Source organism: Streptomyces aurantiaciflavus, from assembly GCF_049808595.1.
Taxonomy (GTDB): domain Bacteria; phylum Actinomycetota; class Actinomycetes; order Streptomycetales; family Streptomycetaceae; genus Streptomyces.
In genome coordinates this window covers 1-90,429 of record NZ_JBNCAQ010000040.1, presented here as the reverse complement: position 1 = coordinate 90,429, position 90,429 = coordinate 1, and the positions used below count along the sequence as shown (strand labels likewise).

Here is a 90,429-nt window from a genome sequence, read left to right as displayed (position 1 = left end):
CCACCTCCTCTTGCCACTACCAGAGGGTCTGGGAGTTCGCAGGAGTGGTTCACGGAGTTGCGCGTGCGGGAGGATTGGAGCCGGCTTCCCGAGCACATCGCGGTGTCGGTGTGGGGCTGTCTTCAGCTCTTCGGCTACCGCGAGCCGAAGGCGTACGCGAACGGTGAGGCCGACGAGACGACCGCGGCGAACGCGGACCCCGAACTGGAGGAGGCACGAGGTCCGGCGCGATCTTCGCGCGCCGCGAACCGCGCGCCGGGCGCTGAGGAAGGCGTGGGATGCCGTACTACCCGGATTTGAGCCTTTATGACTACGACTACTACTCCCCGCCCGAGGGGATGACGGTCGGCTGGCTCGAGAAAGGCCGTGAAATTCCCGTGGGAGAGGTCTCGGTAGAGGATCTCGAGAACCTTTCCGATCTGGGTCACCTGGCCGAGGGGCAGAGCCGCGGCTGGCACTACTGCACCTTCTGTGGAAAGCGTGAACTTCAGTACGCCTGGTCGGAGAGGTTCGAATCAAAATACTCCCTGGGAAGCGCGGAGATCAGGGTCCGCTCGGACGACGGAACCCTCTACATCGCGCCGAACCTGATCGTCCATTACATCCTCGACCACGGCTACCTGCCACCGGACGAGTTCCTCCAGGCGGTCCGTGAGGACGTACGGCGCCGCTGGCCCGCGGAATCGGAAGGACAATGATGCACCGCATGCGGGACTGGGTCGACTGGGACGTGGCGGCCTACCTCCTCGCCACGGACATCGGCGCCATCCCGCCCGGGACGTCGTTCGCCGACAGCAAATGGATGTTCTGGAACGACAGCCCCGTCAGCAGAGGACTGCACGCCGCTCTCCTGGCTCTGGCGGACGCCGGCGTCCTGGAAACGGTGGGCGGCGACACCTTCCGCTGGGCAGCGGACGCCCCGACCCCGGCGGCCGAAAGAGCGTGCGCCGGGAGGGCGCGGAGGGGCTGAGCGGCCGGACTGACGACGACGCCGCGACTGCCCGCCGTGACGTGAGAAGCCCCCCGGCCCCGTCCCTCAGCACTCGATGATGTTCACCGCCAGCCCGCCCCGCGCCGTCTCCTTGTACTTGACGCTCATGTCGGCGCCCGTGTCCTTCATCGTCTTGATGACCTTGTCCAGGGACACCTTGTGCGAGCCGTCGCCGCGCATCGCCATGCGGGCAGCCGTGACCGCCTTCACCGCGGCCATGCCGTTGCGCTCGATGCACGGGATCTGGACGAGGCCGCCGACCGGGTCGCAGGTCAGGCCCAGGTTGTGTTCCATGCCGATCTCGGCGGCGTTCTCGACCTGTTCGGGGGAGCCGCCGAGGACCTCCGCGAGGGCGCCCGCCGCCATCGAGCAGGCCGAGCCGACCTCGCCCTGGCAGCCGACCTCCGCGCCGGAGATGGAGGCGTTCTCCTTGAAGAGCATGCCGATGGCGCCGGCGGCGAGGAGGAAGCGGACGACGCCGTCCTCGTCGGCGCCGGGGACGAAGTTGACGTAGTAGTGGAGGACCGCCGGGATGATGCCGGCCGCGCCGTTCGTGGGGGCGGTGACCACCCTTCCGCCGGCCGCGTTCTCCTCGTTCACCGCCATCGCGTACAGCGTGATCCACTCCATGGAGTGGGCCAACGGGTCGCCCTCCGCCCGGAGCTGACGGGCCGTCACGGCGGCGCGGCGGCGTACCCGCAGACCGCCGGGCAGGATGCCCTCGCGGGACATGCCGCGCGCGACGCACGCCTGCATCACCCGCCAGATCTCCAGCAGGCCCTCGCGGATCTCCTCCTCCGTGCGCCAGGCCCGCTCGTTCTCCAGCATCAGCGAGGAGATGGACAGGCCGGTCTCCTTCGCCAGGCGCAGCAGCTCGTCGCCCGTGCGGAACGGGTACTTCAGGACCGTGTCGTCGAGTTTGATGCGGTCCGCTCCCACCGCGTCCTCGTCGACGACGAACCCGCCGCCCACCGAGTAGTACGTCTTGGTCAGGAGCTCCCCGCCGTGCTCGTCGTGGGCCCACAGCGTCATGCCGTTCGCGTGGTACGGGAGGGCCTTGCGGCGGTGCAGGACCATGTCCGCGTCGAAGTCGAACGGGATCTCGCGCTCGGCCAGCAGACGGATGCGGCCCGACTCCTTGATCCGCTCCACCCGCTCGTCGACCGTCTCGACGTCCACCGTGCGCGGCGAGTCGCCCTCCAGACCGAGCAGGACGGCCTTCGGGGTGCCGTGGCCGTGGCCGGTCGCGCCCAGCGAGCCGTACAGCTCCGCGCGGACGGAGGCCACGGAGTCCAGCACGCCCTCGTTGCGCAGGCGCCGCGCGAACATGCGTGCCGCGCGCATCGGGCCGACCGTGTGGGAGCTGGACGGGCCGATGCCGATCGAGAACAGGTCGAAGACCGAGATGGCCACGGGGACTCCTCAAGACGGGGTGGTGCGGAAGACTTCCGGTGGGGTGCCCCGTTCGCTCACTGCTCCAGTGTGCGGGGCACCCCACGGAAACGGGAACTACTTGTTCAGACCGGGGTAGAGCGGGTGCTTGTCGGCCAGGGCCTTGACCCGGGCCTTCAGCGACTCCACGTCGGAGGACGGCTTGAGCGCCTCCGCGATGACGTCCGCGACCTCGGCGAAGTCCTCGGCCGTGAAGCCACGGGTCGCCAGGGCGGGCGTGCCGATGCGCAGGCCCGAGGTGACCATCGGCGGGCGCGGGTCGTTCGGGACAGCGTTGCGGTTGACCGTGATGCCGACCTCGTGGAGGCGGTCCTCGGCCTGCTGACCGTCCAGCTCGGACTCGCGCAGGTCGACGAGGACGAGGTGGACGTCGGTGCCGCCGGACAGGACGTTCACGCCGGCCTCGCGGGCGTCGGCGGCCGTCAGCCGCTCGGCGAGGATCTTCGCGCCCTCGACCGTACGGCGCTGGCGCTCCTTGAACTCCTCGCTCGCCGCGACCTTGAAGGAGACCGCCTTCGCCGCGATCACGTGCTCCAGGGGACCGCCCTGGAAGCCCGGGAAGACGGACGAGTTCAGCTTCTTCGCGAAGTCCTTCTTCGCGAGGATGATGCCGCCGCGCGGGCCGCCCAGCGTCTTGTGGGTGGTGGAGGTGACGACGTCCGCGTACTCCACCGGGTTCGGGTGGAGACCGGCCGCGACCAGGCCCGCGAAGTGCGCCATGTCGACCCACAGGTACGCCTCGACCTCGTCGGCGATCCGCCGGAACTCCGCGAAGTCCAGCTGCCGCGGGTACGCCGACCAGCCCGCGATGATCACCTTCGGGCGGTGCTCCTTGGCGAGCCGCTCGACCTCGGCCATGTCGACCAGCCCGGCGTCGTCCACGTGGTACGCGACCACGTCGAACTGCTTGCCGGAGAAGTTCAGCCGCATCCCGTGGGTGAGGTGACCGCCGTGCGCCAGGTCCAGCCCCAGGATCGTGTCGCCCGGCTGGGCCAGCGCGAACAGGGCGGCCTGGTTGGCGGAGGCGCCCGAGTGCGGCTGGACGTTGGCGTACTCGGCGCCGAACAGGTCCTTGATCCGGTCGATGGCGATCTGCTCGGCGACGTCGACGTGCTCGCAGCCGCCGTAGTAGCGGCGGCCCGGGTAGCCCTCGGCGTACTTGTTGGTCAGGACCGAGCCCTGCGCCTCCATGACCGCGAGCGGAGCGAAGTTCTCCGAGGCGATCATCTCGAGCGTGGACTGCTGGCGGCCCAGCTCGGCGTCGACCGCCGCGGCGACCTCCGGGTCGAGCTCGTGCAGGGGGGTGTTCAGGACAGACATGCGACTCCTCAGCCGGCGGTGTAGGCGGTGTACTCGTCGGCGGAGAGCAGCTCCTCCTGCTCGCCCGTGACGCGTACCTTGAACAGCCACCCGCCCTCGAAGGGGGCGGAGTTCACCAGCGACGGGTCGTCGGCGACGTCCTGGTTGACCTCGACCACCTCACCGTCGACCGGCGAGTACAGCTCGCTGACCGACTTGGTCGACTCCAGCTCGCCGCAGGACTCGCCCGCGGTCACCGAGTCACCGACCTCGGGGAGCTGGACGAAGACCACGTCGCCGAGCGCGTTGGCCGCGTGCTCCGTGATGCCGACCGTCGACACGCCGTCCTCGGCGGCCGACAGCCACTCGTGCTCCTTGCTGTAGCGCAGCTGCTGGGGGTTGCTCATGGCCTGAATTCTCCTGTACGCGGGGGAGTGCTGGTGAATGGGGGACTGCTGGAAACGTGCGTGAGCAGCGGGAATGTGCGCAGGGTCACGCACAGGGACCGCTGTCGGCTCTGCTTCCGCTGTGAGTGTCTACTTCTGACGCTTGTAGAACGGCAGCGCCACGACCTCGTACGGCTCGTGGCTGCCCCGGATGTCCACGCCGACACCCGGCGTGCCCGGCGCGGCGTGCGCGGCGTCGACGTACGCCATCGCGATCGGCTTGCCCAGCGTGGGGGAGGGGGCGCCGGAGGTGACCTCGCCGATCACCTCGCCGCCGGCGACGACCGCGTACCCGGCGCGCGGGACCCGGCGGCCCTCGGCGACCAGGCCGACGAGGACGCGCGGCGGGTTGCTCTCGGCGCGCCGGGCGGCCTCGGCGAGGGCCTCGCGCCCCACGAAGTCACCCTCCTTCTCGAACTTCACCACCCGGCCGAGCCCGGCGTCGAAGGGGGTCAGCCCGGTCGACAGCTCGTGCCCGTACAGCGGCATGCCCGCCTCCAGGCGCAGCGTGTCCCGGCAGGACAGGCCGCACGGGACCAGACCGACGCCCTCGCCCGCCTTGGTCAGCGCCTGCCACAGCTCCACCGCGTGCTGCGGCTGCACGAACAGCTCGAAGCCGTCCTCACCCGTGTAGCCGGTGCGCGCGATCAGCGCCGGGACCCCGGCGACGGTGCCGGGCAGCCCGGCGTAGTACTTCAGACCGTCGAGGTCGGCGTCGGTGAGGGACGCGAGGATGCCGGGGGACTCGGGGCCCTGGACGGCGATCAGCGCGTAGGCGTCCCGGTCGTCCCGCACCTCGGCGTCGAAGCCGGCCGCACGCTCGGTCAGCGCGTCCAGCACGACCTGCGCGTTGGAGGCGTTGGCGACGACCATGAACTCGGCCTCGGCGAGCCGGTAGACGATCAGGTCGTCGAGGATGCCGCCGTCGGCCCGGCAGATCATGGTGTAGCGGGCGCGGCCGACGCCGACGGAGGCGATGTTCCCGACGAGCGCGAAGTTCAGGAGGGCGGCCGCCTCCGGCCCGGTCACGGTGATCTCGCCCATGTGCGAGAGGTCGAAGAGTCCGGCCTTCGTCCGCACGGCGTTGTGCTCGTCGCGCTCGGAGCCGTAGCGCAGGGGCATGTCCCAGCCGGCGAAGTCGGTCATCGTCGCGCCGAGCGAGCGGTGCAGGGCGTCGAGGGCGGTGTGACGGAGTGGGGTACTGCTCATCGGGCGTTCGTCTCCCAGGGCGATGGGGCCCCTCCCGCGCGAGCTCGTTCGAGCGTGGGGGAAGGCGAGGTCGTTCCTCCCCATCTGTCATCGGAACCTGAGAGGTTCGCCCTGATCGTGAATGATCGCGACGGATCACCTGATCGTGGCTTGCACCTTGGGTGGAGCCGTCCCGGACGGGGAGCGGCCCGCTTTTCAGATGTGCCTCGCCCGCGCGGTAACGGGGCCTGAGAGATTCAAGGGAGGGACTTGCTCCTTCGGCGCCCCGGCGAAGCTGCGGCTGTGACAGCTGTGCCGAGAACTCTCCCGCGCGGATTCAAACGGCCGGTATGCAGTTGGCGCGCACATCATCGCACGGCACACGCGATCACGGCAGGCCGCATCTGTAACCGGCTTGTGGCGGTACGCGCACGAAAACGGAAGACACCGCGCATTACCTTCTCTTTACGCTCGAGGGGGAGAAGACTTGTCTGACCCCAGGGGAGGACGATCACGGTGAACAGGACCACGGCATACGCGACGACCTCGGCGATCGCGCTGCCCGCGCAGCCGACGGCCCCCACCCGGGAGGTGTGCGGCGCACGGCCCGCCCCCGTCGTCCGCGACCTGCGCGACCGCGGCGGCCACAGCCCGCACGGCCTGCTGTTCGGCCCCCGCGACCTGGTGGTGATCACGGGCCTGCCCGGCAGCGGCAAGTCCACGCTGATGGAGCGCACCGTGAAGGGCATCCGCATCGACTCCCAGGACACGCGTGACCGCTGGGACGCCCGCGTGCCCCGCTTCCTGCCGTACGCGCTCTACCGCCCCCTCGTCCGTCTGGCCCACTACGCCGGGCTGCGCCGCGCCCTGCGCACCGGCGAGGGCGTCGTGGTGCACGACTGCGGCACGCAGGCCTGGGTCCGCGGCTGGCTGGCCCGCGAGGCCCGTCGCCGCGGCGGCACCCTCCACCTGCTCCTGCTGGACGTCACCCCGGACACGGCCCTGGAGGGCCAGCGCGAGCGCGGCCGAGGCGTCTCCCGCTACGCCTTCCTTCGCCACCGTCGCGCCGCCTCCCGCCTCCTCCAGGCAGTCGAGAAGGGCCACCTCCCCACCGGCTGCGACTCCGCGATCCTCCTCGACCGCTCCGCGGCAGACGCCCTGCACCGGATCGCCTTCACCGGCTGACCCCCGGCGCGGGGCCCGCCCCCTCCGTCCGGCGCCGACTCGGCCGGCCCCGACCGGGGCAGCCCGCGCGGGGCCGGTCGGGTGCGGGTACCCCGCCGGGATCGGTTTCGCGGGGTGGAGTCCCTGTTTCCGGCGCGGGGCTCGGCCGGGTGCGCCTGCGCCGGCGCGGCCAACGGGCTGAGGGCGGGTGCGGTGGCGCGCGAGCCGTTCGACCGCATCCGATGTGCGCCGGTTCCGCTACCCGGGCCGAGGCCGGCCCGCAGCTGCGAACGTGGTCGGGCGCCAGCACTGTGTGGTTCCGCGGGGTGCAGGTCGCCTCAGGCGCGCGGGGGCCGGTCCCGGGGTTCGGCCCGCGCTCGTCTTGGCTGGTCGCGGACCGTGTCGGACGGGTGTGGTCCACGCAGGCCGGTCGGTGCGAGCAGGGTCGGCCGGTGCGGGTCCCGCGTCGGCCGGGGCTCTTGGACTGAAGGGCCGACCCCGGCACCCGCTAGCCTTTCCAGCCACAGCAGTGGTTCCCAGCAGGCGGTAGGCAGATGGATTTCCCCCCGGCGGACTTCCCGGTGAACTTCTCCGCGGACTTTCCGGCACAGGCGCACCCCCACTCGCACGGCGGATGGCCCGGCAACGAGCTGGAGGAAGTGCTCTCCGCGTCCCTCGGCGTGCCGGGGGCCGGCGGACGGATCGTGGAGGTGCTCGGCCGCAGCTTCGTGTGGGTACCGCTGCCCAGCGGCGGCGGCCCGCACAGCGGCCCCCTCGACCTGCCCACGCTGGAGCTCGACGGTCAGGCGTACGTGCCCGTCTTCAGCTCCGAGGAGCAGTTCCATCAGGTCGCCGGCTCGCACATGCCGTACACGATCGCCCCGGCCGTGGAGTTCGCCCGCGGGCTGCCGCCGCAGGTGGGCATCGCGGTGAACCCGGACGGCGTGGTCGGCATCCCGCTGCCTCCGCCGGCCGTGGCCGAGCTGTGCCGTGTGGGCCGCACCCCGCTGGACGGCCCCGCGAGCGGCGGCCGCGTCCGCCTCTTCGAGCCCGACTGGCAGGACGACCCCGTCGACTTCCTCTCCGCCGCCTCCGCCGAGTTCGAGGCCACCGGCGTCGTCCTCACCGCCCGCCGCTGCCTCGCCGCCATCGAGACCGCGGACCCGGTCATGTTCGTGGGCGTCGAACTCTCCCAGTGGGAGGGAGACCTGCGGGCTCTTCCGCTGGAGGCCCTGGGCAAGGCTCTCGGCAGGGTCGCGGTCCGGTGGCCGGTCAACCTCGTCCTCCTCGACGTGACGGAGGACCCGGTGGCCAGGTGGCTGAAGGAAAGAGTCCGCCCCTTCTACACGCGGGCTCAGTGAACCCACCCAGGGGCGCGAGGAACGGCGCGAGCAGCCACAGACCACCCGCACTCGCCCACGGTGAACGGCCCACCTCTCGGTGGGCGCCCGCTGCCGGCGGAGCCCCCCGCATCCGCCGCCGACGAACAACCCACCCCTCGGTGGGCACCCGTTGTCGGCGGAGCCACCTAAGCTGTTCTCCATAAAGCGGGGCAACTGATCGAAGGGGCGGTACAGGTGAGCGCCAGCGGCATCGCGACCGGGACGGTCGAGCACATGCTGCGCCAGGTCACGCCCGGGCGGTACGACGCCTACGAGGCGCTCCTGCGCGCGCTCGCGACCCCGACGACCGGCCAGGTCTGGATGCTGCTGTGGCACGGCCAGGCCGGCTCCCCGGACGCCCAGTACGGCACGATGGAGGTCGAGGGCCACGGCTACGCCCCCTGCGTCACCTCCGCCCAGGAGCTCTCGGCCAGCGGCTGGAACAGGTCGTACGAGGTGGTCGACGGTCTGGACGTGGCGCGCGCACTGTACCCGGACCACTACGGCCTCTGGCTGAACCCGCACGCCCCGGGCGGCGGCGTCGGCATCCCCTGGCTCGACCTGCGCCGGATCGCCGCCGGTCTGGACCGCCAGCCGGCCGGACCGCTGCGCCTGTCCGAACCCGCCATCGAGGTCCCGCAGTTCTACGCCCTCCTCGCGCAGAACGCCCACCGCACCCCGGCGCTGCGCGCGCTGCGCCGCGCCTGGGTGCAGCCGGCCCTGGGGGCGCCCTACCTCGCCATCGGGCTCGACGTGTACGACACCTCCCCGTCGGCCGTGGACGCGGTGCGGGCGATGATGCAGCAGTCGATCGGCGCGGTCCCGGAGGGACTGCCGGTGTCGACGGTCGCCATGAGCGACGACTACGACCCGGTCGTGATGTGGATGCGCGCGCACGCCCGCCCGTTCTACGACCGTGAGGCCCACGCCCCGGTCGCCCCGGCCCAGCAGGCCCCCGCCGCGGGCTACGGCTACCCGCCCGCCGGACGCTACTGACCCTTGGTCAAGTCCCCGCCAAGCCTCCGGCAACCCTCGATCAACGCTCCGCCAACGCTCTCCCAACCTTCTGACGGGCCACCGCCCGCTGCCGACACTCGCGGCGGCGGCCCACTCGTCTCCGCGCGTAGATAGAAGCGGTTGGTCCGATTCCGGCCGGTTCTGCCCCGACAAGTCCCCGTCCGGGGGCCGTTACCCACCGTCCGGATAACGGAATCCCACTGCCCGCATCACGTTTACGCATCCTTTCACTGCCAAGTCTGGCAACTGATCGCCAAAGCGTTGAAGACTCCCGCACCAGGGGTGTTTCGCCCCTGTGTACGACGGACTGATCACGCCGCTACAGCGGCAAGTGCGGGCCGGCTACCGCCGGTTGAGAGGGGTCCCTGCCAGATGACGGCACCATTGCACGAGCCGACCGCGGAAGCGGCCCCGAGCGCTGCCGAAGAAGCGGCGGTCGCCACCGCCGGCGCCAAGGCGGTACAGGGCCGTTCCCTGGGCCGGATCGCCTGGGAGCGCCTGAAGCGGGACAAGCTCGCCCTGACGGGCGGCATCGTGGTGCTCTTCCTCATCCTGGTGGCGCTGCTCGCCCCGGTCATCACCGGCCTCCTCGGGCAGGACCCGAACGAGTACCACGAGAACCTCATCGACCCGCTGTTCGGCACCCCCACGGGTTCTCTCGGCGGCATCAGCGGCGAGCACCTGCTCGGCGTCGAGCCGGTCAACGGCCGTGACATCTTCGCCCGCATCCTCTACGGCGCCCGGATCTCCCTGCTGGTCGGCTTCCTGTCGGCCGTCGTCGCCGTGATCCTCGGAACCGTCCTGGGCATCCTCGCCGGTTTCTTCGGCGGTTGGGTCGACTCCGTGATCAGCCGGGTGATGGACGGCCTGCTCGCCTTCCCGCAGCTGCTGTTCATCATCGCCCTGGTCTCCGTCATGCCGAACAACATGCTGGGCCTGACCGGCTCCAGCGTCCGGGTCTTCGTGATGATCCTGGTCATCGGCTTCTTCGGCTGGCCCTACATCGGACGTGTGGTGCGCGGCCAGACCCTCTCGCTGCGTGAGCGCGAGTACGTGGAGGCCGCCCGATCGCTGGGCGCCGGGCGGGTGTACATCCTGTTCAAGGAACTGCTGCCCAACCTCGTCGCCCCGATCATCGTGTACACGACGATGATGATCCCCACCAACATCCTCACCGAGGCGGCGCTGAGCTTCCTGGGTGTGGGCGTCAAGCCGCCCACGGCCTCGTGGGGGCAGATGCTCTCGAGCGCGATCGACTACTACGAGTCGGACCCCATGTACATGGTCGTCCCGGGCGTGGCGATCTTCATCACCGTGCTGGCCTTCAACCTCTTCGGCGACGGCGTCCGGGACGCGCTGGACCCGAAGGCATCCCGCTGAACCGCCGCACTCCAACCGTCCCGTGGCACTCACACGGGGTCTCTCATCAATCCGGAGGATCCGAGATCGTGACTACCCAACGCACCTCAGGGCGGCGGAAGCAGGCATTTGCCGCTGCCGCCGCGGTCGCCGCGCTGCTGACCACGGCGGCGTGCGGCGGTTCGGACGACGGCGACGGCGGCTCGAAGAACGGCGCTGCCGGCTTCGACGCCGCGAACAACAAGGTCGCCCAGGCTTCCCTGGCCAAGAAGGGCGGCACGCTGAAGTTCGGTGCCGCCCAGGACGCCGACTCGTGGGACACCACGCGTGGCTACTACGGCATGATGTGGAACTTCGCGCGCTACTACAGCCGCCAGCTCGTCACGAACAAGGCTGAGCCGGGCAAGGCGGGAGCCGAGCTCACCCCGGACCTCGCCACGGGTCTCGCCAAGGTCACCGACGACGGCAAGACCTACACGTACACCCTGCGTGACGGCATCACGTGGGAGGACGGCAAGCCGATCACGTCCAAGGACGTGAAGTACGGCATCGAGCGCGTGTGGGCGCAGGACGTGCTGGCCGGCGGTCCGACGTACCTGAAGGACGTGCTCGACCCCAAGGGCGAGTACAAGGGTCCGTACAAGGACACCTCCGCCGACAAGCTGGGTCTGAAGGCCATCGAGACGCCGGACGACAAGACCATCGTCTTCAAGCTCCCGAAGGCCAACTCGGACTTCGAGGAGATGCTGGGCCTGATCTCGGCCTCGCCGGTCCGCCAGGACAAGGACACGAAGGCCCAGTACCAGCTGCACCCGTTCTCCTCGGGCCCGTACAAGTTCGAGTCCTACAGCCCGGGCAAGAACCTCACCCTGGTCCGCAACGACCAGTGGAAGCAGGCCTCGGACCCGATCCGCAAGGCCTACCCGGACAAGATCACCATCCAGTTCTTCTCGGACGCCAACCAGCTGGACCAGCGTCTGATCAGCGGTGATCTGGACCTCGACCTCAACCAGACCGGCATGTCGCCGCAGGGCCGCACCACCGCCCTGAAGCAGCACAAGGCCAACCTGGACAACCCGGTCTCCGGCTACATCCGCTACGCGGTCTTCCCGCAGAGCGTGAAGCCGTTCGACAACATCGAGTGCCGCAAGGCCGTCATCTACGGCGCCGACCACGTCTCGCTGCAGACCGCGCGCGGCGGCCCCATCGCCGGCGGTGACATCGGCACCAACATGCTGCCGCCGTCCGTCCCCGGCTCCGAGGGCCAGAAGTACGACCCGTACGAGCTCAACGGCGCCAACAAGAACGGCAACGAGGCCAAGGCCAAGGAGGCCCTGAAGGCCTGCGGTCAGCCGAACGGCTTCAAGACCACCATCGCGGTCCGCAACAACAAGCCGGTCGAGGTGGCCACCGCCCAGTCCCTGCAGGCGTCGCTGAAGAAGATCGGCATCACCGCCGAGATCGACCAGTACGACGGCTCGCAGACCTCCGGCATCATCGGCAGCCCCGAGAACGTGAAGAAGAAGGGCTACGGCATCATCATCATGGGCTGGGGCCCGGACTTCCCGTCCGTCCAGGGCTTCGGTCTGCCGCTGTGGGACAGCAAGTACATCCAGCAGAGCGGTAACAACAACTACGCGCTCATCAACGACAAGACGATCGACGGTCTGTTCGACTCGTACGTCAACACGCTGGACGACGCCGGCAAGGAAAAGATCGCCACGGAGATCAACCACAAGGTCATGGAGGGCGCGTACTACCTGCCCTTCGTCTTCGAGAAGTTCATCAACTGGCGCTCGGACAACCTGGCGAACGTCTACACGACCGACGGCTACAGCGGTCAGTACGACTTCGTCAACCTCGGTCTGAAGAACCCGCAGAAGTAAACCGGCACACCCGCCGTACGGCACGAAAGGCAGGTGAAGGCCGGCGACGCGTGACCGCGGGCCACCGGAAGGCCCCCATCGCCCACAAGGCGTGGGAGGTACCCCCACCGGTGGCCCGCGGTCCGCGGCGGGCCGAGAGCTGTGCTCGCTTACCTCATCAGGCGGTTGTTCGCCGCCGCAGTGATGCTCGTGGTCATCATCATGGTGGTCTTCGGCATCTTCTTCCTCGTCCCGAAGTGGGCGGGCGTCGACATCGCCTTGAGCTTCGTGGGCAAGCAGGCCGACCCTGCCGCGATCGAGGGCGTCCGGCAGAAGCTGGGCCTGGGCGACCCGATCTACTCCCAGGTCTGGGAGTTCTTCAAGGGCGTCTTCGCCGGCCGCACCTACACGGGCGGTGGCGACACCATCCACTGCTCCGCACCGTGCTTCGGCTACTCCTTCCGCAGCGAGCAGGCCGTCTGGCCGGTGCTGACCGACCGCTTCCCGGTGACCCTGGGTCTCGCGCTCGGCGCCGCCGTGCTGTGGCTGCTCTTCGGTGTCGCGGCCGGCGTGCTCTCCGCGCTCAAGCGGGGCACCCTGTGGGACCGCGGCGCGATGGTGATCGCCCTGGCGGGCGTCTCCCTGCCCATCTACTTCACCGCCATGCTCAGCCTGGCGATCTTCGCCTTCGGGCTGAACTGGATCGACGCGCAGTACGTGCCGCTGGAGGACAGCGTCGGCGGGTGGTTCGGCGGCATGATCCTGCCCTGGATCACCCTCGCCTTCCTGTACGCGGCGATGTACGCCCGGATCACCCGAGCCACCATGCTGGAGATCCTCGGCGAGGACTACATCCGCACCGCCCGCGCGAAGGGCCTCAGGGAGCGGACCGTCATCGGCAAGCACGCCATGCGCTCGACGATGACGCCCATCCTGACCATGCTTGGCATGGACCTCGGCGCCCTCATCGGCGGCGCGATCCTGACCGAGTCCGCGTTCAACCTGCCCGGTCTCGGCCGGGCCGTGCTCGACGCCATCCGGAACCAGGACCTGCCCATCATCGTGGGCGTCACCCTGATCACTTCTCTCGCGGTGCTCTTCGCCAACCTCGTGGTGGACATCCTGTACGCCGTGATCGACCCCCGAGTGAGGCTCTCATGACGGAACTCAGCAAGACGGGAGCCGCCGTGGGCGAGCCCACGGGCCCCTCTCCCGCGCCGACCGCCTTCCTCGAAGTGCGCGACCTGAAGGTGCACTTCCCGACCGACGACGGCCTGGTCAAGTCCGTCGACGGGCTCAGCTTCCAGCTGGAGAAGGGCAAGACCCTCGGCATCGTGGGCGAGTCCGGCTCCGGCAAGTCGGTGACCTCGCTCGGCATCATGGGCCTGCACACCGCCGGCCAGTACGGCAAGCGCAAGGCGCAGATCTCCGGCGAGATCTGGCTCGACGGCACCGAGCTGCTCTCCGCCGACCCCGACCACGTGCGCAAGCTGCGTGGCCGCGAGATGGCGATGATCTTCCAGGACCCGCTGTCGGCGCTGCACCCGTACTACACGATCGGCCAGCAGATCGTGGAGGCGTACCGCATCCACCACGACGTCGACAAGAAGACCGCCAAGCGCCGTGCGGTCGAGATGCTCGACCGGGTGGGCATCCCGCAGCCGGACAAGCGCGTCGACAACTACCCGCACGAGTTCTCCGGCGGTATGCGCCAGCGCGCGATGATCGCGATGTCGCTGGTCAACAACCCCGAGCTGCTCATCGCGGACGAGCCGACGACCGCCCTCGACGTGACCGTCCAGGCGCAGATCCTCGACCTCATCCGCGACCTGCAGAAGGAGTTCGGCTCCGCGGTCATCGTCATCACCCACGACCTGGGCGTCGTCGCCGAACTGGCCGACGACATCCTGGTGATGTACGGCGGCCGCTGTGTCGAGCGCGGACCCGCCGAGAAGGTGTTCTACGAGCCCCGCCACCCCTACACCTGGGGCCTGCTCGGCTCGATGCCGCGTCTCGACCGCGAGCAGCAGGAGCGCCTGATCCCGGTCAAGGGCTCCCCGCCCTCCCTGATCAACGTCCCGTCCGGCTGTGCCTTCAACCCGCGCTGCCCGTACGCGGACCTCCCGAAGGACAACGTCACCCGCACCGTCCGCCCGGAGCTCGCCGAGGTCGGCAGCCGGCACTGGGCGGCCTGCCACCTGAGCAAGGAGCAGCGGGAGCGTATCTGGACCGAAGAGATTGCGCCGAAGCTGTGAGTGACGAGAAAGCGGTGACGATTCCCGCGCAGGCTGACGGCACCCGTCGTGCCGACGGCGAGGTACTGCTGAAGGTCACCGGCCTGCAGAAGCACTTCCCGATCAAGAAGGGCCTGCTCCAGCGGCAGGTCGGCGCGGTGCACGCGGTCGACGGGCTGGACTTCGAGGTCCGCTCCGGCGAGACGCTCGGTGTGGTGGGCGAGTCCGGCTGCGGCAAGTCCACGATGGGCCGGCTGATCACCCGGCTGCTCGAACCGACCGGCGGCACGGTCGAGTTCGAGGGCAAGGACATCACGCACCTCGGCGTCGCGGGCATGCGTCCGCTGCGCCGCGACGTGCAGATGATCTTCCAGGACCCGTACTCGTCGCTGAACCCGCGCCACACCATCGGCACGATCGTCGGCGCCCCCTTCAAGCTGCAGGGCGTCGAGCCCGAGGGCGGCATCAAGAAGGAGGTCCAGCGGCTGCTGTCGGTGGTCGGTCTCAACCCCGAGCACTACAACCGCTATCCGCACGAGTTCTCCGGCGGTCAGCGCCAGCGCATCGGCATCGCCCGCGCGCTCGCGCTCAACCCGAAGCTGGTCGTGGCGGACGAGCCGGTGTCCGCGCTGGACGTGTCGATCCAGGCCCAGGTGGTGAACCTGCTGGACGACCTCCAGGAGGAGCTCGGCCTGACGTACGTGATCATCGCGCACGACCTCTCGGTCGTCCGGCACGTCTCGGACCGGATCGCGGTCATGTACCTCGGCAAGATCGTCGAGCTGGCCGACCGGGACCTGCTGTACAAGACGCCGATGCACCCGTACACCAAGGCGCTGATGTCGGCGGTGCCGATCCCGGACCCGAAGCGCAAGAACGCCCAGAGCGAGCGGATCCTGCTCAAGGGCGACGTGCCCTCGCCGATCTCCCCGCCGAGCGGCTGCCGCTTCCACACCCGGTGCTGGAAGGCGACGGAGATCTGCAAGACCACCGAGCCCAAGCTGGTCGAGCTGCGGCCCGGCCAGCAGGTGGCCTGCCACCACCCGGAGAACTTCGCGGACCAGGCCCCGCAGGACACCGTGCTGCTGACCGTCGCGAAGGAGGCGGCGGAGCTGGTGGCCGACGAGGTGCTCGCGGAGTCGGCGGAGACCTCGGCGGCGGTGGCGGCGGAGGTCGAGGCCGCCGCGGAGACCGAGGCCGCCGAGGAGCCCCGGAACGCCGCGGAGACCGAGGGCGTCACGGAGACCGAGGGCGCCACGGAGACAAAGGCCCCCAAGGAGACCCAGGTCACCAAGGAAGCCGACGAGAAGTAAGCCAGAAAGAGCCCCCGCCTTGCAATGTAAGGCGGGGGCTTTGTGCTGGGTGAGAATGGAAGGGTGCTCCAGCAACTCTTCAGTCCCTCCGTTCAGCACACCCTCGACCTGATCGGCATCTTCGTCTTCGCCATCTCCGGTGCGCTGCTGGCCGTCCGCAAGAACTTCGACGTCTTCGGCATCGCCGTGCTGGCCGAGGTCACCGCGCTGGGCGGCGGGCTGTTCCGGGACGTGGTCATCGGCGCCGTACCGCCCGCGGCCTTCACGGATCTGGGGTACTTCCTCACCCCGCTGCTCGCCGCCCTGCTGGTCTTCTTCCTCCACCCGCACGTGGAGCGCATTCAGACGGGCGTGAACGTCTTCGACGCGGCCGGCCTCGGCCTGTTCTGCGTCACGGGCACGACGAAGGCGTACGACCACGGCCTGGGCCTCACCTCGTCGGCGGTCATGGGCCTGGCCACCGCCGTCGGCGGCGGTGTGCTGCGGGACGTCCTCGCCAACGAGGTGCCCTCGCTGCTGCGCTGGGACCGCGACCTCTACGCGGTCCCGGCGATCGTCGGCGCCACGATGGTGGTGCTCTGCATCCGCTACGACGTTCTCACCCCGCTGGCCAGCGGGGTGGCCGCGGTCACGGCCTTCGTCCTGCGGTTGCTCGCGATGCGGTTCCACTGGCGAGCTCCGCGTGCTTGGAACCGTCGTTCGACGGTTCGTGAGGAGTAGTGTCCCGCAGGGTGTGGGCCTGACCCATCTGCACGGTCAGCCAGCGGAACGCCGGCACCACCTGCGGCCGCCACAGCGCCATGGTGTGACCGCCGGCGCTCCTCGGGACGTAGACGACGTGCACGGTCGTCGGCGCCTTGGCCTCCTGCTGCAGCGCCATGCCGGCCTCGTAGCCGTCGCCGGGCTGACCGGACACGTAGAGGGCGACGCCCGGCGGCGCGGCGGCCTTGCGCAGCAGCACGTAGGGGTTGTTCTGCTCGCGCAGGGCGCGGCTCTGCGCGGCCAGGGAGGTGCGTTCGACGATCGGATCGTTGTAGCCGGACAGGCTCACCGCGGCCCGGTAGCGGTCGGGGTGGGCGACGGCCAGCTTGGCCGCGCAGTGCCCCCCGGCCGAGTACCCGGCGACCGCCCAGCCCTTGGGCGCGGGCTGGGCCCGGAAGTTGTCCATGACCATCTTCGGTACGTCGAGGCTCAGCCAGGAGTCGGCGTTGACGGTGCCGGGGATGTTCGCGCAGCCGGTGTCCACCCCGGGCAGCAGCGTGGTGCGCGGCGCGACCAGGATGAACGGCGCGATCTTGCCCTCCTTCATCAGCGGCAGCAGCTGCTCGTGCGCGTGCAGCGTCCCGAACCAGGACTTCGCCGATCCCGGGTAGCCCGGCAGCAGTTCGACGACGGGGAAGGCGCGGTGCCGGTAGGCGGGGTCGTCGTACTGCGGGGGCAGCCAGACGTAGACCTCGGCGTTCACGCCGGAGATTCGGCCCTTGACCTGGGTGACGCGCACCCCGCCGGCCGCGTGCATGGCGGGCCCCTCGGCCTGGGCGAACTCCTGCCGGACCTTCGGCAGGCGCTCCACCGCGATGCCGCCGGTGCCGTCGGCGCCGAGGTCGGTGGCCTGCTGCACATGGGTGCCGGTGCCGAGGAGGTCGTCCCAGTTGTCGTACAGGTTGTTGGAGTTGTTGACCAGGACGAAGACCAGGGCGACGGCGGTGCCCTGGGCGAACAGCAGCATCAGCATCCGGGCCGCGGCCCGCAGGACCCGGGGTCCGCGCAGACGCGACCACAGCAGCAAGGGCAGGGCGACGGCGACGACGGACAGCACGATCAGGGTGGAGAGGAACGGAGTCCCGGTGAGGCTCATGTCCCTGGAGAGGGAAAAAGCGGGCTCGAGGTTTACGGACGAGTACGGACACTTACCGGGAAATTGCCCGGACTTCACCTCGGTCGTGGCTGAGAAGGGCCGTGTGACCAGGGAGAAAGCTACCGCTTAGTAATTACCTGTTGTACCGTTCAGGCATGCCTGAAGCAGCCACCGCCCCCGCCGCCCTCGGCGACAGCGAGTTCGACCGCGACACCGCCGTCATCCCGCGCGAGCCCGGCGTCTACGACGCCGACCTCTCGGCCGGCTGGACGATCTTCGGCGCCGTCAACGGCGGCTACCTGCTCGCCGTCCTGGGCCGCGCGCTGGCCGACACCCTGCCGCACAGCGACCCGTTCACCCTCACCGCGCACTACCTCAGCGCCTCCCGCCCCGGCCCGGCGGTCGTCCGCACCGAGACGGTCCGCACCGGCCGCACCCTCTCCACCGGCCAGGCCTCCCTCTTCCAGTACGACGCGGAGGGCCGCGAGGTCGAACGCATCCGTGTCCTCGCCTCCTACGGCGACCTCGACGCGCTGCCCGACGACGTCCGCACCGCCGCGAAGCCCCCGGCCATCCCGCCGATCAGCCAGTGCTTCGGCCCCGAGGACGGGCCCACCCCCGACGCCGACCAGCAGCCCATCGCCGAGCGGCTGATGCTCAAGCTCGACCCGTCGACCATCGGCTGGGCGCTCGGACAGCCCTCCGGCAAGGGCGAGATGCGGGCCTGGTTCGGCCTGGCCGACGGCCGCGACGCCGACCCGCTCGCGCTGCTGCTCGCGGTGGACGCCCTGCCGCCCACCGCCTTCGACCTCGGCATCGCCGGCTGGGTCCCGACGGTCGAACTCACCGTCCACGTCCGCTCCCGTCCGGCCCCCGGCCCGGTGCGTGTCTCCATCACGACCCGCAACCTCGCGGGCGGCTTCCTGGAGGAGGACGCCGAGGTGTGGGACAGCGAGGACCGGCTGGTGGCGCAGTCGCGGCAACTGGCGCGGGTCAGGCTGGGGTGACGGGCGGCAGGGGTGACGCCCGCGTCGGCATCGAACTCGCCGACCGGTGGGAGCAGTTGCGCCGTCGTGTCACGGAGCTGTACCAGGGCGCGGAGTGCGCTCCCGCGTGAACTCCCAGGTCAGAGTGGCGTCTTGAGGTGCGCTTTACCTGGCTGACAGGAGGGGAACAGGGAGGCCTCAAGGAAGCCCCAGGCGCCGTTGGTTGAGTGCCCGCACCTCAGGACTTCCTCATCCTCCTTGGAGTGGTCTCTCATGAAGCGTGTGCTCAAGCCGGTGCGTCTCGTCCCCGCGGTGGCCCTGCTGGCGCTCTCGCCCCTGGCGCTGGTGGCCTGCGGCTCGGGCGACTCGTCGGCCACGAACAGCGGTACGTCCGGGCGGCAGGCGTGTCAGGCGCCGTCCGGGATGCCGAGCGGGGCGCCATCAGGGGCGCCCTCCGGTGGTTCTTCGGGGGCGCCCACCGGTGCCACCTCGGGGGCTCCGTCGGGTGCGCCTTCGGGAGCGCCCACCGGCACACCGACCGGCGTTCCGTCGGGCATGCCGAGCGGTGGGCCCGGCGGGGGCGGGCAGGGCGGGCCCGGCGGTGGCCAGGGCGGCGGCTGCGGCGGGCCGGGCGGCGGTCAGGGGCAGCAGCAGGGGCAGCAGGCGCAGCAGCAGGGGTAGCGGGCGCAGCAGCAGGGCTGACCGGCGGATCCCCGCACGTCCTTGCGCGTCCCTGGTTCCACTGCGCATCCATGGTCGCTGTGCATCCACGGTTCCCTGTGCATCCACGCGGGAGGGCGGCCCCCTCGGAGACGAGGAGGCCGCCCTCCCGCATGGCGTGGGCCGGCTCAGTCGAGCCAGTGATGGCGGCCGATGCTGATCAGCCGCATCTGGCGGGTCGCGAGCCGGGTGACACGCTCCCGTTCCTCGGCGGGGACCTCGCCGCCCGCCGCGGCCTCCTGGGCCTCCAGGAAGAGCGAGGCCGTGACGAGCATCTGGTCCACGTAGAGGTGCGAGAGCATCAGCAGGTCGTCCTCGCTCCAGCCCTCCGCCTCGGCGTCCTTGGCCAGCTCGGCCTTCACCTCCTCGGCGAACCGGGCCAGTTGGTCGCGTATCGCCTCACGGACCGGCTGGACCCCGCCATGTCGCTCACGGGCGATAAAACGGACATGTGCGGGGTACGCGTGTACATGACGGGCGATCAACTCGACAGCGCGCGTGATGCGTTCGTCGCTGGAGTCGGCGGCCGTCACGGTGGTCCGGATCATCGGGTGGAGGCTGCCCAGTGCCTCCTCGACCAGGGCCACGCCGAGATCCGCGATGGAGCGGAAGTGCCGGTAGAAGGCGGTCGGGGCGACCCCGACGGCGCGGGTGACCTCGCGCAGGCCCAGGCTGCTCAGGCTCTGTTCCTCCAGCAGTCCCAGGGCGGCGTCCAGGAGCGCCTGCCTGGTCTTCTGTTTCTGGGCCTGCCGGAGGCCGAGGGTGTGACTCATGTCATCCAGTTAACAACTGTTCTCCGTAATTGCAAAGCCGTAGGACGCGATAGACTCAGGAGTCAGTGAACAACTGTAACCACAACTGTTCACCGAAACTTTACGGAGGGGGATTCGATCCCATGCTGTTCCTCGTCGCCGCACTGCTGCTGCTCGGCGTCGTGATGGGCACCGTGGCCCACGCGCCGCTCGGCTTCAGCCTCGTCGCCGCCGTCGTGATCGCCGCCTGGCTCGGCATCTTCGCGCTCCGCGAGCGCCACGGCCGCCGTCACCACACCTCGACCCACTGACCGGAAGGAGCGGAACGACCATGCAGCTCACCGCACCGGCCACGCGCCGCACCGGCATCCGCGACACCGACGGCATGGCCGTCGCGTCCTTCATCCTCGGCCTCGTGGGCCTCCTCGTCCTCAATGTCTTCCTCGGTCCGATCGCCATCGTCCTGGCGACCGTGGCCCTCGCCCGCGGCACCAAGCGCCGAGGCCGCGCCTGGCTCGGCCTGACCCTGGGCATCGCCGACCTGGTGGTCCTGGCGGCCTTCATGCAGGCGGACTCGACGATCTCGTGGAGCTTCTGAGGGCTTCCCAGGATGTCCGCGGGATCTTCGGGCCGCCGGTCCGGCCTGCGGGAGTCCGGCACCCCACCGTCGGGCCGTGCCCGCGGGACGCCGGCCGGCGACCGCCGGCGCCGACTGCGGGCGGCCGGCCTGCGATCGCCGATACCGCAGGGGGCAGCCCTGCGCCCGGGCGACGGAAGTCCTCTCCCGCGCACGGGAGTCCCTCCCGCCAGAGCGAAACCGAGAGTGGGGGAGAGCCGGCACAGCCGGCGTGCCGGGTGCGTCGCCACCCACGCCAGGCGCAGGCCAGGTAAGGCGCGCGACCTCGCTGCGACCCCGGCCCACCTTGCCGCGAGGCCCCTCACCGGCGCGCCGTAGAATCGCCTCACCATGGCTTACCTCGACCACGCCGCGACCACCCCGATGCTCCCGGAGGCGGCAGAGGCACTGACCGCCCACCTGAGCATCACCGGCAACGCCTCCTCCCTCCACGCATCCGGCCGCCAGGCCCGCCGCACGGTCGAGGAAGCGCGCGAGACCCTCGCGGAAGCGCTCGGCGCCCGCCCCAGCGAGGTGGTCTTCACCTCCGGCGGCACCGAGGCCGACAACCTCGCCGTCAAGGGCCTGTACTGGTCCCGCCGCGCCGCCGACCCGGCCCGCACCCGGGTCCTCGCCAGCCCCGTCGAGCACCACGCCGTCCTCGACGCCGTGCACTGGCTGGGCGAGCACGAGGACGCGACCGTCGAGTACCTCCCCGTGGACACCTACGGCCGGGTCCACCCGGACGCGCTCCGCGAGGCCATCGCCCGCGACCCCGGCGACGTCGCCCTGGCCACCGTCATGTGGGCGAACAACGAGATCGGCACGATCATGCCGGTCCGCGAACTCGCCGACGCCGCCGCCGAGTTCGGCGTCCCCCTGCACGCCGACGCCGTCCAGGCCTTCGGTCAGATCCCCGTCGACTTCGCCGCCTCCGGCCTCGCCGCGATGACGGTCTCCGGTCACAAGATCGGCGGCCCCTACGGCATCGGCGCGCTCCTCCTCGGCCGCGAGTACACCCCCGTACCCGTCCTGCACGGCGGCGGCCAGGAGCGCCACGTCCGCTCCGGCACCCTCGACGTCCCCGCGATCGCCTCCTTCGCGGTCGCCGCACGCCTCGCCGCCGAACAGCGCGAGTGGTTCGCCCGCGAGGTCGGCGCCCTGCGCGACGCCCTGGTCGCCGCGGTCCGCTCGGCGGTCCCGGACGCCGTCCTCGGCGGCGACCCGGCACCCGAGGGCCGCCTCCCCGCCAACGCGCACTTCACGTTCCCCGGCTGCGAGGGCGACTCCCTGCTGCTGCTCCTGGACGCCCAGGGCATCGAGTGCTCCACGGGCTCCGCCTGCACCGCCGGCGTCGCCCAGCCCAGCCACGTCCTGCTCGCCACCGGCACCGACCCGGACCTGGCCCGCGGCACCCTCCGCTTCTCCCTGGGCCACACCTCCACCGAGGCCGACGTCGAGGCGGTCGCCAAGGCCATCGGCCCGGTGGTGGAACGGGCCCGCGCGGCGGGACTGACGTAACCGACGTCGATGTCGCCCCGCTCAGGCGGCGGCCGTGTGCGCCTCCCGCACGAGCTTCATGTACCGGTCCCAGTCCCAGTGCTCGCCCGGGTCGGTGTGGTCCGTCCCCGGCACCTCCACGTGCCCGATGATGTGCTCGCGGTCGACGGGTATGTCGTACCGCCGGCAGATCCCGGCCGTCAGGCGCGCGGACGCCGCGTACATCGCGGCCGTGAAGTCCTGCGGGCGGTCCACGAAACCCTCGTGCTCGATGCCGATGCTCCGCTCGTTGTACGAGCGGTTGCCCGCGTGGTACGCCACGTCCAGCTCGCGGATCATCTGGGTGATGCGGCCGTCCTGACCGACGATGTAGTGCGCGGCCGCCTTGTGGGCCGGGTCCTGGAAGACCTTCACAGCGCTCGCGAAATCGCCCTGGGTGACATGGATGACCACCATGTCGATGCCGTAGTCGTCGGGCCGGTCCGCCCAGCGGAAGTTCGCCTCCGACGCCGCCAGCCACTGCGCGCCCCGGAAGTCGACCGCGCCCTCCACCCGCGACTTGCGCACCCCCGGCAGCCGCCACCACAGGTTCGCCAGCTCGTCACGCGCCAGCACCGCCGACCCGACGGCCGCCGCCGCCCCGCCGACCAGCAGCGCACGCCGCCCGAGCCGCCGGTCCGCGTCCTTCTTCCGCGCCCCCATGCGCCCGCCCTGCCCCTCTTCGTCCCTCATCCTCGCCCCGGTATCCCGTCACACCCCGCCCTCGAGATCCACAACGGATACTCGCGGGCCGCGGTTCCCGGCGCCCCGTACCCTGGAAACGTTATGACTGAGACCTCGCAGCGCCCCCGTCCCCTTCGCGTACTCGCCGCCATGTCCGGCGGGGTCGACTCCGCCGTCGCCGCCGCCCGCGCCGCGGAAGCCGGCCATGACGTCACCGGCGTCCACCTCGCGCTCTCCGCGAACCCCCAGTCGTTCCGCACCGGCGCGCGGGGCTGTTGCACCATCGAGGACTCCCGCGACGCCCGCCGCGCCGCCGACGTCATCGGCATCCCCTTCTACGTCTGGGACCTCGCGGACCGCTTCCGCGAGGACGTCGTCGAGGACTTCGTCGCCGAGTACGAGGCCGGCCGCACCCCCAACCCCTGCCTGCGCTGCAACGAGAAGATCAAGTTCGCCGCCCTCCTCGACAAGGCGCTCGCGCTCGGCTTCGACGCGGTCTGCACCGGCCACTACGCCAAGGTCGTCGTGAACGAGGACGGCACGCGCGAGCTGCACCGCGCCTCCGACATGGCCAAGGACCAGTCGTACGTCCTCGGCGTCCTGGACGACAAGCAGCTCGCCCACGCGCTCTTCCCCCTCGGTGACACGGTGACGACGAAGGACGAGATCCGCGCCGAGGCCGAGCGCAGGGGGCTCGCCGTCGCCAAGAAGCCCGACTCCCACGACATCTGCTTCATCGCCGACGGCGACACCCAGGGCTTCCTGGCGAAGCGGCTGGGCAAGGCGGAGGGCGACATCGTCGACGAGGCCGGCAACAAGCTCGGCACGCACGACGGCGCGTACGGCTTCACCATCGGCCAGCGCAAGGGCCTGCGCATCGGCACCCCAGCCGCGGACGGCAAGCCGCGCTACGTCCTCGACATCTCCCCGGTGAACAACACGGTGACCGTCGGCCCCGCGGCGGCACTCGACGTGACGGGCCTGACGGCCGTCAAGCCCCGCTGGTGCGGGACCGCCCCGGCCGGCCCCGGCACCTACACCGCCCAGCTGCGCGCCCACGGCGGCGAGACCGAGGTGGCCGCCGAACTGGTCGACGGCCGACTGGAGGTCACCTTCGCGGAGCCGGTCCGGGGCGTGGCGCCGGGCCAGGCGATCGTGCTGTACGACGGCACGCGCGTGGTGGGGTCGGCGACGATCGCCACGACCACGCGCGCGACGACCGCCGCGGTGTGACCGTCCGCCCGCCCGTGTCTACGGCGTGAAGAACTCGGTGAGCACCGGCGCGAGGACGTTCGGGTCCACGATGTGCGCCTGACCCTCCAGCGTCCGGTACGTTCCCCGCGGCACCGCGTCCGCGACGGCGCGCCCGGCCTCACGCTGCCAGGCCGGGCTCTCCGCGCCCGCCACGGCCAGCACCGGAACACCGATCGTGGCCAGCAGTTCCCGGGGCACCAGCCCGTCGCCCATCACCGCGTCGTCGTACGCGAGTGTCGGGGCGATGTCCTCCATGGCGGCCCACATCGGCGACTGGCGGGCGCCCCGGATCATCTCCTCGGCCAGGCCCGTCAGCCGCAGGAACAGCTCGACCGCGTCCCCGCGCCGGCCCTGCGCCAGCGCCTCGGTCAGCCGCGCGGTGTAGGCGGCGCGCTCCTCGGCGCTGCCCTCCGAGAAGTCCGCGAACGGCGTCTCGTACACCGCCACCCGGCTCACCGACAGTCCGCTCGCCGCCGCCCGAAGCGCCAGCGCACCGCCCGACGAGATGCCGTACAGGGCCGCCTCGCCGCCCGCGAGGTCGATCAGCGCCGCCAGGTCCTCGATCTCGCGCTCCACGGCGTACGGCGCCGTGTCGCCGCTGCCGCCGCGGCCCCGCCGGTCGTACCAGAAGGCGGTGAAGTGGTGCGCGAGGAGACCGGCCAGGGGCGCCACGGTGCTGCCCGTCGACATCGCGCCACTGATCAGGACGACCGCCGGGCCCTGTCCGCTGCGTTCGTACGCGAGGGAGGTGCCGTCGCGCGAAAGGGTCTTCTTGTCCATGTCTGTGGAGACTGTCAGACGTGACGGAACTTATCGGTGTGGCGGGGCCGTGCCGTCCGCGTCCGCGGTGCGGACCGCCGGGCGACCGTCAGCCCGTCCGGATGAGGAAGCGCTGGTCGGCCGCGCCGGTACAGCGTTCCTCGACCGCTTCGGCTCCCTCGGCGCCGACGTCGCCGGCCATGCCGACGCACCTGCCGCTGTGGGCCGGACGAAGCCGGAACCCGTCGGCGGCGTCGGCGGAGGCGGGCTCCACATGGAACAGCGTGGCCTGGGCACAGTCGTTCCGGGGCTCGAGCATCCCCTTCACCGGGCCGCTGCTCATGACGGTCAGACAGCCCTTCCCCTCCTGGGGATGGTGCCACTGGATGCGGTAGAAGCCCTCGCCGGCCGGCTCCAGGTAGGTGCGCGGCACGGTGGCCCGGGCGCAGGGAAGCTGGACGGCGACGGCGTTCGGGTAGGCGCCGGCCCGGTCCCGTCCGTCCGTCAGGCAGAGGTCCGGCGTGCGCAGAGGCCGCACGGTGACCCAGCCGTCGACGGGAGCCCGGGAGGCGGTGGCCGACCCGGACGGTGCGCCGTGATCGTCGGAGTCGTCGGGGAACATCGCCCAGGCGGCCAGGGCGAGCAGCGGCACCAGGAGACCGGCCGCGAGCACGCCCCTGCGGGCCTTGGCCCGGTGCGGCCGTGCGCCCGGGGATCGGTCGGCGGGCGGTGGAGCCTCGGCTTCGGTTTCAGGTTCTGCTTCGGTTTCGGTGCCGGCGTCGGCTTCGCTGTGGGAACCGGAGCCGGGACCGGGGACGGCGGAGGACACGGCTGCGGTGGCGGCATCCTCGGCGAGCCGGTTCCTGGCGTCCAGCCAGGCGTCGACGCGCGGCCCGTCCCCGCAGGCGTGGACGAACGCGGCCAGCACCTCGGGGCGCGGAAGGCTCGTCCGCCGCAGGATGTCGGCCAGCGTGCTGCGGGCCAGCACGTCACCGTTGCGGGCGGCCCGCTCCTCCAGTTCGCGATACGTCAGCCCCGCGCGCTCCTTGAGCCGCTGCATCGACGCGACGAAACCGGCGGCGTCCCGGGCCTCGTACGGCGACAGCTCTCCCAGGTTCCCCATGACCGCATGGTGTGGGAGTCCCGGCGCGAGGGCAACGGCGGATTCGGTCATGCCGCGTCGTCCGGCACGGAATTCCGGACAGGGCCCTGACCAGCCCGGACAGCCCCCGCCCCGTCCGGGACAGCCGGGAGCCGTTGCCCCGGCCCCGCGCGGCCCAGCAGTCTCGGTGCTGCTCGGCCGGCTCCCGGCACAACGGGCTCCCCCTGAAACGGAACCACGGATGAGGAGTGGCATGAAGGGCCGTCACGTGAACGGCGACGACTTCGGGATCGGCGACGACTTCCGGATCGGCGACGACTTCCGGATCGGGGACACGACGTGGACGACGGCGAGGCGGTCCACGCACGTGAAGGGGGCCTGCCACCGCCCGTGAGCGGGCGGTTGCGACGGGTGGAGGAGGGGGCCGTCCGTCGCACCCCTGCGCGTCCGGCGCGATCAGCCCTCGGAAGCGTCCACCTCGAAGAAGCAGAGGTGGCCCTTGATCGCGGCGACGTCCGGTTTCGGGTCTTCGTACGCCCAGACCAGATCGGGCGCGTCCGGCAGCGACCAGTAGGACGCCGTGCCCTTGAACGGGCAGTACGTGTGGGTGTCGGAGGGGGTGAGGAGGTCCAGGCGTACGTCCTCGGCGGGGAGGTAGTACCGCACGGGACAGCCGGTCTCCTTGAGGACGAGGGGCCGGTCGCTCTCGGCCAGCACCCGGTCCTGGTGGACGACCCTGATGTGCTGGGTGCCCTGCTCGATCGTGATCGTGTGTCCATGGGTCATATCGGAAAAGCGCTCGCGGGGCGCCGGTTCTTCCCGCGTATGGCAGGGCATCCAGTGAGCCGCCGGTGATGCGAGCATGGCGGGCATGGCTACTCATGTGATCACCGGAGCGGGTTCCGGCATCGGTGCGGCCGTCGCCCGCCGCCTGCACGCGCGCGGGGACGAACTCGTACTGCACGCGCGCGACGCGGGGCGTGCGAAGGAACTGGCGGCGGAGTTTCCCGGGGCGCGGACGCTCGTCGGCGACCTGGCCGACCCCGACAGGCTGTCCTGGGCCTTCTCGCACCAGACGCTGCCGGAGCGGGTGGACACGTTGCTGCACATCGCCGGCGTGGTCGACCTGGGCGCGGTCGGCGACCTGACCCCCAAGTCCTGGCGCCACCAGCTCAACGTCAACCTCGTCTCACCCGCCGAGCTGACCCGCCACTTCCTGCCCCAACTCCGTGCCAGCCGTGGTCACGTGGTCTTCGTGAACTCCGGGGCCGGCCTGCGGGCCTCCGCCGAGTGGTCCGCCTACGCGGCGTCCAAGCACGGTCTCAAGGCGCTGGCGGACTCCCTGCGCAACGAGGAGCACGTCAACGGTGTCCGTGTCACCTCCGTCTACCCCGGGCGGACGGCCAGCCCGATGCAGGCCAAGGTCCACCAGCAGGAGGGGAAGGAGTACGACCCCGCCCAGTGGATCGACCCCGAGTCGGTCGCGACGACGATCCTCACGGCGATCGACCTGCCGAGGGACGCGGAGATCAACGACGTGACGGTGCGACCGGGACGGTGAGGGTCCCGCCCCCGCCGCCCCCACCCTCCCCGACCTCCAGGGCCTCCGCCCCTCAGCCCCCGCCAGGGCCTCCGCCCCTCAGCCCCCGCCAGGGCCTCCGCCCCTCAGCCCCCGCCAGGGCCTCCGCCCCTCAGCCCCCGCCAGGGCTCCGCCCCTCAGCCCCCGCCAGGGCTCCGCCCCTCAGCCCCCGCCAGGGCTCCGCCCCTTGGGCCCCGCCAGGGGGCTCCGCCCCCTGGACCCCCGGCCTATGCCCACCCACCACCCGACTCGCTCGAACAGGAAGCAGCCGCCGCAGCCCGCAGCCCAGCCCGCCCGGCGGTGCCCGACGAGCGCCGCTCAGGCATTTCAGCCCGTCCGGCGGTGCCTGACGAGCGCCGCTCAGGCATTTCAGCCCGTCCGGCGGTGCCTGACGAGCGCCGGTCAGGAAATTTCAGCCCGTCTGGGGGCACCCCCTCTGGGGGAGTTTGAGGACGAGGCCCGTTCAGGGCCGAAGCGGGGTGCGGGGCGGCAGCCCCGCGTGGGATGCAGGGGGCGGAGCCCCTGGGCGGGGTCGAAGGGGCGGAGCCCCTGGAGGATGGGACGGGTAAGGGCGGCGGGGGCGGACTCCGTAGGCTTCCTTGTGTGAACGCACACTTCAGCTTCGGCCCCGCCACAGGCATCGGCTCCATGCCCGGCGGCGACGCCAGGGAGGCCGCCAAGACGGTCACCGGCTCGTTCGAGGACTTCCCGTACCTCGCCGAGCTCCCCGCAAGAGGCCCCGGCGCCGACATGATCGGCCGCACCGCGGGCCTGCTCGTCGAGCTGTACGCGCGCGTGGAGCCCAGCGGCTGGCGGATCGGGGACCACCCGGGCCGGGACACCCGGCGGGCCAGATCATGGCTGGGGGAGGACCTCGACGCACTGGAGGAGTTCACCCAGGGATACGAAGGCCCGCTGAAGGTCCAGGCGGTGGGCCCCTGGACCCTCGCCGCCAACCTGGAGCTGAAGAACGGAGAGGCCGCCCTCTCCGACCCCGGCGCCTGCCGCGACCTGGCCGCCTCCCTCATGGAGGGCCTGCGCCAGCACCTCGCGGAGACCCAGCGCCGCGTCCCCGGCGCCCAACTCGTCCTCCAGCTCGACGAACCCTCCCTCACCGCCGTACTGCGCGGCCGGGTGAGGACCGCCAGCGGCTACCGCACCCACCGGGCCGTCGACCGCCAGATCGTCGAGGCCACGCTCAGGGACGTCGTCGGGGTTCACGACGGCGGCCCCGTCGTGGTCCACTCGTGCGCACCGGACGTCCCGTTCGCCCTCCTGCGCCGGGCCGGAGCGGCAGCTGTCTCCTTCGACTTCTCGCTCCTCACCGAACGTGACGACGACGCGATCGGCGAGGCCGTGGAAGGGGGTACCCGGCTCTTCGCCGGTGTGGTCCCGGGCACGGAGACGGCATTGTCAGACCCTGCCGGTAGCGTCATGGGTGTCAGGACGCTGTGGCGCAGGCTGGGGCTGCAACCGGGGCTTCTCGCGGAAGCCGTCACCGTCACGCCGGCGTGCGGCCTCGCGGGGGCTTCCCCCGCGTACGCGCGACAGGCACTCGCGCACTGCGTCCGGGCGGCGAGATCCCTCGCGGACAACCCAGAGTAACGGGAGGACAACACGGTGGCCGGCGACAAGCAAGCGGAGACGACGGTGCCCACGGAGGCACGGGAGCAGCACGCGCAGCTCGCTGAGCAGATCGAGGAGCACCGCTTCCGGTACTACGTGAAGGACGCTCCCGTCATCAGCGACGCGGAGTTCGACCGGCTCCTGCGCTCCCTGGAGGCGCTGGAGGAGCAGTATCCCGAGCTGCGCACGCCCGACTCGCCGACGCAGAAGGTCGCGGGCGCGTACGCGACGGACTTCACGGCCGTCCAGCACCGCGAGCGCATGCTGTCGCTGGACAACGCCTTCGACGATCTGGAGCTGGCCGCCTGGGCCGAGCGCGTCCACAAGGACGTGGGCGCCTCCGCGTACCACTTCCTGTGCGAGCTGAAGGTCGACGGCCTCGCCGTCAACCTCACCTATGAGAACGGCCGGCTCACGCGCGCGGCGACCCGGGGCGACGGCCGCACCGGCGAGGACATCACGCCCAACGTGCGCACCATCGCGGAGATCCCGGACCGGCTCGCGGGCGACGGCGTCCCCACGCTCGTGGAGATCCGCGGCGAGGTCTACTTCCCGATGGAGAAGTTCGAGGAGCTCAACGCCCGCCTGGTCGCGGCCGGCGACAAGCCCTTCGCCAACCCGCGCAACGCGGCGGCCGGTTCACTGCGCCAGAAGGACCCGCGTGTGACGGCCACCCGCCCCCTGCACATGGTCGTCCACGGCATCGGCGCCCTGGAGGGCTACGAGGGCATGACCCGCCTCTCCGAGGCCTATGACCTCCTCAAGCGCTGGGGCCTGCCCACCTCCGCGCACAACAAGGTCGTCGACGACCTCGACGGCGTACGGGAGTTCATCGCGCACTACGGCAGGAACCGCCACTCCGTGGAGCACGAGATCGACGGCGTGGTGGTCAAGCTCGACGAGATCCGGCTCCAGGGCCGGCTCGGCTCCACGGCCCGCGCACCCCGCTGGGCGATCGCCTACAAGTACGCGCCGGAAGAGGTCAACACCCAGCTCGTCGACATCAAGGTGGGCGTCGGCCGCACCGGCCGCGTCACACCGTACGCCCAGGTCGAGCCCGTCACCGTGGCCGGCTCCGAGGTCGAGTTCGCCACCCTGCACAACCAGGACGTGGTCAAGGCCAAGGGCGTTCTCATCGGCGACACGGTGGTGCTGCGCAAGGCCGGTGACGTCATCCCGGAGATCCTCGGTCCGGTGGCCGACCTCAGGGACGGCAGCGAGCGCGAGTTCGTGATGCCGTCCGAGTGCCCGGCATGCGGTACGGCGCTCCGGCCGATGAAGGAGGGCGACGTCGACCTGCGCTGCCCCAACGCCCGTGCCTGCCCCGCCCAGTTGCGCGAGCGCCTCTTCTACCTGGCCGGCCGCAAGGCGCTGGACATCGAGCACTTCGGCTACGTCGCCGCGGCCGCCCTGACCAATCCTCTGGAGCCCGCCGACCCGCCGCTGCTGAACGAGGGCGATCTGTTCGACCTCACCATCGAGCAGTTGCTGCCCATCAAGGCGTACGTCCTCGACCAGGACAGCGGTCTGCCCAAGCGCGACCCGAAGACGGGCGAGGAGAAGATCGTCACGGTCTTCGCCAACCAACAGGGCGAGCCGAAGAAGAACGCGGTTGCCATGCTGGAGAACATCGCGGCGGCCAAGGAGCGCCCGCTCGCGCGCATCCTCACCGGTCTGTCGATCCGTCATGTGGGGCCGGTCGCGGCAGAGGCGCTCGCGCGCAGCTTCCGCTCGATCGACCGGATCGAGCAGGCCTCGGAAGAGGAACTGGCGGGCACCGACGGCGTCGGCTCGATCATCGCCAAGTCCCTCAAGGAGTGGTTCGCCGAGGAGTGGCACCAGGAGATCATCCGCAAGTGGAAGGCCGCGGGTGTCCGCATGGAGGAGGAAGGCGCCGGCGAGGACGAAGGCCCGCGCCCCCTCGAAGGCCTGACGGTCGTCGTGACCGGCACGCTCGAGAACTTCACCCGCGACGGCGCCAAGGACGCCCTGCAGAGCCGTGGAGCGAAGGTGACCGGTTCGGTTTCGAAGAAGACGTCATTCGTCGTTGTGGGCGACAGCCCTGGATCGAAATACGACAAGGCGATGCAGCTCAAGGTGCCTGTTCTGAACGAGGACGGCTTCACGGTCCTCCTCGAACAGGGGCCCGAGGCGGCGGCCGAAGTCGCGCTTCCGGTCGCGGAGTAGCGAGGATCAGCGGTTGAAGGCCACCCGTTCGGCGCATATCAGATGCATACGGGTGGCCGGGGCGCATTCGGGCAACCGCCTTCGACCGCTGCCCGTGGAAGCCTTCCGCGGCCTACTGTTGAGATGTGCGCCTGCCGTGCCCAGCTGCGGTCGGGGCATCCCCGTGCTCTTCATGGGCGGGGGGAAGGGTTTTCCAACGCGGCGCCGCCCGAGGGTTGTTGTCGGGCAGGGGGCCGCGTGGCGTGGGCACCGCCGGCTGTGAGAGGGACGGGAATGGAACCGACCGAGAGCGCCGCCCCGGAGTCAGGGCTGCGCCGGCGCCGGGTCACCGGCGCCTGGTGGGGGAGCCGGTGGGTGGCGTGGTCAGAGCGGCCCCCGGGCGCCCAGGCGCGCGCCGGGTCACCGCACACCTCGGTGGGCCCCCGTGCGCCCGACCGGCTCCCCGCCGCAGCCGATGCCTCCGCACTGCCCGGCGGCGAAGCCGAACGGCACCTGTCCTGGCCCGCGCTGCCCGCGGCGGTCGTCGCGGCGGCCGGGTTCGCCCTCGGTGCCGGCTTCTACCGCGCCTTCACCGGCGACCACGCCCTCTTCCCGTCCGGCACCGTCGGCTGGTCGCTGGCCGTGCTGACCGGCGTCATCGTCGGCCATCTGGTGATGCTCGGCCGGGCCCGCTGGTGGGGCGGCACCGGCTCCGGCGCCGCCCTCACCCTCGCCGTCCTGCTGCTCTACGGCTGGCTGCCCGCCGGCCTGGTCAGCCTCACCGTCGTCGTCCTGGTCGGCATAGCCCGGCGCCACCGCTGGCGACAGGGCGTCCTGCACGGCGCGGTGGACATCCTCGGCATCGGCGCCGGAGCGCTGCTGCTGGCGGCCGGCGGGCGGGTGCCGTCCGTCGAGCGGCCCTGGACCCCCGACACCTGGACGCTCTACACCGCCCCGCAGGTGGTGCTGGTCGCCGTCGCCTATCTCGCCGTCACCCGCGTCCTGCTCTGGTATCTGCACGCGCCTCGCGCGGGCGGCCTGCCCACCGTCGCCCGCACCGCCCTGGTCCGACAGGGACTGGTCGCGGTCGCCCTGCTCGGCATAGCCCCGCTGGTGTGCGTGGTGGCCGTGGAGAAGCCGATCCTGCTGCCGCTGTTCGCCATCCCGCTCATCGCCCTCGACTCCACCCTGTGGATGGCCCGCGCCCGCGCCGAGGAGCAGTTGCGCGACCCGCTCACCGGGCTGCCCAACCGGCAGTGGCTCGGGGAGCGCATCTGGACCGCCCTGGACGACGCCGAGCGCATCGGCGCGCGAGCCGCGCTCATGCTGATCGACCTCGACCGTTTCCGTTCGGTCAACGACACGCTCGGTCATCTCGCCGGTGACCGGCTGCTGTTGCAGATAGCCGACCGGCTGCGGCTCGCGCTCCCGCGCGGGGCCGAGGTCGCGCGGCTCGGCGGCGACGAGTTCGCCGTGTTACTCCCCGTGGCCGACTCCACGACCTCCGCGACCCGCGTCGCCCGCGGACTCGTCTCCGCCCTCAGCTCGCCCCTCGACCTCGACGGGCTCACCCTCGTCCTGGAGGCCAGCGCCGGCGTCGCCGTCTTCCCCGACCACGCCCTCGACGCGGAGGGGCTGCTGCGCCGGGCGGACGTGGCGATGTACCAGGCCAAACGGGACCGTACGGGTGTCGAGGTCTACGAGTCCAAGCGGGACTCCAACACGCCCGACCGGCTGGGCCTGCTGGGCGATCTGCGCCGCGCCCTCGACGCCCACGAGGTCCAGCTGCACTACCAGCCGAAGGTCCGCTTCGACGGACAGGTCGCCGGCCTGGAGGCGCTGGTCCGCTGGGTGCACCCCGAGCGGGGGAAGGTGCCGCCGGACGAGTTCATAGCGATCGCCGAGTCCTCCGGGCTGATGCCGCACCTCACGGAGTACGTGCTGGAGACGGCGCTTGGGCAGGTCGCGGCGTGGCGGGCGCAGGGGCTGTACGTGCCGGTCGCGGTGAACGTCTCCCCGCGCGACGTCCACACGCCCGGTTTCGCCGGCTCGGTCGCGGCACGGCTGGCCCGGCACGGAGTCCCCGCGGGAGCGCTCCAACTCGAGATAACGGAACACGTCCTGCTGGAGGACCCGCAGCGCGCCGCCGACACCCTCAACGGGCTGACCGGGCACGGCGTGAAGATGTCCCTGGACGACTTCGGCACCGGTTACTCCTCACTGGTCCATCTGCGGCGGCTGCCGGTGAGCGAGCTGAAGATCGACCGCTCCTTCGTGGCTCGGCTCGCCGTGGACGCGGAGGACGCGGAGATCGTCCGCTGCACCGTCGACCTCGCCCACTCCCTCGGGCTCCTCGTCGTCGCCGAGGGCGTCGAGGACGACGAGACGTGGGAGCGGTTGCGCGACCTCGGCTGCGACGCCGTCCAGGGCTGGCTGGTCGCGGCGGCGATGCCACCGGAGGAGACGACGGCGTGGCTCCGGGCGAGGGGGTCGCGGGGCTGGCAACGCCCCGCAGCGGCTTTGCCTGCGGCGGCCGCGGAGGAGTAGCCCACCCGCCCACCCGTGCAACCTCGCTGGAGAGGTGCCCTTTCCAGCGGCGGGTCACCCACCACCGGCGGCCACCCCCCAACCGCCGGGGCTCCGCCCCGACCCCGCCGGGGCCTGCGTCCCCTGCACCTGCCGGGGCCTGCGTCCCCTGCACCCGCCGGGGCCTGCGTCCCCTGCACTCGGCAGGGCCTGCGTCCCGCAGGGACTGCGTCCCCGGGCAGGGACTGCGTCTCCTGCCCCTTGCCGGAGCTCCGAGCCCCTGAGCAACCACCGGCGGGGATGTCACTGAGCCCAGCCCCCGGCGGGACTCCATCCGGCCCTCGGCGGGGACCAACCGCCAGCCCCGGCAGGGATCCCAACCCCAACCGCTGGCGGGACCCCCAACCCAGCCCCGGCAGGGATCTCAACCCCAACCCCCGGCGGGACCCCCCAACCCAGCTCCGGCAGGGATCTCAACCCCAGCCCCCGGCGGGACCCCCCAACCCAGCCCCGGCAGGGATCTCAACCCCAGCCCCCGGCGGAACCCCCCACCCCCGCCCCCAACGAGGAGACCCGCTCCTCACTCCACCCCCGCCGCAAAGTGCCCGATCAGCAGTTCAAGTCGTTGGGTGTGGGTCTTTTCCGGGAGGCGGCCGTTGCGGATCAGGGTGGTCAGGCCGTGGAGGCAGGCCCAGTAGGTCTCCGTCAGGAGGCCGGGGTCGTCGGTCCTTGCCGTGACCGGCTGGACCGCTGCGAGCAGTTCGGCGAAGGCCTCCTGGAGGGCCACAGGGGCCTCCGGGGTGGCGAACGGCAGGTCGACCCGGTGGGTGAACATCGCGTCGTAGAGCGCGGGGCGGCGCCGGGCGAAGGCGGTGTACGCCGCTGCCACCGCGGCCAGGGCCTCCCGCGCACCGCCGGTCACAGCTGTCCGCGCGGCCCGCAGTTCCTCCGCCAGCTCCGCGCAGCCCTCCCCCGCGACCGCCACCATGATCGCGTCCTTGCTCTTGAAGTGGCTGTAGAGGACGGGCTGGCTGTACTCGATCTCGGCGGCCAGGCGGCGGGTGGTGACCGCGTCCCAGCCTTCCGTCTCCGCCAGTTCCCGCGCGGCCGTGACGATCAGCTTCCCGCGCTCGGCTCGTTCGCGCTCCCGGCGCTTCTGCATCGACATGGCCCGGATTCTATCGGCGCTAGATTTTCTGTCGACGCTTTGATGGCTTCGCTTCTGAAGCTAGCGTTGCTAGGGAACGTCCGCAGACAACCGAGCAGCCAACCGAAACCGGGCTGCCGACCAAGGGGGATCCGCCATGACCGTCGCCGCCTACACACTCGCTGTCGTCCTCGACCTCTTCGTCCTGTTCATCGGCGCCCGCTTCCTGCTCCAGCCCCGCCTCTCCGCCGCCGGCTACGGCGTCCCCGCCGAGCCGAACGGGGACGCCGGCGCCTATCTCACGGTCAAGGGCATGAGGGACGGCACCTTCGGCATCCTCGGCCTCGCCCTGCTCTTCTTCGTCGGCGCCCGCGCCGAGGCCTGGTACATGCTCGTCGTCGCGATCATGCCGCTCGTGGACACGCTGATCGTCCTGCGGCACGGCGGCACCAAGGCCGTGGCCTTCGGGATTCACTTCGCCACCGCGGTCGTTGTGCTCATCAGTGCCGGACTGCTCTTCGCGCTCTGACCGCCCCGGACCACCAGCACAGGGAGAAGTCATGTCACTGTTCGTGCCGAGGTTCGACGACTCCGTGATCGTCCGCGACGCCGACGCGGAGGTCGTCGGCGGCGATCCCGTCGCCGTCAAGCTGCTCGCCGACAGCAGCGCGTCCGGCGGTGCGCTGTCCACCGTGCGCGTCACGCTGGCGGAGGGCGCCGACGGCGCCCGCCCGCATCTGCACCACCACTCCGCCGAGATGTTCTTCCTGCTCGACGGCGAGGCCCGGGTCCTGTCCGGCGACGACATCGTCACCGCCGAGCGCGGCGACCTCGTCATCGTCCCGCCGGGCAGGCCGCACGCCTTCGCCGCGGCCCCCGGCAGCAGCGCCGACCTCCTGATCGTCATCACGCCCGGCGTCGAACGCTTCGAGTACTTCCGCCATCTCCAGCGCATCAGGCTGGGGGAGGCCGCCCCCGAGAGCATCCTCGAAGTGCAGGAGCTCTACGACAACCACTTCCTGCGCAGCGAGGCATGGGAAGGGCGCCGCTGACGCCCGGCCCTGGCGAACCGTTTCACGGGCACGCGGCCGTGCCCCCTAGGATTGGGTCCAAACCACACACACTCACCCCAGAGGAACGCTGCATGCCTGGCATCACGCGCGAGGAGGTCGCCCACCTCGCCCGGCTGGCGCGTCTGGAGCTGAAGCCCGAAGAGCTCGACCACTTCGCGGGACAGCTGGACGACATCATCGGCGCGGTCGCCCGCGTCAGCGAGGTCGCCGACCAAGACGTACCGCCGACCTCGCACCCGCTCCCGCTGACGAACGTCATGCGCGCGGACGAGGTCCGTCCGTCGCTCACCCCCGAGCAGGCGCTCTCCGGCGCCCCGGCCCAGGAGCAGCAGCGTTTCAAGGTGCCGCAGATCCTGGGGGAGGACTGACCGCCATGACGGAGAACGTGAACATCATCAAGCTCACGGCCGCCGAGATCGCCGCGAAGATCGCCGCCGGCGAGCTCACCGCCGTCGAGGTCACCGAGGCCCACCTCGCCCGCATCGAGGCCGTCGACGAGAAGGTGCACGCCTTCCTGTACGTCGACCGCGAGGGCGCCCTGGCCCAGGCCCGTGCCGTCGACGAGAAGCGGGAGCGCGGTGAGAAGCTCGGTCCGCTGGCCGGCGTGCCCCTCGCGCTCAAGGACATCTTCACCACCGAGGGCGTGCCCACGACCGTCGGTTCGAAGATCCTCGAGGGCTGGATCCCGCCGTACGACGCGACGCTCACCAAGCGGCTGAAGGCCGCCGACGTCGTCATCCTCGGCAAGACCAACATGGACGAGTTCGCCATGGGGTCCTCGACCGAGAACAGCGCCTTCGGGCCCACCGGCAACCCCTGGGACCTCACCCGTATCCCCGGCGGCTCCGGCGGCGGTTCCTCCGCGGCCCTCGCCTCCTACGAGGCCCCGCTCGCCATCGGCACCGACACCGGCGGTTCCATCCGCCAGCCGGCCGCCGTCACCGGCACGGTCGGCGTGAAGCCGACGTACGGCGCGGTGTCCCGCTTCGGCATGGTCGCCTTCTCGTCCTCCCTCGACCAGGGCGGACCCTGCGCCCGTACGGTCCTGGACGCGGCGCTGCTGCACGAGGTGATCGCCGGGCACGACCCGCTCGACTCCACCTCCATCGACGCCCCGGTCCCGCCGGTCGTCGAGGCCGCCCGCAACGGCAGCGTCGCCGGGATGCGCGTCGGCGTCGTCAAGCAGTTCCGCGGCGAGGGTTACCAGGCCGGCGTCATCCAGCGCTTCGACGAGTCGGTCGAGCTGCTGAGGGAGCTGGGCGCCGAGATCGTCGAGCTGGACTGCCCGTCCTTCGACCTCGCGCTCTCCGCGTACTACCTGATCGCGCCGTCCGAGTGCTCGTCCAACCTCGCCCGCTTCGACGGACTGCGCTACGGCCTCAGGACCGGCGACGACGGCACGCACTCCGCCGAGGAGGTCACCTCCCTCACCCGTGAGGCGGGCTTCGGCGCCGAGGTCAAGCGCCGCATCATGCTCGGCACGTACGCCCTGAGCTCCGGTTACTACGACGCGTACTACGGCAGCGCCCAGAAGGTCCGTACGCTCATCACCCGCGACTTCGAGAAGGCCTTCGAGCAGGTCGACGTGATCGTCTCGCCGACCACGCCCACCACCGCCTTCCCGATCGGTGAGCGCGCCGACGACCCGATGGCGATGTACCTCGCCGACCTCTGCACGATCCCGACCAACCTGGCGGGCAACGCGGCCATGTCGCTGCCCTGCGGTCTCGCCCCGGAGGACAACCTCCCGGTGGGCCTGCAGATCATCGCCCCGGCGCTGAAGGACGACCGGCTCTACAAGGTCGGCGCCGCCGTCGAGGCCGCCTTCGTGGAAAAGTGGGGGCACCCGCTGCTCGAGGAGGCTCCGTCGCTGTGAGTGCACTGACCAAGGCCAAGGGCTTCAAGAAGTCCAAGTCCGGCACGTACCTGTCCATGGCCGCCACCGCCTTCGGCGCCATCGGTGTCGCCAAGCGTCTCAAGAAGGCCCGCGCCGAGAAGGACACGCTGGTCCTGATCGACGCCACCGTGTCCGCCGCCGCCATCGTCACCGGCCTCGCCATCCTCTACCGCGAGCTGAAGCGGCTGGGCGACGACGACGTCCTGCTGGGCTGAGAGGGAAGTTTCACCGTGACCACCACGACCGACCTGGTGTCGTACGAGGACGCGCTGGCGTCGTACGACCCCGTCATGGGCCTCGAGGTCCATGTCGAACTCGGCACCAAGACCAAGATGTTCTGCGGCTGTTCGACCGCGCTCGGCGCCGACCCGAACACCCAGACCTGCCCGGTCTGCCTCGGCCTGCCCGGCGCGCTCCCGGTCGTCAACGCGACCGGCGTCGAGTCCGCGATCAAGATCGGTCTCGCGCTGAACTGCGAGATCGCCGAGTGGTGCCGCTTCGCCCGGAAGAACTACTTCTATCCGGACATGCCGAAGAACTTCCAGACCTCCCAGTACGACGAGCCGATCGCCTTCAACGGCTACCTCGACGTGCAGCTGGAGGACGGCGAGGTCTTCCGCGTGGAGATCGAGCGCGCCCACATGGAGGAGGACACCGGCAAGTCGACGCACATCGGCGGCGCGACGGGCCGTATCCACGGCGCCTCGCACTCGCTCCTCGACTACAACCGCGCCGGCATCCCGCTCATCGAGATCGTCACCAAGCCGATCGTCGGCGCGGGCGAGCGTGCTCCCGAGGTCGCGCGGGCCTACGTCCGTGAGCTGCGCGAGGTCATCCGGGCGCTCGGCGTCTCCGAGGCCCGTATGGAGATGGGCCAGATGCGCTGCGACGTGAACCTGTCGCTGATGCCGAAGGGCGCCGACAAGTTCGGCACGCGCTCCGAGACGAAGAACGTGAACTCGCTGCGGTCCGTGGAGCGCGCGGCCCGCTTCGAGATCCAGCGGCACGCGGCCGTGCTCTCCTCCGGCGGCACGATCGTCCAGGAGACCCGGCACTTCCACGAGGACACGGGGTCGACGACCTCGGGCCGGGTGAAGGAGGAGGCCGAGGACTACCGGTACTTCCCCGAGCCCGACCTGGTGCCGGTCGCTCCCACGCGCGAGTGGGTCGAGGAGATCCGCGCCGCGCTGCCCGAGCTGCCGCTGGTGCGCCGCAGCCGTCTGCGCGAGGAGTGGGGCGTCTCCGCCACCGACATGCAGGCGATCCTCAACGCCGGCGCCCTGGAGCCGATCGTCGCCACGATCGACGCCGGTGCCGACGCGGCCTCCGCCCGCAAGTGGTGGATGGGTGAACTGGCGCGCAGCGCCAACGAGTCGGGCAAGGCGCTCGACGAACTGGCCATCACCCCGGAGCAGGTCGCCCGGGTGAGCCGGCTGGTCGCCTCCGGTGACCTGAACGACAAGCTGGCGCGCCAGGTCATCGAGGGCGTCCTCGCGGGCGAGGGCACCCCGGACGAGGTCGTCGACAAGCGCGGGCTGAAGGTCGTCTCCGACGAGGGCGCGCTGACGGCCGCCGTCGAGGAGGCCATCGCCGGCAACCCGGGCGTCGCGGACAAGATCCGCGGCGGCAAGGTGGCCGCGGCCGGCGCCCTCGTCGGCGCCGTGATGAAGGCCACGCGCGGCCAGGCCGACGCGGCCCGCGTCAAGGAGCTGATCCTGGAGAAGCTGGGCGTCGGCTGACCTTCGCGAAACTCCCGAGGGGGACGTATCGGCACCGATGCGTCCCCCTCGTGACGTCTCCCCGCGGCTCGCCCGCTCGGCGCGACGCGCTACGCTCGCCCGCCATGAGTGGAACCACCGACTCCGACACCCAGGACGACATACGGGCCGACGCGATGAACGAACAGGAGCGCCAGGGGCAGCGGGTGCCCGAGGACCCGGAGGCGGACCCGCAGGACCCGGAGACGGACGAGGAGTACGGCGACGAGGACGCGCGGCGGGCCCGCTGGACGGCGACCGGCACCGGCGCCCTGCTCACCCTGGCCGGCCTCGCCGCGGCACTCCTGCGCCTCACCGGCTCCGCCCCGGCCCTCGTCCCGGCGGCCTACGCCCTCGGCGCCGCCGTCTGCGCCCTCGCCGCGGTCCTCGGCTCCCGGGGCCGTACCCGGCGCGCGCTGTGGCTGCTGATCGCCGGGGTGATGATCATGGCGGTCGGTGACCAGTCCGACTGAGTGCGGTAACGGCCGCCGACAGCACCGCCGTTATTGTCCTGTGATCTGTCTCCCACTCTTGTGCACAAGCCCATGATCGCGCCGAACGATCATGTTCCGCCTGTCAGAGTGGCCTCACATTGCTCACGCGTTCTTTGCGGGCCGTTCAGTTCATGCACTGTTCCCGGTCAAAGATCCACACTTCACCTCCGGGAGCACGTTCGTGGCAGCCCTTGCCCAGTGGTGTGTCCGACACCGTCTCGTCGCGGTCCTGCTCTGGCTCCTGACCCTCGGCGGCACCGCCACGGCCGCCGTGGTCACCGGCTCCTCGTACTCCAACGACTACGAGGTCCCCGGCACCGAGTCCGGCCACGCCACCCGGCTGCTCGCGGAGGCCTTCCCCGGCCTCGGCGGTGACACCGACACCGTTGTCTGGCACGCCACTTCGGGCACCGTCCGCGCCGCCGCCGTCGAACAGACGATGACCCGCGCCCTGGACGAGATCGCGGACCTGCCCGGCGTGGCGTCCGTGGTCAGCCCCTACGGCGACCTGGGCGCCGCGCAGATCAGCGAGGACGGGCGGACGGCGTACGCCACCGTCGTCTTCGCCGACCGGGCCGAGGACATCGACCAGGGCGAGGCCCGAGCCGTCGTCAGCACCGCCAAGTCCGCCGAGAGCGACGGGCTCCAGGTGGAGCTGGGCGGCAGCGCGATCGCGCTCACCGAGTCCTCCGGCGGGCACCTCGCCGAGGCCGTCGGCGTGGTCGTCGCCGCGGTCGTGCTGTTCCTCGCGTTCGGATCGCTCGCCGCCTCGCTGCTGCCCATCGCCACCGCCCTGGTCGGCGTCGGCACCGCGTACGCCGGGATCGTGCTGCTCGGACACGCCATGACCGTCGCCGACTTCGCGCCCATGCTCGGCATGCTGGTCGGGCTCGGCGTCGGCATCGACTACGCCCTGTTCATCGTCACCCGTCACCGGCGCGGTCTGAAGCGGGGGTTGTCGGTCACCGAGGCCGCCACGAGCGCCGTCGCCACCACCGGCCGTGCGGTCGTCTTCGCGGGCGCCACCGTGTGCATCGCCCTGCTGGGCATGCTGATCCTGCGTCTGAACTTCCTCAACGGCGTGGCGACAGCCGCCTCCCTGACCGTCGTGCTCACCGTCGCGGCCTCCGTGACCCTGCTGCCCGCCCTGCTGTCCTGCATCGGCGCGCACGCCCTCAGCCGCCGCGAGCGGCACCGCCTCGCCGAGCACGGACCCGAGCCCGAACTGCCCACCGGTCTCGCCGCCCGCTGGTCCGCGTTCGTCGAGCGCCACCCCCAACTGCTCGGCGCGCTCGCCCTCGTCGTCGTCGCCGTCCTCGCCCTGCCCACGCTCTCCCTCCGCCTGGGCACCTCCGACCAGGGCAACGGCCCCATATCCAGCACCACTCGCCAGGCCTACGACCTCCTCGCGGGGGGCTTCGGCGCAGGCGTCAACGGCCCGCTGACGCTGGTGACCCACGTCGACGGCGCCGAGGACCGGCTCGCCCTCGACAACCTCGACGCCACCCTGCGCACCACCGAGGGCGTGGCCTCGGTGACACCGGCGACGTACAGCGCGGGCGGCGACACCGCGTACCTCACCGTCGTACCGGAGTCCTCACCGCAGTCGCAGCGGACCAGCGACCTCGTCGACCGGCTGCGCACCGAGGTGCTCCCGCGGGCCGAGAGCGGCACCTCGCTCGACGTGCGGGTCGGCGGGGTGACGGCCGGCTACGACGACTTCGCGGACGTCATCGTCGGCAAACTGCCCCTGTTCGTCGGCGTTGTCATCGGCCTGGGCTGTCTGCTGCTCCTGCTCGCCTTCCGGTCCGTCGGCATCCCCTTGAAGGCCGCCGCGATGAACGTCGCCGCCGTGGCCGGGGCGTTCGGCGTCGTCGTCGCGATCTTCCAGTGGGGGTGGGGGAGCGAACTGCTGGGGCTGGGCCGCGCCGGCCCGATCGAGCCCTTCCTCCCCGTGATCATGGTGTCGGTGCTCTTCGGACTCTCCATGGACTACCAGGTCTTCCTCGTCAGCCGGATGTACGAGGAATGGCTGGAGACCGGCGACAACCGGCGTGCCGTCCGGATCGGCCTCGCCGAGACCAGCCGGGTGATCAACTCCGCCGCGGTCATCATGATCTCGGTCTTCCTCGCCTTCGTCCTCAGCGGCGACCGGGTGATCGCCATGTTCGGCATCGCGCTCGCCGCCGCCGTCGCCCTCGACGCGTTCGTCCTGCGCACCCTCCTCGTCCCCGCCCTCATGCACATGCTCGGCGGCGCCAACTGGTGGCTGCCCCGCTGGCTCGACCGGCGCCTGCCGCGCATCAGCATCGAGCCGCCCGAGTCCCGTGCCGCCCATGAGAGGCTCACCGCGATGGTGGAGGAACTCGAGAAGGGCACGCAGCCGGATGTACGCGATATCGCTGGGTGACGACGGAGCCGAACTGCGTCCCCTGGAGCCCTGGCACGCCGAGGAGGTCCTGGCGCACCTGGACCGGGGGCGGGAGTTCATCGGGCGGTTCATCTCCCTGGGGGTCAAGGAGACGGACGTGGACTCCACCCGGGCCATGCTCCAGCGCTACGCCGACATGCGCGCCGCCGACACCGGCTCCCTGCACGGCCTGTGGCTGGAGGGCAGGCTCGTGGGCGGTGTGCTCTTCCTCAACTTCCACGCCGACCAGGGCAACTGCGAGGTCGGCTGCTGGCTGGAACCCGCCGCCACCGGCCGTGGACTGGTCACCCGTGCGATGCGGGTGCTCATCGACTTCGCCGTCGAGCAGCGTGGAATGCACCGCGTCGAGTGGGTCGCCGCCTCCGGGAACCAGGCCAGCCTGAACGTCGCCCGGCGGCTGGGCATGACCCGGGACGGTGTGCGCCGGGAGGCCCACCCCTATGGTGGAGTACGGCACGACCTCGAAGTGTGGTCCGTGCTGGCCCCCGAGTGGCGCGCCGCACGCGCGCGTGCCGCTCACAGCGATCATTAAGAGACCTCTCAGAGAGCGTCCGTACGGTGCGAGGCATGGGAACCAGGACTGTTGACGAGGCCGGCGCCACGACAGGCGCCGAGGCCACCGAGGCGAAGCGCGACGAGGAGACGGTGGACGTCACCAAGAACGAAGCGGCGGACGCCACGGACGACGTGACGACGACCGACGACGAGGGCACGGACACCGACGGGACGGAGACCGCCGCCGAGAAGGAAGACACACGGGAAGGCACGGCGGACGGCCCCTCCGGCGTCGGCCAGGGCGCCGCCGCCGTGGTCTCCGCCGCGCTCGGCCTCGTGTCGCTGTCCGGCGGCTGGATCGGCACGATCGCCTCCGCCCGGCAGAGTCTCGTCGGCCAGCTGGAGACCTCGTCGAGCAGGTCGGCGAGCGTCGCCAAGCAGATGCAGGCGATCTACGGCGACGCCTGGCAGGCCACCGCCCTGTGGGCCGGCCTGTTCGCGCTGGCCGCGCTGATCACCGGTGTCGTGGTGCTGGCCCGGCCCGCCTTCGGGGCGCCCGGCAAGCCGCAGGCGCCGTGGATCAAGTCGGTCTCCTGGGCGGGGGTCGCGCTCGGCGTGATCGGCCTGCTCCTGGCGGTCCTGAAGTACAGCGACGCGCTGCTCGGACTGCCGTCCGCGGGCTGAGTCGCCGCAGGTCCCGAGGGGCCTCAGGGCCGCCGTAAGCACCTTATGGCCGCCCTGAGGCCCCTCACGCGCGTCTAAGGCCCCGCCCACCGCCGAAGATGCGGAACTCTCCCGATGCGGCGGACCCGGCCGGGAGACGAAGGTGGAGGCATCGCAGCAAGCGAGGCCACCACCAGCGACTTCTCCGGAGGGCACACCATGTTCGCGTACGACGTCCAGCAGTCCCGTTCCGCCGAGCTGATCCGCCGCGCCGAGCAGGAGCGGCTGGCTCGTGAGGTCTCCAGGGCCCGGCGCGCCGCCCGCCGCGCGGCCGCCGAGCGCGCCCACGACGCCGCCGGGAGCGAGCCGCATACCCACGGCCCCGGCAGGCTGCGCTCCGCCCGGACCGCATGAGCGCCGGTCCGGGAGCGGCCGGCCGCACGGGGGCGGGCCGCCCTGCCGGGACGGGTCTCGTGCTCGCGCCGGCGGTGGCGCCGAGGAGGGCCCCGACGAGGGTCTCGACGGGGGCCCCGTCGAGACCCTCGCGGATAACCGCTGGGGCTGTGTCGGAGCCCTGTGCGATGCTCGCCCCTGTGGAGACCAAGTCCGTCAGCCCCGTATTCGTCGGCCGCGCCGACGAGTTGGACACCCTGAACGACGCGCTCTCCCGCGCCGCCGCGGGAGAGCCGCAGGCGTTGCTGATCGGCGGCGAGGCCGGCGTCGGCAAAACCCGCCTCGTCGAGGAGTTCGCCACCGCCGCCTGCCGCCGGGGCGCCGTAGTCGCGCTCGGCGGCTGCGTGGAGATCGGCGCGGACGGGCTGCCGTTCGCCCCGTTCTCCACCGCCCTGCGCGCCCTGCGCCGCGCCCTGCCCGACGAACTCGCCGCCGCGGCCGCAGGCCAGGAGGAGGAACTCGCCCGGCTGCTGCCCGAGATGGGCGAGGCACGCACGGGCCGGCACGACGAGGAGGGCATGGCCCGCCTCTTCGAACTCACCGCCCGCCTCCTGGAACGCGTCGCCGCCGACCGCACGGTCGTCGTCGCCCTGGAGGACCTGCACTGGGCCGACGCCTCCACCCGCCACCTCCTCTCCTACCTGTTGCGCACCCTGCGCACCGGCCGTCTCGTCGTCCTCGCCACCTACCGCTCCGACGACATCCACCGCCGCCACCCGCTGCGCCCCCTCCTCGCCGAACTCGACCGGCTGCGCACGGTCCGCCGCCTCGAACTCGCCCGCTTCACCCGCGAGGAGGTCGGCCGCCAGATCGCCGGAATCCTGGCGTACGAACCCGACCCCGCCCAGGTCGACGACATCTTCGAACGCTCCGACGGCAACGCCTTCTTCGTCGAGGAACTCGCCGTCGCCACCCACGAGGGCTGCTGCACCGGCCTGACGGACTCCCTGCGCGACCTGCTGCTCGTCCGCGTCGAGGCACTGCCCGAGAGCGCCCAGAGCGTCGCCCGGATCGTCGCCGAGGGCGGCTCCACCGTCGAGTACCGGCTGCTGACCGCCGTCGCCCGGCTCGCCGAGGACGACCTGATCGAGGCGCTGCGGGCCGCCGTCGGCGCCAACATCCTGCTCGCCACACCCGCCGGCGACGGGTATCGCTTCCGCCACTCCCTGGTCCGCGAGGCCGTCGGTGACGACCTGCTGCCCGGCGAACGCTCCCGCCTCAACCGCCGCTACGCCGAGGCCCTGGAGGCCGACCCGACGCTCGTCCCCGCCGACGAGCGCGTGATGCGCCTGGCCAGCTACTGGTACCACGCGCACGACGCCGCCAAGGCCCTCCCGGCCGTCCTGGACGCCTCCGTCGCCGCCCGCTCCCGCCACGCCTACAGCGAGCAACTACGGCTCCTGGAAAGGGCGATGGAACTGTGGGAGAGCACCCCCGAGGACGTGCGGGCCCGGCTGCGCCCCGTCGACTACACCGAGGTCTATCCTCCCTGCGGCTGCGACCCGGCCACCACGCCCCTGCGCTACCTCGACCTCATGGCGGAAGCCGCCGTCGCGGGCCGGCTCTGCGGGGAACGTGAACGCGCCCTGAAGATCACCAAGCGGGCCCTGCACCTCCTGGCGGACGAGCACGACCCCCTGCGGGCCGCCTGGTTCTGGGTGCAGCGCTCCCGCCTCGTGCAGGCCCTGGCCCGCGGCGACGGCTGGAAGGAACTCGCCACCGCGCAGGACCTGGTGCGCGGACTGCCGCCGTCCGAGGTGCACGCCGAGGTGCTGACCACCGTCGCCAACTGGTCGATGCTGCACGAACCCGGACCCGACGCCTTCGCGGCCGCCGAGCGCGCCGTCGACTACGCGCACATGGTCGGCGTCCGCGAGATCGAGCTCAACGCCCGCCTCACCCTCGGCTGCCTCATGGTCGACGCGGGTGACGTCGAGGCCGGACTGGCCGAGCTGTACGAGGTCAAGGAACGGGCGCTGGCCGAGGGCATGACCGCCGTGGCCGGCCGCGCCCATGTGAACCTGCCCTCGGAACTCGAGGCCGTCGGCCGCTCCCGCGAGGCGGTCCCCATCCTGGAGGAGGGCCTCGCCCACACCCGGAAGTTCGGCCTGCTCGACTCCGAGGCGTGGGTGTGGGGCAACCTGTCCGACTCGCTGTACTCACTCGGCCGCTGGGACGCCGCCGCCGAGGCCGCCGCGGGCGCCCTGCGCGTCGGCCACAGCGCCAAACCCCAGGGCGCCGGCGCGCTGCGCATGGCCAACCTCGCCCTCAGCCACGGCGACGTCGCGGAGGCCGCCGCCCACCTCGCCACCGCCCGCGCCTTCTACGGCACCCACGACCCCATGCCGCAGCAGGCACTGCCCCTCACCCGGATCACGATCGGCGTGGCCGCGGCGCAGGGCCGTCTGCTCGACGCCCGCGCCGAACTGGAGCGCGCCATCGACACCGGCTTCCCACCCGGCACCCAGCGCTACGCCTGGCCGGTGCTGCTCGCCGCCGCGGCGGCCGAGACCGACGCACGCGGGCTGCCCGACGCCGAACAGGGCCGGGCGCAGATCCTCGACCGCATCCGCGAGGCCGCCCGGACACTCCCCACGGGCGCCCCTCTCTGGCTCGCCACCGACCAGTGGGTCCGCGCCGAACTCCGCCGAGCCGAGGGCCAGGCCGTTCCCGACCTCTGGTCGCAGCTCGTCACCGCCTTCGAACCGCTGGAACGGCCCTACGACCTCGCCCGCGTCCGCTACCGACTGGCCGAGGCCCTCCTCGCCGGCGGAGGCACCGAGTGCGCACGCGACCGCGCCACGGAACTGCTCCGCCTCGCCCACGCCGTCGCCGACCACCTCGGCGCCCGCCCGCTCGCCGACGCCGTCGCCCTGCTCGCCCAGCGCGCCCGCCTCACCCTCGGCGCCGGCCGGGCTCCCACCCCCGACGACCCGGCCCGCGCCCTCGGCCTCACCAGTCGCGAGCGTGACGTCCTCCGCCTGGTCTCGGCCGGCCGCACCAACCGCCAGATAGCCGAGGAACTCTTCATCTCCCCGAAGACGGCCAGCGTCCACGTCTCGAACATCCTGTCCAAGCTCGGCGTCTCGGGCCGGGGCGAGGCGGCGGCCGTGGCGCACCGGCTGGGACTGTTCCCGGCGGGGGCGGATCACCGGGCGGTCGCGGGATAATGGCGGCAGGCGACCAGGGAGGAGCCGTGGTGTACCAGATCGAGTACACCGAGCGTGCCGCAGCACGGCGTGACGCGCTCCCCGAAGACCGGCGCAAGCTCTTGGAGCGCGGTCTGCCGAAGCTTGCCGAGGACCCGTTCATCCCCGTGTCGCAGGCTGTCAGCGGCGAGGACATCCGGGTCGTCTCCGTGGCGCCCGGCCTGACCGTCGACCACATCGTCCATCGAGCGTTCCTGATCCTGATCTCCGTGGCGATCCTCACCCAGTCGCTCATAGAGGACGAGTAACCATCGCCGTGACGCGGCCCGGAAAGGAAGAACCATGTTCAACGTCTTCGAGGAACTGTTCTCCCCGGGTCGCAAACACACCCGCGACGAGCAGAACCGGCTGGAGCTGACCCGGGAGGACGTCGGCGACGCCGATCCCGGGCGCGGACCGATAGACCTCGCGTCCGGGAAGGTCGTCGTCCGTCCGCCCAAGCCGGTGGACGAGGTCGACGAGGCGGACGAGGACGAGGTGGACGAGGACGAGGCGGACGCCACGGGGGAGTGAGCCGGGAGTGAGCGGGTGCCTCAGCTCACCTCCAGCTCCAGGATCCGGTCGTCGCCCTCCTTCGGTGTGCCCCGTCCGTCCGTGTTGCTGGTCGTCAGCCACAGCTTGTTGCCGCCCGCCGAGACCACCGTGCGCAGCCGCCCGTAGTCGCCCTGCAGGAAGGGCTGCGGGTCCGCCGACGCCTCCGTGCCCTTCAGCGGGATGCGCCACAGACGCTGGCCCCTCAGACCCGCCATCCAGATCGAGCCCTCGGCGTGGGCGATGCCGCTCGGGGAGGCCTCGTCCGTGCGCCACTTGGCCAGCGGGTTGTGGTACTTGGCGTCGTCCGAGGTGCCCTCGACCTCCGGCCAGCCGTAGTTGTCGCCCGGCTTGATCGCGTTCAGCTCGTCCCAGGTGTTCTGGCCGAACTCCGCCGCGAAGAGACGCTGCTCGGAGTCCCAGGCCAGCCCTTGCACATTGCGATGGCCGTACGAGTACACCGGGGAGTCCGGGAACGGGTTGCCCGGGGCCGGTTCGCCCTCGGGGGTCAGGCGCAGGATCTTGCCGCCCAGGGACTCCTTGTCCTGGGACAGGCCCTTGTCGCCGCTCTCGCCCGTGCCCACGTAGAGCATCCTGTCCGGGCCGAAGGCGATCCGGCCGCCGTTGTGGATGAAGCCCTTGGGGATGCCCTTGAAGACCGTGTCGGGTGCGCCCAGCTGCTCGCCGGCCGGCTTGTCCGCGTCGTACAGCATGCGCACGACGCGGTTGTCCGAGGCCGAGGTGAAGTACGCGTAGATCATGTGGTCCGAGGCGTAGTCGGGGGAGAGGGCGATGCCGAGGAGGCCGCCCTCGCCGTCCGCCGAGACGCCCGGCACCTCGCCGAGCTCGGTCCTCGCGCCGGTCTTCTCGTCGATCCGCGTGATCGTCCCCTCGTCGCGGGAGGAGACCAGCAGACCGCCGCCGCCGGGGATCGGAGCGAGGCCCCACGGGGTGTTCAGGCCCTCGGCGACCGTACGCACCACCTTCACCGTGCCCTTCGCGGGCGGAATCTCCTCGGCCGCCCCCCGCGAGGGCGAGCTTCGCGCGGCCGAGGTACTCGGCGACGGGCTCCCGGCGGGGCCCGGTGTTCCTCCGCCGTCGGAGGAGCAGCCGGCCGCCAACAGGAGCGCACTCGCGGCCAGCACGGCCGTCACTGCTCGACGTCGCACGATCTTGGTCCCTTCGACACGGCGGTCCAACGGCAGGTCCTACTTGTCTTACACCGCGAGCGCCTCATGAGTTCCCGATCACCGCAACCCGATGCCGCCGGCGTTCCCCGCCCCCCACCCCCCGCCCCGGTCCGGGTTCGAGGGCGGCCCGTCCGGCGGACCGCGCAGCAGACGCGGGGCCCGGCACGCCCCCACTCTCCGCCGGACCGGCAGGCCCTAATCCCACGAGCCCTGCGCCGCCGGCAGCTCCGCCACCTCGGTCAGGTCCTGCTCCGTCAGCCGCAGCCCGGCCGCCGCCGCGTTCTCCGTCACCCACCGCTCGTGCTTGGCGCCGGGCACCGGGACCACGTGCCGGCCCTGCGCCAGCACCCACGCCAGGGCCACCTGCGCGGCCGTCACGGTCTCGCCGTGCCGTGCGGCCACCCGGCGCAGGCCGGCGACGATCGGCTGGTTCCCGGCCATCATCTCGGCGGTGAAGCGGGGATGACGGGCGCGCATGTCGTCCGGTTCGAAGCCCTCGCCCGGGGTCAGCGTCCCGGTGAGGAAGCCGTTGCCCAGCGGCATCGCCGCCAGGAAACCGACGCCGCGCTGCTCGCACCACGGCAGCAGCGTGTCCAGCGCCTCCGGCGACCACACCGACAGCTCCGCCTCGACCGCGCTCACCGGGAAGACCTGCTGCACCCGCCGCAACTGCCGGATCGTCGCGTCGTACAGCCGCCCGCCCGAACGCCGGCCGCCCCGCGCTCCCACCGCGCACAGCCCCAACGCCCGCACCTTGCCCGCCCGCACGAGCTCCGCCATCGCCCCCCAGGTCTCCTCCACGGGCACCTCGGGGTCGGCGCGGTGCAGCTGGTACAGGTCGATGACGTCCGTCTGCAGCCGCCTCAGCGAGGCGTCACAGGCCCGCTTCACATACCCGGGGCGGCCGTTGGCCACGATGTGCTGCTCACCCACCAGCAGCCCGACCTTCGTCGACACGAACGCGTCCTCGCGCCGCTCCTTCAACACCCGCCCCACCAACAGCTCGTTGGTGAACGGGCCGTACATGTCGGCCGTGTCCAGCAGGGTCGCGCCCAGATCCAGCGCCCGGTGCAATGCCCTCAGCGACTCGTCGCCCCGCTGCCGCGACCCGCTGTACGCCCAGCTCATCGGCATGCACCCGAGTCCGACGGCCCCCACCGTGAGCGCCGCCGCGCCGATCGTCCTGCACTCCACCTGCTCGTGATCCTCCCTCTCCTGGCACCCAACCTAACCTCTGCACACGCGCGTGCCTCACATAGCCTCCTGAGCATGACTGCTGACGTGTGGCTGCCCATCCCGCCGGACGAGATCGAAGGGCTCCCCGAGGGCCTGAACTATCTCTTCTGGAACGGGGGCGCGGAGTTCCCCGCGGACCCGGCCCGGTGCGTGTACTACGTGGTCCCCTACATGAAGCCCGCCGAGGTCTGCCGGCGCCCGCTGCCCCACCTGAGCTCCGTCGAGGTCGTGCAGACGCTGTCGGCCGGCGTCGACAACGTGCTGCCGGGCCTCGGGCTGCTGCGTCCGGGCGTGCGGTTGTGCAACGCGCGCGGGGTGCACGAGGCGAGCACCGCCGAGCTCACCCTCACCCTGGTCCTCGCCTCCCTGCGCGGTGTCCCCGACTTCGTCCGCGCCCAGGACCGCGGGGAGTGGCTCGGCGGTTTCCGGCCCGCGCTGGCCGACAAGAACGTCCTCATCGTGGGGTACGGGGCGATCGGATCGGCGATCGAGGACCGGCTCGTGCCCTTCGAGGTGGCGCGGGTGGCGCGCGTCGCGCGCTCCCAGCGCACAACGGAGCGCGGTCCGGTGCATCCCTTCACCGAACTGCCCTCCCTGCTCCCCGAGGCGGACGTCGTCATCCTCTCCACGCCCCTGACGGAGAGCACCCGGCACCTGGCGAACGCCGACTTCCTCGCCCGTATGAAGGACGGCGCGCTGCTGGTCAACGTCGCCCGCGGCGCCGTCGTCGACAGCAAGGCCCTGCTCGCCGAACTGGAGAGCGGCCGCCTCACCGCGGCCCTGGACGTCACCGAACCCGAACCCCTGCCCCCCGCCCACCCGCTGTGGCAGGCGCCGGGTGTGCTGATCAGCCCCCATGTCGGCGGCCCCACGTCGGCCTTCCGGCCCCGCGCCGAACGCCTGCTGACGGATCAGTTGGACCGTTTCGTGAACCGGCGGCCCCTGCGCAACGTGATCCTTACGACGGGCGCCACCGACGAGGCATGACGAGCACGGCACACGCGTGATCCGGTTCGGGTACCCTCCGCAGTCCCCCGAACGCGGTCAGTGCGCACGTTGCCGCTGGTCGTCACGGAGCGTAGAGAACCTATGTCCCTGAGTGACGAGACTGGTGTATCGTCCCGACAGGGGCTGCGCCGCGCACCGTTCGGCGCCGGGGATGGACATCAGACTGTGAGGGGGGCGACGGGCGATGCACGGCCTATGGACGAACGATCCGACGCGGCGGAGCCGCCGCCGGCGACCCTGTTGCACGGCCACGAGCACACACGGTGGCCCCGGTCACGGCAGTCGGCACAGCCATCACCACCGCAGGCCCACCAGCGGCAGGAGGCAGCCGCAGCCGACGCCGCGGGACCGGGGAGCGACGGGGACCGGGAGGACCCGGTGAGTTCGCCGCCGACCTCCACGACCCTCCTCGACGGAGCGCTGCGGGCACAGGCTCCGGCGGGGACGCCACCGACCGGGTCGCCGTCCTGCGGCCCCGGATCGACCATGGCCCACCAACTCCTCCTGGCCCTGCTGTGCGCGGGCTACGCCGTCGGCTCCGCGTTCGGCTGGGGTTCGGAACAACTCGCCCTGATCATGGGCGACTTCGGACTCACGGCAGCGGCGGGCACCGCCGCCGTGTCCTGCTTCCTCTACGCGCGCACCCGCCGGGTCCGCTTTCGACCCGCCTGGCTGCTGTTCGGCCTCTCCTCGACGATGGCGGCCCTCGGCAACCTGGTCTGGGGGTGGTACGAGGTCGTCCTGGACCGTCCCGTGCCCAGCCCCAGCTACGCCGACCTGTTCTTCCTGTGCTTCGCGCCGCCCGCGATCGTGGGTCTGCTGGTGCTCGCCGCCCGGCCCGTGACCAAGGCGGGCTGGGTCTGTCTGGCGCTGGACGCCTGGTTGATCGCCGGTTCGCTGCTCACCCTGGCGTGGAGCCTCGCCCTCGCGCAGGCCGCGCAGCTCGACGGGCCGAGCGTGGGGCACGCGGCCCTGTCGCTGGCGTACCCGCTGCTCGACATCGCCCTCATCAGCATGGTGCTGGTGCTGCACTTCCGGCGCTCACCGGTCAACCGCACAGCGGTCAACACCGCCGTCGGCGCCTTGGCGCTGACCGTGATGTGCGACGCCCTGTTCACCTCACCGCTGCTGCACCACACCTACCGCTCGGGCCAGCTCCTCGACGCGGGCTGGTTCGCCGGCTCACTGCTCCTCGCCTACGCCCCGTGGGCCGCCGGCCGGCAGGACGCGGCGGAGGAGGGGCGCACGCGCGTGGCGCACGAGCACGTGCGCGGGCGCCGCGCGGCCGGCCGTCCGGACACACAGCCGTCCGCACCGGACGGCGAGCTCAACCGGTATCCGGCCACGCGGCCCCTCACCGGCTCCCTCGCCGCCCTCACGCCCTACCTCGCCGCCGCCGTCTGCACCCTGGGGATCCTCTACAACGTCCTCAACGGCCGCAGCGTCGACCGCGTGGTGCTGGTCACCGGCGGGGCGGTCGTGCTCGCCCTCGTGGTGCGCCAGGGGATCATGCTGCTGGACAACATGACCCTCACCCAGGAACTGGCGCAGACGGAGAACCACTTCCGCTCCCTGGTGCAGGGCTCCAGCGACGTGATCATGATCGCCGCCCCCAGCGGCGTCCTGCGGTACGTCTCACCGGCCGCCGCCGGCGTCTACGGACGGCCGGCGGAGGAGCTGGTGGGCACGGAGCTGGCCCATCTCATCCACCCGGAGGACCTGGGCCGCGTGGTGCACGAGGTGCGCCGCTTCCTGGCCGCCAGCCCCCAGGAGGAACCCACCACCCGCATCGAGTGCCGCTTCCGCTCCGGCGACGGGGGCGCCTCCCGCTCGGGCGAAGCCGAGAGCGGGGGAGGCTGGCTCAACGTCGAGTCGACCGTCAACCGCCACCAGGGCGGCCTGATCTTCAACAGCCGGGACGTCACCGAACGGGTGCGTCTGCAGGCGCAGCTCCAGCACAACGCCGAGCACGACCCGCTGACCGACCTGCCCAACCGTGCCCTGTTCACCCGGCGCGTCCAGCAGGCGCTCTCCGGCCGCCGCAGCTCCGACCGGGGCACCGCCCTGCGCAACACAGCCGTCCTCTTCATCGACCTCGACGGCTTCAAGGCCGTCAACGACACGATCGGCCACCAGGCCGGGGACGAGCTGCTCGTCCAGGCCGCCCGCAGGCTCCAGGACGCGGTCCGGCACGGCGACACGGCCTCCCGGCTGGGCGGCGACGAGTTCGCGGCCCTGATCGTCGGCGACACCACCCGTGACCGCGGCGCACGGGAGCGGCACATCCTGGAGCTCGCCGACCGCCTCAGGGTCACGCTCTCCCAGCCGTACCAGATCGACGGCAACGAGGTGCGGGTCGCCGCCTCCATCGGCGTCGCCTTCGCCGAACCGGGGCTCGGCGCCGGGGAACTGCTGCGCAACGCCGACCTCGCCATGTACCGCGCCAAGGCGGGCGGCAAGGGCCGGGTCGAGCTGTACAAGCCGCAGATGCAGCAGGACGTCGTACGGAAGGCGGCGTTGGCCACGCGGTTGCGGGCCGCGCTGCACGACGGCGAGTTCGCGCTGCTGCACCAGCCCGTGGTGCGGCTGGAGGACGGCCGGATCTCGTCGGTCGCCGCGCACGCGCGGTGGCGCTCCGCCCAGGGAGTGCTCTTCACGCCCGCGGAGTTCCTGCGGGTGGCGGAGGACGGCGACAAGACCGCCGAGCTGGGCCGCTGGACGCTCGAGGAGGCCGTCGCGCAGGCCGCCGACCGGGCCGCGAGCGGGCTGAACCTGCCGGTGGTGGTCCAGGTGGGCGCCCGCCGCCTCCTGGACCGGTCGATGCCGCTGGGCTCCGTGGAGGCCCTGCTGACCCGGCACGGGCTGCCGTCCGGGTCGCTGATGGTCGAGCTGTCCGACATAGACCCGAAGGTGTCGCTGGACGAACTGGAGCGGCGGCTGGGCGCCCTGCGCCGACTCGGTGTCCGGATCGCCCTCGACGGCTTCGGCGGCGGCTGCGTGGCCATAACGGCACTGCGCCGGCTCCCGGTCGACGTACTGAAACTGGACCGCGGTCTGGTGGAGGGCGTCGTGGAGTCCGCGCGGCTGCACAAGATCACCAGTGGGCTGCTGCGGATCGCGAGCGACCTCGGGCTGCAGTCCGTGGCCGAGGGCGTGGATCTGCCCGAGCAGGTCGTCGCCCTGCGCGCGATGGGCTGCACGCACGGACAGGGCGCGGCCTTCTCCGGGCCGCTCGACGAGTACCGGCTGCGCAGGGCGCTCGGCCGCGGCCACTATCCGGTGCCGCACGAACAGGTCGAGCCCGCCTTCGCGGGCGGCGGCGCCGGGGTGTACACCAGTGGTGTCCCTGCGGTCCTGGGAGGGGGAACCCTTGGTGGCGGAACAGCACTGCGCTCACATAATGAGACCCCCGTCCCACCCACTTGACAGTGGGTGCGTGCCGGGGGGAGGGTCAGTGCCATGCGCACCCGAATTCTCGTACTTGGACAGCGCGTCGGCTGAGCTGGGACCCACCGGAGGACGATCCGGAAACCCCAGCGACCTCACCGGCGCGCTCCCCTCGCTTGCCTTTTGGCACGAGGGGTTTTTTGTTGCACAGGCGCCAGGCGTACAGCAGTCGCACACCGCACGAACTTCGCAAAACACCCAGCCAGACTCCCAGCCAGACCCCCCAGCAAAACCCTCAGCATCGAGAAGAGAATGCCGATGACCGAGCAGGCCACCGGGGCCCATCACCCGCAGCCGCGGCCCCGATCCGGAGGACACTCCGCCACCGTCGAGCACGTCACGGGTGCGCAGTCCCTCATCCGCTCTCTCGAGGAGGTCGGCGCCGACACGGTATTCGGCATTCCCGGCGGTGCGATCCTTCCCGCGTACGACCCGCTGATGGACTCCACCCGGGTGCGCCACGTCCTGGCCCGTCACGAGCAGGGCGCCGGCCACGCGGCCACCGGCTACGCACAGGCCACCGGCAAGGTCGGCGTCTGCATGGCCACCTCCGGCCCGGGCGCCACCAACCTGGTCACGCCGATCGCCGACGCCCACATGGACTCGGTGCCGCTGGTCGCGATCACCGGCCAGGTCGCCTCCAAGGCGATCGGCACGGACGCCTTCCAGGAGGCGGACATCGTCGGCATCACCATGCCGATCACCAAGCACAACTTCCTGGTCACCAAGGCCGAGGACATCCCCCGGGTCATCGCGCAGGCCTTCCACATCGCCTCCACCGGCCGCCCCGGCCCGGTCCTGGTCGACATCGCCAAGGACGCCCTCCAGGCGCGGACGACCTTCTCCTGGCCGCCCACCATGGACCTGCCCGGCTACCGCCCGGTGACCAAGCCGCACGCCAAGCAGATCCGCGAGGCCGCCAAGCTGATCGCCTCCGCCAGGCGGCCGATCCTCTACGTCGGCGGCGGGGTGATCAAGTCCGGCGCCACCGCCGAGCTGAAGGTCCTCGCCGAGCTGACCGGCGCGCCCGTCACCACCACCCTGATGGCGCTGGGAGCGTTCCCCGACAGCCACCCGCAGCACCTGGGCATGCCCGGTATGCACGGCTCGGTGGCCGCCGTCACCGGTCTGCAGAAGGCCGACCTGATCGTCGCCCTCGGCGCCCGCTTCGACGACCGCGTCACCGGCAAGCTCGACAGCTTCGCCCCGTACGCCAAGATCGTCCACGCGGACATCGACCCGGCGGAGATCGGCAAGAACCGCGCCGCCGACGTCCCGATCGTCGGGGACGCGCGCGAGGTCATCGCCGACCTGATCCAGGCCGTGCAGAAGGAGCACAGCGAGGGCAACCAGGGCGACTACAGCGCCTGGTGGAAGGACCTCGACCGCTGGCGCGAGACCTACCCGCTCGGCTACGACCAGCCGGGGGACGGCTCGCTCTCCCCGCAGCAGGTCATCGAGCGCATCGGGCAGCTCGCCCCCGAGGGCACGATCTTCGCGGCGGGCGTCGGCCAGCACCAGATGTGGGCCGCGCACTTCATCCAGTACGACAAGCCCGCCACCTGGCTGAACTCCGGCGGCGCCGGGACGATGGGCTACGCGGTCCCGGCCGCCATGGGCGCCAAGGCGGGAGCCCCCGCGAAGACGGTCTGGGCGATCGACGGCGACGGCTGCTTCCAGATGACCAACCAGGAGCTCACCACCTGCGCCCTGAACGACATCCCGATCAAGGTCGCCATCATCAACAACGGCGCCCTCGGGATGGTCCGCCAGTGGCAGACGCTGTTCTACAACCAGCGGTACTCCAACACCGTGCTGCACTCCGGTCCGAACGACGTCAACCCGGACGCCCGGGGCACCCGCGTCCCCGACTTCGTGAAGCTGTCGGAGGCCATGGGCTGCTACGCCATCCGCTGCGAGGACCCGGCCGACCTCGACAAGGTCATCGAAGAGGCGAACTCCATCAACGACCGTCCGGTCGTCATCGACTTCATCGTCCACGAGGACGCCATGGTGTGGCCGATGGTCGCCGCCGGCACCTCCAACGACGAGATCATGGCCGCCCGGGACGTCCGCCCCGACTTCGGCGACAACGAAGACGACTGAGCGAGAGAGACGAAAGAGAAATGTCCAAGCACACGCTCTCCGTCCTGGTGGAGAACACCCCGGGCATCCTGGCCCGGATCGCCGCCCTCTTCTCCCGCCGCGGCTTCAACATCGACTCGCTCGCGGTCGGTGTCACCGAGCACCCCGACATCTCCCGCATCACCATCGTGGTGAACGTCGAGGACCTGCCGCTGGAGCAGGTCACCAAGCAGCTCAACAAGCTCGTCAACGTGCTGAAGATCGTCGAGCTGGAGCCGTCGCAGGCGGTTCAGCGTGAACTCGTTCTGGTGAAGGTGCGCGCCGACAACGAGACGCGCTCCCAGATCGTCGAGATCGTCCAGCTGTTCCGCGCCAAGACCGTGGACGTCTCCCCGGAGGCCGTGACCATCGAGGCCACCGGCAGCAGCGACAAGCTCTCCGCCATGCTCAAGATGCTGGAACCGTACGGCATCAAGGAGCTGGTCCAGTCCGGCACGATCGCGATCGGCCGCGGCGCCCGTTCGATCACGGACCGGTCGCTGCGCGCACTCGACCGATCGGCGTAAGGACGCGTTCGGGCGGCCGGGTGACATCGGCCGCCCGGATCCCGCCCGTATAGCGAGACCCCGAAACTTCCCTTCCCCCCGCCGTCATACGGTGGGACGCAACACCTGCACTCAAGGAGAGAACCCAAAGTGGCCGAGCTGTTCTACGACGCTGACGCCGACCTGTCCATCATCCAGGGCCGCAAGGTCGCGGTCATCGGCTACGGCAGCCAGGGCCACGCGCACGCCCTGTCGCTGCGTGACTCCGGTGTCGACGTGCGGGTCGGTCTGCACGAGGGCTCCAAGTCCAAGGCGAAGGCCGAGGAGCAGGGCCTGCGCGTGGTGACGCCGTCCGAGGCCGCCGCCGAGGCCGACGTCATCATGATCCTGGTGCCGGACCCCATCCAGGCCCAGGTCTACGAGGAGTCCATCGCCCCCAACCTGAAGGACGGCGACGCGCTGTTCTTCGGCCACGGCTTCAACATCCGCTTCGGCTTCATCAAGCCCCCGGCCGGCGTCGACGTCGCCATGGTCGCCCCGAAGGGCCCGGGCCACCTGGTCCGCCGCCAGTACGAGGAGGGCCGCGGCGTTCCCTGCATCGCCGCCGTCGAGCAGGACGCCTCGGGCAACGCCTTCGCGCTCGCGCTGTCGTACGCCAAGGGCATCGGCGGCACCCGCGCCGGCGTCATCAAGACGACCTTCACCGAGGAGACCGAGACCGACCTCTTCGGTGAGCAGGCCGTTCTCTGCGGTGGTACGGCCGCGCTGGTCAAGGCGGGCTTCGAGACCCTGACCGAGGCCGGCTACCAGCCGGAGATCGCCTACTTCGAGTGCCTGCACGAGCTGAAGCTGATCGTGGACCTCATGTACGAGGGCGGCCTGGAGAAGATGCGCTGGTCCGTCTCCGAGACCGCCGAGTGGGGCGACTACGTCACCGGCCCGCGGATCATCACCGACGCCACCAAGGCCGAGATGAAGAAGGTCCTCGCCGAGATCCAGGACGGCACCTTCGCCCAGCAGTGGATGGACGAGTACCACGGCGGCCTGAAGAAGTACAACGAGTACAAGCAGCAGGACTCCGAGCACCTGCTGGAGACCACCGGCAAGCAGCTGCGCAAGCTGATGAGCTGGGTCGACGAGGAGGCGTGAGCCTCGCGCCGCGGGGCGTGTGAACGACATGTCCCCAGGGGCCGGAGCCTGCTGCTCCGGCCCCTTCGGCCAACCCCGGGTAACGTCGTGTGAAACGGTGTTGTCCCGTGAAACGGTGTTGTCCATCCCGTCCGACCACGGACGGGTGATCCTTCCGCAGAGGCGCATGACGACCTTTGCCGCAGCACTACACTGCTGCACTACATACGCGTCAGGCCCACAGCGTCGTGCGTCTTCCACGCGGCCCAGCGACACCGAGGAATTGCGAGCACGCCCCCACGCCGCCCGGCACGCACTCTCGCCGCACCGGCCGAAGGCCCAAGTAGCTCCGCTACGAGGACCTTCACCCGGCACGCCGAAAGCACGCACCGAACGACGCGGGAACGCACCCGAAATTCCCCGGCGCCGCTCCCCCTCCTCCGCCTGCGGCCGTCGGGACGGCCGTCCGCATGCTCTGGACTTGTGAGGACTCACGTGAGCTCGAAACCTGTCGTACTCATCGCTGAAGAGCTGTCGCCCGCGACCGTGGACGCGCTTGGCCCGGACTTCGAGATCCGGCACTGCAACGGAGCGGACCGAGCCGAACTGCTCCCGGCCATCGCCGACGTCGACGCGATCCTGATCCGCTCGGCCACCAAGGTGGACGCCGAGGCGATCGCCGCCGCGAGCAAGCTGAAGGTCGTCGCACGAGCCGGCGTCGGCCTGGACAACGTCGACGTCTCCGCCGCCACCAAGGCCGGCGTGATGGTCGTCAACGCCCCCACCTCCAACATCGTGACCGCCGCCGAGCTGGCCTGCGGTCTCATCCTCGCCACCGCCCGCAACATCCCGCAGGCCAACGCCGCGCTGAAGAACGGCGAGTGGAAGCGCAGCAAGTACACGGGCGTGGAGCTCGCCGAGAAGACCCTCGGTGTCGTCGGCCTCGGCCGTATCGGCGCGCTCGTCGCCCAGCGCATGTCCGCCTTCGGCATGAAGGTCGTCGCCTACGACCCCTACGTGCAGCCCGCGCGCGCCGCGCAGATGGGCGTGAAGGTGCTGTCGCTGGACGAGCTGCTCGAGGTCTCCGACTTCATCACCGTCCACCTGCCCAAGACGCCGGAGACGGTCGGCCTCATCGGCGACGAGGCGCTGCGCAAGGTCAAGCCGAGCGTGCGCGTCGTCAACGCGGCCCGCGGTGGCATCGTCGACGAGGAGGCGCTGTACTCCGCACTCAAGGAGGGCCGGGTCGCCGGCGCCGGCCTCGACGTGTACGCCAAGGAGCCGTGCACCGACTCGCCGCTGTTCGAGTTCGACCAGGTCGTCGCCACCCCGCACCTCGGCGCCTCCACGGACGAGGCGCAGGAGAAGGCCGGTATCGCGGTCGCCAAGTCCGTCCGCCTCGCCCTCGCCGGTGAGCTGGTGCCGGACGCGGTGAACGTCCAGGGCGGTGTCATCGCCGAGGACGTCAAGCCGGGCCTGCCGCTCGCCGAGCGCCTCGGCCGGATCTTCACCGCGCTCGCCGGTGAGGTCGCGGTCCGCCTCGACGTCGAGGTCTACGGCGAGATCACCCAGCACGACGTGAAGGTGCTGGAGCTGTCCGCCCTCAAGGGCGTCTTCGAGGACGTCGTCGACGAGACCGTGTCGTACGTCAACGCCCCGCTGTTCGCGCAGGAGCGCGGCGTCGAGGTGCGGCTGACCACGAGCTCGGAGTCGGCCGACCACCGCAACGTCGTCACCGTGCGCGGCACGCTCGGCAGCGGCGAGGAGGTCGCGGTCTCCGGCACCCTGGCCGGCCCGAAGCACCTGCAGAAGCTCGTCGCGGTCGGCGACTACGACGTCGACCTCGCGCTCGCCGACCACATGGTCGTGCTGCGCTACGAGGACCGTCCCGGTGTCGTCGGCACCGTGGGCCGGATCTTCGGCGAGGCGGGCATCAACATCGCCGGTATGCAGGTCGCCCGTGCGGCCGTGGGCGGGGAGGCGCTGGCGGTGCTGACCGTCGACGACACCGTGTCCGCGGGTGTGCTGGGCGAGGTCGCCGCGGAGATCGGGGCGACGTCCGCGCGTGCGGTGAATCTGGTCTGACCCGGTCCGAGGTCACCGTTCGGTTCCGGTGACCGTCCGCCGCGGTCGCCGTGGCCCGGGGGCCGCCGCCCCCGGACCCCCGCTCCGGCCCTGAACGGACCTCGTCCACAACGCCGGACGGGCTGAGTTTCTCAGCCCGTCCGGGGGTGCCCCCTCTGGGGGACTTCGCCTGTGCTGCGGGTTTCGTACCGCGGGTTTCCTCAGACCGCGGCCTTCTCCGGCTCCGGCTCCGGCGCCGCAGGTTCCCGCACCTGAACCCGCCGCAGCGTCACCGCGGCCGCGACCGCCGCCCCCGTCAGCAGCACCGCGCCCGCGATGGCCGCCGCGTGCATCCCGCTGGTGAAGGCCTCGCGCGCCGCCGTCGCCAGGGCGTCACCCGTGCGCCCCGGCAGCCGATCGGCGGCGGCCAGCGCGCCGCCCAGCGTCTCCTGGGCCGCCGCCGGCGCCGACCCCGGCATCTCGTGGCGGTAGACCGCCGTGCCGATGGAGCCGAGGAACGCCATGCTCAGCGCGCCGCCGAACTCCGTGCCGGTCTCCAGGAGCGAGGAGGCCGCGCCCGCCTTCTCCACCGGGGCGGTGCCCATGGCCAGGTCGGTCAGCTGGGACATGACGGCGACGACGCCGCAGGCCAGGACGCCGCACGCGGCCAGCAGCAGCCAGAGGGAGTCCGTGCCGGCCAGGGTCAGCATCACGTAGCCGCCCGCAGTGACCGCGAAGCCTCCGGCGACGACGTAGGCGCGGGGCGCGCCCCGCTGCACGAGCTGCGCGCTGACCGGGGCAGCCATGCCGATGAACACCGAGGGCAGCAGGCTCCACAGCGCGGCTTCGAGGGGGCTCTTGCCCAGGACCGACTGGATGTACTGGGTCGTGAAGTAGGCCGAGCCCATCATGCCGAAGGCGGCGACGAGGTTGAGGGCGACGGCCGGGCTGAAGCCGCGCCCCCGGAACAGCTCCGGTGAGATCAGCGGAGACGCCGTCGTGCGCTGCCGGTGGACGAAGAGCGTGGCGAAGAGCAGGCCGACCGTCACCGAGAGGACGTACCGCACGTTCCAGCCCTCGGAGGGGATCTCCTTCAGGCCGTAGATCACGGGCAGGACCGCCGCGAGCGACAGCGGGACGCTCAGCCAGTCGAAACGGCCGGGTGCGGGGTTCTTCGACTCGGGCAGCAGGACCGGGCCGAGGGCCAGCAGCAGCACCATCGCCGGCAGGTTGACCAGGAAGACCGAGCCCCACCAGAAGTGCTCGACGAGCACGCCGCTCATCACCGAGCCGAGCGCGATGCCGGCGGTCATCACGCCGGACCACAGCCCGATCGCCCTCGCCCGCTGGGCGGGATCGGTGAACATCGTGCGGACCAGCGCCATCGTCGACGGCATCAGGGTCGCCCCGCCGATGCCGAGGACGGCGCGGGCCGCGATCAGGGTCTCGGCGCTGTTCGCGTACGCCGCCAGCGCGGAGGCGGCGCCGAAGGCCGCCGCGCCGATCAGCAGAAGCCGGCGGCGGCCGATGCGGTCGCCCAGCGAGCCCATCGTCATCAGCAGGCCCGCCAGGACGAAGCCGTAGATGTCGAAGATCCACAGCTGCTGGGTGCCGCTCGGCGACAGGTCCGCGCTGATCTCCGGGATCGCGAAGTAGAGGACCGAGACGTCCATCGAGACCAGCAGCAGCGGAAGCATCAGCACGCCGAGCGCGGTCCATTCGCGGCGTCCGGCGAGGGCCGGAGCATTCGTGTCTGTCGTCATGGCAGGGACTGTACGGGCGTATTAAACAGCTGTCTAGTGCGCTTGTATAAATCGTTCGTCTAGGACGGCTGTATAAAGCCGGGTAGGGTGAGGTGGCATGGGACACCGTGAGGATCTGCTCGAAGGCGCCAAGCGCTGCCTGCTGGCCAAGGGCTTCGCGCGGACGACCGCGCGCGACATCGTCAAGGAGTCGGGGACCAACCTGGCGTCGATCGGCTACCACTACGGCTCGAAGGACGCGCTGCTGGCGCAGGCGTACATCGAGATGGTGGAAGGCATGTCCGACGCCTTCGAGGGGGGCGGCGAGCTCCGTGGGGAGCCCGGCACGCTGGAGCGGTTCGCCGAGGTGTGGTCGAACATCATCGGCACCATGCGGGACCCCGGCTCGATGTGGCGGCTCAGCATGGAGATCGTGGCCATGGGCGACCAGCTGCCCGAGGTGCGGGAGCATCTGGCGCGAGCCCAGCGTGAGGGCGCGCGGGGCATCGTCACGCTGTTCCACGGCGGGCGTGAGGAGGACGTCGCGGAGGAGACCGTGGACACCCTCGGCTACTTCTACCTGACCCTGATGATGGGACTCATGGCGCAGTGGACCTTCGACCCGAAGAGCGCGCCGGAGGCCGAGCAGTTGAAGGAGGGGTTGCGGCGGCTGATCGCCGCGGCTCGAAAGAGCTGATACGGCCGCCCGGGAGTGAGCCGGCGGCTTCCCCGCGGACGAATTCGCCCGCGGTCCCGAGGGCTCCTCACAGTCGGTTCGCCTTCAGCGCCATGTGCAGCAGCAGCCGGTCCTCCCCGTCGTCCAGGTCCAGGCCCGTCAACTGCTCGACGCGCGACAGCCGGTAGTACAGCGTCTGCCGGTGGATGCCCAGCTCCGCCGCCGCACGGCCCGCCTGGCCCGCACAGTCGAGATAGACCTCGGCCGTGCGGGCGATCTCCCGGTGGGCCGGGGAGAGGAGATCCCGTACGGCCGGGTCGTGGGCGCTCTCCGGCGGCAGCGCGGTGAGCAGCCGGAACGGGCCGATCGAGGCCCAGTGGGCGACCGGTCCCAGCCGGGGTTCCGCCAGGGCCGCCCGGGCCGACGCGGCCGCCTCCCGCCAGGCCGTGCCCAGCTCCGCCAGGCCGAGCCGGCCGCCGGCGACTCCCGCCGCGGCCGCGCCCGCCCGCTCCAGCAACCGCCCCGCCGCCGAGGTGGCCGGCGTCAGCAGCTCCGTCGACCTGAGCCGCACCAGCAGGGCCAGCGACTGGGACGTCGTGCCCCACGGCACCGTGCACAGGGCCTCCGCCCCCGGCAGGGTGCGCAGCGACGGCGCGTCGTCCGGGTCGGCGGACGGCCAGGGGGTCACGCACACCACCGTGTGGGGGCCGTCGGCGCGGGCGCCCAGCGCGGTGCGCAGCTCGGCCACCGCCATGTCCCGCTGCCAGCCCCGCTCGGCGGTCAGGACCGCCCGCAGCTCCCGGGTGAGGTCGGCGCCGTGCTGGGCCTCGTCCGCGAGCAGGGCGCCGATCCGGACGGTCACCTCCATCGCGGACGCCAGTTGGGCGTCCGAGGGACCCGGATCGCCGTCCAGCAGCCAGACGTAGCCGAGGACGACACCCCGATGGCGTACGGGGAGGCAGACGCGGCCCCGGTGGACGCCGGCCTCCGGGGTCGGCGGGATCCGGACCGGCCCGGTCGCGCGGGTGATGCCGAAGCCCTCGAACCAGGCGCGGACGGCCGCCGTGGAACGCCGGGTCAGGATCGAGCGGGTGCGCACGGGGTCCAGCGCGGAGGCGTCGAGGTCGTCCTCGCTGTCGTACGCGCCGAAGGCGATCAGCTCGAAGTCCCGGTTCTCCAGGGTCGCGGGGGCGCCGAGCAGCTCCGAGATCTCGTCGACCAGCTCCTGGTAGTCACCCATGTTCTTGAACGGCGCGGTATCCGACGTCACCGGGGCATTCTCCCCCATCCCGGCGAACCCTTCATACATCTGTCTGAGATCTGCGGCACGGATGCGTGACAGCTGTCGATGGCCGACGATCGGAGGGATCCTTAGGTTTCACGGTGGTTCTCCGTGCCGTTCCCGGATCGTCGGGTAGCGGCCTCGTATGGGTTGGTATGTGGAGGTGCCCCGTGCTGGGTCCCGTGATTCTCGCCGCGTCGCGCAGCGACCGGATGCGACGCCTGATCTCGGCGGCCCCGGTGACCAAGCAGGTCGTCGACCGCTTCATCCCCGGTGAGACCGTCGACGACATCGTGCCGATCATCAAGGACCTCACGGACAACGGCCTGGAACTGACGATGGACGTCGTCGGCGAGGACATCACCACCCCCGAGCAGGCCTTTGCCGCCCGGGACGCCTACCTGGAGCTCGTCGACCGGCTCAAGGAGCTGGAGCTCGGCCCGAGGGTCGAGATGTCCGTGAAGCTGTCGATGTTCGGCCAGGCCCTCCCGTCGCCCACCACCGCCCTGTTCGAAGGGCACTCCGGGCCCGCCCCTGCATTCCACGGCGGGCACGAGCTCGCGCTGAAGAACGTCCGCCCGGTCGTCGAGGCCGCCGCCGCCATCGGCACCACCGTCACCCTCGACGCCGAGGACCACACCACCCTCGACTCGATGTTCGCCATCCACGAGGAGCTGCGCCGGGACTTCCCGCAGACCGGCTGCGTCATCCAGGCCTACCTCTTCCGCACCGAGGCCGACGCCCGCCGCCTCGCCGCGAGCGGCAGCCGCGTACGGCTCGTGAAGGGGGCGTACAAGGAGCCCGCCGAAGTCGCCTACCAGCAGAAACACGAGATCGACAAGGCGTACGTCCGCGTCCTGCGGACCCTGATGGAGGGCGAGGGGTACCCGATGATCGGGTCGCACGACCCGCGCCTCATCTCCATCGCCCAGGAGCTGGCCCGCAAGGCCGGCCGCAAGCTCGACGAGTACGAGTTCCAGATGCTGTACGGCATCCGCAGCGACGAGCACCTGCGGCTCGCCGCCGAGGGCCACCGCATGCGCGTCTACACCGCCTACGGCACCGACTGGTACGGCTACTTCATGCGGAGGCTGGCGGAGAAGCCGGCGAACCTGCGCTTCTTCCTCCGCTCGATGGTCGGCAAGGGCTGAGCCCGCACCCCCCGCTCGCAACACCGCTCACTAAGGAGTTACGGAACACATGGACGCTGTGACCCAGGTCCCCACCCCCGTCAACGAGCCGGTGCACGGCTACGCCCCCGGCTCGCCCGAGCGCGCCCGGCTGGAGGCCAAGCTCAAGGAGCTGGCCGACAACCCGATCGACCTGCCCTGCACCATCGGCGGCGAGAAGCGGATGGGCGGCGGCGAGCGGTTCGACGTCGTGCAGCCGCACAACCACAAGGCCCGCCTCGGCACGTACGCCAACGCCACCCGGCAGGACGCCCAGGACGCCATCGACGCGGCCCTCGCCGCCGCGCCCGCCTGGCGCGCGATGTCCTTCGACGACCGCGCGGCGATCATCCTGCGCGCCGCCGAGCTGCTGGCCGGCCCGTGGCGCGAGACGCTCGCCGCCTCCACCATGCTCGGCCAGTCGAAGACCGCCCAGCAGGCCGAGATCGACACCCCCTGCGAGCTGGTCGACTTCTGGCGCTTCAACGTCCAGTACGCCCGCCAGATCCTGGCCGAGCAGCCCCCGGCCAACTCCCCGGGCGTGTGGAACCGCCTCGACCACCGCCCGCTGGAGGGCTTCGTCTACGCGATCACGCCGTTCAACTTCACGGCGATCGCGGGCAACCTGCCGACGGCCCCCGCCCTCATGGGCAACGTCGTCGTGTGGAAGCCGTCCCCGACGCAGACCCACGCCGCCGTGCTGCTCATGCAGCTGCTGGAGGAGGCCGGTCTGCCCAAGGGCGTCATCAACCTCGTCACCGGCGACGGCATCGAGGTCTCCGAGGTCGCCCTGGTCCACCGCGACCTCGCCGGCATCCACTTCACCGGCTCGACCAAGACCTTCCAGTACCTGTGGAAGACGGTCGGCAACAACATCGAGAAGTACCGCGCCTACCCGCGCCTGGTCGGCGAGACCGGCGGCAAGGACTTCGTCGTCGCCCACCCGAGCGCCGACCGCGCCGTGCTGAAGACCGCCCTGACCCGCGGTGCCTTCGAGTACCAGGGCCAGAAGTGCTCCGCGACCTCCCGCGCGTACATCCCGGCGTCCATCTGGAACTCCGGCTTCAAGGAGGAGTTCGCGGCCGAGGTCGACTACATCACCATGGGCGACGTCACCGACCTGTCCAACTTCATCGGCGCGGTCATCGACGAGCGCGCCTTCGCCAAGAACAAGGCCGCGATCGACCGGGCGAAGTCCGACCCGGCGTGCACGATCGTCGCGGGCGGCTCCTACGACGACTCGGTCGGGTACTTCGTCCGCCCGACCGTCATCGAGTGCACCGACCCGGAGAACGAGGTCTTCACCACCGAGTACTTCGGCCCGATCCTCGCCGTGCACGTCTACGAGGACGAGAAGTACGACGAGATGCTGACGCAGATGGAGTCGGTGTCCGACTACGCGCTGACCGGCTCGGTCATCGCGGGCGACCGCGCCGCCGCGGCCTCCACCATGGACAAGCTGCGCTACGCGGCCGGCAACTTCTACATCAACGACAAGTCGACCGGTGCCGTCGTCGGCCAGCAGCCCTTCGGCGGCGGCCGCGCCTCCGGCACCAACGACAAGGCCGGCGCCCCGCAGAACCTGACGCGCTGGACCCTGACCCGCTCCATCAAGGAGACCCTGGTCCCGCCGACCGACTACACCTACCCGCACATGGGCTGACAGCCCGCGCCCCGGACGGGCCGGGTCCGCACGGACCTGGCCCGTCCGCGTGTCCGCGGGGGCAGACTGGGCCCATGACGTGGACGGAAGCGACGGTGACGGCCGACGACGGCGTAGGGCTGTGGGCGGCACAATCGGGCGAGGGCGAGCCGCTGGTGCTGTGCCACGGCGGGCCCGGACTGTGGGACATGTTCGAGGACATGGGCGGCGCACTGACCGACCGCTGCACGGTGATCCGCTGGGACCAGCGCGGCTGCGGACGCTCGCAGCGGTGCGACGGGCCCTGGACGAGCGAGCGGTTCGTGGCCGATCTGGACGCCGTGCGCGCCCACTTCGGCTTCGACCGGATCGCGCTGCTCGGTCACTCCTGGGGCGCCCAACTGTCGTTGAGCTACGCGCTCGCGCATCCGGAGCGGGTGAGCACGCTGGTGTACGTGTCGGGAACGGGCATCGGACCGGACGCCGACTGGCACCCGGCGTACCGGGAGAACTTCCTCGCCCGGCTCGGTGAACGGCCCGAACGGCTCGCCCGCTGGCAGTACTTGATGGACCGTCAGTCCGTGACGGACGAGGAGGCGCGGGAGCGGGCCGTGCTCCAGTGGTCGATCGAGTTCGAGGACCGTGAGCGGGACCTGGAGCACGCGGGGCGCATGGCCGACCCCTGGTTCGCGATCAACACCGAGTGCAACAAGGCCCTCGGCGAGGAGCGGAGGCGCACCTGGGGCACACCCGGGCTGTACGCCGCCTGCCAGGCCCTCCGCGTGCCCGTGCTGATCGTCGACGGCGCCCGGGACGTCCGGCCCCGCTCGGCGGTGGACTCCCTGGAGCGGGCCCTGCCCGACGTACGCCGGGTGATCCTGCGGGAGGCGGGCCACCTGCCGTGGACGGAGGACCCGAAGGGCTTCGGGGAGGCGGTGGCGTCGGCGGTGCGGTGAACGCTACCCGGCGAACTCGGTCCGCTCCCACCACTCGTACACGGGCAGCCTGCCCTCCGAGGTGTCCGCCTCCCGCGCGGTCGCCCGGAAGTGTTCGTATCCGCCGAGGAACTCGATCTTCACGTCGGACCCGGGAGGCGGGACCGGGACGATCCGTTCGGGCAGATCCTTCGGACCACCCTCGAGAAGTGCTTTGGCCGTGTCGCTCATGACCTCACCGTTCCCGTTGCCGGAACCCGATGTCGCCTCCCGCGCCCAGGATCAGCCGAGTGGGCGATCCGTCGCCCGCACCAGGATCTTCCCCGTGTTCCCGCCCCGCAGCATCAGCAGGAACGCCTCCACGATCCGCCCGAAGCCGTCCACCACCGTCTCGTCCAGCTCGAGCGCCCCGCTGAGCAGACGCGGCACGGCGAACTCGTACAACTCCTCCTGCACGTCCCGGTGGTTGCTCACCAGGAAGCCCTCGATGCGCAGGCTCTTCTCCACCACGTCGGCGTGGTCGAACAGGACCGGTGGCGCGTCGGGGGTGTTGTACTGGCCGACCGTGCCGACGCGGACCACGCGCCCGTGCGCACGCAGCGCGCCGATCGCCGCGCCGAGGTGCTCGCCGCCGACGTTGTCGACGAAGACGTCGATGCCGGCCGGGGCGGCCTTGGCCAGCAGGTCGGCGACGGGGCCGGAGCGGTGGTCGAAGGCCTCGTCGTAGCCGACCCGTTCGGTCAGGTAGCGGGCCTTCTCCGGGGTGCCCGTGCTGCCGATCAGCCGGCCTGCGCCGAGGAGGCGGGCGAAGCGGCCGGTGGCGGTGCCGACCCCGCCCGCCGCCGCGGAGACGAACAGGTCGTCGCCCTCGCGGAGTCGGGCGATACGCGTCAGGCCGACGTAGGCCGTCAGGCCGGTGCCGCCGAGGAGGCCGAGGTACGCGGAGAGCGGCACGCCCTCGTGGTGCGGCAGGCGTCGGACCTCCTCGGGGCGGACCACCGCGTGGGTGCGCCAGCCCTGGCGGTGGAAGACGATCTCCCCCTCGGGGAGTGCGACCGGGTCACGGGTGGCGACGATCCGGCCGAGGGTGCGGCCCTCCAGCGGGGCGTTCAACTCGAAGGCCCCGTCCATCATTTCGCGGTGGTAGGGATCGACCGACCAGTAGAGGTTCTCGACCAGGGCCGTGCCCGGCGTGGGCTCCGGGACGGGGGAGTCGACGAAGCGGAAGTGGTCGGGGGTGGGGAAGCCGGTCGGGCGGGCGGTCTGCTGCACGGTGAGCGCGGTGTCGGTCATGGGAGGCGACCGTAGGGAGGAATGCGCCGGGGTGGGGAGAGGGTTGGCCTCATGGAACGGGGCGGTCCATGAGGCGCCCTCATGGTCGCAGGTGGGAGACGTGGATGAGCTCGGTCGATCTTGCGCCGCAGGAGTTGCGGACCCTGGTGGCGGTGGCCGACGAGGGGGGCTTCACGGCAGCCGCCGTCCGGCTCGGCGCCACCCAGTCCGCCGTCTCCCACGCGGTGCGGGGCATCGAGGACAAGCTGGGCGTCGTGCTGTTCGAGCGCGGACGGTTCGGGGCCCGGCCCACACCGGCCGGCGCGCGGGCCGTGGCGCACGCGCGCCGGGTCCTGCGGATGCTGGAGGTACTGGTCGCCGAGACACGGGGCACCGGGACGCACCGACTCGCCGGGCCCCTGCGCGTCGCCGCCTTCCGCAGCGCCGCCCTGTATCTGCTGCCGCCCGTCCTGGAGCGCCTGGCCGCGCGCCACCCGGGGATCGAGGTGACCGTCACGGTCGTACGGGAGATCGGTCCCGGTACCGCCGGCGAGGTGGCCGAGGGACGGGCCGACCTCGGCATCGCGACCCTCGGCACCAGCTCGCCGATCCCGCCCGAGCTGGTCGGCGACGTCCTGCTGGAGGAGCCGTACGCGCTGGTGCACCCGGCCGGGCATCCCGATCCGCGCTCGCTGCCGCTCGTCGACTGGCAGGAGAACTGCTCCTCGTACACGCGGCAGTGGTGGGCCGCCCAGGACTGGATCCCGGCCGCGACCGTGCGCGCCGAGGACGACGGAGCGGTGCTGTCGATGGTCGGCAGCGGGCTCGGCATGGCGATCATGCCCGAACTGTCCCTCACCCAGGTGCCGCAGGGGCTGCGGATCACCGACCTGGGCCCCACCCGCCCCACCCGCCGCATCGGTTACGTCACCACCCCGGAACTCGCCGCCACGACCGCCGTCCGTGCCCTCGTCCGAGAGCTGCGCGCCCGTGCGAAACCGCGGAATCCGCAGGTCAGCGCCGTGTGAGCCATTGCACTGTCTCAGATAGTAGGAAGCCCAAGTATTTGTGGAGACAGCGGCGCGCTGCTCCCTTACGTTTGTAGGAGCCGAACGTCTCGCTCGATCCAGCGAATGGCGGTCGTGAGCCGGGCCCCGTGCAGGCAATCCCTGCGGCACCGCTCCCCGCCCACCGGCGTCTCGTAACCCTTTCCGCACTCCCTGGTTTGTCGAAGGAGTCGATTTCCCATGGCCGAGACGACCGTCCGCCGCCGAGTCCGTCACGTCTCCCGTACGAGCGAGTCCGACCGCAAGAACGCCGCAGCCGCCCTCCAGCGCGCCCTCGACCGCCGTGACAACGGCGGCGAGACGGGCCACTGAGCCGCCGAGGCCTCACTGAGCCCCCTGTGATCCGGGAGCCGCGCCCGCCCGGGGTGCGGCGCGGACCTGAGCGGGACCTCAGGCTCCGCGCCGCACCTCGAAACGGTCGATCCGCGCGCCGTCCGAGGCGCGCGCCGACACCGTCAGCCGGGGCGCCGGACCACCGACCGCCTCCACGCTGAGGAACGAGTAGCCGCGGTAGCGCACCCGCGACCACTCCACGGTCTCCGCCGCCGTGTCCCGGGACTTGGTCCACCGGAACGAGGCCACGGCCTCATGCGCGGTGACGTGCCCCTCGTAGCTCTCCAGCACGCCCGCCGGGAAGCCGTGCAGGTTACGGCGGCCGCCGCCGCCCGCGGTGACGTAGACGGTCCCGTCCCTCGCCGGATCGGTGGACCCGCCGACCGGCACCGCGCGCCCGACCTGACCGTCCTTCACGGCGTCCGTCCGCTCGTACACATGGTTGTGCCCGTTGATCACCAGGTCCACCCGGTACTGGGCGAACAGCGGCAGCCACTGCGCGCGCACCCCGCCGTCCGAGGCGTGCGCGGAGGTCGAGTAGGCGCAGTGGTGGAAGAACACGACGACGAAGTCGACGTTGTCCGCCGCCCGCAGCGCGGCCAGCGTCCGCCTCAGCCACGCCGTCTGCCGGCCTTCCGTGTGCCCGAGGTTGGCGGGGATCTCGTACGACACGTCGTTCGCGTCCAGCGCCACGACACCGACGTTGCCGTACGTGAAGGTGTACGCGCCCGGGGTCGTACGCGGGGCGAAGCCGCTCTCCGGCAGGGAGAACCGGGCGAGTTGGCCGCCGTAGCCGTCGGGGGAGTACCAGGCCTCCATGTCGTGGTTGCCGGTCGTCACCATCCACGGCACCGACCGGGCCACCGGTTCGCTCTGCCGGAGGAACCCGTCCCAGGCCGTCGGGTCGTAGGCGTCGGACGTCCTGCCCCGCCCGGCGGCGTTCGCGTAGCAGATGTCACCCGCGTGCAGGTGGAAGGCGGGCTTCTCGCGCAGCAGCAGCCGGTCGACGGCGGCCGCCTCCCGACCGACGCCCTGGTCGCCGAAGGCGGTGAACACGAACCGCTCGGGGCGCGCCGGCGCCGTACGGAACGACGTGATCGTGGCGCGGTGCTCCGGCGCGGCCGGGTCGAAGCCGTCGTGGCCGACGCCGTAGTAGTACGTCGTGCCGGGCAGGAGGTCGTCCAGGGCGGCGTGCACGTAGTACTGGTCGACGGCTTCGCGCACGCCCTCGACACCAGGGGTGCGCAGGGCGCGCACCTCCGCCCCGGTCCGGCCGCCGAGGTCGTCGGGGCGGGTGCCGAACCTGATGTACGGGCGGCGCACGGCGGACGGGACCTGCCAGGAGACGCGCATCTGCGTCCGCGGGTCGGCGCCGAAGGAGAGGTGGCGGCCGAAGGGGGTGACGGCCCGGCCGGGGGCCTGAGCGAGGGAGGAGTTGGAGTGGGTGGGGGCGGCGGTGCCGGTCGGTCCCGAGCAGCCGGTGAGCAGTCCGCCCGCCACCGCGCCCGCCGTCACCAGCGTCCGGCGCCGGGTCAGCCGCGTGCGCAGGTACTCGTACTGCTCCGCCATGCTCATCCGCTCGGCGAGCCGGGGCGGAATGCCGACGTCCGGTGTCTCCATGGGCCCTACCTTCCCGTACGCCCCGTCGCGCGTCCGGCGAACCGGTGAACGCGACCGTGCGGACCCACGCCGTATGTCCGTATGACGGACGTGCCGTGTCATCCCATGGGACGAGGAGTAGGGTGCTGTGCATGTCGGCAAGCTCTCGCATCCTCAATCTCGCAGTGATCCCCGGTGACGGCATCGGCCAGGAGGTCGTGGCCGAAGGTCTCAAGGTCCTCTCCGCCGTCCTTCCGCAGGATGTGAAGCTGGAGACCAAGGAGTACGACTTCGGCGCCAAGCGCTACCACGCCACCGGTGAGACCCTCACCGACGCCGACCTCGACGCGCTGAAGCAGCACGACGCCATCCTGCTCGGCGCGATCGGCGACCCGAGCGTCCCCTCCGGCGTCCTGGAGCGCGGCTTCCTGCTCAAGCTCCGCTTCGCCTTCGACCACCACGTCAACCTGCGGCCCAGCAAGCTCCTCCCGGGCGTCGCCACCCCGCTCGCCGGTGAGCCGCAGATCGACTTCGTCGTCGTCCGCGAGGGCACCGAGGGCCCCTACACCGGCAACGGCGGCACCATCCGCAAGGGCACCGAGCACGAGGTCGCCACCGAGGTCTCCGTCAACACGGCCTTCGGTGTCGAGCGTGTGGTCCGTGACGCCTTCGCCCGTGCCCAGGCCCGCCCGCGCAAGAAGCTCACGCTGGTCCACAAGAACAACGTGCTGACCTTCGCGGGTCACCTGTGGACGAACATCTTCAACAAGGTGGCCGCGGAGTTCCCCGAGGTCACCACCGACTACATCCACGTCGACGCCGCGACCATCTACCTGGTCACCGACCCCGGCCGCTTCGACGTGATCGTCACCGACAACCTCTTCGGCGACATCATCACCGACCTCGCCGCGGCCGTCTCCGGCGGCATCGGCGTCGCGGCGAGCGGGAACATCAACCCGTCCGGCGCGTACCCCTCGATGTTCGAGCCCGTCCACGGCTCGGCCCCCGACATCGCCGGCCAGGGCAAGGCCGACCCCACCGCCACGGTCCTCTCCGTCGCCCTCCTCCTGCGGCATCTGGGCTACGACGCCGAGGCGACCCGCATCGAGGACGCCGTCTCCGCCGACCTCGCGGAGCGCACCGGCAAGCCCGCCCGCAGCACCTCGGAGATCGGCGACGCCCTCTCCGTACGAGTAGCCGGCTGACCCCGCCGCGCTGTTCCTCGCTTTCCCAGCCGCCGGGTCGCATCCGCACCCGGCGGCTTTTCGTATGCGGTCGCCGGGTGCCACCATCAATCCTGGGCCGCATTCACCCCGTTTTCTTCCGCCGCGCGCCCCGCGAGATAATCGAACGCGGAGCCGCGGATTGAGGGAATGCTCGGACGTCCTAGCACTGGCCACCGGCCGTGCGGGAGTGGAAGCGGCCCGTCACTACAACGGTGAAGGACAACTACTCATGACGACGCCCACGATCGAGCTCAAGCCCTCCGCCAGCCCGCTCTCCGACGCCGAGCGCGAGGCGATCCTGACCAACCCCGGTTTCGGCCGCCACTTCACCGACCACATGGTGACGATCAAGTGGACCGAGGGCCGGGGCTGGCACGACGGCCAGCTCGTTCCGTACGCGCCGATCCCCCTCGACCCGGCCACGAACGTCCTGCACTACGCCCAGGAGATCTTCGAGGGCCTCAAGGCCTACCGCCGCCCCGACGGCTCCGTCGCCACCTTCCGCCCGGACCAGAACGCCAAGCGCTTCCAGCGTTCCGCCCGCCGCCTCGCCATGCCCGAGCTACCGGTCGAGACGTTCGTCGAGGCCTGCGACGTCCTCGTCCAGCAGGACAAGGCGTGGGTGCCGGCCCACGGCGGCGAGGAGTCCCTCTACCTGCGCCCCTTCATGATCGCGACCGAGGTCGGCCTGGGGGTGAAGCCGGCCAACGAGTACCTCTTCCTGGTCATCGCCTCCCCGGCCGGCGCGTACTTCGCCGGTGGCGTGAAGCCGGTGTCGATCTGGGTCTCCGAGGACCGCGTCCGCGCCGTCCCCGGCGGCATGGGCGACGCCAAGACCGGCGGCAACTACGCCGCTTCCCTCCTCGCCCAGGCCGAGGCCGCAGCCAAGGGCTGCGACCAGGTCTGCTACCTCGACGCGGTCGAGCACCAGTGGGTCGAGGAACTCGGCGGCATGAACCTGTACTTCGTGTACGGCGACAAGATCGTCACGCCGTCCCTGACCGGTTCCATCCTCGAGGGCGTCACCCGCGACAGCCTCCTCACCGTCGCCCGCGACCTCGGCTACGAGGCCGAGGAGGGCCGCGTCTCCGTCGAGCAGTGGCAGCGCGACTCCGAGAACGGCACGCTGACCGAGGTCTTCGCCTGCGGCACCGCCGCCGTCATCACCCCGGTCGGCACGGTCAAGCGCGCCGGCGCCGAGTGGAAGCAGTCGGACGGCGAGCCCGGCGAGGTCACCCTCAGGCTCCGCCAGGCGCTGCTGGACATCCAGCGCGGCACGGCCGAGGACAAGCACGGCTGGATGCACCAGCTCGGCTGACGCCCTCAGCAGGCCTTTCGTCAGGCCTCTCCTCAGGCCTTTCACCGCGTATCTCCGCAGGTCTCCTCAACGGCCGGGACGGCGGGGGCCGTTCGTCCGACACGGACGGCCTCCCCGCGCGAGACGCCTGAATCCCCGTCCAGGTTGTACGCGTTACGGCGGATTGACCCCGGTTCCCATGATGCGGTTGCATCCCTGTGGCCCTCGGCGCTGGGCCGGGGGAAACGCGTCCAATGGGGGGACAGGTCATGGGGGACGACAGCCGCACGAGAGCTGTACGCACGAACCGTGCGTACGACGGCGGAGGCCGACGCGCCTTACCGCGCGGCGCCGCCACGGCGGGCGCACTGGCCGCGCTCCTGAGCGCGGCCGCCCTGCCGCCGGCGTCGGCGGCGCCGCACGGCCACGGGATCCAGCGGGCCAGCACCGCGGCGGACGGCGCCCAGTTGACCACGGCGTCGCGCGGGGGCGCCGTCAGCGCCGACGGGCGGTACGTGGCCTACACGACGGAATGCGGGGGCGTCACCCGCGACTGCGTCCAGGTCAAGGACCTGCGCACCGGCGCGGTGGAGGAGGTCCCCGTCTCGGGTGCGGAGACGGGGAGCGTCACGATCAGCCCCGACGCCCGCCACGTGGGCTACACGCAGGGCGTCTACCACTACTTCACGGCGTACGTCCACGATCGCCGCACCGGCGAGGTCCAGCGGCTGTGGCCGGCGGAGCCGCCGACCGACACCAGGTACGAGAGCAGCGGCCTCACCGGGTTCAGCGCCGACGGCGAGGAGGTGGCGTACACCCTCGGCAACCGGCACGACGGCTCGCGCCATCTCTTCGTCCGCGACCTGGCCACCGGCGCCGAGGAGCAGATCGACCCGATGGACCACCCCGGCTGGATCACCGGCGGACGGCTCAGCGCGAACGGCCGGTACGTGGCGTACGGGACGCAGACGGGTCACGTGTCGTCGTCGGCCCTGTACGTCAAGGACCGCGTCACGGGGGAGACCCGGCGCTTCGACACCGCGCCCGACGGCACGCCCTCCGACGGCTCCTCCGACATCGTCGACATCTCCGGCGACGGCCGCCGGGTGCTGTTCAACTCGTCGGCGACCAACCTGTTCCCGGGCGAGCCCTCGCCCGCGCGGCGTCAGGCCTACGTGGCCGACCTGGCCACCGGCCGCATCCACCGGGTCGGCGCTGCCGGGGCGGCGGCCGTCTCGGCCGACGGCAGCGGCCGGTTCGCCCTGCTGCGGCAGGAGGGCGCCCTCGTGCTGCACGACCTGCGCACCGGCCGGCAGCGCACGGTGGCCCCGGCCGAGGCGTCCGCCACAGCCGACACCGACGCGGTCGCGCGGCACGGCCGCAGGGTCGTCTTCACCTCGTCCGCCGCCGACCTGGTCCCGGACGACACCAACGGGGTCTCGGACGTGTTCGTCCGCCGCACCCGCTGAGCGCACGGCACTCACCTCCGACCAGGGGAGTGCTCGCATCCTGAGACGACCGGTGAGCACGGGGACAGGTTGTGCCAGACTGCCCCCGTGCTCTCGTTCGCCACGATTATTGGCAGCAGGCGCGCCGGTCCGCAGTGACCGCCACGTACGACCACGTACGGGCGGCCGCCGTCGTCCTCGACCCGCGCGCAGACCTCTCGCACCCGCGAGAGGTTTTTCGCATTTCTGGCCCACCCACAGCCGGGAGCGAGAGTGCGCGGGAGCATTGGGGGGACGGTGGAGCCGGTCATTCCGGTAAGACCGAAGATCCACAACAGGAGCCTTGAGACCATGACCGAGACCGCAACCAGCGAGCTCGACGACTCGTTCCACGTCTTCGACACGACCCTGCGCGACGGCGCACAGCGCGAGGGCATCAACCTCACCGTCGCCGACAAGCTCGCGATCGCACGGCACCTGGACGACTTCGGCGTCGGCTTCATCGAGGGCGGCTGGCCCGGCGCCAACCCGCGCGACACCGAGTTCTTCGCGCGGGCCCAGCAGGAGATCGAGTTCCGGCACGCCCAGCTGGTCGCCTTCGGCGCCACGCGCCGGGCGGGTGCGAAGGCGGCCGAGGACCCGCAGGTCAAGGCGCTCCTGGACTCCGGCGCGTCGGTGATCACCCTCGTCGCGAAGTCCCACGACCGGCATGTGGAGCTCGCCCTGCGCACCACGCTGGACGAGAACCTGGAGATGGTCAGGGACACGGTCTCGTACCTGAAGTCCCAGGGCCGGCGGGTCTTCGTCGACTGCGAGCACTTCTTCGACGGCTACCGGGCGAACCCCGAGTACGCGAAGGCGGTCGTCCGCACGGCCTCGGAGGCCGGCGCCGACGTCGTCATCCTCTGCGACACCAACGGCGGCATGCTCCCGGCCCAGGTCCAGGCGGTCGTCTCGACCGTCCTGGCCGACACGGGCGCCCGGCTCGGCATCCACGCCCAGGACGACACGGGCTGCGCGGTCGCTAACACCCTCGCCGCGGTGGACGCCGGCGCCACCCACGTCCAGTGCACGGCCAACGGCTACGGCGAGCGCGTCGGCAACGCCAACCTGTTCCCCGTCGTGGCGGCCCTGGAACTGAAGTACGGCAAGAAGGTCCTCCCCGAGGGCCGTCTCCGCGAGATGACGCGCATCTCGCACGCCATCGCGGAGGTCGTGAACCTCACCCCCTCCACCCACCAGCCGTACGTGGGCGTCTCCGCCTTCGCCCACAAGGCCGGACTGCACGCCTCCGCCATCAAGGTCGACCCGGACCTGTACCAGCACATCGACCCCGAGCTGGTCGGCAACACCATGCGGATGCTGGTCTCCGACATGGCGGGCCGCGCCTCGATCGAGCTCAAGGGCAAGGAACTCGGCATCGACCTCGGCGGCGACCGCGAGCTGGTCGGCCGGGTCGTGGAGCGCGTCAAGGAACGCGAACTCAAGGGCTACACCTACGAGGCGGCCGACGCGAGCTTCGAACTGCTCCTGCGCACCGAGGTCCAGGGCGGCAAGCCCCTGCGCTACTTCGAGGTCGAGTCCTGGCGCGCGATCGTCGAGGACCGCCCCGACGGCACCCACGCCAACGAGGCCACCGTCAAACTCTGGGCCAAGGGCGAACGCATCGTCGCCACGGCCGAGGGCAACGGCCCGGTCAACGCCCTCGACCGAGCCCTGCGCGTCGCCCTGGAGAAGATCTACCCCCAGCTCGCCAAGCTCGACCTCGTCGACTACAAGGTCCGCATCCTGGAGGGCGTCCACGGCACCCAGTCCACCACCCGCGTCCTGATCTCCACGACGGACGGCGCGGGCGAGTGGTCCACGGTAGGCGTCGCGGAAAACGTCATCGCCGCCTCCTGGCAGGCCCTGGAGGACGCGTACACGTACGGGCTGCTGCGCGCGGGAGTGGAGCCGGCGGAGGTCTCCGGCGGCCGGCTCGTGGATTAGGGCCCGGCATCGAGGCGGGACGCTGCAGGCGGTCTGGGGCTCTGGCTCCCAGACCCGCCGGCGCACTGGCGGCAGCCAGGTCCGACGGGGGGAACCTCCCGCACTGCCTCGCGCTTCCCTGGCGAGTCGTCTTTACCGATGAACTGACCGTCATTTGACTCACGGCGTGATCCACGTCCTGAGTGACCCGTGAGGGTTCGGCAGTGATTCAGGGAGCCGAGGGAAGGCCCATGCGAAGAACCGCCCTGCTCGTCTCAGCGGCCCTGCTCGCCACCCTGTCGCCGCTGTCCTCGGCCGGCGCCGCCGACGACCCGGCGCCGGCCACCGGATCCGCCGGCTACGCCGTCAGGCTCCCGGCCGGGGCGGGCGGCGACTTCGCCATGGACGGCGTCGAGTTGTACGGCAGGGCCGACCGGTCCCGCCGGGCCACCGTCACGACCGACTCCGCCGTGTACCCGGTGGTCGAGGGCGGCACGGCGACCGTGCGGCTCACCCTCGCCACCACCGGCTCCGTCCCGACCGACGCCCCCGTGACCGTCGCGTACCGGACGACGGGCGGCACCGCCGAGCCCGGCAGGGACTACACGCCGATCACCGGCACCCTCACCTTCCCGGCGGGCACCGCCTCCGGCGCCTCCCGCACCCTGGAGATCCCCACCCTCGGGGACGAGGCCGCCGAAACCGCCGAGACCATCCCCCTCGAGCTGACCGTCACCGGCGCCAAGCCCCCGGCCGAGACCCCGCAGGTCGTCGTCGACGCCCACCGACTGCCGTACCTCGACAGCGGGTTGCCCGTGCACCAGCGCGTCGCCGATCTGCTCTCCCGCATGTCCCTGGAGGAGAAGGCCGGCCAGATGACCCAGGCCGAGCGCGAAGCGCTCACCGCACCCGGCGACATCGCCGCGTACGGCCTCGGCTCGCTCCTCTCCGGCGGCGGCTCGGCCCCGACGCCCAACACCCCCGAGGCGTGGGCGAAGATGATCGACGCCTTCCAGCTCCGGGCGCGGGCCACCCGGTTCCAGATCCCGCTGATCTACGGCGTCGACGCCGTCCACGGCCACAACAACCTGGCCGGCGCCACGGTCATGCCGCACAACATCGGCATCGGCGCGAGCCGCGACCCCCGACTCGCCCACGACACGGGCGCGGTGACCGCCGCCGAGGTCCGCGCCACCGGCATCCCCTGGGACTTCGCCCCCTGCCTCTGCGTCACCCGCGACGAACGCTGGGGCCGCTCCTACGAGTCCTTCGGCGAGGACCCCGCCCTCGTCCAGTCGATGGAGACGGTCGTCCAGGGCCTCCAGGGCGCCCGCGACGGCAGGGACCTCAAGGACGGCGACAAGGTCCTCGCCACCGCCAAGCACTTCGTCGGCGACGGCGGCACCGGGTACGGCTCCTCCACCACCGGCAGCTACACCATCGACCAGGGCGTCACCGAGGTCACCCGGCAGCAGCTGGAGACCGTCCACCTGGCGCCGTACCAGGAAGCAGTCGACCGGGGCGTCGGGACCGTCATGCCCTCCTTCTCCTCGCTCGACCTCGCCGGCGACGGACAGGGCCCGGTCAGGATGCACGCCCGCGCCGACATGATCAACGGCGTGCTCAAGGGCCGTATGGGCTTCGACGGTTTCGTGATCAGCGACTGGGCCGCCATCGACCAGCTCCCCGGCGACCACGCCTCCGACGTCCGCACGTCGGTCAACGCCGGACTCGACATGATCATGGTCCCGTACGCCTACAAGCGCTTCCGCGCGACCCTCGTCGACGAGGTGCGCGCGGGCCGCGTCAGCGAGCGGCGCGTCGACGACGCCGTCTCCCGCATCCTCACCCAGAAGTTCCGGCTCGGCCTCTTCGAGCAGCCGTACGCCGACACCTCCGGCGCCTCCCGGATCGGCTCCGCCGACCATCGTGCCGTCGCCCGCCGGGCGGCCGCCGAGTCCCAGGTGCTCCTGAAGAACGCGGGCGGCGTCCTGCCCCTGAGGACGTCGCAGAAGCTCTACGTCACCGGCTCGGGCGCCGACGACATGGGCAACCAGACCGGCGGCTGGACGATCACCTGGCAGGGCTCGTCCGGAGACATCACCCCCGGCACGACGATCCTGGAGGGCCTGCGCCAGGCCGGCGGCGAGGTCACGTACTCCCCGGACGCCTCCGCGCCCACGGCCGGCCACGACGTCGGCGTGGTCGTCGTCGCGGAGACCCCGTACACCGAGGGCGTGGGAGACGTCGGCAACGGCCACGACCTGGAGCTCTCCGCCGCCGACCGGGCCGCCGTCGACAAGGTGTGCGCCGCGATGAAGTGCGCGGTGCTGATCGTCTCCGGGCGCCCCCAGCTCGTCGGCGACCGGCTCGACGCCATCGACGCCCTGGTCGCGTCCTGGCTCCCGGGCACCGAGGGCGACGGCGTCGCCGACGTCCTCTTCGGCCGGCTGCCCTTCACCGGGCAGCTCCCCGTCACCTGGCCGAGATCCGAGGCCCAGCTGCCGATCAACGTCGGCGACACGTCGTACGACCCGCAGTTCCCGTACGGCTGGGGCCTGACCACGCTGACGGCGGTCCCGTCGGGCGGCGCGGGCACGCTGCACACCCTCGGCGTCGCGGCCGCGGCGGCCGAACGGGCGGGCGAAGACGAGGCGGGCCGGGCCGCGGTCACCGAGGCGCGGCTGCTCGTCCAGCGGAGGATCGGCGGGCACATCACGGCGGCCGTCGCCGGCCCCTTCGCCGCCGCCGACCACCTGCTGCTGACCGGACGGTACGAAGAGGCGGTGCGCAGGCTGACGGAGGCATATCGGAAGGCCGGGTAGAGAGAGGGCCGGGTAGCGGGGAGGCCCGATAGAGAGAAGCCGGGTAGAGAGGGGTCCATCGAATGCCCTAATTTGGTCCAATTCGGGTAGCGTCGAAGTATGAAGGTCGCATCATCGGCCCGAGTCTTCGCCGGACTGCTCCTCGCGCTCGCGCTCGCCGCCCTGACCCTGCTGTCGGCGGGCGCCTCGCGCGCGTCGGCGGACAGCAGTGTGTCGACGATCGCCGAAGCCCTGCGGGAGAGCCCCGTCTACGTCGACCCGGAGGCGTCCGGGATCCTCTCGCAGGCGGACGCGAACGCGCTGCGGAAGAAGATCGAGGCCGCCGACAAGCCCGTCTTCGTCGCGGTCCTCCCGGCCGGCCATCCGACCGTGAACCTCTTCACCGACCTGCGCACCGCCACCGGCGTGACCGGCCTGTACGCCATCCGCCTGGGCGACCGCTTCGACGCCCGCGCCGACTCCGTGGTCCTGCCGAACGCGGCCGTGCGCAACCTCGTCACCAGCGTCCGGGGCGAGACCGACGCCCGCGCCCAGCTGGACGACTTCACCGACCGTGCCCTGGCCAACATGGGCGGCTCGGCTCCCGCGAGCTGGAGCTCCTCGGACGGCACCGGCGGGGTCTCGTACACCGGGCTGATCACGGCGGGCGCGGTCCTGGTGGCCGGCGGCGCGGGCGCGTACACCCTCGTGCGGCGCAACCGCCGGCGGCACGTGGAGGAGCAGCGGGCCGCCCTCGAACGGCTTCGGGTCGTCGTGGACGAGGACATCACGGCCTTCGGCGAGGAGCTGGACCGCCTCGACTTCCACCCGTCCGAGCCGGGCGCCGACGACGCCATGCGCGCCGACTACGAGCGCGCCCTGGACGCCTACGAGCAGGCCAAGTCGTCGATGGCGGCCGCGATGAAACCGGAGGACGTGCGCGCCGTCACCCAGGCCCTGGAGGACGGCCGGTTCTCCCTGGCCCGGCTCGCGGCCCGCAGGGCGGGCAAGCCGCTGCCCGAGCGCCGCCCGCCCTGCTTCTTCGACCCGCGCCACGGCCCCTCGGTCGCCGACGCCACCTGGGAGCCGCCCGGCGGGGCCCCGCGCGAGGTCCCGGTCTGTGCGGCGGACCGGACGCGGCTGGCGGACGGCCGCGACCCGGTCATGCGCGAGGTCGACACCGACTACGGCCGCCGCCCGTACTGGGAGGCGGGCCCGGCCTACGGCCCCTGGGCGGGCGGCTACTTCGGTGGCGGCATCCTGCCCGGCCTTCTCGTCGGCACCCTCCTCGGCAGCATGATGGCCACCCCCTCCTACGCCGCCGACTACGGCAGCGGCTACGGCGACTTCGGCGGCGGCTACGAGGGCGGCGACGTGTCCGGCGCGGACTTCGACACCGGCAGCTTCGGCGACTTCGGCGGCGGGGGAGGGGACTTCGGCGGCGGCGGGGACTTCGGCGGAGGTTTCTGAGTCCGGCCCCGGACCTGCGGACACGGGAACGGGCCCGGCGCGGTGCGCGCCGGGCCCGTGGAACGTCGTACGAACTGCTGTGAGAGGCGAGATGCGTGCCGGTGTACGTCGACGTGCCTCGATGTCAGCGGTGTGCGTCGCCGTGCGTCAGAGGGAGGCCGCTGCCGAGGCGATGGCCGAGGCGAACGTGGAGACCTCGGTGTAGACGCCGGGCGCGTTGGGCCGGGCGCAGCCGATGCCCCAGCTGACGATGCCGACCTGGATCCAGGCGTTGTTGGCGTCGCGGCGGAACATCGGGCCGCCGGAGTCGCCCTGGCAGGTGTCGACGCCGCCGGCGGCGTAACCGGCGCAGATCTCCTCGGCGGCGATCAGGCCGCTGTAGCCGCTGTAGGAACGGCAGGTGGCGTCGCTGACGAACGGCACGGTGGCCTTGAGCAGGTAGCGCTGCTGGGAGCCGCCCTCGGTGGCCGCGCCCCAGCCGGCGACGGTGAAGGTGCCGGTGTTGTACTGCGTGGTGGTGGCGATCTTCAGCGTCGGCAGGTTGATGGGCTGCGCGAGCTTGATGAGCGCCCAGTCCTTGCCGTCGCCGTTGTAGCCGGGGGCCCGGTACACGTACGTGGAGCGGACCTGGACGCGGCCGGAGGTGGACTGCAGGTCCACGACGCCGGCGGTGGCGGTGATGCTGGTGTTGGGGCCGGTCGAGCCCACGCAGTGGGCGGCCGTGAGCACGATCTGCTGGGTGTACAGCGCGCCGCCACAGCCCATGGAGAGCCGGACCATGAACGGGAACTCGCCCTGCGCGGCGCGGGTTCCGCCGACGACGGGCGAGGGGGCGGCCTGCGCGGCCGAGAGGGGCTGAAGGCTGACGATCGCGAGGGCGGCGGCGCCGACGACCGCGAATCTCTTGAGCGCCGTGAGGAGTCTCTTCACCGTGCTGCCTTCCGTGGGGGGACGGGGTTGATTGACGCGCCCATGACAACAGTGGCCACCAAGAAAAGCCCATTTGCTGGCATGGGCAGGTCAAATCTGTTGCTGGATTATGAGAACGCCCCAAGCCTTCACACAAGGGGTGCGATTCAGCCAGGCTCCGTCGCGACGAGCGGGCGCGAGGTCTTCCGGGAACTCCCAGGAGCCCACCGGGTCGGCCGCCAGGGCGGAGGGAAAGCGGTCGGCCCGCAGCACATCGACCACCACGGCGACGGACGCCCCCTCGCCCGCCTCACCGATCCCGGCGAACTCGAACGCCGCCTGTCCGCAGGCCCGTTACCCGACCACCGGCGCCTGCGCGGCAAGCTCCTCGAGAGGCCCGCCGCTCAGCCGGCACACCTTCCACTCGTCCAGCAGCTCCACCCCGAGGGACTTGTAGAAGTCGATCGTCGGCCGGTTCCACTCCAGCACCCACCACTCGAACCGCTCGTACCCGCTCCGCGTACAGATCGCGGCGAGCGCGGCGAGCAACGCCTTGCCGTACCCCGCACCCCGGGCCCGCGGTCGCACGTACAGATCCTCGAGATGCATGCCCCGAGTGCCGGTCCACGTCGAGAACAGCGGAAACCACAGCGCGTACCCCACGACCTCCCCGCTCGCGTCATCCTCCGCGATCATCGCGTACGCCGCGGGCCGCTCCCCGAACAACGCCTCCCGAAGCTGCTCCTCCGTGGCCCGCGCCTGCTCGACGGCCCGTTCGTAGTCGGCGAGTTCGCGGATCATCGCGCGGATCTCGGGGATGTCGTCCTTCGTGGCGTCTCGGATCATGCCAAGGATCCTGGGTCAGCGGCCCGATCCGTGTCCAGGACTTTCGGCCTCGTGCCGGGCCTCGGCTGCCTCGCTCGCGGCGCCGGCGTGGTGGTAGACCTCGGCCGCCGCCTCGAAGGCTTCCGCGGCCTCCTCGTCGCGGCCCAGGGAACGGAGGACGTGACCCAGGCTCAGACACGATGCCGCAGCGCCGTGCCAGTCGCCGAGGTCTCCGTAGAGTCGTGCGGCGTGCCGGTACTCGTCGGCGGCCTCCTCGGCACGGCCGGCCGTCATCCGGAGCGTGCCCAGGATCCCTCGCGTGGGCGCCTCCGCGGGTTTGTCGCCCGCGTCGACGTGGATGCCCAGTGCCTGGGTCACAGCCTCATGGGCCTCGTCGAGACGGCCGAGAGCGCCGAGCGTGGCGCCCCGGTTGGTCAGCGTCATGGCGGCGCGGCGGCGATCACCCAGCGCGCCGAAGAGACGCAGGCTCTGCTCCTGTGCGTCGAGCGCCTCCGCGTACCGGCCCAGGCTGTGCAGCACGGCTCCGAGGTCGCCCCAGCATCTCCCTTCGGCGTTCTGCTTCCCCAGCACGGCGAACGCCCGTTGCGCCAACCGCAGAAGACCGACGGCCTCCTCGCCCCGGCCGAGGCCGTTCAGGCACACCGCGAGCGACTGGCCCGCCGCCGCCGTGGCTCCGTGGTCGCCGAGGCGCTGGGCGGTGCGGAGCGCGGCCACCACCACCTTCAGCCAGTCGTCGAAGGACCGGCGCAGTTGCAGATACGGCTGGAGGGCGAGCGCCAGTGTCATGGCTTTCTCCGCCAGCCCCGGCGGGTCCGTGTCCGTCCACTGCGTCAGACCGATGAGGGTCTGTCGCTCCAGATCGAGCCAGCTCAGCGCATGCTGGTAGTTGCCTTCGAACAGGTCGGGCCCGGTGTCCGGTGCATGGGGGCGGAGGTGTTCGACGGCGGACAGCACGGCGAGCCCGGAGAAGGACATGAGCCGTTCCCGGGCGCCGTCGGCCTCCCTTGCCGTGCCCGGGTCCTCGGCCGAGACGTTGCGCACGTACAGCTGGACGAGGTCGTGCATCCGCCAGTACGCCCCACCGGGAGCCGTCGTCAGGAGCGACGCGGCGACCAGGTCCTCCAGAAGGGGGCTCAGCTCCTCCTGCCCCATACCGGTGAGCGCGACCGCCGACCCCACCCACACGTCCGGAGTCGGAGCATGCGCCAACGCCCGCAGCACGCGCGCCGCTTCCGGCTCCAGCCGCCGGTACATCACGTCGAACACCGGCCGTACCGCGAGATCCCCGAACCGCAGCGTCCGCACCCGGTCGGCCGCGGCCCGCAGCTCCGCGGTCAGCGTGGTGACCGGGCGCGGCCTACGGCGTCGTAGCAGCGCCGCCGCGATCAGCAGGGCGAGGGGCAGGTGCCCGCACAGCTCGGCCAGTTCACGCACCGCGTCCGGTTCGTCGGTGGCCCGCCGGTCCCCGGGATCGTGCTGACGCAGGGATCGGTCCACCAGCAGACAGGCGTCCTCGGGCTCCAGCGCTCCGATCGTGAACTGCCGTACCGGCAGGGAGTCCTGGACGTCCCGCGAGGTGATCAGGACCCGGTGGCCGGTGCCCTCCCCGGGCAGCAGTGGCGTGACCTGCGCCGGGTCGCAGACGTTGTCGAGCACGATCAACACCGGTTCGCGGCGGGCGAGTTCGGCACGGTACCGCCCGTACAGGTCGTCGCCGGTGTCCAACTGTCCCGGTCCGGCCAGAGTCCGCAGCAACGACAGCACTGCGTGATCGGCCGTAGCCGGGACCTCGTCGTACCCCCGCATGTCGACGAAGAGCGCCCCGCCGGGAAACCACCCCCGTTGCCGTGCCGTGTGCGCCACGTGCAGGGCGAGGGCGGTCTTGCCGACCCCGCCCAGTCCCGCGAGGGAGGAGACGGCGACATGGCCACCGCCGCCCGGATCGAGCACGCCCAGCAGCTGGTCGCTCTCCTGGTCCCGGCCGGTGAACACGGCCGGCGCGCCCAGCAGGTTGGACACCGCGCCGCCCCACGGCGCCCCGCGTGCCGCACCGGTGACCGGACCGAGGAACACACCGTCCCGGAAGTCGAAGTAGTCCCCGTCGGACACCAGCCCGCCCCCGTCCCCGGTCCGCCCGGCCGGCAGCCCGCCGTCAGGACAGTCTCCGGCCTATACCGCTCCTATGGTGCCCCCATGACCGCAGCAGACGACCCCATCCCCCCGGTCTCCCTCCCCTTCCCCTCCGCCCTCGCCCTCGACGCCTGGCTCAGCGCCCACCCCGCTCCTCACCCGGGCCTCTGGGTCAGGGTGGCCAAGAAGGGGGCCGCAACGACCTCCGTGACGGCTGCCGAGGTGAACGACATGGCGCTGTGCCACGGCTGGATCACCGGACAGCGCAAGGGACTCGACGGCTCGTTCTTCCTGCAGCGGATCACACCGCGCAGGCCGGGCAGCCTCTGGTCGGCGGTCAATGTGCGGCGGGTCGAGGAGCTCACCGCCGCCGGCCGGATGCGGCCCGGTGGTCTCGCGGAGGTGGCGGCGGCGCGGGCCGACGGGCGGTGGGCGGCGGCGTACGCGTCCCAGCAGGACGCCACCGTCCCCGAGGACCTCCTGGCCGCCCTGGAACGCAGTCCGCGGGCCAGGGCGGTCTTCGAGGGGCTCGGCCGGACCGACCGGTACCTCGCGATGCTGGGTGTGCTCCGGGCCCGGTCCCCGCATCGGCGAGCGGTGCACGTCGCGGCTGTCGTGGCCAGGCTGGAGGCCGCGGCCGGCCGTCCATGAGGGGCTGTCAGCCTTTCGCGGCCTCCTTCGCGAACTCCATCAGCCTCTCGAAGTCGATCGCTCCCGGATCCCCGTGCGCGTTCTCCGGCACGTGCATGTGTCCGCACACTCCCCGGAAGTCGTTCCACCGGGCCCCGCTCATCCGCTGGCCGGCGCCGTTCCCGGCGGACTTCGGGTACGGCGGCCACAGGGCCGGGCCGCGCAGGGGGACGCCGTGCTGGGTGTGCATCCAGGACAGGAAACGGGCGACGCCGAGCAGGGCCCAGTCCGGGGCCTTCGGCCAGTAGACGTGTGCCTTGCCGCTCTGCTGCCACTTGGTGTGGAGCGCGGGGTCGCAGGTGCCGGCCAGTTCGGCCTGGCAGACGTTCAGGGTGTTCGTCTCGACGCCGCCGGGCCTGTTGACGAGGGCCCGCGAGGAGATGTCGATGTCGAAGTGCTGGTACCACTTCAGCTTCTTGGCGGCGAGGTCGGGGACCGCCGTCAGGTTGGGCGCGGAGGCGCCGCCCCCGTAGTCGGGGAGGGAGCGGCCCTCCGTGGTGTGCAGGACGACGACGTTGACCTCCATGCGGGCGCCGTCGAAGTCGTCCTGGTACCAGTGGTCGCGGTTCGCGCCCGGGTAGTGCTGTGGCCCTGTCCTGGTGCTCATGGCGCCTCCTGTGTGGGGGATCCCCGGCCGTGCCGGCAGGGGCGCCCTGGTCAACGAGCGAGGCGCGGGACCGTGGCGTCGGCCCGGCGTCAGGCGTTCTTGATCGCCGAGATGTCGAAGTTCAGCTTGATCTTGTCGGAGACCAGGACACCGCCCGTCTCCAGCGCCGCGTTCCAGGTCAGACCCCACTCGGAGCGCAGGATCTCCGCCTTGCCCTCGAAGCCGACGCGCTCGTTGCCGAACGGGTCCTTGGCGGAACCGTTGAACTCCAGATCGATGGTGAGCGGCTTGGTGACGCCGAGGATGGTCAGGTCGCCGGTGATGCGGTAGTCGTCGCCGCCGAGCGCCTCCGCGCTGGTGGAGCGGAAGGTCATCTCCGGGAACTCCTCGATCTTGAAGAAGTCGGAGCTCTTCAGGTGGCCGTCACGGTCGGCGGACCCGGTGTCGATGCTGTCCATCGTGACGTCGATGGTGGCGGTGGACTTCGACGGGTCGGTGCCGTCCAGGTGCAGGGAGCCGGTGAAGTCGTTGAACTTGCCCTTGACGTTGGTGACCATCGCGTGCCGGGCGACGAAGCCGATCGTCGAGTGGGCGGCGTCGATCGTGTAGTCGCCGGTCAGGGCGGCGAGTTCCGGGTTCACGGCGGTGGCGGCGGGGGACTCGACGGGCTCGGTGGTGTTCTTGCGGCCGAAGATGCCCATGACGTGCTCCTTGGGGGACGGATCGATGCGAGACCGATGATGTTGAATGTTTAACTACCTCAACGGGAGTGACCCTAGACCTATTCCGTTCAATGTTCAACATCATCGGGGCCGTGTCGTCGACGGCTCGTTCCAGTCGCCTCCGCAGCCCGGCCCGGGGCGGGCTGGGCTCGTCCCGTCACCCGTCCGGGCGGCGCGCCACGCCGAGGGATGTGAACTGTGTCTCGCCGTGGAGCTTTGTGCGACCCCCACAACGGCCACGCCCTCTGAGCAGTCGGAATGCCTGCACGCCCCCCGGGTTCTGTTCAGGGGTACCAGGAAAACGCGTCGGAGACTGTACGGAGTCGACGTCTCGGTTTCCTTGGCGGGCTTCGTAAGGTCACTACATGACCGTTTTGGAAGAGACGACGGGTGAGCCGAGCGTGGAGCCCGCGGACGCGCGCGGGCGCGTGGCCGAGCTGCACGAGATCCGTGCGCAGGCGTTGGCCGGGCCGAGCGAGAAGGCGACCCAGGCGCAGCACGCCAAGGGCAAGCTGACCGCCCGGGAGCGTATCGAGCTGCTCCTGGACGCGGGGTCCTTCCAGGAGGTCGAGCAGTTGCGCCGGCACCGGGCGACCGGTTTCGGCCTGGAGGCGAAGAAGCCGTACACCGACGGTGTCATCACCGGCTGGGGCACGGTGGAGGGCCGTACGGTCTTCGTCTACGCCCATGACTTCCGTATCTTCGGCGGTGCGCTGGGCGAGGCCCACGCCACGAAGATCCACAAGATCATGGACATGGCCATCGCGGCCGGTGCGCCGCTGGTGTCGCTGAACGACGGCGCGGGCGCCCGGATCCAGGAGGGTGTCTCGGCGCTGGCCGGCTACGGCGGCATCTTCCAGCGCAACACCAGGGCCTCCGGCGTCATCCCGCAGATCAGTGTGATGCTCGGTCCGTGCGCGGGCGGCGCCGCCTACAGCCCGGCGCTGACGGACTTCGTGTTCATGGTCCGTGAGACCTCGCAGATGTTCATCACCGGCCCGGACGTGGTCAAGGCCGTCACCGGTGAGGAGATCACCCAGAACGGCCTGGGCGGCGCCGACGTGCACGCCGAGACCTCCGGTGTGTGCCACTTCGCCTACGACGACGAGGAGACCTGCATCGCGGAGGTCCGCTACCTCCTCTCCCTCCTGCCGCAGAACAACCGCGAGAACCCGCCGCGAGTGGAGTGCACCGACCCGGCCGACCGCCGCTCGGACGTCCTGCTCGACCTGGTCCCGGCGGACGGCAACCGCCCGTACGACATGACGAAGGTGATCGAGGAGATCGTCGACGACGGCGAGTACCTCGAGGTCCACGAGCGGTGGGCGCGCAACATCATCTGCGCCCTCGCGCGACTCGACGGGCAGGTCGTCGGGATCGTCGCCAACCAGCCGCAGACCCTGGCCGGTGTGCTGGACATCGAGGCCAGTGAGAAGGCCGCCCGCTTCGTGCAGATGTGCGACGCCTTCAACATCCCGATCATCACTCTTCTGGACGTCCCCGGCTTCCTGCCCGGCGTCGACCAGGAGCACGGTGGAATCATCCGCCACGGCGCGAAGCTGCTGTACGCCTACTGCAACGCGACCGTGCCCCGGATCTCCCTGATCCTGCGCAAGGCGTACGGAGGTGCCTACATCGTCATGGACAGCCAGTCCATCGGGGCGGACCTCACCTACGCCTGGCCGACCAACGAGATCGCCGTGATGGGCGCCGAGGGCGCCGCCAACGTCATCTTCCGCCGCCAGATCGCCGAGGCCGAGGACCCCGAGGCCATGCGGGCCCGCATGGTCAAGGAGTACAAGTCCGAGCTGATGCACCCCTACTACGCGGCCGAACGCGGCCTGGTCGACGACGTCATCGACCCC

General features: G+C 71.4%; 80 protein-coding genes and 2 riboswitches. Of the genes, 57 read left to right on the top strand and 23 right to left on the bottom strand.

Translation table 11 applies throughout. The features are described from left to right. From ACPT94_RS35445 to ACPT94_RS35435, 3 genes are all read left to right on the top strand, one after another. Positions 1 to 300, top strand: a 300-nt coding sequence (locus tag ACPT94_RS35445) for a hypothetical protein (protein ID WP_425247735.1), incomplete at its 5' end; no start/stop codon positions are given. Next, a complete protein-coding gene (locus ACPT94_RS35440) occupies positions 279 to 698 on the top strand; it encodes a DUF7919 family protein (RefSeq protein WP_425247734.1) in 420 nt (139 codons plus the stop codon). The genes ACPT94_RS35445 and ACPT94_RS35440, both read left to right, overlap by 22 nt. 8 nt (positions 699 to 706) lie before the next feature. Next, the gene (locus tag ACPT94_RS35435; RefSeq protein ID WP_425247733.1) at positions 707 to 970 is read left to right on the top strand and encodes a hypothetical protein; all 264 of its coding nucleotides are present in this window, start codon (positions 707 to 709) and stop codon (positions 968 to 970) included. 66 nt (positions 971 to 1,036) lie between these two features. Here ACPT94_RS35435 and ACPT94_RS35430 read toward each other — a convergent pair whose 3' ends face one another. From ACPT94_RS35430 to gcvT, 4 genes are all read right to left on the bottom strand, one after another. Then, positions 1,037 to 2,404, bottom strand: a complete 1,368-nt coding sequence (locus ACPT94_RS35430; protein ID WP_425247732.1) for an L-serine ammonia-lyase — start codon at positions 2,402 to 2,404, stop codon at positions 1,037 to 1,039. Between the two features lie 96 nt (positions 2,405 to 2,500). After that, the gene (glyA, locus tag ACPT94_RS35425; protein ID WP_360349737.1) at positions 2,501 to 3,763 is read right to left on the bottom strand and encodes a serine hydroxymethyltransferase; all 1,263 of its coding nucleotides are present in this window, start codon (positions 3,761 to 3,763) and stop codon (positions 2,501 to 2,503) included. 8 nt (positions 3,764 to 3,771) lie between these two features. After that, the gene (gene gcvH / locus ACPT94_RS35420) at positions 3,772 to 4,149 is read right to left on the bottom strand and encodes a glycine cleavage system protein GcvH (protein WP_189937562.1); all 378 of its coding nucleotides are present in this window, start codon (positions 4,147 to 4,149) and stop codon (positions 3,772 to 3,774) included. Between the two features lie 129 nt (positions 4,150 to 4,278). Further along, positions 4,279 to 5,397: a glycine cleavage system aminomethyltransferase GcvT gene (gcvT, locus tag ACPT94_RS35415; RefSeq protein ID WP_425247731.1), complete on the bottom strand. Its 1,119-nt coding sequence runs from the start codon at positions 5,395 to 5,397 to the stop codon at positions 4,279 to 4,281. Positions 5,398 to 5,471: 74 nt separating this feature from the next. Then, positions 5,472 to 5,602, bottom strand: a riboswitch (glycine riboswitch). Beyond that, a riboswitch (glycine riboswitch) is annotated at positions 5,603 to 5,716 on the bottom strand. It lies immediately after the preceding riboswitch. A 176-nt stretch (positions 5,717 to 5,892) separates the two neighbouring features. On the opposite strand from gcvT, the gene ACPT94_RS35410 reads away from it, so the two are divergent. From ACPT94_RS35410 to ACPT94_RS35370, 9 genes are all read left to right on the top strand, one after another. Next, positions 5,893 to 6,561: an AAA family ATPase gene (locus ACPT94_RS35410; RefSeq protein WP_360349743.1), complete on the top strand. Its 669-nt coding sequence runs from the start codon at positions 5,893 to 5,895 to the stop codon at positions 6,559 to 6,561. A 533-nt stretch (positions 6,562 to 7,094) separates the two neighbouring features. After that, a complete protein-coding gene (locus tag ACPT94_RS35405) occupies positions 7,095 to 7,901 on the top strand; it encodes an enhanced serine sensitivity protein SseB (RefSeq protein WP_360349746.1) in 807 nt (268 codons plus the stop codon). 216 nt (positions 7,902 to 8,117) lie between these two features. Next, positions 8,118 to 8,918, top strand: a complete 801-nt coding sequence (locus tag ACPT94_RS35400; protein ID WP_360349749.1) for an enhanced serine sensitivity protein SseB C-terminal domain-containing protein — start codon at positions 8,118 to 8,120, stop codon at positions 8,916 to 8,918. Positions 8,919 to 9,311: 393 nt separating this feature from the next. After that, complete coding sequence (locus tag ACPT94_RS35395; RefSeq protein WP_360349752.1) at positions 9,312 to 10,319, top strand: ABC transporter permease; 1,008 nt, start codon at positions 9,312 to 9,314, stop codon at positions 10,317 to 10,319. A gap of 68 nt (positions 10,320 to 10,387) precedes the next feature. Continuing rightward, entirely contained in the window at positions 10,388 to 12,184 is a 1,797-nt protein-coding gene (locus tag ACPT94_RS35390) for an ABC transporter substrate-binding protein (RefSeq protein ID WP_360349755.1), read from the top strand. Between the two features lie 141 nt (positions 12,185 to 12,325). After that, a complete protein-coding gene (locus ACPT94_RS35385; RefSeq protein ID WP_360349757.1) occupies positions 12,326 to 13,324 on the top strand; it encodes an ABC transporter permease in 999 nt (332 codons plus the stop codon). Further along, positions 13,321 to 14,418, top strand: coding sequence for an ABC transporter ATP-binding protein (locus ACPT94_RS35380; protein WP_425247730.1), 1,098 nt, complete (start codon positions 13,321 to 13,323; stop codon positions 14,416 to 14,418). The genes ACPT94_RS35385 and ACPT94_RS35380 overlap by 4 nt, the downstream gene beginning before the upstream one ends. Further along, the gene (locus tag ACPT94_RS35375) at positions 14,415 to 15,710 is read left to right on the top strand and encodes an ABC transporter ATP-binding protein (protein WP_425247729.1); all 1,296 of its coding nucleotides are present in this window, start codon (positions 14,415 to 14,417) and stop codon (positions 15,708 to 15,710) included. The genes ACPT94_RS35380 and ACPT94_RS35375 overlap by 4 nt, the downstream gene beginning before the upstream one ends. A 63-nt stretch (positions 15,711 to 15,773) precedes the next feature. Beyond that, entirely contained in the window at positions 15,774 to 16,430 is a 657-nt protein-coding gene (locus ACPT94_RS35370; protein ID WP_360349766.1) for a trimeric intracellular cation channel family protein, read from the top strand. Here the strand turns inward: ACPT94_RS35370 and ACPT94_RS35365 are convergent. Continuing rightward, positions 16,339 to 17,568 (bottom strand): alpha/beta hydrolase, encoded by a 1,230-nt coding sequence (locus tag ACPT94_RS35365; RefSeq protein WP_360349769.1) that lies wholly within the window; start codon positions 17,566 to 17,568, stop codon positions 16,339 to 16,341. The two genes, ACPT94_RS35370 and ACPT94_RS35365, sit on opposite strands and share 92 nt — an antisense overlap. 155 nt (positions 17,569 to 17,723) lie before the next feature. On the opposite strand from ACPT94_RS35365, the gene ACPT94_RS35360 reads away from it, so the two are divergent. Continuing rightward, positions 17,724 to 18,575: a thioesterase family protein gene (locus ACPT94_RS35360; protein WP_360349772.1), complete on the top strand. Its 852-nt coding sequence runs from the start codon at positions 17,724 to 17,726 to the stop codon at positions 18,573 to 18,575. A 252-nt stretch (positions 18,576 to 18,827) separates the two neighbouring features. Beyond that, entirely contained in the window at positions 18,828 to 19,235 is a 408-nt protein-coding gene (locus ACPT94_RS35355; RefSeq protein WP_425247728.1) for a hypothetical protein, read from the top strand. A 167-nt stretch (positions 19,236 to 19,402) separates the two neighbouring features. Here the strand turns inward: ACPT94_RS35355 and ACPT94_RS35350 are convergent, their stop codons facing one another. After that, positions 19,403 to 20,047, bottom strand: coding sequence for a TetR family transcriptional regulator (locus ACPT94_RS35350; RefSeq protein WP_425247727.1), 645 nt, complete (start codon positions 20,045 to 20,047; stop codon positions 19,403 to 19,405). Positions 20,048 to 20,169: 122 nt separating this feature from the next. Between ACPT94_RS35350 and ACPT94_RS35345 the strand changes: the two genes are divergently transcribed. The 3 genes from ACPT94_RS35345 to ACPT94_RS35335 all read left to right on the top strand — a co-directional run bounded on the left by ACPT94_RS35345 (position 20,170) and on the right by ACPT94_RS35335 (position 22,163). Next, the gene (locus ACPT94_RS35345) at positions 20,170 to 20,337 is read left to right on the top strand and encodes a hypothetical protein (RefSeq protein ID WP_360349780.1); all 168 of its coding nucleotides are present in this window, start codon (positions 20,170 to 20,172) and stop codon (positions 20,335 to 20,337) included. 20 nt (positions 20,338 to 20,357) lie between these two features. Then, the gene (locus ACPT94_RS35340) at positions 20,358 to 20,624 is read left to right on the top strand and encodes a DUF4190 domain-containing protein (RefSeq protein WP_360349782.1); all 267 of its coding nucleotides are present in this window, start codon (positions 20,358 to 20,360) and stop codon (positions 20,622 to 20,624) included. Positions 20,625 to 20,993: 369 nt separating this feature from the next. Then, positions 20,994 to 22,163, top strand: a complete 1,170-nt coding sequence (locus tag ACPT94_RS35335; RefSeq protein WP_360349785.1) for a cysteine desulfurase family protein — start codon at positions 20,994 to 20,996, stop codon at positions 22,161 to 22,163. Between the two features lie 21 nt (positions 22,164 to 22,184). Here the strand turns inward: ACPT94_RS35335 and ACPT94_RS35330 are convergent, their stop codons facing one another. After that, the gene (locus ACPT94_RS35330; RefSeq protein WP_360349806.1) at positions 22,185 to 22,844 is read right to left on the bottom strand and encodes an N-acetylmuramoyl-L-alanine amidase; all 660 of its coding nucleotides are present in this window, start codon (positions 22,842 to 22,844) and stop codon (positions 22,185 to 22,187) included. Positions 22,845 to 22,967: 123 nt separating this feature from the next. Here ACPT94_RS35330 and mnmA point away from each other — a divergent pair, with 123 nt between their 5' ends. After that, positions 22,968 to 24,098: a tRNA 2-thiouridine(34) synthase MnmA gene (gene mnmA, locus ACPT94_RS35325; protein WP_360349788.1), complete on the top strand. Its 1,131-nt coding sequence runs from the start codon at positions 22,968 to 22,970 to the stop codon at positions 24,096 to 24,098. Between the two features lie 18 nt (positions 24,099 to 24,116). On the opposite strand, the gene ACPT94_RS35320 is transcribed toward mnmA, so the two are convergent. Then, entirely contained in the window at positions 24,117 to 24,899 is a 783-nt protein-coding gene (locus tag ACPT94_RS35320; RefSeq protein ID WP_425247726.1) for an alpha/beta fold hydrolase, read from the bottom strand. 88 nt (positions 24,900 to 24,987) lie between these two features. Next, the gene (locus ACPT94_RS35315; RefSeq protein WP_425247725.1) at positions 24,988 to 26,001 is read right to left on the bottom strand and encodes an XRE family transcriptional regulator; all 1,014 of its coding nucleotides are present in this window, start codon (positions 25,999 to 26,001) and stop codon (positions 24,988 to 24,990) included. A gap of 232 nt (positions 26,002 to 26,233) precedes the next feature. On the opposite strand from ACPT94_RS35315, the gene ACPT94_RS35310 reads away from it, so the two are divergent. Next, on the top strand, positions 26,234 to 26,374 hold the full coding sequence (locus tag ACPT94_RS35310; protein WP_425247724.1) for a hypothetical protein: 141 nt from the start codon (positions 26,234 to 26,236) through the stop codon (positions 26,372 to 26,374). A 62-nt stretch (positions 26,375 to 26,436) separates the two neighbouring features. On the opposite strand, the gene ACPT94_RS35305 is transcribed toward ACPT94_RS35310, so the two are convergent. After that, the gene (locus tag ACPT94_RS35305) at positions 26,437 to 26,766 is read right to left on the bottom strand and encodes a DUF427 domain-containing protein (RefSeq protein ID WP_425247723.1); all 330 of its coding nucleotides are present in this window, start codon (positions 26,764 to 26,766) and stop codon (positions 26,437 to 26,439) included. A 76-nt stretch (positions 26,767 to 26,842) separates the two neighbouring features. Between ACPT94_RS35305 and ACPT94_RS35300 the strand changes: the two genes are divergently transcribed. From ACPT94_RS35300 to ACPT94_RS35285, 4 genes are all read left to right on the top strand, one after another. Continuing rightward, the gene (locus ACPT94_RS35300) at positions 26,843 to 27,541 is read left to right on the top strand and encodes an SDR family oxidoreductase (protein ID WP_360349803.1); all 699 of its coding nucleotides are present in this window, start codon (positions 26,843 to 26,845) and stop codon (positions 27,539 to 27,541) included. Between the two features lie 621 nt (positions 27,542 to 28,162). Further along, positions 28,163 to 29,164, top strand: coding sequence for a methionine synthase (locus ACPT94_RS35295; protein WP_425247722.1), 1,002 nt, complete (start codon positions 28,163 to 28,165; stop codon positions 29,162 to 29,164). 15 nt (positions 29,165 to 29,179) lie between these two features. Further along, positions 29,180 to 31,372 (top strand): NAD-dependent DNA ligase LigA, encoded by a 2,193-nt coding sequence (gene ligA / locus ACPT94_RS35290; protein ID WP_425247721.1) that lies wholly within the window; start codon positions 29,180 to 29,182, stop codon positions 31,370 to 31,372. A gap of 273 nt (positions 31,373 to 31,645) precedes the next feature. After that, positions 31,646 to 33,898 (top strand): putative bifunctional diguanylate cyclase/phosphodiesterase, encoded by a 2,253-nt coding sequence (locus ACPT94_RS35285; protein WP_360351112.1) that lies wholly within the window; start codon positions 31,646 to 31,648, stop codon positions 33,896 to 33,898. Between the two features lie 559 nt (positions 33,899 to 34,457). Here ACPT94_RS35285 and ACPT94_RS35280 read toward each other — a convergent pair. Continuing rightward, on the bottom strand, positions 34,458 to 35,045 hold the full coding sequence (locus ACPT94_RS35280; RefSeq protein WP_425247720.1) for a TetR/AcrR family transcriptional regulator: 588 nt from the start codon (positions 35,043 to 35,045) through the stop codon (positions 34,458 to 34,460). Positions 35,046 to 35,181: 136 nt separating this feature from the next. On the opposite strand from ACPT94_RS35280, the gene ACPT94_RS35275 reads away from it, so the two are divergent. From ACPT94_RS35275 to ACPT94_RS35210, 14 genes are all read left to right on the top strand, one after another. Next, positions 35,182 to 35,553, top strand: a complete 372-nt coding sequence (locus tag ACPT94_RS35275) for a DUF4267 domain-containing protein (RefSeq protein WP_425247719.1) — start codon at positions 35,182 to 35,184, stop codon at positions 35,551 to 35,553. Positions 35,554 to 35,584: 31 nt separating this feature from the next. Further along, entirely contained in the window at positions 35,585 to 36,076 is a 492-nt protein-coding gene (locus tag ACPT94_RS35270) for a cupin domain-containing protein (RefSeq protein WP_425247718.1), read from the top strand. A gap of 92 nt (positions 36,077 to 36,168) precedes the next feature. Continuing rightward, entirely contained in the window at positions 36,169 to 36,465 is a 297-nt protein-coding gene (gene gatC, locus ACPT94_RS35265; protein WP_018531282.1) for an Asp-tRNA(Asn)/Glu-tRNA(Gln) amidotransferase subunit GatC, read from the top strand. A gap of 5 nt (positions 36,466 to 36,470) precedes the next feature. Further along, a complete protein-coding gene (gatA, locus tag ACPT94_RS35260; RefSeq protein ID WP_360351123.1) occupies positions 36,471 to 37,973 on the top strand; it encodes an Asp-tRNA(Asn)/Glu-tRNA(Gln) amidotransferase subunit GatA in 1,503 nt (500 codons plus the stop codon). Next, positions 37,970 to 38,209, top strand: coding sequence for a hypothetical protein (locus ACPT94_RS35255; RefSeq protein WP_289940019.1), 240 nt, complete (start codon positions 37,970 to 37,972; stop codon positions 38,207 to 38,209). Before gatA ends, ACPT94_RS35255 begins: the two co-directional genes overlap by 4 nt. Before the next feature lie 15 nt (positions 38,210 to 38,224). Continuing rightward, a complete protein-coding gene (gene gatB / locus ACPT94_RS35250; protein WP_425247717.1) occupies positions 38,225 to 39,733 on the top strand; it encodes an Asp-tRNA(Asn)/Glu-tRNA(Gln) amidotransferase subunit GatB in 1,509 nt (502 codons plus the stop codon). Positions 39,734 to 39,837: 104 nt separating this feature from the next. Beyond that, positions 39,838 to 40,224: a hypothetical protein gene (locus ACPT94_RS35245; protein WP_360351129.1), complete on the top strand. Its 387-nt coding sequence runs from the start codon at positions 39,838 to 39,840 to the stop codon at positions 40,222 to 40,224. 202 nt (positions 40,225 to 40,426) lie between these two features. Further along, the gene (locus tag ACPT94_RS35240; RefSeq protein WP_425247716.1) at positions 40,427 to 42,655 is read left to right on the top strand and encodes an MMPL family transporter; all 2,229 of its coding nucleotides are present in this window, start codon (positions 40,427 to 40,429) and stop codon (positions 42,653 to 42,655) included. After that, positions 42,633 to 43,208 (top strand): GNAT family N-acetyltransferase, encoded by a 576-nt coding sequence (locus ACPT94_RS35235; protein ID WP_360351135.1) that lies wholly within the window; start codon positions 42,633 to 42,635, stop codon positions 43,206 to 43,208. The genes ACPT94_RS35240 and ACPT94_RS35235 overlap by 23 nt, the downstream gene beginning before the upstream one ends. A 35-nt stretch (positions 43,209 to 43,243) precedes the next feature. Further along, positions 43,244 to 43,855, top strand: coding sequence for a hypothetical protein (locus tag ACPT94_RS35230; protein WP_425247715.1), 612 nt, complete (start codon positions 43,244 to 43,246; stop codon positions 43,853 to 43,855). A gap of 198 nt (positions 43,856 to 44,053) precedes the next feature. Then, positions 44,054 to 44,248 carry a hypothetical protein gene (locus ACPT94_RS35225; protein ID WP_360351140.1) on the top strand — a complete coding sequence of 65 codons (195 nt, stop codon included), beginning with the start codon at positions 44,054 to 44,056 and terminating at the stop codon, positions 44,246 to 44,248. A gap of 167 nt (positions 44,249 to 44,415) precedes the next feature. After that, positions 44,416 to 47,457: a helix-turn-helix transcriptional regulator gene (locus ACPT94_RS35220; RefSeq protein WP_425247714.1), complete on the top strand. Its 3,042-nt coding sequence runs from the start codon at positions 44,416 to 44,418 to the stop codon at positions 47,455 to 47,457. A gap of 29 nt (positions 47,458 to 47,486) precedes the next feature. After that, positions 47,487 to 47,744, top strand: a complete 258-nt coding sequence (locus tag ACPT94_RS35215) for a type II toxin-antitoxin system RelE family toxin (protein ID WP_425247713.1) — start codon at positions 47,487 to 47,489, stop codon at positions 47,742 to 47,744. Positions 47,745 to 47,778: 34 nt separating this feature from the next. Beyond that, the gene (locus ACPT94_RS35210; RefSeq protein ID WP_360351148.1) at positions 47,779 to 48,009 is read left to right on the top strand and encodes a DUF6191 domain-containing protein; all 231 of its coding nucleotides are present in this window, start codon (positions 47,779 to 47,781) and stop codon (positions 48,007 to 48,009) included. A gap of 20 nt (positions 48,010 to 48,029) precedes the next feature. Here the strand turns inward: ACPT94_RS35210 and ACPT94_RS35205 are convergent, their stop codons facing one another. Both ACPT94_RS35205 and ACPT94_RS35200 read right to left on the bottom strand, forming a co-directional pair. Beyond that, entirely contained in the window at positions 48,030 to 49,196 is a 1,167-nt protein-coding gene (locus ACPT94_RS35205; RefSeq protein ID WP_360351150.1) for a PQQ-dependent sugar dehydrogenase, read from the bottom strand. Between the two features lie 216 nt (positions 49,197 to 49,412). Then, a complete protein-coding gene (locus tag ACPT94_RS35200; RefSeq protein WP_360351153.1) occupies positions 49,413 to 50,411 on the bottom strand; it encodes an aldo/keto reductase in 999 nt (332 codons plus the stop codon). Positions 50,412 to 50,486: 75 nt separating this feature from the next. On the opposite strand from ACPT94_RS35200, the gene ACPT94_RS35195 reads away from it, so the two are divergent. From ACPT94_RS35195 to serA, 6 genes are all read left to right on the top strand, one after another. After that, a complete protein-coding gene (locus ACPT94_RS35195; protein WP_360351156.1) occupies positions 50,487 to 51,440 on the top strand; it encodes a 2-hydroxyacid dehydrogenase in 954 nt (317 codons plus the stop codon). Between the two features lie 399 nt (positions 51,441 to 51,839). Beyond that, positions 51,840 to 54,887 carry a putative bifunctional diguanylate cyclase/phosphodiesterase gene (locus ACPT94_RS35190; RefSeq protein ID WP_360351159.1) on the top strand — a complete coding sequence of 1,016 codons (3,048 nt, stop codon included), beginning with the start codon at positions 51,840 to 51,842 and terminating at the stop codon, positions 54,885 to 54,887. Between the two features lie 279 nt (positions 54,888 to 55,166). Further along, complete coding sequence (locus ACPT94_RS35185) at positions 55,167 to 57,014, top strand: acetolactate synthase large subunit (protein ID WP_360351162.1); 1,848 nt, start codon at positions 55,167 to 55,169, stop codon at positions 57,012 to 57,014. A gap of 20 nt (positions 57,015 to 57,034) precedes the next feature. Further along, entirely contained in the window at positions 57,035 to 57,559 is a 525-nt protein-coding gene (gene ilvN / locus ACPT94_RS35180) for an acetolactate synthase small subunit (RefSeq protein WP_166002432.1), read from the top strand. 129 nt (positions 57,560 to 57,688) lie between these two features. Then, a complete protein-coding gene (gene ilvC / locus ACPT94_RS35175) occupies positions 57,689 to 58,687 on the top strand; it encodes a ketol-acid reductoisomerase (RefSeq protein ID WP_425247712.1) in 999 nt (332 codons plus the stop codon). 474 nt (positions 58,688 to 59,161) lie between these two features. After that, positions 59,162 to 60,751 carry a phosphoglycerate dehydrogenase gene (gene serA, locus ACPT94_RS35170; RefSeq protein ID WP_425247711.1) on the top strand — a complete coding sequence of 530 codons (1,590 nt, stop codon included), beginning with the start codon at positions 59,162 to 59,164 and terminating at the stop codon, positions 60,749 to 60,751. A gap of 200 nt (positions 60,752 to 60,951) precedes the next feature. Here serA and ACPT94_RS35165 read toward each other — a convergent pair whose 3' ends face one another. Beyond that, on the bottom strand, positions 60,952 to 62,493 hold the full coding sequence (locus ACPT94_RS35165) for an MFS transporter (RefSeq protein ID WP_425247710.1): 1,542 nt from the start codon (positions 62,491 to 62,493) through the stop codon (positions 60,952 to 60,954). Between the two features lie 97 nt (positions 62,494 to 62,590). Here ACPT94_RS35165 and ACPT94_RS35160 point away from each other — a divergent pair, with 97 nt between their 5' ends. Beyond that, positions 62,591 to 63,169 carry a TetR/AcrR family transcriptional regulator gene (locus ACPT94_RS35160; protein ID WP_360351014.1) on the top strand — a complete coding sequence of 193 codons (579 nt, stop codon included), beginning with the start codon at positions 62,591 to 62,593 and terminating at the stop codon, positions 63,167 to 63,169. Between the two features lie 67 nt (positions 63,170 to 63,236). Here ACPT94_RS35160 and ACPT94_RS35155 read toward each other — a convergent pair whose 3' ends face one another. Continuing rightward, positions 63,237 to 64,436 carry a PucR family transcriptional regulator gene (locus tag ACPT94_RS35155; RefSeq protein ID WP_425247709.1) on the bottom strand — a complete coding sequence of 400 codons (1,200 nt, stop codon included), beginning with the start codon at positions 64,434 to 64,436 and terminating at the stop codon, positions 63,237 to 63,239. A 164-nt stretch (positions 64,437 to 64,600) separates the two neighbouring features. Here ACPT94_RS35155 and ACPT94_RS35150 point away from each other — a divergent pair, with 164 nt between their 5' ends. The 3 genes from ACPT94_RS35150 (at position 64,601) to ACPT94_RS35140 (ending at position 68,197) form a co-directional block, all read left to right on the top strand. Further along, positions 64,601 to 65,581: a proline dehydrogenase family protein gene (locus ACPT94_RS35150; protein ID WP_360351008.1), complete on the top strand. Its 981-nt coding sequence runs from the start codon at positions 64,601 to 64,603 to the stop codon at positions 65,579 to 65,581. Positions 65,582 to 65,630: 49 nt separating this feature from the next. Beyond that, entirely contained in the window at positions 65,631 to 67,262 is a 1,632-nt protein-coding gene (pruA, locus tag ACPT94_RS35145) for an L-glutamate gamma-semialdehyde dehydrogenase (protein ID WP_360351005.1), read from the top strand. Between the two features lie 74 nt (positions 67,263 to 67,336). Next, complete coding sequence (locus ACPT94_RS35140) at positions 67,337 to 68,197, top strand: alpha/beta fold hydrolase (RefSeq protein ID WP_360351002.1); 861 nt, start codon at positions 67,337 to 67,339, stop codon at positions 68,195 to 68,197. Between the two features lie 3 nt (positions 68,198 to 68,200). On the opposite strand, the gene ACPT94_RS35135 is transcribed toward ACPT94_RS35140, so the two are convergent. Beyond that, the gene (locus tag ACPT94_RS35135; RefSeq protein WP_360350999.1) at positions 68,201 to 68,407 is read right to left on the bottom strand and encodes a DUF5988 family protein; all 207 of its coding nucleotides are present in this window, start codon (positions 68,405 to 68,407) and stop codon (positions 68,201 to 68,203) included. Positions 68,408 to 68,458: 51 nt separating this feature from the next. Next, positions 68,459 to 69,469, bottom strand: coding sequence for a zinc-binding dehydrogenase (locus ACPT94_RS35130; protein ID WP_425247708.1), 1,011 nt, complete (start codon positions 69,467 to 69,469; stop codon positions 68,459 to 68,461). Positions 69,470 to 69,573: 104 nt separating this feature from the next. Here ACPT94_RS35130 and ACPT94_RS35125 point away from each other — a divergent pair, with 104 nt between their 5' ends. Further along, positions 69,574 to 70,476: a LysR family transcriptional regulator gene (locus tag ACPT94_RS35125; RefSeq protein ID WP_360350994.1), complete on the top strand. Its 903-nt coding sequence runs from the start codon at positions 69,574 to 69,576 to the stop codon at positions 70,474 to 70,476. Positions 70,477 to 70,695: 219 nt separating this feature from the next. Beyond that, a complete protein-coding gene (locus ACPT94_RS35120; RefSeq protein ID WP_015493350.1) occupies positions 70,696 to 70,827 on the top strand; it encodes a hypothetical protein in 132 nt (43 codons plus the stop codon). 78 nt (positions 70,828 to 70,905) lie between these two features. Here the strand turns inward: ACPT94_RS35120 and ACPT94_RS35115 are convergent, their stop codons facing one another. Further along, complete coding sequence (locus ACPT94_RS35115; protein WP_425247707.1) at positions 70,906 to 72,468, bottom strand: purple acid phosphatase family protein; 1,563 nt, start codon at positions 72,466 to 72,468, stop codon at positions 70,906 to 70,908. A 131-nt stretch (positions 72,469 to 72,599) separates the two neighbouring features. On the opposite strand from ACPT94_RS35115, the gene ACPT94_RS35110 reads away from it, so the two are divergent. The 6 genes from ACPT94_RS35110 (at position 72,600) to ACPT94_RS35085 (ending at position 82,660) form a co-directional block, all read left to right on the top strand. Beyond that, on the top strand, positions 72,600 to 73,652 hold the full coding sequence (locus ACPT94_RS35110; RefSeq protein WP_360350988.1) for a 3-isopropylmalate dehydrogenase: 1,053 nt from the start codon (positions 72,600 to 72,602) through the stop codon (positions 73,650 to 73,652). Between the two features lie 250 nt (positions 73,653 to 73,902). Beyond that, the gene (locus ACPT94_RS35105; RefSeq protein WP_360350985.1) at positions 73,903 to 74,991 is read left to right on the top strand and encodes a branched-chain amino acid aminotransferase; all 1,089 of its coding nucleotides are present in this window, start codon (positions 73,903 to 73,905) and stop codon (positions 74,989 to 74,991) included. 248 nt (positions 74,992 to 75,239) lie between these two features. Continuing rightward, the gene (locus tag ACPT94_RS35100; protein ID WP_425247706.1) at positions 75,240 to 76,439 is read left to right on the top strand and encodes a TolB family protein; all 1,200 of its coding nucleotides are present in this window, start codon (positions 75,240 to 75,242) and stop codon (positions 76,437 to 76,439) included. 330 nt (positions 76,440 to 76,769) lie between these two features. Next, positions 76,770 to 78,407: a citramalate synthase gene (gene cimA / locus ACPT94_RS35095; protein WP_360350979.1), complete on the top strand. Its 1,638-nt coding sequence runs from the start codon at positions 76,770 to 76,772 to the stop codon at positions 78,405 to 78,407. Positions 78,408 to 78,637: 230 nt separating this feature from the next. After that, the gene (locus ACPT94_RS35090; RefSeq protein WP_360350976.1) at positions 78,638 to 81,211 is read left to right on the top strand and encodes a glycoside hydrolase family 3 N-terminal domain-containing protein; all 2,574 of its coding nucleotides are present in this window, start codon (positions 78,638 to 78,640) and stop codon (positions 81,209 to 81,211) included. Between the two features lie 99 nt (positions 81,212 to 81,310). After that, positions 81,311 to 82,660, top strand: coding sequence for a hypothetical protein (locus ACPT94_RS35085; protein ID WP_360350973.1), 1,350 nt, complete (start codon positions 81,311 to 81,313; stop codon positions 82,658 to 82,660). Positions 82,661 to 82,807: 147 nt separating this feature from the next. Here the strand turns inward: ACPT94_RS35085 and ACPT94_RS35080 are convergent, their stop codons facing one another. The 3 genes from ACPT94_RS35080 to ACPT94_RS35070 form a co-directional block, all read right to left on the bottom strand. After that, positions 82,808 to 83,590, bottom strand: coding sequence for a serine protease (locus tag ACPT94_RS35080; RefSeq protein WP_360350970.1), 783 nt, complete (start codon positions 83,588 to 83,590; stop codon positions 82,808 to 82,810). Between the two features lie 333 nt (positions 83,591 to 83,923). Next, entirely contained in the window at positions 83,924 to 84,415 is a 492-nt protein-coding gene (locus ACPT94_RS35075) for a GNAT family N-acetyltransferase (protein WP_360350967.1), read from the bottom strand. 15 nt (positions 84,416 to 84,430) lie between these two features. Further along, positions 84,431 to 86,524 carry a tetratricopeptide repeat protein gene (locus ACPT94_RS35070; protein ID WP_425247705.1) on the bottom strand — a complete coding sequence of 698 codons (2,094 nt, stop codon included), beginning with the start codon at positions 86,522 to 86,524 and terminating at the stop codon, positions 84,431 to 84,433. 84 nt (positions 86,525 to 86,608) lie between these two features. Here ACPT94_RS35070 and ACPT94_RS35065 point away from each other — a divergent pair, with 84 nt between their 5' ends. After that, on the top strand, positions 86,609 to 87,196 hold the full coding sequence (locus tag ACPT94_RS35065) for a YdeI/OmpD-associated family protein (RefSeq protein WP_425247704.1): 588 nt from the start codon (positions 86,609 to 86,611) through the stop codon (positions 87,194 to 87,196). 7 nt (positions 87,197 to 87,203) lie between these two features. Here ACPT94_RS35065 and ACPT94_RS35060 read toward each other — a convergent pair whose 3' ends face one another. Both ACPT94_RS35060 and ACPT94_RS35055 read right to left on the bottom strand, forming a co-directional pair. After that, positions 87,204 to 87,842, bottom strand: a complete 639-nt coding sequence (locus tag ACPT94_RS35060; protein WP_360350962.1) for a hypothetical protein — start codon at positions 87,840 to 87,842, stop codon at positions 87,204 to 87,206. An 89-nt stretch (positions 87,843 to 87,931) separates the two neighbouring features. Further along, positions 87,932 to 88,543 carry a YceI family protein gene (locus ACPT94_RS35055; protein WP_360350959.1) on the bottom strand — a complete coding sequence of 204 codons (612 nt, stop codon included), beginning with the start codon at positions 88,541 to 88,543 and terminating at the stop codon, positions 87,932 to 87,934. A gap of 386 nt (positions 88,544 to 88,929) precedes the next feature. On the opposite strand from ACPT94_RS35055, the gene ACPT94_RS35050 reads away from it, so the two are divergent. Further along, positions 88,930 to 90,429: acyl-CoA carboxylase subunit beta (locus ACPT94_RS35050; RefSeq protein WP_425247703.1), on the top strand; the 1,500-nt coding region annotated here is incomplete at its 3' end.

What these genes read in the sequence shown, in the direction of transcription:
- ACPT94_RS35440 (WP_425247734.1), top strand. Translation starts at nt 279, where the DNA reads ATGCCGTACTACCCGGATTTGAGCCTTTATGACTACGACTACTACTCC.
- ACPT94_RS35435 (WP_425247733.1), top strand. Translation starts at nt 707, where the DNA reads ATGCGGGACTGGGTCGACTGGGACGTGGCGGCCTACCTCCTCGCCACG.
- glyA (WP_360349737.1), bottom strand. Translation starts at nt 3,763, where the DNA reads ATGTCTGTCCTGAACACCCCCCTGCACGAGCTCGACCCGGAGGTCGCC.
- gcvH (WP_189937562.1), bottom strand. Translation starts at nt 4,149, where the DNA reads ATGAGCAACCCCCAGCAGCTGCGCTACAGCAAGGAGCACGAGTGGCTG.
- gcvT (WP_425247731.1), bottom strand. Translation starts at nt 5,397, where the DNA reads ATGAGCAGTACCCCACTCCGTCACACCGCCCTCGACGCCCTGCACCGC.
- ACPT94_RS35405 (WP_360349746.1), top strand. Translation starts at nt 7,095, where the DNA reads ATGGATTTCCCCCCGGCGGACTTCCCGGTGAACTTCTCCGCGGACTTT.
- ACPT94_RS35395 (WP_360349752.1), top strand. Translation starts at nt 9,312, where the DNA reads ATGACGGCACCATTGCACGAGCCGACCGCGGAAGCGGCCCCGAGCGCT.
- ACPT94_RS35380 (WP_425247730.1), top strand. Translation starts at nt 13,321, where the DNA reads ATGACGGAACTCAGCAAGACGGGAGCCGCCGTGGGCGAGCCCACGGGC.
- ACPT94_RS35365 (WP_360349769.1), bottom strand. Translation starts at nt 17,568, where the DNA reads ATGAGCCTCACCGGGACTCCGTTCCTCTCCACCCTGATCGTGCTGTCC.
- ACPT94_RS35360 (WP_360349772.1), top strand. Translation starts at nt 17,724, where the DNA reads ATGCCTGAAGCAGCCACCGCCCCCGCCGCCCTCGGCGACAGCGAGTTC.
- ACPT94_RS35355 (WP_425247728.1), top strand. Translation starts at nt 18,828, where the DNA reads ATGAAGCGTGTGCTCAAGCCGGTGCGTCTCGTCCCCGCGGTGGCCCTG.
- ACPT94_RS35350 (WP_425247727.1), bottom strand. Translation starts at nt 20,047, where the DNA reads ATGAGTCACACCCTCGGCCTCCGGCAGGCCCAGAAACAGAAGACCAGG.
- ACPT94_RS35345 (WP_360349780.1), top strand. Translation starts at nt 20,170, where the DNA reads ATGCTGTTCCTCGTCGCCGCACTGCTGCTGCTCGGCGTCGTGATGGGC.
- ACPT94_RS35340 (WP_360349782.1), top strand. Translation starts at nt 20,358, where the DNA reads ATGCAGCTCACCGCACCGGCCACGCGCCGCACCGGCATCCGCGACACC.
- ACPT94_RS35335 (WP_360349785.1), top strand. Translation starts at nt 20,994, where the DNA reads ATGGCTTACCTCGACCACGCCGCGACCACCCCGATGCTCCCGGAGGCG.
- ACPT94_RS35330 (WP_360349806.1), bottom strand. Translation starts at nt 22,844, where the DNA reads ATGGGGGCGCGGAAGAAGGACGCGGACCGGCGGCTCGGGCGGCGTGCG.
- mnmA (WP_360349788.1), top strand. Translation starts at nt 22,968, where the DNA reads ATGACTGAGACCTCGCAGCGCCCCCGTCCCCTTCGCGTACTCGCCGCC.
- ACPT94_RS35320 (WP_425247726.1), bottom strand. Translation starts at nt 24,899, where the DNA reads ATGGACAAGAAGACCCTTTCGCGCGACGGCACCTCCCTCGCGTACGAA.
- ACPT94_RS35315 (WP_425247725.1), bottom strand. Translation starts at nt 26,001, where the DNA reads ATGGGGAACCTGGGAGAGCTGTCGCCGTACGAGGCCCGGGACGCCGCC.
- ACPT94_RS35310 (WP_425247724.1), top strand. Translation starts at nt 26,234, where the DNA reads ATGAAGGGCCGTCACGTGAACGGCGACGACTTCGGGATCGGCGACGAC.
- ACPT94_RS35305 (WP_425247723.1), bottom strand. Translation starts at nt 26,766, where the DNA reads ATGACCCATGGACACACGATCACGATCGAGCAGGGCACCCAGCACATC.
- ACPT94_RS35300 (WP_360349803.1), top strand. Translation starts at nt 26,843, where the DNA reads ATGGCGGGCATGGCTACTCATGTGATCACCGGAGCGGGTTCCGGCATC.
- ACPT94_RS35285 (WP_360351112.1), top strand. Translation starts at nt 31,646, where the DNA reads ATGGAACCGACCGAGAGCGCCGCCCCGGAGTCAGGGCTGCGCCGGCGC.
- ACPT94_RS35280 (WP_425247720.1), bottom strand. Translation starts at nt 35,045, where the DNA reads ATGTCGATGCAGAAGCGCCGGGAGCGCGAACGAGCCGAGCGCGGGAAG.
- ACPT94_RS35275 (WP_425247719.1), top strand. Translation starts at nt 35,182, where the DNA reads ATGACCGTCGCCGCCTACACACTCGCTGTCGTCCTCGACCTCTTCGTC.
- ACPT94_RS35270 (WP_425247718.1), top strand. Translation starts at nt 35,585, where the DNA reads ATGTCACTGTTCGTGCCGAGGTTCGACGACTCCGTGATCGTCCGCGAC.
- gatC (WP_018531282.1), top strand. Translation starts at nt 36,169, where the DNA reads ATGCCTGGCATCACGCGCGAGGAGGTCGCCCACCTCGCCCGGCTGGCG.
- gatA (WP_360351123.1), top strand. Translation starts at nt 36,471, where the DNA reads ATGACGGAGAACGTGAACATCATCAAGCTCACGGCCGCCGAGATCGCC.
- ACPT94_RS35245 (WP_360351129.1), top strand. Translation starts at nt 39,838, where the DNA reads ATGAGTGGAACCACCGACTCCGACACCCAGGACGACATACGGGCCGAC.
- ACPT94_RS35235 (WP_360351135.1), top strand. Translation starts at nt 42,633, where the DNA reads ATGTACGCGATATCGCTGGGTGACGACGGAGCCGAACTGCGTCCCCTG.
- ACPT94_RS35230 (WP_425247715.1), top strand. Translation starts at nt 43,244, where the DNA reads ATGGGAACCAGGACTGTTGACGAGGCCGGCGCCACGACAGGCGCCGAG.
- ACPT94_RS35225 (WP_360351140.1), top strand. Translation starts at nt 44,054, where the DNA reads ATGTTCGCGTACGACGTCCAGCAGTCCCGTTCCGCCGAGCTGATCCGC.
- ACPT94_RS35220 (WP_425247714.1), top strand. Translation starts at nt 44,416, where the DNA reads ATGCTCGCCCCTGTGGAGACCAAGTCCGTCAGCCCCGTATTCGTCGGC.
- ACPT94_RS35210 (WP_360351148.1), top strand. Translation starts at nt 47,779, where the DNA reads ATGTTCAACGTCTTCGAGGAACTGTTCTCCCCGGGTCGCAAACACACC.
- ACPT94_RS35195 (WP_360351156.1), top strand. Translation starts at nt 50,487, where the DNA reads ATGACTGCTGACGTGTGGCTGCCCATCCCGCCGGACGAGATCGAAGGG.
- ACPT94_RS35185 (WP_360351162.1), top strand. Translation starts at nt 55,167, where the DNA reads ATGACCGAGCAGGCCACCGGGGCCCATCACCCGCAGCCGCGGCCCCGA.
- ilvN (WP_166002432.1), top strand. Translation starts at nt 57,035, where the DNA reads ATGTCCAAGCACACGCTCTCCGTCCTGGTGGAGAACACCCCGGGCATC.
- ACPT94_RS35165 (WP_425247710.1), bottom strand. Translation starts at nt 62,493, where the DNA reads ATGACGACAGACACGAATGCTCCGGCCCTCGCCGGACGCCGCGAATGG.
- ACPT94_RS35160 (WP_360351014.1), top strand. Translation starts at nt 62,591, where the DNA reads ATGGGACACCGTGAGGATCTGCTCGAAGGCGCCAAGCGCTGCCTGCTG.
- ACPT94_RS35155 (WP_425247709.1), bottom strand. Translation starts at nt 64,436, where the DNA reads ATGGGGGAGAATGCCCCGGTGACGTCGGATACCGCGCCGTTCAAGAAC.
- pruA (WP_360351005.1), top strand. Translation starts at nt 65,631, where the DNA reads ATGGACGCTGTGACCCAGGTCCCCACCCCCGTCAACGAGCCGGTGCAC.
- ACPT94_RS35140 (WP_360351002.1), top strand. Translation starts at nt 67,337, where the DNA reads ATGACGTGGACGGAAGCGACGGTGACGGCCGACGACGGCGTAGGGCTG.
- ACPT94_RS35135 (WP_360350999.1), bottom strand. Translation starts at nt 68,407, where the DNA reads ATGAGCGACACGGCCAAAGCACTTCTCGAGGGTGGTCCGAAGGATCTG.
- ACPT94_RS35130 (WP_425247708.1), bottom strand. Translation starts at nt 69,469, where the DNA reads ATGACCGACACCGCGCTCACCGTGCAGCAGACCGCCCGCCCGACCGGC.
- ACPT94_RS35125 (WP_360350994.1), top strand. Translation starts at nt 69,574, where the DNA reads ATGAGCTCGGTCGATCTTGCGCCGCAGGAGTTGCGGACCCTGGTGGCG.
- ACPT94_RS35120 (WP_015493350.1), top strand. Translation starts at nt 70,696, where the DNA reads ATGGCCGAGACGACCGTCCGCCGCCGAGTCCGTCACGTCTCCCGTACG.
- ACPT94_RS35115 (WP_425247707.1), bottom strand. Translation starts at nt 72,468, where the DNA reads ATGGAGACACCGGACGTCGGCATTCCGCCCCGGCTCGCCGAGCGGATG.
- ACPT94_RS35110 (WP_360350988.1), top strand. Translation starts at nt 72,600, where the DNA reads ATGTCGGCAAGCTCTCGCATCCTCAATCTCGCAGTGATCCCCGGTGAC.
- ACPT94_RS35105 (WP_360350985.1), top strand. Translation starts at nt 73,903, where the DNA reads ATGACGACGCCCACGATCGAGCTCAAGCCCTCCGCCAGCCCGCTCTCC.
- ACPT94_RS35100 (WP_425247706.1), top strand. Translation starts at nt 75,240, where the DNA reads ATGGGGGACGACAGCCGCACGAGAGCTGTACGCACGAACCGTGCGTAC.
- cimA (WP_360350979.1), top strand. Translation starts at nt 76,770, where the DNA reads ATGACCGAGACCGCAACCAGCGAGCTCGACGACTCGTTCCACGTCTTC.
- ACPT94_RS35090 (WP_360350976.1), top strand. Translation starts at nt 78,638, where the DNA reads ATGCGAAGAACCGCCCTGCTCGTCTCAGCGGCCCTGCTCGCCACCCTG.
- ACPT94_RS35085 (WP_360350973.1), top strand. Translation starts at nt 81,311, where the DNA reads ATGAAGGTCGCATCATCGGCCCGAGTCTTCGCCGGACTGCTCCTCGCG.
- ACPT94_RS35075 (WP_360350967.1), bottom strand. Translation starts at nt 84,415, where the DNA reads ATGATCCGAGACGCCACGAAGGACGACATCCCCGAGATCCGCGCGATG.
- ACPT94_RS35065 (WP_425247704.1), top strand. Translation starts at nt 86,609, where the DNA reads ATGACCGCAGCAGACGACCCCATCCCCCCGGTCTCCCTCCCCTTCCCC.
- ACPT94_RS35060 (WP_360350962.1), bottom strand. Translation starts at nt 87,842, where the DNA reads ATGAGCACCAGGACAGGGCCACAGCACTACCCGGGCGCGAACCGCGAC.
- ACPT94_RS35055 (WP_360350959.1), bottom strand. Translation starts at nt 88,543, where the DNA reads ATGGGCATCTTCGGCCGCAAGAACACCACCGAGCCCGTCGAGTCCCCC.